The sequence below is a fragment of the Nonomuraea sp. NPDC004354 genome, assembly GCF_053602555.1.
Genome location: NZ_JBSGDV010000003.1, coordinates 110,647 through 192,575, shown reverse-complemented (window position 1 = coordinate 192,575; position 81,929 = coordinate 110,647). Strand labels below are relative to the sequence as shown.

Annotated in this window: 66 protein-coding genes and 1 pseudogene (1 of these 67 running past the window's edge); 39 read left to right on the top strand and 28 right to left on the bottom strand. The window is 72.3% G+C overall.

Annotated elements, in window-relative coordinates; translation table 11 throughout:
* Positions 1–142 precede the first annotated feature (142 nt).
* From ACWENQ_RS11580 to ACWENQ_RS11570, 3 genes are all read left to right on the top strand, one after another.
* Positions 143–646, top strand: coding sequence for a DUF5682 family protein (locus tag ACWENQ_RS11580; RefSeq protein ID WP_452414518.1), 504 nt, complete (start codon positions 143–145; stop codon positions 644–646).
* A complete protein-coding gene (locus ACWENQ_RS11575; protein ID WP_449927221.1) occupies positions 639–1,772 on the top strand; it encodes a VWA domain-containing protein in 1,134 nt (377 codons plus the stop codon). Before ACWENQ_RS11580 ends, ACWENQ_RS11575 begins: the two co-directional genes overlap by 8 nt.
* Positions 1,773–2,101: 329 nt before the next feature.
* The gene (locus ACWENQ_RS11570; RefSeq protein WP_449927223.1) at positions 2,102–3,115 is read left to right on the top strand and encodes an aldo/keto reductase; all 1,014 of its coding nucleotides are present in this window, start codon (positions 2,102–2,104) and stop codon (positions 3,113–3,115) included.
* Between the two features lie 712 nt (positions 3,116–3,827).
* On the opposite strand, the gene ACWENQ_RS11565 is transcribed toward ACWENQ_RS11570, so the two are convergent.
* Positions 3,828–5,264, bottom strand: coding sequence for an MFS transporter (locus ACWENQ_RS11565; protein WP_354907389.1), 1,437 nt, complete (start codon positions 5,262–5,264; stop codon positions 3,828–3,830).
* 122 nt (positions 5,265–5,386) lie between these two features.
* Between ACWENQ_RS11565 and ACWENQ_RS11560 the strand changes: the two genes are divergently transcribed.
* Entirely contained in the window at positions 5,387–6,106 is a 720-nt protein-coding gene (locus tag ACWENQ_RS11560) for a TetR/AcrR family transcriptional regulator (RefSeq protein WP_449927228.1), read from the top strand.
* Between the two features lie 523 nt (positions 6,107–6,629).
* Here the strand turns inward: ACWENQ_RS11560 and ACWENQ_RS11555 are convergent.
* Positions 6,630–7,838, bottom strand: a complete 1,209-nt coding sequence (locus ACWENQ_RS11555) for an ROK family protein (RefSeq protein ID WP_452413981.1) — start codon at positions 7,836–7,838, stop codon at positions 6,630–6,632.
* Between the two features lie 130 nt (positions 7,839–7,968).
* Here ACWENQ_RS11555 and ACWENQ_RS11550 point away from each other — a divergent pair, with 130 nt between their 5' ends.
* From ACWENQ_RS11550 to ACWENQ_RS11520, 7 genes are all read left to right on the top strand, one after another.
* The gene (locus ACWENQ_RS11550) at positions 7,969–9,051 is read left to right on the top strand and encodes a sugar ABC transporter substrate-binding protein (RefSeq protein WP_452413979.1); all 1,083 of its coding nucleotides are present in this window, start codon (positions 7,969–7,971) and stop codon (positions 9,049–9,051) included.
* Positions 9,052–9,106: 55 nt separating this feature from the next.
* Complete coding sequence (locus tag ACWENQ_RS11545) at positions 9,107–10,081, top strand: ABC transporter permease (protein WP_452413978.1); 975 nt, start codon at positions 9,107–9,109, stop codon at positions 10,079–10,081.
* Complete coding sequence (locus tag ACWENQ_RS11540) at positions 10,078–10,854, top strand: ATP-binding cassette domain-containing protein (RefSeq protein ID WP_449927240.1); 777 nt, start codon at positions 10,078–10,080, stop codon at positions 10,852–10,854. The genes ACWENQ_RS11545 and ACWENQ_RS11540 overlap by 4 nt, the downstream gene beginning before the upstream one ends.
* Before the next feature lie 64 nt (positions 10,855–10,918).
* Entirely contained in the window at positions 10,919–11,794 is an 876-nt protein-coding gene (locus tag ACWENQ_RS11535) for a sugar phosphate isomerase/epimerase family protein (RefSeq protein ID WP_452413976.1), read from the top strand.
* Entirely contained in the window at positions 11,791–12,480 is a 690-nt protein-coding gene (locus tag ACWENQ_RS11530) for a nucleoside/nucleotide kinase family protein (RefSeq protein ID WP_452413974.1), read from the top strand. Before ACWENQ_RS11535 ends, ACWENQ_RS11530 begins: the two co-directional genes overlap by 4 nt.
* Positions 12,481–12,664: 184 nt before the next feature.
* On the top strand, positions 12,665–14,041 hold the full coding sequence (locus tag ACWENQ_RS11525; RefSeq protein WP_452413973.1) for an MFS transporter: 1,377 nt from the start codon (positions 12,665–12,667) through the stop codon (positions 14,039–14,041).
* A gap of 8 nt (positions 14,042–14,049) precedes the next feature.
* Positions 14,050–15,054 carry an enolase C-terminal domain-like protein gene (locus tag ACWENQ_RS11520; RefSeq protein WP_452413971.1) on the top strand — a complete coding sequence of 335 codons (1,005 nt, stop codon included), beginning with the start codon at positions 14,050–14,052 and terminating at the stop codon, positions 15,052–15,054.
* Positions 15,055–15,057: 3 nt separating this feature from the next.
* Here the strand turns inward: ACWENQ_RS11520 and ACWENQ_RS11515 are convergent, their stop codons facing one another.
* Positions 15,058–16,053, bottom strand: coding sequence for an NADP-dependent oxidoreductase (locus ACWENQ_RS11515; RefSeq protein ID WP_452413970.1), 996 nt, complete (start codon positions 16,051–16,053; stop codon positions 15,058–15,060).
* 47 nt (positions 16,054–16,100) lie between these two features.
* Here ACWENQ_RS11515 and ACWENQ_RS11510 point away from each other — a divergent pair, with 47 nt between their 5' ends.
* On the top strand, positions 16,101–16,514 hold the full coding sequence (locus ACWENQ_RS11510; RefSeq protein WP_449927257.1) for a MarR family winged helix-turn-helix transcriptional regulator: 414 nt from the start codon (positions 16,101–16,103) through the stop codon (positions 16,512–16,514).
* Between the two features lie 22 nt (positions 16,515–16,536).
* Here ACWENQ_RS11510 and ACWENQ_RS11505 read toward each other — a convergent pair whose 3' ends face one another.
* A complete protein-coding gene (locus ACWENQ_RS11505; protein ID WP_452413968.1) occupies positions 16,537–17,982 on the bottom strand; it encodes an LCP family protein in 1,446 nt (481 codons plus the stop codon).
* A 119-nt stretch (positions 17,983–18,101) separates the two neighbouring features.
* On the opposite strand from ACWENQ_RS11505, the gene ACWENQ_RS11500 reads away from it, so the two are divergent.
* Together ACWENQ_RS11500 and ACWENQ_RS11495 are read left to right on the top strand one after the other, a co-directional pair.
* Complete coding sequence (locus ACWENQ_RS11500; protein WP_449927262.1) at positions 18,102–18,296, top strand: hypothetical protein; 195 nt, start codon at positions 18,102–18,104, stop codon at positions 18,294–18,296.
* 54 nt (positions 18,297–18,350) lie between these two features.
* Positions 18,351–19,250, top strand: a complete 900-nt coding sequence (locus ACWENQ_RS11495) for an alpha/beta hydrolase (protein WP_354907376.1) — start codon at positions 18,351–18,353, stop codon at positions 19,248–19,250.
* Between the two features lie 91 nt (positions 19,251–19,341).
* Here ACWENQ_RS11495 and ACWENQ_RS11490 read toward each other — a convergent pair whose 3' ends face one another.
* The gene (locus ACWENQ_RS11490) at positions 19,342–20,835 is read right to left on the bottom strand and encodes an alpha/beta hydrolase family protein (protein ID WP_449927265.1); all 1,494 of its coding nucleotides are present in this window, start codon (positions 20,833–20,835) and stop codon (positions 19,342–19,344) included.
* A gap of 121 nt (positions 20,836–20,956) precedes the next feature.
* Between ACWENQ_RS11490 and ACWENQ_RS11485 the strand changes: the two genes are divergently transcribed.
* The 4 genes from ACWENQ_RS11485 to ACWENQ_RS11470 all read left to right on the top strand — a co-directional run bounded on the left by ACWENQ_RS11485 (position 20,957) and on the right by ACWENQ_RS11470 (position 29,146).
* Positions 20,957–22,069, top strand: coding sequence for an exonuclease SbcCD subunit D (locus ACWENQ_RS11485; RefSeq protein ID WP_449927268.1), 1,113 nt, complete (start codon positions 20,957–20,959; stop codon positions 22,067–22,069).
* Positions 22,070–27,145: an AAA family ATPase gene (locus ACWENQ_RS11480; RefSeq protein WP_452413966.1), complete on the top strand. Its 5,076-nt coding sequence runs from the start codon at positions 22,070–22,072 to the stop codon at positions 27,143–27,145.
* Positions 27,146–27,359: 214 nt separating this feature from the next.
* The gene (locus tag ACWENQ_RS11475) at positions 27,360–27,731 is read left to right on the top strand and encodes a VOC family protein (protein ID WP_354907372.1); all 372 of its coding nucleotides are present in this window, start codon (positions 27,360–27,362) and stop codon (positions 27,729–27,731) included.
* On the top strand, positions 27,728–29,146 hold the full coding sequence (locus ACWENQ_RS11470) for an MFS transporter (RefSeq protein ID WP_452413964.1): 1,419 nt from the start codon (positions 27,728–27,730) through the stop codon (positions 29,144–29,146). Before ACWENQ_RS11475 ends, ACWENQ_RS11470 begins: the two co-directional genes overlap by 4 nt.
* Before the next feature lie 487 nt (positions 29,147–29,633).
* On the opposite strand, the gene ACWENQ_RS11465 is transcribed toward ACWENQ_RS11470, so the two are convergent.
* From ACWENQ_RS11465 to ACWENQ_RS11435, 7 genes are all read right to left on the bottom strand, one after another.
* Positions 29,634–30,929, bottom strand: coding sequence for a threonine/serine ThrE exporter family protein (locus ACWENQ_RS11465; RefSeq protein WP_449927283.1), 1,296 nt, complete (start codon positions 30,927–30,929; stop codon positions 29,634–29,636).
* A 156-nt stretch (positions 30,930–31,085) separates the two neighbouring features.
* A complete protein-coding gene (locus ACWENQ_RS11460) occupies positions 31,086–34,361 on the bottom strand; it encodes a chromosome partitioning protein ParA (RefSeq protein WP_452413962.1) in 3,276 nt (1,091 codons plus the stop codon).
* On the bottom strand, positions 34,362–36,008 hold the full coding sequence (locus ACWENQ_RS11455) for a hypothetical protein (protein WP_452413961.1): 1,647 nt from the start codon (positions 36,006–36,008) through the stop codon (positions 34,362–34,364).
* Positions 36,005–37,204 carry a hypothetical protein gene (locus tag ACWENQ_RS11450; protein WP_449927291.1) on the bottom strand — a complete coding sequence of 400 codons (1,200 nt, stop codon included), beginning with the start codon at positions 37,202–37,204 and terminating at the stop codon, positions 36,005–36,007. Before ACWENQ_RS11450 ends, ACWENQ_RS11455 begins: the two co-directional genes overlap by 4 nt.
* Before the next feature lie 377 nt (positions 37,205–37,581).
* The gene (locus tag ACWENQ_RS11445) at positions 37,582–39,162 is read right to left on the bottom strand and encodes an alpha/beta hydrolase (protein WP_452413959.1); all 1,581 of its coding nucleotides are present in this window, start codon (positions 39,160–39,162) and stop codon (positions 37,582–37,584) included.
* Positions 39,159–39,932: an ABC transporter permease gene (locus ACWENQ_RS11440; protein WP_452413957.1), complete on the bottom strand. Its 774-nt coding sequence runs from the start codon at positions 39,930–39,932 to the stop codon at positions 39,159–39,161. The genes ACWENQ_RS11445 and ACWENQ_RS11440 overlap by 4 nt, the downstream gene beginning before the upstream one ends.
* A 13-nt stretch (positions 39,933–39,945) precedes the next feature.
* On the bottom strand, positions 39,946–40,866 hold the full coding sequence (locus tag ACWENQ_RS11435) for an ABC transporter ATP-binding protein (protein WP_452413956.1): 921 nt from the start codon (positions 40,864–40,866) through the stop codon (positions 39,946–39,948).
* A gap of 278 nt (positions 40,867–41,144) precedes the next feature.
* On the opposite strand from ACWENQ_RS11435, the gene ACWENQ_RS11430 reads away from it, so the two are divergent.
* On the top strand, positions 41,145–42,221 hold the full coding sequence (locus tag ACWENQ_RS11430) for a winged helix DNA-binding domain-containing protein (protein ID WP_452413954.1): 1,077 nt from the start codon (positions 41,145–41,147) through the stop codon (positions 42,219–42,221).
* 54 nt (positions 42,222–42,275) lie between these two features.
* On the opposite strand, the gene ACWENQ_RS11425 is transcribed toward ACWENQ_RS11430, so the two are convergent.
* A complete protein-coding gene (locus ACWENQ_RS11425) occupies positions 42,276–42,992 on the bottom strand; it encodes a M50 family metallopeptidase (RefSeq protein WP_449927306.1) in 717 nt (238 codons plus the stop codon).
* 91 nt (positions 42,993–43,083) lie between these two features.
* On the opposite strand from ACWENQ_RS11425, the gene ACWENQ_RS11420 reads away from it, so the two are divergent.
* From ACWENQ_RS11420 to ACWENQ_RS11410, 3 genes are read left to right on the top strand one after another with little or no spacing between them, the layout of a single operon-like run.
* Entirely contained in the window at positions 43,084–43,986 is a 903-nt protein-coding gene (locus ACWENQ_RS11420; protein ID WP_452413952.1) for an amidohydrolase family protein, read from the top strand.
* 14 nt (positions 43,987–44,000) lie between these two features.
* Positions 44,001–44,474, top strand: coding sequence for a nuclear transport factor 2 family protein (locus ACWENQ_RS11415; RefSeq protein ID WP_449927312.1), 474 nt, complete (start codon positions 44,001–44,003; stop codon positions 44,472–44,474).
* 10 nt (positions 44,475–44,484) lie between these two features.
* Positions 44,485–45,579: a magnesium and cobalt transport protein CorA gene (locus tag ACWENQ_RS11410; protein ID WP_449927316.1), complete on the top strand. Its 1,095-nt coding sequence runs from the start codon at positions 44,485–44,487 to the stop codon at positions 45,577–45,579.
* 81 nt (positions 45,580–45,660) lie between these two features.
* On the opposite strand, the gene ACWENQ_RS11405 is transcribed toward ACWENQ_RS11410, so the two are convergent.
* Positions 45,661–47,880: a thiamine pyrophosphate-dependent enzyme gene (locus ACWENQ_RS11405; RefSeq protein ID WP_449927319.1), complete on the bottom strand. Its 2,220-nt coding sequence runs from the start codon at positions 47,878–47,880 to the stop codon at positions 45,661–45,663.
* Between the two features lie 188 nt (positions 47,881–48,068).
* Here ACWENQ_RS11405 and ACWENQ_RS11400 point away from each other — a divergent pair, with 188 nt between their 5' ends.
* The gene (locus ACWENQ_RS11400; protein ID WP_449927322.1) at positions 48,069–49,430 is read left to right on the top strand and encodes a hypothetical protein; all 1,362 of its coding nucleotides are present in this window, start codon (positions 48,069–48,071) and stop codon (positions 49,428–49,430) included.
* Positions 49,431–49,507: 77 nt separating this feature from the next.
* On the opposite strand, the gene ACWENQ_RS11395 is transcribed toward ACWENQ_RS11400, so the two are convergent.
* The 4 genes from ACWENQ_RS11395 to ACWENQ_RS11380 all read right to left on the bottom strand — a co-directional run bounded on the left by ACWENQ_RS11395 (position 49,508) and on the right by ACWENQ_RS11380 (position 52,466).
* Positions 49,508–50,383, bottom strand: coding sequence for an ABC transporter permease (locus ACWENQ_RS11395; protein ID WP_354907354.1), 876 nt, complete (start codon positions 50,381–50,383; stop codon positions 49,508–49,510).
* On the bottom strand, positions 50,380–51,345 hold the full coding sequence (locus ACWENQ_RS11390; protein WP_354907352.1) for an ATP-binding cassette domain-containing protein: 966 nt from the start codon (positions 51,343–51,345) through the stop codon (positions 50,380–50,382). The genes ACWENQ_RS11395 and ACWENQ_RS11390 overlap by 4 nt, the downstream gene beginning before the upstream one ends.
* Positions 51,342–51,803: a PadR family transcriptional regulator gene (locus tag ACWENQ_RS11385; RefSeq protein ID WP_449927326.1), complete on the bottom strand. Its 462-nt coding sequence runs from the start codon at positions 51,801–51,803 to the stop codon at positions 51,342–51,344. The genes ACWENQ_RS11390 and ACWENQ_RS11385 overlap by 4 nt, the downstream gene beginning before the upstream one ends.
* Before the next feature lie 93 nt (positions 51,804–51,896).
* Positions 51,897–52,466 (bottom strand): SACE_7040 family transcriptional regulator, encoded by a 570-nt coding sequence (locus tag ACWENQ_RS11380; RefSeq protein ID WP_449927329.1) that lies wholly within the window; start codon positions 52,464–52,466, stop codon positions 51,897–51,899.
* Between the two features lie 47 nt (positions 52,467–52,513).
* On the opposite strand from ACWENQ_RS11380, the gene ACWENQ_RS11375 reads away from it, so the two are divergent.
* The 9 genes and pseudogenes from ACWENQ_RS11375 to ACWENQ_RS11335 form a co-directional block, all read left to right on the top strand.
* Positions 52,514–54,034, top strand: coding sequence for a carboxyl transferase domain-containing protein (locus tag ACWENQ_RS11375; RefSeq protein WP_354907350.1), 1,521 nt, complete (start codon positions 52,514–52,516; stop codon positions 54,032–54,034).
* A 2-nt stretch (positions 54,035–54,036) separates the two neighbouring features.
* A complete protein-coding gene (locus ACWENQ_RS11370; RefSeq protein WP_452414517.1) occupies positions 54,037–56,016 on the top strand; it encodes an acetyl/propionyl/methylcrotonyl-CoA carboxylase subunit alpha in 1,980 nt (659 codons plus the stop codon).
* A 5-nt stretch (positions 56,017–56,021) separates the two neighbouring features.
* Entirely contained in the window at positions 56,022–56,927 is a 906-nt protein-coding gene (locus tag ACWENQ_RS11365) for a hydroxymethylglutaryl-CoA lyase (RefSeq protein ID WP_449927332.1), read from the top strand.
* Between the two features lie 6 nt (positions 56,928–56,933).
* On the top strand, positions 56,934–58,070 hold the full coding sequence (locus ACWENQ_RS11360; protein ID WP_449927335.1) for an acyl-CoA dehydrogenase family protein: 1,137 nt from the start codon (positions 56,934–56,936) through the stop codon (positions 58,068–58,070).
* 79 nt (positions 58,071–58,149) lie between these two features.
* Positions 58,150–58,584 carry a GNAT family N-acetyltransferase gene (locus ACWENQ_RS11355; RefSeq protein ID WP_354907346.1) on the top strand — a complete coding sequence of 145 codons (435 nt, stop codon included), beginning with the start codon at positions 58,150–58,152 and terminating at the stop codon, positions 58,582–58,584.
* A 33-nt stretch (positions 58,585–58,617) separates the two neighbouring features.
* Positions 58,618–62,238, top strand: coding sequence for a helix-turn-helix transcriptional regulator (locus ACWENQ_RS11350; protein WP_452413950.1), 3,621 nt, complete (start codon positions 58,618–58,620; stop codon positions 62,236–62,238).
* A gap of 658 nt (positions 62,239–62,896) precedes the next feature.
* Complete coding sequence (locus ACWENQ_RS11345) at positions 62,897–64,129, top strand: RNA ligase RtcB family protein (RefSeq protein WP_452413949.1); 1,233 nt, start codon at positions 62,897–62,899, stop codon at positions 64,127–64,129.
* Entirely contained in the window at positions 64,126–64,848 is a 723-nt protein-coding gene (gene prfH / locus ACWENQ_RS11340) for a peptide chain release factor H (RefSeq protein WP_449927344.1), read from the top strand. Before ACWENQ_RS11345 ends, prfH begins: the two co-directional genes overlap by 4 nt.
* A gap of 182 nt (positions 64,849–65,030) precedes the next feature.
* Positions 65,031–65,546: pseudogene (locus tag ACWENQ_RS11335) on the top strand (IS5 family transposase); the annotation flags it as partial.
* Positions 65,547–65,750: 204 nt separating this feature from the next.
* Here ACWENQ_RS11335 and ACWENQ_RS11330 read toward each other — a convergent pair.
* From ACWENQ_RS11330 to ACWENQ_RS11315, 4 genes are all read right to left on the bottom strand, one after another.
* Entirely contained in the window at positions 65,751–68,342 is a 2,592-nt protein-coding gene (locus ACWENQ_RS11330; protein ID WP_452413947.1) for a hypothetical protein, read from the bottom strand.
* Between the two features lie 69 nt (positions 68,343–68,411).
* Entirely contained in the window at positions 68,412–69,338 is a 927-nt protein-coding gene (locus ACWENQ_RS11325; protein WP_449927350.1) for a carbohydrate kinase family protein, read from the bottom strand.
* Positions 69,335–70,261: a pseudouridine-5'-phosphate glycosidase gene (locus ACWENQ_RS11320; protein WP_452413946.1), complete on the bottom strand. Its 927-nt coding sequence runs from the start codon at positions 70,259–70,261 to the stop codon at positions 69,335–69,337. The genes ACWENQ_RS11325 and ACWENQ_RS11320 overlap by 4 nt, the downstream gene beginning before the upstream one ends.
* A gap of 95 nt (positions 70,262–70,356) precedes the next feature.
* A complete protein-coding gene (locus ACWENQ_RS11315) occupies positions 70,357–71,418 on the bottom strand; it encodes a YeiH family protein (RefSeq protein WP_452413944.1) in 1,062 nt (353 codons plus the stop codon).
* A 70-nt stretch (positions 71,419–71,488) separates the two neighbouring features.
* On the opposite strand from ACWENQ_RS11315, the gene ACWENQ_RS11310 reads away from it, so the two are divergent.
* The 7 genes from ACWENQ_RS11310 (at position 71,489) to ACWENQ_RS11280 (ending at position 77,544) form a co-directional block, all read left to right on the top strand.
* Positions 71,489–72,379 carry a LysR family transcriptional regulator gene (locus ACWENQ_RS11310; protein ID WP_354907324.1) on the top strand — a complete coding sequence of 297 codons (891 nt, stop codon included), beginning with the start codon at positions 71,489–71,491 and terminating at the stop codon, positions 72,377–72,379.
* 42 nt (positions 72,380–72,421) lie between these two features.
* Complete coding sequence (locus tag ACWENQ_RS11305; protein WP_452413943.1) at positions 72,422–73,927, top strand: phytoene desaturase family protein; 1,506 nt, start codon at positions 72,422–72,424, stop codon at positions 73,925–73,927.
* 33 nt (positions 73,928–73,960) lie between these two features.
* Complete coding sequence (locus ACWENQ_RS11300; protein WP_449927363.1) at positions 73,961–74,659, top strand: response regulator transcription factor; 699 nt, start codon at positions 73,961–73,963, stop codon at positions 74,657–74,659.
* Entirely contained in the window at positions 74,656–76,023 is a 1,368-nt protein-coding gene (locus ACWENQ_RS11295) for a sensor histidine kinase (protein ID WP_452413942.1), read from the top strand. The genes ACWENQ_RS11300 and ACWENQ_RS11295 overlap by 4 nt, the downstream gene beginning before the upstream one ends.
* A 45-nt stretch (positions 76,024–76,068) precedes the next feature.
* Positions 76,069–76,326: a glycosyltransferase gene (locus ACWENQ_RS11290; RefSeq protein WP_452413941.1), complete on the top strand. Its 258-nt coding sequence runs from the start codon at positions 76,069–76,071 to the stop codon at positions 76,324–76,326.
* 248 nt (positions 76,327–76,574) lie between these two features.
* Positions 76,575–76,829 (top strand): hypothetical protein, encoded by a 255-nt coding sequence (locus ACWENQ_RS11285; RefSeq protein WP_452413939.1) that lies wholly within the window; start codon positions 76,575–76,577, stop codon positions 76,827–76,829.
* A gap of 73 nt (positions 76,830–76,902) precedes the next feature.
* A complete protein-coding gene (locus ACWENQ_RS11280; protein ID WP_354907316.1) occupies positions 76,903–77,544 on the top strand; it encodes a TetR/AcrR family transcriptional regulator in 642 nt (213 codons plus the stop codon).
* 60 nt (positions 77,545–77,604) lie between these two features.
* Here ACWENQ_RS11280 and ACWENQ_RS11275 read toward each other — a convergent pair whose 3' ends face one another.
* The 6 genes from ACWENQ_RS11275 to ACWENQ_RS11250 form a co-directional block, all read right to left on the bottom strand.
* Positions 77,605–77,937 carry a hypothetical protein gene (locus ACWENQ_RS11275; protein WP_449927375.1) on the bottom strand — a complete coding sequence of 111 codons (333 nt, stop codon included), beginning with the start codon at positions 77,935–77,937 and terminating at the stop codon, positions 77,605–77,607.
* Positions 77,938–78,138: 201 nt separating this feature from the next.
* Positions 78,139–79,149 carry an AraC-like ligand-binding domain-containing protein gene (locus tag ACWENQ_RS11270; RefSeq protein WP_452413938.1) on the bottom strand — a complete coding sequence of 337 codons (1,011 nt, stop codon included), beginning with the start codon at positions 79,147–79,149 and terminating at the stop codon, positions 78,139–78,141.
* A gap of 245 nt (positions 79,150–79,394) precedes the next feature.
* Complete coding sequence (locus ACWENQ_RS11265; protein WP_452413936.1) at positions 79,395–79,988, bottom strand: TIGR03086 family metal-binding protein; 594 nt, start codon at positions 79,986–79,988, stop codon at positions 79,395–79,397.
* 177 nt (positions 79,989–80,165) lie between these two features.
* The gene (locus ACWENQ_RS11260) at positions 80,166–80,612 is read right to left on the bottom strand and encodes an SRPBCC family protein (RefSeq protein WP_449927384.1); all 447 of its coding nucleotides are present in this window, start codon (positions 80,610–80,612) and stop codon (positions 80,166–80,168) included.
* Positions 80,609–80,950, bottom strand: coding sequence for an ArsR/SmtB family transcription factor (locus ACWENQ_RS11255; RefSeq protein WP_449927387.1), 342 nt, complete (start codon positions 80,948–80,950; stop codon positions 80,609–80,611). The genes ACWENQ_RS11260 and ACWENQ_RS11255 overlap by 4 nt, the downstream gene beginning before the upstream one ends.
* A 121-nt stretch (positions 80,951–81,071) precedes the next feature.
* Positions 81,072–81,929: the 3' portion of an MFS transporter gene (locus ACWENQ_RS11250; protein ID WP_452413934.1), read on the bottom strand. 666 nt of this gene lie beyond the right edge of the window; the window shows 858 of its 1,524 coding nt (coding positions 667–1,524); its start codon lies off the right edge, out of view; its stop codon occupies positions 81,072–81,074.

The window sequence follows — 81,929 nt, the reverse complement described above, 5'->3', positions numbered from 1 at the left end:
ACCCGATCGATCCGCAGGCGAGCATCTCGAGTCTGACCGGCCCTCACCTGGCCGATCCTCACCAGACCGATCCTCACCCGATCGGCCCTCGACCGGGGGATTCGCGAATGAACCGGCCACCTCCGACCGATCTTCGTCCGACCTGCCGGGTGGCGGCGCATCCCCCAAGGCGTCGCCGAAGACCCGATGGCTGGCGACGTTGCACGCCGTGTGCGACCGCTCCGAGCCGCACGGCCTCATCGAGGGCCGTCTCACCCGCCTCCTCCTCGACGCCGGACAGCTCGCCCTCGACGACGCGAGCGACCGCATGTCCAGGGCGATGTCCCACGGCAACCCTCCCGCCAGGTCCGCCGCGTGGGTCGAGGGCTTCCTGGCCGGCGGCGCGCTCATGCTCGTCCACGACCCTCGCCTGCTGGCCCTCGTCGACGGCTGGCTGACGGGCCTGACCGGCGACCAGTTCACCGAGGTGCTGCCGCTGCTGCGCCGCACCTTCGCCGCCTTCGAGGCTCCGGAGCGGCGCGCGATCGGGGAGCGGGTGCAGGCCGCGGGCGCCGGTACAGCCGGCCGTCCGGTCGAGGTGGACGAGGGCCGGGCGGCGCCTGCCGTACGCACCGTGCAGATGATCCTGGGGGTGGCACGTGGATGAGCGGCTGCGCAGGTGGCGGCTGGTGCTGGGCGGCGGTGACGCCGACGGCACGGGGGTCGTGCCGCGCGGCGCCGACGCCCGGATGGACGAGGCGCTCGCCGCCGTCTACGAGAGCGAGCCGGACCGGGCCGGCGGGCTCGGCGCGTCGGCGCCGCGGGTGGCGCGCTGGCTGGGCGACATCAGGTCCTGCTTCCCTTCCACGGTCGTGCAGGTCATGCAGCGGGACGCCATCACACGGCTGAACCTCACCCGGCTGCTGCTCGAACCGGAGATGCTCGACGCCGTCGAACCGGACGTCCATCTCGTCGGCACCCTTCTCGCACTCAACAGGGTCATGCCAGATGAGTCGCGGGAGTCGGCACGCGCGGTCGTCCGGCGGGTGGTGGGCGAGCTGCAACGCAGGCTGACCGAACGCACCAGGTCGGCGATCGCGGGCGCCCTCGACCGGACGGCCAGGACCCACCGGCCACGCAACGCCGCCGACATCGACTGGGACCGCACGATCAGGGCGAACCTGCGGCACTACCTTCCCGACCGGCGTACCGTCGTGCCGTCCAAGCTGGTCGGCTACGCCCGGCAGCAGAGCGCCGTGCGGCGTGAGGTGGTGCTGTGCGTCGACCAGAGCGGGTCGATGGCGTCCTCGGTGGTGTATTCGGGGGTGTTCGGGGCGGTTCTGGCGTCGATGCGGTCGCTGAAGACGTCGCTGGTGGTGTTCGACACGGCGGTGGTCGACCTCACCGACCAGCTGCACGATCCGGTGGAGGTGCTGTTCGGCACGCAGCTCGGCGGCGGCACGGACATCAACAGGGCCCTCGCCTACGGTCAGGAGTTGGTCACCAGGCCGGCTGACTCCATCTTCATCCTGGTCAGCGACCTGTTCGAGGGCGGCGTGCGCCAGGAGATGCTGCGCAGGGTCGCGGCGATGACGCGAGCCGGGGTGCAGGTGATCGTCCTGCTGGCGCTGTCGGACGAGGGCGCGCCGTTCTACGACCACGACAACGCGGCGGCGCTGGCGGCGCTGGGGGTTCCGGCGTTCGCCTGCACCCCCGACGCCTTCCCCGACCTCATGGCGGCCGCGATCCAGCGGCAGGACCTCACCCAGTGGAAGGAACGCCACCTTCCCTGACGGCCCGGCCCTGACGGCCCGGCCCTGACGGCCCGGCCCTGACGGCCGGGGCCTCCGGGGCTTGACGGGCGGGCCGTTCGGATCCGGTCGTCCGGTGGTGCTCGCGATCGTTTACAGTCCTCGCCGTAAAGATCACAATGATGTGGAAGGCAATGCGGTGCCCGTCCTGGCGCCGCGGCGGGCGTCCAGAGCCCGTGGGCCTCCCTCCGGCTCGCCAGGCACTGCGAAGGACGTGGCATCGCCGCGGCGAGGATCAGGGACGGAGTCGGGGCGAACGCTGATGATCGACAGGGAGCGCGTCGACGCCCCTGCCATGGAAAGGACTGATCATGCGTTACCGGCTGTTCGGATCGACCGGCCTGCGGGTCTCGGAACTGTTCTTGGGCGCGATGACGTTCGGGGAGCAGGGCGGGGTGGGCGCACCGGTCGAGGAATGCCGCAAGATGCTGGACATCTACGCCGAGGCGGGCGGCAACGTGCTCGACACGGCGATCAACTACCGCGGCGGGGCCAGCGAGGAGATCCTCGGCGAACTGCTCGACGGCCGCAGGGACTCGTTCGTGCTGGCCAGCAAGTACACCGTCTCCCGCGACGGCGCCGACCCCAACGCGGCGGGCAACCACCGCAAGAACCTCACCGCCTCCCTGGAGACCAGCCTGCGCCGGCTGCGCACCGACTACCTCGACATCTACTGGGTGCACCTGTGGGACAGGCACACACCGGTCGAGGAGACCATGCGCGCCCTCGACGACGCGGTCCGCGCCGGGAAGGTGCTGTACGTCGGCATCTCCGACGCGCCCGCGTGGATCGTCTCCCGGGCGAACACGCTGGCCGAATGGCGCGGCTGGACCCCTTTCGCGGGGCTGCAGGTCCCCTACAGCCTGCTCAACCGCGACATCGAGCGGGAACTGCTGCCCATGGCCGAGGCGTACGGGATGACGGTGGCCGCCTGGAGCCCGCTGGCGGGCGGGGTGCTGTCGGGCAAGTTCGCCCAGGGTACGGCGGGGCCGGGCACCCGCATCAAGGCCGAGTCGATCAGCGCGCAGGACCTGGCCGTCGCCAACGTGGTGCAGGAGGTGGCCGAGGAACTGGATGTCACCAGCGCGCAGGTGGCCATCGCCTGGACGCGGGCCCGTTCGCGTGCCGTCCACCCCATCGTCGGGGCACGCACCGCGGCCCAGCTGGCCGACAATCTCGCCGCGCTCGACTGCGAGCTGCCGGACGCCGCGATGCGGCGGCTGGAGGAGGCCACCGGTTTCGTCGCCGGGTTCCCCCACGACTTCATCGCGCAGACCTCCGCCTGGGTGTTCGGGGAGTCCTCCCAGCGGGTCGACGGTCGCTGACCAGACGCCCGGAAGCTCCCAGGCGGATGCCGGGGGCTCCGGCGGATTTCGGCGGATGCCGGTGGATGCGCGACCGAGGTGTCTCGCGCCGCGCGGGGCTGTCTCGTCCACGCCGTCGTTCGCTGCCGAAGAGGGCCTCGGAGAGGCGGCAGGGGGCGGCGCTTCCTGCCGGTCATGCCGTCCTGGCGCTTCACCCCGAGGGGCGTTCCTCGGGGTGGCCGCCGCCGGTCGACGAGGTCCGGCCCGGAACTCGGGCCACGAGCCCTCCGGACGAGGCCCTCGTATGCGGGCGGTGTCGCCGTTCTATCGGGCTTCTTTGGGGTGAGGCGGGCGGTGTCGCCGTTCCGTCGGATGTGTCTTGGGTGAGCCGGTGGTTCGGTGTCGCCGTTCTGCCGGGCTTCTTCGGGACGAGGCCGGCGGTGTCGCCCGCCGTTCCGTGGGGTGTCTTCCGGGCGATGCGGTGGTTCCCCTGTTCCCGGTGGGTCTTCTTTGCCTGCGGCCGGTGCCGCTGTTCCGTTGGGTTTCTTCGGGGTGAGGCGGGCGGTGCCGCTCTTCCGTCAGCTTTGGGCGAGGCGGTCTGGGGGCTCGCTGTTCCGGCGGGCTTGCTTTGGGGCGAGGCCGCCGTACGCGGTCCGCTTCGCCGTACCGGAAGAAGGGGTGGAACGGCGAAGCCCCGGTCATGAGGTGACCGGGGCGCCTGCCGTGGCGGAGATCAGTGCATGGACTCCTCGCGAGCGTGGCGGGGCAGGAGGAAGGAGAGCGCGCAGGTCACGAGCAGCAACCCGATCTCCACCCACACCGTCACCTGCATCGCGTCGCCGAAGCTCCACTGGCTCTTGAGCAGGTTGAAGAACAGCGTGCCGAGCACGGCGGCGCCGAGCGCGCTACCGAGCTGCTGGATGGCGGTCAGCGTGCCGGAGGCCGAGCCGGACTCGTGCGGCTCGACGCCCGCCAGCACGATGTCGAAGAACGGGGCCATGGTCAGGCCCATGCCGATGCCGACCAGCGCGAGGCCGGGAGCCAGCTGCCAGGCGCTGACGTCGAGTCCCGCGAGGTGGATGGTGAGGCCGAGCACGCCCGCGCCGGTCGCCATGACGGCGGTGCCGATCTGCAGGAGCGTACGGCCGAGCTTGGCGACCAGGGCCATGGCGATGCCGAAGCCCGCGATGCCGCCGATCGCCTGCGGAAGGCTGGCCAGGCCGGCCTGGAACGGGGTGAAGTGCAGGCCCTCCTGGACGTACAGCATGAAGACCAGGGACAGGCCGATCATGCCGGTGAAGAACGACAGGCCCGCGACGAGGCCGCCGGTGAAGGCGCGCTTGCGGAACAGGCTGGGGGTGACCAGCGGGTCCTTGCCCGTACGCTGGCGGCGCGACTCGTAGGCGCCGAAGATCGCGAACATCACGATCGAGCCGGCCATCGAGACGAACGTCCAGGCGGGCCAGTCCTGCTCCTGTCCCTGGATCAGCGGGAAGATCAACAGGAAGGCGGCGGCGGAGACGATCAGCATGCCGACCAGGTCGAGCCTGGTGGCGTTGGACATGCGGAACTCCGGCAGGAACTTCAGCGCGGCGAGCACGGCGGCGACGCCGATCGGCAGGTTGATCAGGAAGATCATGCGCCAGCCCGTGCCGAACAGGTCGGCGTCGACCAGCCAGCCGGCCAGCACGGGGCCGCCGACGGAGGAGATGGTCATGACGGGGCCGAACATGCCGAACGCCTTGCCGATCTCCTCGGGCGGGAACATCTCCTTGATCAGGCCGAGGCCCTGGGGGATCATCACCGAGCCGAACAGTCCTTGCAGCACGCGGGCGGCGATCAGCATCTCGGGGCTGACGGACACGCCGCACAGCAGGGAGGCGGCGGTGAAGCCGAGGGCGCCGATCACGAACATGCGCTTGCGGCCGTAGAGGTCGCCGAGCCGGCCACCGGTGATCAGCCCGACCGCCATGGCGAGGGTGTAGCCGGAGATCAGCCATTGGATGAGGCTGGCCGAGCCGCCGAGCTCCTTCTGGATGGTCGGGGCGGCGATCTGGGTGATGAGCGCGTCGATCAGGTCCATGATCTCGGCGGCGAGGATCACGAAAAGGGCGGGCCAGCGCCACCGGTAGGCCACGGTGTCCGCCGTGGCGGAGGTGGTCGTCGTCATGGGGGGCTCCTTGGGGGGAAACGATTTTCTGTATTCGAACCCCGTTCCTAAGGACGAACGGCGTTCGTTGGCGGACACTGTTCTATGTACGAACGCCGTTCGTGTCAAGTACATTGTTCGTCATGGAGCCACTGCCCGCGCCTCCGTGGCGGAAGACACGTACCCCCAAGCCGGTGAAGCCGCAGCTCACCCAGGACCTCATCGTGGAGACGGGGCAGCGCATCGTGGGCCGTGAAGGCCTCGACGCGCTGAGCATGCGCAAGGTCGCCCAGGAACTCGACACCGGACCGGCCTCCCTCTACGCGCACGTCGCCAACAAGGAGGAACTACTGGAACTGATCTACGAGCGGGTACTGGCCGAGATCGAGGTGCCGGCCCCCGAACCGGAACGCTGGGCCGAGCAACTACGCGAGACCGTGCTCACCATGCACCACGTGCTCAACTCCCATGGCGACATCGGGAGAGTGTCGCTGGCCAACGTGCCGATGGGGGCGAACTCCATGCGCCTGGGCGAGGGCATGCTGGCCATCATGATCGAGGGTGGGGTGCCGCCCCGGCTGGCCGCCATCGCGGTCGACCGGCTCGGGATGCTCGTCGCCGCCGACGCCTACGAGGGATCGCTGTACACCTCCCAGCAGCGGTCCAGCGGGATGGACGTCGAGACCTTCGTGGCCGACATGTTCACGCAGATGGAGGACTACCTCCGCAACCTGCCCCCGGAGCGGTTCCCGTATCTGACCCGGTACGCGGCGGAGATGGTGCGGCCGAGCGGGGAGGAGCGGTTCGAGCTCGGGCTGGACCTGCTGATCGCGGGGCTCGCGGCGCACGTCCGTTCCGACTGACATACCTACCCGGCGTCTCCCACGAGGCGGGGCGCCCGCGCCCAGGTGGGGCCGGGCGCTCTCCTCCGGGGGATTCGGCCGGCCTCGGCGGCGGTGCCGCGCATGCGGGACGTGCGTGTCCCGGCGGTGCGGCGCGTACCGGTGTGGGTGTCGCGTCGGATCGGCGGCGGTGCGGCGCATGCGGGACGTGCGTGTCCCGGCGGTGCGGTGTCCCGGCGGTGCGTGCCGGCGTGGATGTCGCGGCGATGCGGCGCCTACCGGCACGGGTGTCCCAGCCGTGTGGTGCACGCCGATGTGGGTTTCTCGGCGGGCCGGACGTCCCGGCGGTGCGGCGCGTGCCGGCGTGGGTGTCTCGGCGGGGTGCGCGTATCGGCGGCGGTGCGGCGCGGGGCGGGCGTGCGTGTCCAGCGGTTCCGCGTGTGCCGGTGTGGGTGTCTGGGCGGTGCGGTGCGGGGCCGGTGTGGGTGTCCCGGCGGTGTGTGTCGGTGTGGGTGTCTGGGCGGTGCCGTGCGTGTCGGTGCGGCTACGGCGCCGCCCCGTCGACCAGTTCCTGCACGCGCTGCGGCGCGTAGATGCCGTCCACCAGCAGTTGCGCCAGCCCGAGGATCCCCGCGTGCGGGTCCAGCTCGCTGCGGACGATCTGCAGGTTGCGGGTGGCCAGCGGCAGCGAGCGCCGGTAGACGATCTCGCGGATCCCGGCGAAGAGCAGTTCGTCGGTGTGGGCGAGCTGGCCGCCGATCGCGATGACGCGCGGGTTGAACAGGTTGACGGTGTCGGCGATGGCGCCGCCGAGGATGCGGGCCGCGCGCCGGGCGAGCCGTACCGCGACGAGGTCGCCGCCGCGGATGAGGCGGACGGCGTCGTCGACGGTGTCCACCTCGCGCCCGGCCGCCTGGAGGTCGCGTACCAGGGCCCATCCTCCGGCGTAGGCCTCCACGCAGCCGGCGTTCCCGCACCGGCAGAGCGGGGGCTCGGTGGTGTCGTCGACGGTGACCTGGGTGTGGCCGACGTCGCCGGCCGCGCCGTCGGCGCCGCGGTGCACCTGGCCGCCCGCGACGAGGCCGGTGCCGACTCCGGTGCCCACCTTGACCATGAGCAGGTGGGGGACGTCCGGGTGGCGCAGGCGCTGCTCGCCGAAGGCCATGGCGTTGACGTCCTTGTCGACCAGGACGGGGCAGGCGTAGCGGGTGGCGAACCATCCGGGGATGTCGAAGCGGTCCCACCCGGTCATGATCGGCGGGCTGACCACGCGCCCGGTGGCGAAGTCGACGGGGCCGGGCACGTCGATGCCGATGCCGAGCACCGAGCTCGGCCGGTGCCGTCCTTCCTCGAGGATCTCGGTGAACAGCTCGTCGACGATGCCGAGGATGGTCTGCGGGCCCGCCGTCACGTCGGCGCGGGCCTCGCGCTCGGCTCGCACCCGCCCGCCCAGGTCGCACAGCGCGGTGCGCAGCCCGGTGGCGCCGATGTCGGCCACGAGCAGCACCCCGCGGTCGTGGTTGACGACGAACTGGCCCGCGGGCCGGCCGCGGGTGCGCGCGTCCTCGGGCGCGGGGACCAGCAGCCCGGCGGCGAGCAGCCCGTCGAGGCGCTGGTTGACGGTGGTGCGCGAGAGGCCGGTCCTGCGCATCACGTCCGTCTTGGTGAGGCCGTCGGACGCGCCGCGGAACAGGCTGAGGATCTCGCCCGCGCTGACTCCCCAACGCGGGACGGCGACGGTGGTTATGTCCACTGGACCACTGTAGCCATGGCTGGAACTAGACGTAAGTCAAGAAACTTTCGATTTCTAAAGTCAAAAGATGGGTTGTCCGATTTCAGAAGGCGGCTTACGGTCGTGCCATCGACGCTGAAAGGGGCATCCGATGCACGTCAACAGCAGAAACCGGCGAGCCGTGGCGATAGGCGCGGTCGTGGCCCTGGAGGCGCTCATGCTGGGAGCGTGCGCTTCCGGCCAGCCGTCCGGCTCGGGGACGAAGGTGGAGGCGGCGGGCGCGGGCGGCGGATCGATCGCCCAGGACAAGGCCGCCCAGGAGAAGTACGCCGCGGTGATCAAGGGTCTCGACAACCCGTTCTTCCAGGCCATGAAACAGGGCATCGACGACCAGGCCGGCGCGGGCGGCGTGACGGTCACCGTCCAGGCGGCCAACTCCATCACCGACACCACCGGCCAGGCCGACAAGCTGAACGGCCTCGCCGGGCAGGACTTCTCCTGCTACGTGGTCAACCCGATCACCGGCACCAACCTCATCCAGGGCCTCGCCCAGATCTCGGCGATGAACAAGCCCATCGTCAACATCGACAGCCCCGTCGACCCGACCGCGGCCAAGAGCGCCAACGTCAAGCTCGCCACCTACATCGGCACCGACAACGTCGAGGCCGGCAAGATGGCGGGGCAGCAGATGACCAAGCTGCTTCCCTCGGGCGGGAACGTCGCCGTCATCGGCGGCATCGCGGGCGACGTCACCAGCGGCGCTCGGGTGGAGGGCTTCCAGCAGGGGCTCGGCCCCAACCTCAAGGTCGTCCAGACCGTGGCGGCCAACTGGGAGCGCCAGGCGGCGCTCACCGCGGCGACCGACATCATGCGGGCGCACCCGGATCTGGCCGGCTTCTTCGCCGCCAACGACGACATGGGCCTCGGTGTCGCGCGCGCCGTCGCCAACGAGGGCAAGACGGGCAAGGTCAAGGTCATCAGCGTCGACGGCAACAAGGAGGCCGTCGAGGCGGTCAAGGCCGGAACACTGAACGGCACCGTCTCGCAGTACCCGTACGCGATCGGCGTGATGGGCGTCGAGGCGTGCCAGGCCGCCACGGCGGGCAAGACGCTGCCGCCCACCGTGAAGGCGCCGATCGAGATGATCGTCAAGGACAACGCCGACCAGGCGCTGGCCACCGCGCCCAAGCCGTTCCAGGCCTACGACGACCCGTTCAAGGCCCTCACCCAGTAGCCGCACCACCGTCGCGGCGAACCGTCAGGAGCGCGGCGACACGGAGAGAACAGACATGGCAAACGCAACCCTCGCGGCGCCCGACCGCGAAGCCTGGTCCGCCCGGCTCAAGGACCTGGGATTCTGGGCCGAGTGGGCCGCCCTCGTCGGGCTGGCCGTCCTGGTGGTCGTCTTCCAGGTGCTCAACCCGACGTTCCTGAGCCCGGGAAACATCGCCTCCATGCTGGTGGCCGCGGCGATCCTGATCGTCCTGGCGGTGGGCCAGACCTTCGTCGTCGCCACGGCGGGCATCGACCTGTCGATCGCCTCCACCATGACGCTGGGCGCGGTCGCCTTCGGCCAGGCCTACGCCGCCGGGTGGGGACTCGTGCCGGCGTGCGTGCTGGGGATCGTCGCCGCCGCCCTGGTCGGCGTCATCAACGGGGTGATCATCGCCAAGGGCAGGATCACGGACTTCATCGTGACGCTGGGAACGCTGTCGGCGGCCTCGGGGCTCGCGCTCATCCTGTCCGACGGCAAGCCCGTGACCATCATCGATCCGGCACTGCTGCGCCTGTCGACCGGCGGCATCGGCATCTTCGGCTGGCCGTTCCTCATCGCGGTCGCGGTCGCCCTCGCGGCGCACGTGACGCTCTTCCACACCAGGTTCGGCACCCACCTGCTGGCCACGGGCGGCGCGCCGGAGTCGGCCACGGCCATGGGGATCAGCACCGCCCGCATCAAGATCGCCGTCTACACGGTCAGCGGCGTCCTCGCCGGGCTCGGCGCGATCCTGCTGGTGGCCCGGATCGGTGCCGCGGAGCCGGCCGCCAACACCTCCTTCCTGCTGAACTCCGTGGCCGCGGTCGTGCTCGGCGGCGTGAGCCTCTTCGGCGGGCGGGGCACCATCATCGGCCCGTTCATCGGCGCCCTGCTGCTGGTGGCGCTGGTCAACGGCCTCACCCTGCTCGGCGTCTCGCAGTTCTACCAGCCACTGGCCGTCGGCATCGTCGTGGTGCTGGCCGCACTCCTGACGAGGTTCCAGCGATGACCGTCCAGCCCGAGCCCGGCCCCATGACCGGCGACACCCTGCTCCGCTGCGAGAACGTCTCGCTGTCCTTCGGCAACGTCCGCGCCCTGGTGGAGGTCTCGCTGACGCTGAGCGCGGGTGAGATCACCGCCCTCGTCGGCGACAACGGCGCGGGCAAGTCCACGCTGGTGCGCTGCATCTCGGGGATCCACCGGCCGCACAGCGGGCGCATCGTCTTCGACGGCGCCGAGATCGACTTCCACTCGCCCGAGGACGCCCGTGAAGCCGGCATCGAGACCGTCCACCAGAACCTGGCGCTCGTCGAGGACCTCACGGTCTGGCAGAACCTCTTCCTCAACCGTGAGATCGTCCACCGGGTGGGCCCCGTGGCCCTCCTGGACCGGCGGGCCATGCAGTCCCGTGCCAGGGAGATGGTCTCCACGCTCGCGGTCAACGTGCCCGCGGTCCGCTCACGCGTCAGGCGGCTGTCCGGCGGGCAGCGCCAGGCCGTGGCCATCTGCCGCGCGGCGGGCTTCAGCTCCAAGCTCGTCATCATGGACGAGCCCACCGCGGCGCTCGGCGTCCAGGAGACCGCCCGTGTGGAGGAGCTCATCGTCAGGCTGCGCGACGAGGGGCACGCCGTCCTGCTCATCAGCCACAACTTCGCCCAGGTGATGCGCCTCAGCCAGCAGGTGTGGGTCATGCGCGCCGGCCGCTGCGTCGGCGGGCGCCGTACGGCCGAGACCACCGGCGAGGAGATCGTCGCCCTGATCACCGGCGCCGCGGCCAGGTGACCCCGCGGCCCCCGAGGGCAGCCGGGCAACGACCCACGACCCCCGACAACCGACACGAGGAACCATGACCACCAAGACCAACCCGATCGGCGTCCACGCCCTGGTGTGGGCAGGCGACACAACCCCGGCGTCCATGGCGGCCGCGGTCGAGAAGACCAAGGCCGCCGGGTTCGACCTGCTGGAGATCTCCCTGCACGACTCGGCCAACCTCGACGTCGGCGCCACGCGGGAGGCCCTGCGCGCCGCCGGGCTGGGCGTGGCCTGCTCGCGCGGCCTGGCCTTCGACGCCGACGTCTCCAGCGAGGACCCGGCCGTGGTGGAGCGGGGCGAGAAGCTGCTGCACGACTCGCTCGCCGCGACCGCCGCCCTCGGCGGCACCCACTTCACCGGCGCCCTCTACAGCGCCCTCGGCAAGTACGGTCACCCGCTCACCGCCGCGGGACGCCGCAACGTGGTGGGGGTGCTGCGCGGCCTGGCCAGGGAGGCCGGCCGCCGGCACATGACGCTCGGCCTGGAGATCTGCAACCGCTACGAGACCAACGTCATCAACACCGCGCACGACGCGCTCGTGCTCGCCGACGACATCGGCGAGGACAACGTGCTCATCCACCTCGACACCTACCACATGAACATCGAGGAGGACGACTTCGTCCGGCCCGTGCACGAGGTGGGCGACCGGCTCGGCTACGTCCACGTCGGCGAGAACCACCGGGGCTACCTCGGCTCGGGGCACCTGGACTTCACCTCGTTCTTCCACGCGCTTGCCGACATCGGCTACGGTGGGCCGATCACCTTCGAATCCTTCTCCTCGGCGGTCGTGATGCGCGGACTGTCCAACGACCTGGCCATCTGGCGCGATCTCTGGTCGGATGGCGAGGACCTGGCGCGTCACGCCCACGCCTTCATCACCGACCAGCTCCACACGAGCCGCTCGCGATGACGGCTCTCGACGATCTGGCGGAGCGGGCCCGCTCCCTCGTCAGGGACGGGCACCGCGCGCTGCTCGGCATCGCGGGAAGCCCGGGGTCGGGCAAGACCACGCTCGCCGAGAACCTGGTCGCGCTGCTGCGGCAGGCCCCTCCGGCCGGTCTGCCGCCGCAGGAGTGGGTGGCCTACGTGCCGATGGACGGATTCCACCTGGCCGACGTCGAGCTCGACCGGCTCGGACGGCGCGACCGCAAGGGAGCGCCCGACACCTTCGATGCCGCCGGCTACGCGGCGCTGCTCGCCCGGCTGAGGGACGACGAGGACGACGTGGTCTACGCGCCCGCGTTCGAACGCGACCTGGAGCAGCCGATCGCCGGCAGCATCCCGGTCGCGCGCTCGGCCAGGCTGATCGTCACCGAGGGCAACTACCTGCTGGTCGACCAGGGTGACTGGGCGCGCGTGCGGCCCCGGCTGCACGAGGTCTGGTTCTGCGACCTCGACGCGGACGAGCGGGTGCGCCGCCTGGTGGCCCGCCACGAGCGGTTCGGCAAGGCCCACGACGCCGCCGTGGCCTGGGTGCTGGGCACCGACCAGCGCAACGCCGACCTCGTCGCCACCACCCGGGGTCGCGCCGACCTGGTCGTCCCCGCCACCGTCCTGCGCGCGATCGGAGACCCCGAGCAGGCACTGATCGACTGACGGCAAAGGCACTGACCTGCCACGATCGGCCGCGACCCCCGACCCGCCACGACCGGCCACGATCGGCCCCGGGTGGCCCGAGGCGGGACGCGGATCGGCCGGGCCGGTGCCGCCGGTCGTCAGACCAAATGCCTAGGACCCCTGCCCGATGTGCCGGACCCCGCCCCACCCATACGTTTCCGGCATGAAAGCGACCCTTGACCCCGCTCCTCCCGTCAGTGTGGTGTCCAGCGCGTACCGGTCCCTCAGCTTCGGCCTGGTCGCGCTCGTCATGCTTGTGGCGTTCGAGGCGATGGCGGTGGCCACCGCCATGCCCGTCGTCGCCCGCGAGCTCGACGGCATGCACCTGTACAACCTCGCCTTCAGCGCCACCCTGGCCGCCAGCGTGATCGCGACCGTCCTCGGCGGCCGGTGGAGCGACGTGAAAGGGCCGTTGCCGCCCATCGCCGTCGGCGTGGTCACCTTTGTCGGCGGGCTGCTGATCGCCGGGTTCGCACCCACCATGGAGGTGTTCGTCGGGGGCCGCTTCATCCAGGGCCTCGGCGCCGGCCTGATCCAGGTTTCCCTCTACGTCCTGGTCGCCAGGGCATACCCGCAGGCGATGCATCCCAAGGTGTTCGCGTTGTTCTCGGCCGCGTGGGTCATCCCCTCGATGGTCGGCCCCGCGATCGCGGGCCTGGTCGTGGAGAACGTCGACTGGCGCTGGGTCTTCCTCGGCGTGGCCCTGATCGTGGTCCCCTCCGCCCTGGTGCTCTGGCGCGGTACGGCGGGCCTCCGGCTCGACACCGGCACCGCCGAGCCCGCCCCCGGCCTGGGCGGCAAGCTCGTCTGGGCGACCCTGACGGCCGTGGCCGCCGCCCTGATCCAGTACGGCAGCGCGCTGGCCCTCGGCGGCGTCCCGCTGCTGGTCGCCGGTGTGGTCCTGCTGGCCGTGGCGCTGCCCAGGCTGCTGCTGCCCGGCTCCCTCAGGTCCGCCCCCGGCCTGCCGACCGCGCCCGTGCTGCGCGGCCTGGCCTTCGGCTCGCTGACCGCCGCCCAGGTGCTGATCCCGCTCATGCTCATCAACGAGCGCGGCATGTCGCCGATCGGCGCCGGCGTCGTCCTGACCGTCGGCGCGCTCGGCTGGTCCACCGGATCGTGGGTCAAGGGCCGCGGCACCGTCGGCAACCTGACCGCCCTGCGCGGCGGCGCCCTGATGATCGCCCTCGGCATCGCGCTGATCGCGCTCGTCCTGGTCGATGCCGTGCCCATCGCGCTCGCCTACGTCGCCATGGCGATCTCCGGCCTGGGCATCGGCGCCCTGCACCCGACGGTCTCGGTGCTGGTGCTGGAGAGGTCCAAGCCGGGCGAGGAGGGCCAGAACACCGCGGCCGTCGGCGTCGGCGAGTCCGTCTTCACCGTCGTGGCCGTCGCGGTCACCGGCGCCCTGTTCACCGCCAGCGGCGAGCACTACGTCGTCGGGTTCGCCTTCGCCTTCGCGCTCGCCGTCCTGGCCGCCGTGATCGCGCCCCGTTTGGCGCAGCCGGTTCCTCCGGGCACCATGGAAGGAGTCCGTTCTTAGGGGGAAACATGCCGCGAGTGCGCGAGCTGGAGGTCTTCCGGTTGGTCCTGCCGTACGGCAGGCGACCGGAGACCCTGCTCGTCCGGCTCACCGACCACGGGGGGATGAGCGGATGGGGCGAGATCGTCTCGCCCGAGCCGAAGCTGTGGGGCGCCCTGGAGGAGGGGCTGGCCGCACAGCTCATCGGCGTCGACTGGGAGCACCCCGACCAGGTGCCGGGCGGGGGCAGCGCGGTCGACATGGCGCTGTGGGACCTGTGGACCAAGATGCGCGGCGTGCCCCTGTCCCACGCGCTCGGCGGGGGCGGCACCTCACTCATGGCGACGGTCAGGCTGGGGCTCGACCCGTCCACCGAGAGCCTCGTCGCCCGGGTCAACCAGCAGATCTGCGGCGGCTACGCGCACGTGACGCTGGACGTGCGACCCGGGTGGGACATCGAGCCCGTGCGTGCCGTACGGCAGACCTATCCCGCCCTGAGCCTCGCCGTCGACTGCGGCGGCGCGTACACCTCCTCCGAGCAGCTTGCCGCGCTCGACGAGTACGGCCTGGAGGTGATCGAGCGGCCGTTCCCCGTCGACGACCCCTACGCCCACGCCGACCTGCAGGACAGGGTGCGCGCCTCGGTCGCGGTCGAGCCGCGCTCGACCGCCGAGCTCGACGACTACCTGACGCTGCGCGCGGCGAAGGTGCTGCTGCTGAGGCCGGCGGCGCTGCCGTCGCTGAGCGACGCCCGCAGGGCGCACGACCGCGCCGCGGCCGCCGGGTGGGACATCCAGTGCGCCGGAGGCCAGGGTGCGGGGCTGGCGCGGGCCGCGGCGGTCGCGGTGGCCAGCCTGCCGGGATGCACGCTGCCGTGCGACGTGACCCAGCCGCCGCGCAACGCGCAGATCGTGACACCGGCGGTCGGGGCGTCGGGCGGGGTGGTGGCGGTGCCGCTGACCCAGCCGGGCCTCGGGCACTCGATCGACGAGGAACGCGTGCGGCGGCTGGCGAAGGACTCCTTCCGCGCCTGACGGCTACACGCGGACGATCATCTTGCCGGTGTTCTCGCCGCGCAGCATCCCCAGGAACGCCTCGGGCGCGTTCTCGAGGCCGTCGACGACCGTCTCCTGGTAGGAGATCCTGCCCTCGCGCAGCCACCCGCCGATCTCCGTCACCATGTCGGACATCCGGTTCATGTGGTCGCTCACGATGAATCCGCGCAGCGTCAGCCGCTTGCCGATCGCCAGGGCCAGGTTGCGCGGGGCGGCGGGCGGCTCGGTGGTGTTGTAGGCCGCGATCGCCCCGCACATGGCCACCCTGCCGAAGGTCCGCAGCGATCCGATGGCGGCCTCCAGGTGGTCCGCGCCCACGTTGTCGAAGTACACGTCGATCCCGTCCGGCGCGGCCGCCCTGAGCTGCTCGGCCACCGGTGCCTGCCGGTAGTCGAACGCCGCGTCGAACCCGATGTCGCGCAGGTAGGCGACCTTCTCGGCCGATCCGGCGCTGCCGATCACCCGGGAGGCACCCTTGAGCTTGGCGATCTGCCCGGCGATGCCGCCGACCGCCCCCGCCGCGCCCGAGACGAACACCGCCTCGCCCTCCTTGAAGGAGGCCACGTCGAGCAGCCCCACGTAGGCGGTCAGCGCCGTCATGCCGAGCACGGACAGGAACGCCGAGTTCGGCAGCCCCTCGACGGGTGCCACCTTCCTGGCGCGGGCGCCGTCGAGCACGGCCTCGTCGCGCCAGCCGAGCCCGTGCAGGACCAGGTCGCCGGGGGCGAAGCCGGGCGCGCGCGACTCGACGACCTCGCCGACCGCGCCGCCGTCGAGCGGCCGGCCGAGCTCGAACGGCGGGACGTACGACTCGACGTCGTTCATCCGCCCCCGCATGTAGGGGTCCACGGACATGAACTGGTTGCGGACCCTGATCTGGCCCTCCTCCAGCGCCTGGGCGGGAGCCTCTTCGAGCGCGAAGTTGCCGGTGGTCGGCCAGCCGGACGGCCGCGAGGCCAGGACGAACTGACGAGGCATGGTTGATCCCCCTAAATAGTTGAGATGCATCAACTATACTCAACGGCATGAGCGTGACACGGGAGGTCGTGGCCCTGATGGCCGAGGTGGCGGCCAGGTACAACGAGGCCTACGAGCAGGCGGCCGCCGACCGGCAGCTGACCGCGCTCCAGGCCAAGGCGCTGGTCCTGCTGTCACGCGAGCCGCTGCCCATGCGCCGCATGGCGGAGCTGTTCCGGTGCGACCCGTCCAACGTGACGGGCATCGTCGACCGGCTGGAGCGGCGCGGGCTGGCCGGACGGGTGGCGAGCCCGGCCGATCGCCGGGTGAAGAACGTCGCGCTGACCGAGGAGGGCAGGCGCGTGGTCGACGAGCTCAGCGGCACCCTCGGGTTCGCCGCCGAGCCGCTGGCCACGCTGACCGAGGCCGAGCGCGTCCAGCTGCGGGACCTGCTGCTGCGGACGCTCGGCCGCCACTCATGAGAAACGTCCACGTCTCTCATCACTAGGGCGCCGCGCAGCCGTCCGTGATGCCCTTGGGGGCGGCGACGTCGCGGGGCTTCGGCGTGGGCGTGCCGGACGGCCTGGCCGCGGGTGTGCCCGACGGCGTCCCCGATGGCGTGGCTGTGGGGGTGGCGGACTGGTCGGCCGTGGCGGCGCTGGGCCGGGGCCTGACCGAGTCGCGCAGCGCCTTGGCGGTCACCGCGCGGATCTTCACCCAGTCGGGGTAGCCGGTGTTGATCAGCGGCGGGACGAACTGCACGCTGGTCACCCTGGCGCTCTTCACCTTCAGCGCGAGCGGCACCAGGTGCTCCAGCACCGGACGGGGGATGTCGGTCCGCACCAGCTGCTTCGTCGCCGCGGCGATGCCGTTGAACCTCAGCAGCACCGTGGCCGGGTCGGCCTGGGTGAGCAGGGCGCCCATCACGCAGCGCTGCCTGCGCATCCGGGTGAAGTCGTCGCTGAAGGTGCGCGAGCGGGCGTACCACATGGCGTCGGCGCCCTTGAGCCGGCGCGTTCCCGCCTTGACCAGGCCCTCGTTGTACTTGCCGAAGACGACGTCCTGCTCGACGGTGAGCTCGATGCCGCCGATCGCGTCGATCAGCCGGGCGAAGCCCCACATGTTGACCAGCGCGTACCAGTCGATCTTGAGGCCGAGGGTGTAGCCGATGGTCTCCTTCAGCACGTGCGGGCCCTGCCGCTTCTTGCCGCCGAAGATCTCCGGGTGCGCGTCGGCGTACTCCCAGACGCTGTTGAGCAGGTCACTGCGCCCGCCGTTCGCGTCGGGCGGCAGGCTGAACCCCTGGGGGAAGCGTTCGGCCATCGGGGTGCCGGGAGGGAAGCGGACGTCCTCCAGGTTGCGCGGCAGGCTGAACAGCACGGTGTTGCCCGACTTCACGTCGATGCTGGCCACGTGCATGCTGTCGGTCCGCACGCCGATCCTGTTGTCGTCGGCGTCGCCGCCGAGCAGCAGGACGTTGACCCGTGTCCGGTCCGCCCACGGGTCCTTCGGCGCCTGCTCGGCCGCCTGCGGCTCGGTGGGGGTGTCGAAGACGCTGTTGAGCGTCTGCTGGTAGACCCACACGTACTGCGCCGCGAGCCCGAACGGCAGGACCATCCCGACGGCCAGCAGTCCCGCGAGCGTGCCGCTGAGGATCTGCCCCGTCTGGGGCAGCCTGCCGGGAGCCAGCACCAGGTAGGAGTGGAGGATCAGGGCGAACCAGCCCAGGCCCAGCGCCACGACGGCGATGATGACCACGGTCAGCAGCGAGTCGGAGGTCAGCGCGCCCGCCAGCGCGCCCACCAGGTCGCCGTCGGCCGTCAGCACCAGCCACAGCAGGCCGAGCAGCAGCACGGCGTAGCCGATCAGCAGGGCCAGCCCGGTCCTGCGCCGGCCCGCCCGCAGGTGGGCGGCCCCCGGGGCGATCGCGGAGAGCAGCGTCCAGCCCACGACAGCGCCCGAACCGGCAGGTTTCGTCCTGTGCCCCACGCGTTACCCGCTTCCCCGTGCGCTCCGTCCTAGGCCGACGGGAGCCTACGGACTTGTACGAAATATCTACCTATGCGGGGGTGAACATCCAGCAAACCCTGCAGACCGAATATCATTCGGTCCATGCCCTGGCAGGCGGATTCGCCACCCTGATATTGAATCGCCCCGAACGCCGGAACGAGTTCACGAGGACCATGCGTAGGGAAATGATCGAAGCTTTTGACCGTTGCGATGCCGACGACCCGATGCGCGCCGCCCGGCCCGCTTCACCGTGAAGGCGAGCGAGGCGGATGTGCCGTTCTGGCCGGAAAATCCCTAGGGTGACTAGCGTGTACGAGACAACGGTCCTGAAGCTCCCCACCGACTTCGAGGGCGAGGTCGTGGCGACCCTCCTGGCCAGGACGGCCGGCTCGCGCCGCGCGGTCCTCTACCTCCACGGCTTCACCGACTACTTCTTCCAGGACCACCTGGCCGACTTCTACCTCGACCAGGGCTTCGACTTCTACGCCCTCGACCTGCGCAAGTACGGCAGGTCGCTGCTCCCGCACCAGACCAGGGGGCTGATCAGGAGCGTCACCGACTACTTCCCCGAGATCGACCAGGCGGTGCGGATCATCCGCGAGGGCCACGACCAGCTCGTCGTCAACGCCCACTCCACCGGCGGCCTGGTCGCCGCGCTGTGGGCCGACAGGGTGCGCGGCCGGGGCCTGTTCGACGCGCTGGTGCTCAACAGCCCGTTCTTCGACCTCAACGTGCCCTATCCGCTGCGGCTGGCCGCCGACCTGCTGAAGACGCCGCTGTCCTACACCACGCGGCCGCTGCCGCTCGGCCTCAGCACCGCCTACGGCAAGAGCATCCACCGCGACCACGGCGGCGAATGGGACTTCGACCTGCAGCTCAAACCCCTCGGCGGGTTCGACGTGCACGCCACGTGGCTCGCCGCGATCCGCAGGGCGCAGCGCCGCCTGCACGGGGGGCTCGCCGTCGACGTCCCCGTGCTGGTGATGGCCGCCTCGACCGGCCTGCGCGTGCGCGACTTCGTGCCCGAGGCGCGCTCGGCCGACGTGGTGCTCGACCCGCGGCAGATCGCCCGCTGGTCCACCTCGCTCGGCCCGCACGTCACCTGCGTACGCGTCCAGGACGGCATCCACGACCTCGTGCTGTCGGCCGAGCCCGTGCGCAAGCAGGTCTTCGACCAGATCGAGCGATGGCAGCGCGCCTACCTCTGAACCACCGGAACAGGCCCGGCGCGACGGGAGGCCCCGGCCACCGGGGACAGCGCGCTCACCAGGCGAGCGCCGGCCACCGGAGAGGCCTCACTCACCAGGGGAAGGCGAACAGGCCGTAGTAGGCGGCGGCCACCAGCAGCAGGCCCGTGCCGCCGAGCACGCCCGCGATGGCCACGTGCTGCCACCTGCTCGGCCGCATGCCCTCGCGCAGGCCCGACACCACCGCCGCCACGGCCGTCACCTCCTGCAGCAGCATGAGGACGGCCAGCACCCGCACGACCAGCCAACCGGCGAGCACGGCGGGCCACGCGCCCGCCTGATTGATCGAGAACATCACCAGCAGCGTGATGAAGGCCAGCACCGCGGCCAGCAGACCGACGCCCGTCCAGGCCATCCGGCGCAGCCGGCGCCGGATCGGCGGCCACAGCCTGGCGTTGGTCTCCTCCAGCGTGGTGTGGCGGCCGCGCAGCCGTACGAACATCACCGCGACGGGACCGGCGACGTAGCCGACGGCCGCCAGGCAGATCGTCAGCCCGAGCATCGCCCCGCCGGCGTACCAGGGCGCGGCGGGCACGTCGCTGGCCGCGAAACGCTGCACCGGGGTGGCGCCCGCCAGGTGCAGCGGGGGCTCGGCGGTGCGGGGCAGGCCGAGGATCCAGTTGCCGAGCGTGTCGAGGTAGCCGGGGGTGAACGGGCCGCCGCTGATGCGCATCGCGTGGTCCGCCCTGGCCAGGTAGCGGATCGTGTACCTGGCGTTGCCGGCCTTCGTCAAGCCCTTGATCAGCGCCTCGGTGCTCTCCACGAACGGGATGGACGGGTCGGCCGTGCCGTACAGGGCCAGGACCGGTTGGCTGATCCGCTCCAGCGCCGGCGTCGCGTCGTAGCGCAGGAAGTCGAAGCCCACCCCGCCCATCGCCCTGGTCAGCAGGTCGCGCGCGCCGATCGGGGCGTGCAGGCGCAGCAACTGCTCGTTCAGCGCCCACGCGACCTGGCGCAGCGGCGAGACGTTCGGCGAGGAGACCAGCACGACGAAGCCCACGTCGGTGCTCTTGGCCGCGGCGATCGGCACCACCCAGCCGCCCTCGCTGACGCCCCACACGCCGGTGCGCAGCGGATCGACGTCGGGCCTGGCGCGCAGGTGCGCCACCATGCGCAGCACGTCGTCGGCGAGCAGGCCGAAGTCCCTGCTGCGGAAGTTGTAGCCGACCTCGCGCTTGTCGTAGGCGAGCGTCACCACGCCCGCCCTGGCGAGGAACTCGGCCTGGGGCGTGAACTCCTCCCTCGACCCGTTGCCCGAACCCGACACGAACACCATGGCCGGATGCCTGCCCGGCGCCAGCGGCGCCCTGATCGTGCCGTGCAGCCACTGGCCCTCGGCGGGGATGGAGAAGCGCTCGGTGCGGAACGTGCCGGTGGCCGCCACGGGCCGCCGCTCGGCCGCCGGCTGCGGCGGCAGCGACTGGAAGACCGGGTCGGCGGCCAGGGGCGGGGGGTCGAAGGCAGGGGGTAGCGCGTAGCCGACCGTGGCGAGGGCCATCAGCACCAAGCCGACCGCCACGCTCAATGTGCCTCGGCCGTTGCGCATCGGCCTCTCCATGTGAGTTGGTCTGCCCGCTGATCTTTCAGCCTACTCCCGGGGGGTGGAGTGATGCTCTGGATGTCGTTGAGACTGCTTTTGTCGGTGGGAACTGTTAGCTTCCTGCGACATGCGCCTCCTGCACACCTCCGACTGGCACCTCGGCAGGTCCTTCCACCGCGAGAGCCTCATCGAGGCGCAGGCGGCGTTCGTCGACCACCTGGTCGAGACCGTGCGCGCGGAGAAGGTCGACGTCGTCGCGGTCTCCGGCGACGTCTACGACCGGGCGCTGCCGCCCGTCGACGCCGTGGCGCTCTGCAACGAGGCGCTGCGCCGGCTCGTCGCGGCGGGCGCCCGAGTCGTCATGATCAGCGGCAACCACGACTCGGCCCGCCGTCTCGGCTTCGGCGCCGATCTCATCGACGCGGCGGGCGTCCACCTGCGTACCGACCCCGCGCGCGCGTGGCAGCCCGTGGTCGTCGGCGACGTCGCCCTCTACGGCATCCCCTACCTGGAGCCCGAGCTGGTGCGCGGCCCGTGGCAGCTGGCCGAGCGCAGCCACACCGCGGCCCTGTCCCACGCGATGGGGCTGATCAGGGCCGACGCCGTACGGCACCGCCACTCCGTGGTGCTCGCCCACGCCTTCGTGGCCGGCGGCACGGCCAGCGACAGCGAGCGCGACATCAGCGTCGGCGGCGTCGCCCACGTGCCGCTCGCCGCCTTCGACGGGGTCGACTACGTCGCGCTCGGCCACCTGCACGGCCGCCAGCGGATGGCCGACCACGTCCGCTACTCCGGCTCGCCGCTGGCCTACTCCTTCTCCGAGACCGACCACGTGAAGGGCTCCTGGCTGGTGACGGTCGGCTCACCCGGCGCCGACTTCGTGCCCGCGCCCGTGCCCCGCCCCGTCGGCAGGCTGCGCGGCACGCTCGACGACCTGCTGGCCGACCCCGCGCTCGCCGCGCGCGAGGGCCACTGGCTCCACGTCACCCTGACCGACGCGGTGCGCCCCAAGTCGGCGATGGACCGGCTGCGCGCCCGCTTCCCGCACACGCTCGCCCTCGCCTTCGACCCGCAGGGCGCCGCCCCCGCCCGCCGCCCCGTACGGCTGGCCGGGCGCCCGGAGGTCGAGGTGGCACTCGACTTCGTGCGCGAGGTCAGAGGCGAGCCCGCCGACCCCCTGGAGGAGCGGCTGCTGCGCGAGGCCGTCGAGGCGTCGAGGATCAAGGAGGTCATGGTCTAGATGCGGCCGCACCGGCTGACCCTCACCGCTTTCGGGTCCTTCCCCGGCACCGAGACGGTCGACTTCGACACCCTGTCGGAGGCGGGGCTGTTCCTCGTCCACGGGCCCACGGGCGCGGGCAAGACCACGCTGCTCGACGCGCTCTGCTTCGCCCTCTACGGCGTGGTGCCGGGGCAGCGCAACAGCGCGCGCAGCCTGCGCTGTGACCACGCGCCGCCGTCGGTGGGGCCTTCGGTGACGCTCGAGGTGACGCTGCGGGGGCGGCTGCTGCGCATCCAGCGCTCGCCCGCCTGGACGCGACCCAAGCTGCGCGGCACCGGCGTCACCGAGGAGAAGGCGAAGGTCATCGTCTCCGAGCACGTCCGCGAGGAGGGCTGGCAGGGGCTGACCACCCGCGCCGACGAGGCGGGCGACCTGGTGGGCGGGCTGCTCGGGATGAACGCCGACCAGTTCTGCCAGGTCGCGATGCTGCCGCAGGGCGACTTCGCGCGCTTCCTGCGGGCCGACGGGGAGGAACGGCGGCGGCTGCTGGAGCGGCTGTTCACGGTGAAGGTGTTCACCGCGGCGGAGACGTGGCTGGCCGAACGGCGCAAGCAGACCTGGCGGGAGTCGCAGGAGGGGCGGCAGGAGGTCGAATACGCGGTCAAGCGACTGGAGGAGGCGGCGGGCGACGTCCTCGAGGCCGCCTCGTCCCGACCCGACGGCCTTACCTGCGCTGCGGACGGCGACGGCCTGGTTCCCGCTCCTGGCACGGGCACGGGCGGCGACGGTTCGGTCTCCGCTCCTGGGGTCGTCGGCGCCGGTGGTGACGGTTCCGGCTCCGCGCCTGGCGCCATGGGGCGGGTCGTTGACGGCAGGGGTTCCGTTCCTGGCGGCGTGGGTCCCGGTGGCGAAGGGCTCGACCCTGGCTCGCATGTTCCCGCTCCCCGAGCCGCCCGCGGTGCCGCGGTGCGCGCCGTGTCGCCGGGCGCCGTGCCCGCTCCCCGTAGCGGCGCCGACGACCCGCCGACGGCGGAGAGCGACCCGCTGGCGTGGTCCGGCCTGTTGCGCGCGGCGGCCGCGGCGGTGGTGAACCGTGCCACCCAGGCGTGCGAGGCAGGGGAGGCGGCCCTGCGGGAGCACCGCGAGAGGTTCGAGCGGGCGAGCGCGCTGGCCGACCGGCAGCGCCGCCACGCCGAGGCGCTGGCCCAGCGCCGGATGCTCGACGAACGCGCGGAGGAGCGCTCCGACCTGCTCACGGTCCTCGACGAGGCGGCACGCGCCGACCGCGTGCTGCCGCTGATCAACGCCGCCCGCCAGCGCGCCGCCGCCGCGAGCAAGGCTCGGCACCTCGCCACCGACGCGATAGCCCGCGCCACCCCCTTCCTCGACACCCGGGCGCACCTCGCCCCCACGACCCCACCCCCGGGCAGCCGCCCAGCCGTTGATCCGCTCACCTCTTCCGGCGCGCTTCATGGGACAGGCCGGGAAGCGTTCGACGATGGTGGGCGACCCGGCGGCCCACACCTGGACGAACCTGGAGCCGACGCGCACAGGCCCGGCCGTTCCCCAGGCCGACCGGACGCCTACGCGCTCGGGGACGTGGGATTCCCTGGTCGGCCTGGAGCCGGCTCGCCCGGATTCGCGGTTGCTCCGGGCGTGCTGGCGGAGCTCGAGCGGGAACGGCTGGGCGAGATCACCAGGGTCTCGGAACTGCTCGCCGACGAGAGCAGGCTCGTCCAGCTCCGGCACGAGCTGCGCGCCGGCGAGCAGGAGATCGTGGCGCTGTCCACCAAGGAGCGCGCAGCCGCCGCCCGTCTGGAAGAACTCCCGAGCCTGGTGAAGGCGGCCGATGACGCCGCGGCCAAGGCCAGGCTCGACGCGGCGATGATCCCCGGCGCAGAGGCCGCCAGGTCCGGCGCCGCCACACGTCTCGAGGCGATCGAACGCCGCGACTACCTTCTGGCCGACGTCGCCGCCGCCCGGACGGCCCTGGCCGCCCGCCTCCGCGACCCGGCCCTCGCGTATGCGCTCACCGACCTGCTGACCCACTTGACGGGCCCAGCCGAAGCCGGCCCGGGCGATCCGCCTCTGGCTGACCTGGAGGCGGGCCGGATCGGCCCCGGTAGGACCGGTGGGGCCGGTGGCGAGGCGGCGACCCGGCCGGTCATCGACGAGTTGGTGGCCTGGCTGACGGATCCGGCCGGAGCCGAGCGCGACATCCGCCGGCGGGATCTCGCGCTCGGCGATGTGCTCGCGAACCTGGCGGACCACCTGGCCGACTCCGGCGACACCAGCGTGGCCGCGGCAGCGACGGGTCTTTCCCGGCAGCAAGCGCCGTGGCGGAGCGTCACGGCGTGGGCGCGGCCGGCCGAACGCGCGATGCGCGACCAGCTCGCCGCTCTCGAAGGGTTGCGCGCCGACGAGGCCAGGCTCGCCGAGCTCGACGAACGGCTCGCCGTACTGACCGGAGAGCTCGGCACGCTCGCCGAACGTGAAGCCGCGGGCCGGGCCGCCGTGGACGAGCTTCCCGCCGCGCTTCACGACATGGCGGCGCGGCTGGCCGAGGCGCGTGCCGCCGCCGGCCGACTGCCGTCGGCGGCGGCCGTCCGGGATACGGCGGCGTCCCGGCTCGCGGCGGCCGGGCGGCGGCAGGAGCTGGAAGGCGACCTGGATGCCGCACGCGCCGCCCACGGCATGGCGGTCGAGCTCGCACAGGACCTCCGCGACCGGTTGCAGGAGGTACGGCAGGCCCGCATCGACGGGATGGCGGCCGAACTGGCGGCCGAGCTGGCCGACGGGCACCCGTGCGCGGTGTGTGGTTCGGCCGAGCACCCCGCGCCCGCCGCCCCCGCCGGGATCGCCTATGCCGCAGATGACGAGATCGAGGCGCAGGCCGCCTATGACGCCGCGCTCGCCGAGCGGCAGGCGTCCGACGGGCTGCTGTCCTCGCTCATCTCGCGGCTGGACGAACTGGCCGAGGCCCCCGCCCCCGAGGAGGCGGAGGCGGAACTGGCCGCCGCCGAGGGCGAGATGGCGGTGCTGGCGGCGCTGGCCGGGGAGGAGTCCGCGTGCGAGCGCGCCGTGCTGGCGCTGGAGTCGGAGCTGGACCAGGCTCGTGACCAGCTCCACGAGACGGAGCGGCGGCTGACGGAGGCGCGGGCGGAGGTGTCGGCGCTGACGGGGGAGCGGGAGCGCATCCACGCTCGCCTGGAAGCAGCGCGGGGCGCCGACGCCGGTCTGGGAGCGCGCAGGCGGCGCCTCGGCGACGAGATCCGCCTGCTGGCCGAGCTGACCAGGACCGCCGAACGGGTGGAGGAGATCACCGCCCGGCTCGACGACGCGCTCGACACCCTCGCCCGGCTCCTTGCCCCGGTCTCGGTCCCCGCCGCGGCTTCGGTCGATTCCAGGGCGGATGACAGCGGATGCAACGGCTCCGGCACCGGACACCACGGCGCAGGGCACTCCGGCACCGAGCACTCCGGCGCAGAGCACTCCGGCGCAGAGCACTACAGCGCTGGGCACTCCGGCGTCGAGCACTCCGACGCTGGGCATGCTGGCTCTGGGCATTACGGCGCCGAGCATTCCTGCACGGGGCATTACGGCGCCGGGCACTCCGGCGCCGAGCATTCCTGTACGGGGCATTTGGGGCACTCCGGTGGCATCACGGGCGGTGGCGTCATGGGGGATCCTCCCTCTTCTCTCGCCGCCGGAGCAGCCCTGTCCTCGCCTGACTGGTCGAGGCCCGATGGTGGTGACGGGGCGGTTGAGCGGCAGCCCGAGGTCCCGGCCCGCCAGGCGGATCCGCGGACCTGGGCGGCCCGGGTCACCGGAGCGTGGGCCGCCGCCGAGCTCGACGCGGCCGACCGGGAGATGGCCAGGCTGAGGTCGGCCGCCGCCGCGCATCCCAGGCTGGCCTCCAGGGCGGCCGAGCTGGCCGCCGAACACGCAGGCACCGCCGACACCTTCCGCGAGCTCGGCCTGCGGCTGGCCGCCTGCCGTACCAGGTGCGAGGAGCTCGAAGCCGAGACCGTACGGCTGGCGTCCCGCATCGACGCCGCCAGGGGCGCCGACCCGACGCTCACCGCCAGGCTCGAACGGCTGCGGGAGGAGGCGCAGCTCCTGCGCGAGGCCCACGAGGCCACGCAGGCCGCCGAAGCCGCCGCGGTCGAGCACCGCAAGGCCGTCGAGGCGGCGAAGCAGGCGGCCGTGGCCGCGGGGTTCGCGGACGTGGAGGACGTGCTGCCTGCCGTACGCACCTCTGAAGAGAGGGAGCGGAAGGCCGAACGGCTCCGCGAGCTCGACGCCGCGCACGCGGCGGTGACGCGCGCGCTGGCCGACCCCGAGCTGGTGGCCGCCGCGGCGGAGCCGGTGCCTGACCTGGCGGCGATGGCGGCCGCGAGGGAGGAGGCCGAACGGGCGCACACCGCGCTGGCCTCGGCGCGTGACCGGGCGGAGCGGCGCGTGCGCAGGCTGGCCGAGCTGCACGAGGAGCTGGTCGCCTGCCTCGACCGCTGGCAGCCAGCGGCCGACCGGCATCGGCTGGCCGAACGGCTGGCGGCGCTGGCCAACGGCACCTCGGGCGACAACCAGTGGAGTATGAGCCTGTCGTCGTACGTGCTGGGCGAGCGGCTCAGGCAGGTCGTCGACGCCGCCAACGAGCGCCTCGACCACATGTCGGACGGCCGCTACCAGCTCCAGCACGACCTGCGCAAGACGGCGGGCGCGCGTGGACGGGCGGGCGGCGGGCTCGGGTTGCGGGTGCTCGACGCGTGGACGGGCGTCGACCGCGACCCGGCGACGCTGTCGGGAGGGGAGAGCTTCATCACCTCGCTGGCGCTGGCGCTGGGCCTGGCCGACGTGGTGAGCGCGGAGGCGGGCGGCGCGGAGATCGGGATGCTGTTCGTGGACGAGGGGTTCGGCACGCTCGACGAGGACACGCTCGACGGGGTGCTCGACATCCTCGACGGGTTGCGCGACGGCGGGAGGGCGGTCGGCATCGTCAGCCACGTGGGGGAGCTGCGCACCAGGATTCCGGCGCAGCTCAAGGTCACCAAGGCGAGGGCGGGATCGACACTGTCGGTCACGGCTCCCTAGTCAAGGCACGGGCCCGGATCGACACTGTCGGTCACGGTCCCCTGGCCGAGGCGGGGCCCGGATCGACGCTGTCGGTCACGGTGGCTTGGCGCCGGTGCGGCCCGGCCGTGCGGTCGTGTCCCAGAGGCCGCCGTACCCGGACACGACCGCGGCGATCCCGGCGTTGACGGTGGAGGCGCGGCTGCCCGGTGCCCTCGCCTGACAGGATGGGCGCATGGTGAGCATCGGGCAGGTGGTTCTCGGCGTCACGGAGATGCCACGGGCGGTACGGTTCTGGACACAGGCGTTGCACTACATCCCGAGGGCCGGAGCGGTCACGGACCGATGGACGATCCTCGATCCGGTGAACGGCCTGGGCGTCCCCGTCGCGCTGGGGCTCAGCTCGTCGCCGGTGGAGCCGGTCCCGCGCATCCACCTGGACCTGTTCGCGGAGACGACGCAGGAGCAGCAGCAGGAGATCGAGCGGCTCGTCGCGCTGGGCGCCGAGCGGGTGCAATGGGACCACTACCCGGACGACGCGGACTTCGTCGTGCTCGCCGACCCGGAGGGCAACAGGTTCTGCGTCATCGACCTGAGCCACGGATGAGCACGCCGCCACCGGGCCGACCCGAGCCGCGGGCGGGCATGCCGTCGAACGGATCCGAGCCGCAGGCGGGCATACCGTCGAACGGATCCGAGCCGCGGGCGGGGATGCTGTCGAACGGGACCGAGCCGCGGGTGGGCACGCCGCCGCCGACCAGGACCCGCGTCGCCGCCGCCAGCCTCGTCGGCACCGCGATCGAGTTCTACGACTTCTACATCTACGGCACGGCCGCCGCCCTGGTGCTCAACACCGCCTTCTTCCCCGAACTGGACGAACTTGCCGGCACCTTGGCGGCCTTCTCCACCTTCGCCGTGGCGTTCGTGGCACGCCCGCTCGGCTCGGCGATCTTCGGGCATTGGGGCGACCGCATCGGCCGCACGTCCATGCTGGTCGTGTCGCTGCTGCTCATGGGACTGTCGACGGTCGCGATCGGCCTGCTGCCCGGGTACGCGGCCATCGGGGTGGCCGCGCCGGTGCTGCTGGTGCTGCTGCGCTTCACCCAGGGCATCGGCCTGGGCGGCGAGTGGGGCGGCGCCGCGCTGCTGGCCACCGAACACGCGCCGCCGGGCAAGCGCGGCCACTACGCGATGTTCCCGCAGCTCGGACCGCCGGTCGGCTTCATCGCCGCCAACGGGCTCTTCCTCGTCCTCGGCGGTGTGCTGACCGACGAGCAGTTCCTCGGATGGGGCTGGCGGCTGCCGTTCGTGGCGAGTCTGGTGCTGGTGGCGGTCGGCCTCTACGTCCGGGTGAAGATCTCCGAGACGCCGGTCTTCCAAGCGGCGATGGACCAGCGGAGGCTCGCCAGGGTGCCGCTCGCTGGCCTGCTGCGCCACCAGTGGCGCAGGGTACTGCTCGGCGCGGGCACGATGGTGATCACATACACCCTCTTCTACACGGCCACCACGTACGGCCTGGCGTACGGCACCGCGACACTGAAGATCCCGCGGACCACGATGCTGGCCCTCACGATGGTCGGCGTGGTGTTCATGGGGATCGGCACGGCCGTCTCCGCGTCGGCCTCCGACCGCATCGGCCGCCGCCGTACGCTCGGCTACGGCACCGCCGCCGCGATCGGGTGGGGGCTGGTGATGTTCCCGCTGATGCAGACGGCCTCCGTGCCGTTGGTCGGGCTGGCGCTCGCGGGCGCGCTGACGCTGATGGGGTTGATCTTCGGGCCGATGGGCGCCTACCTGCCCGAGCTGTTCCGCACCGAGTACCGGTACAGCGGCGCGTCGGTGGCCTACAGCCTGGGCGGTGTCCTCGGCGGCGCGATCCCGCCGTTGGTCGCCACCCAGATGCAGGTCAGCGGGCTGCCGGTGTTCTACGTCGGCGTCTACGTCTCCGCGATGGCCGTTCTGAGCCTGCTGTGCCTGCTCGCCCTGCCGGAGACCGGCACACGGCGGCTCGCCGGAGAATAGCGGTCCGGGCTGGAGAAACACCCCTCAAAGGGACGGCGGCGCGATGCTGGGGACGACCGGGGAACGGGGGAGACGCGACAACGGCCCTGGCACGGCGCGACAAGGCCGTCCGGGGAGCGCGACAAAGCCGGCCAGGCCATGGCACGACAAGGCCGCATGGTGGGGGCGAATCAAGCCATGGCTCAACAAGGTCGCATGGTGGACGTGCGTCACAGCCGGCCAGGGAACAGGAGCGGCAGCTCGCGCGGATGAGCGGCGATCAGCCGGATCTCGTCGTCGGTCAGCGGCCTGCCGGTCATCGCGTTGCACGCTGGACCAGTTCGAACGTCAGCTCCTCCTCCTTCACCTCCACCGCCAGACCGTCCATGACGTGCCGGGAGCCGGCCTTGCCGCCGTACTCACCGGTCAGCACGACCCACGCCCACCGCGCGTGCCAGTCCTCGGGGAACCCTCGGCCGGCGGCACCGCCGTACCGTCACCCGCCCGGTCAGTAGCCGCGGGTGCGGCGGGCGGCGGGACGCGTCCTGCGGGCGATGCCGCGCCCGCGGAACGCGCGCAGGATCTCCGCGCCCAGAATCACTCCCGCGCCGATGCCGACCGCGAGCGACAGTGCCTCGACCAGGTGAAGCAGGCCCGACAGCACGTTGTCGAGGCTCAGTTCCAGCATCCCCCGGTACAGCGCGCTGCCCGGCAGCAGCGGGCCGATCGACGGGATCACCACCACCGCCGACGGCACCCGCACCAGCCGCCCGTACACGCCGCCGAGCAGTCCGACCACCGCTGCCGCGACCGTCGTCGCACCCAGGGCGGGCACGCCGTTGGCGGCCAGCGACACGAACGTCAGCCAGATCAGCCCGCCGCCCAGCGCACCCGGCAGCAGATGGCGGGGCGGCACCAGCAGCGCCACCGCGAACGTCAGGCTCAGCGCCAGCGCGCCGCCCACCTGGGCAGGCGCCAGCGACAGCGGCGCGGACGGCACGCTTTCCACCGTGATCGGCACGCCCAGCCTGACCGCCGCCGTCAGCGTCGTGCTGATGCCGGCGATGACCGCCGCCACGATGAACACCACCTCGCTCAGCCGCGCGGTCGCCGTGACGTACTCGCCCGCGATGCCGTCCTGCACGCAGGCCACCAGCGGCCTGCCGGGCAGCAGCGCGACCACGGCGCCGACCACTGCGGCTCCCGCCTCGACCGGGACGCGCTGCCAGATCAGCAGGACCGGCACCATCGAGCCGAACATCGCGGCCACCGCCGTCTGGAAGAACTCCGCCACGCCCCTGCGCGCCAGCGCCGCGGCCGCCCTGTCGCCGAGCACCGTCGCCACGAACGCCGCCGCCGCCACCGTCGGGCCGCCGCCGATCAGCACCGCCGCAGACGCCGCGATCAACGCCGACGACGTCACCACCGCCCACTCGGGGTAGACGCGCACCCGCCTGGTGATCTCCCTCAGCCGTTCCTCGGTCTCGGCCAGCGACAATTCCCTCGAAGCCACCTCGCCGACGAGGTGATGCACGGCGATCAGCCGGTCGTAGTCGGGCTGACGCCTGCGCACCCGCCGCTCGGCCGTCGCGGGCGGCCTGCCGTCCGACGGGACGTGCGACAGGGTGATCGCGGACAGGTTCACGTCCGCCTCGACCTGGCGCATGCCGTACCTCTCGAGGATCCTGCGCATGGCGCCCGCGACGTTCTCGGTCGCCTCGCCGCTGCCCAGCAACAGCTCGCCGACCCGCAACGCCAGCGCCATGGCACGATGCCCCTCGGCATCGGAAGCGGAATGTGTCATCGCCTGGCGTCATACCCGCAGCCCAGGCCTTGGATCAACCGGCACCCGCCGCTTTCCGCCCGAGGCCCGGCCCCGGCCTCGGCATGAAGGCGACGTGGGCGGGCCTCGGCGCGCAGGTTACGTGGGTGGGGCTCGGCGCGCGGTGAGTGGCCTCCGTCAGGTCGTGGGCTCCAGGGCGCGGGGGCGGCTCACGTAGGCGGCCAGCGCACGTACCCGTTCCGCGTGCTCGTCGTGACCCACGATCACCGGCGGCTCGTTGTACGGCATCGCGTCGGAGCTCCGCCGCAGCTTGATGTACTGCCCGCACGCGTCGATCGCGTACGGCTCCATGTCGTCCTGGAGCGCGCCGATCACCGTGATCCCGTACGTCTCGCCGATCCGGCGGAACAGCGCCACCGCCTCCCTGCGGTGCTCCTTGCCCAGGTTGCGGCCCAGTTCGTCGAGCACCAGGCACAGGTGACCGCCGCCCGAGGACGCGATGGCCGCCGCGCACACCAGCTTGACGGCCTTCTCGTCCATCAGCGCCGTGTTCGCCCTGCGGTTGTACGGCACGAAGCCCTGCCCCTCGCCGCGCCGCCACTTGGGGGTGACCCGCCACTGCCAGCGCTGTTCGGGGTCGGCGGGCGCGGGCGGCACCGGGAACTCCAGGGTCGCGCCGTAACCGCCGTAGGAGGTGTCGAGCTTCTCGAACTCCTCGGCCACCCGGCCCAGCCGCGCCTTGATCGCCGCCGTCAGCGCCGCCCTGTGCACCGCCGTCGACTGCGCGGCCTCCTCGGCGCCCTTGTCCGCCGCCGCGAGGTCTCGCTGCCGGGTCACCACCTGCGACTCGATCTGGCGGCGCTGGTGCTTCTCGTACTCCTCCTGCCCGCGCAGGTAGGAGGCCAGCGACCCGCACACCGCCGCGAACGTGGCCTGCTCCCTGCTGGCCCTGCCCGTGCGCTCGCTCATGAGGAAGCGCAGCTCCTCGGGCACCTCCTCCTCGTCGTCGCCCGGGAAGGTGTCGCGGAAGGCCTGGTCGAGATGGCGTTCGGCGATCCGCCACCACTCCTCCGCGGTGCGCGGACGCTCCTCCTCCTGCAGCGCCGCGATCCAGGCGCGGGCCTCGTCGAGCGCGCCGCCCCACTCCCGGCCCAGCTCGTCGAGCCGTAGCCCCTCGCGCTCGGCGGTGAGCTTGGCCGCCGCGTCGCGAGCCTGGGCGCGCTCCGCCTCGTGCCGGCCCCTGCGGCCCTCCAGCCGCTCGATCTCCATGTCGCGGGTACGCGCCCGGAAGTCGAGCGCGGACGCCTGCTGCTCGGCCACCGCCACCGCGGGCGTCAGCTCCTGGAGCGTCTCGGTCAGCTCGGCCAGCTGGGTCCTGCGCTCGGACAGCCGCTGTTCGATCTCGCCGAGCCGCACACCCGCCTGGGCGCCGTCGAGCCGCTGCTGCGCCTCGGCCACCCGTTCCTCGCCCGCCTTGACGGCCTGCGCCGCCTCTTCCTGGGTGTCCTTGGCACGGTTGAGCCGCTGCTCGGCCGCCTTGATGCGGGCCTCCCTGCCCGTGGCGACCCCGTCGAACGCGCCGACCACGCTGACGCCCGCCGAGCTGACCAGCACCGAGCCCGGCAGTTCGCGCAGCGCCTCGGCGGCCACGCCGAGCTGGGCGGCGTCGACGATCACCGCGTGTTCGGTGGGCCAGCCCCGCAGGCCCGTGTGGTCGCGGGCCTGCTCGGCCACGTCGAGGGCGTCGAGCAGGCCGGTCGCGCCGACCCCCGCCGCCGCGAGCGCGGTGAGCTGCGCGGCGGCCGGCCCGCCCTCCGCGTCGTCGAGCGCCGCCTGCGCCGAGGCGACCTCACGGTCGGCCACGCCCAGCGCCTTGAGCGCCTCGTTCAGCCGTCCGCGCGCCTCGGCCAGCTCCCGCTCGGCCGCCGGCACGTCACGCCCGTCGGCCAGGCGCCGCCGCTCCTCCAGCGAGGGGATCATGCCGCGCAGCTCGTCGGCGGAGTTCTCGGCCACCGCCCGGTCGGCTTCCAGCTTGGCGGCCCTGGCCTGCAGCACCGCCAGCTCCTTGCGCGCCTCGGCCACCCTGCGGTCGAGCGTGTCGTCCTTCAGCGTGGCGATCTCGGCCTTGACCGTCGCGATCGCCTCGGTCGCCGTCTCCCCGGCGACCTCCAGGGTCTCGAGCTGGGCGGCGAACGCCTCGTCCCGGTCGGCGGCGTCGGCCAGCCTGCGCGCCTGCCGTCCCCGCCAGCACCGCAACGCCTCGGCGAGCCGCACCCTGGCCTGGTCGCGCCGGTCGAACGCGGCCAGCAGCGCGCTCGACTCCGTCTCGAACTCCGCCAGCCGTTCGACGGCCTGCGCCGCCTTGACCCGCTTGGCGTGCTCGTCGCGGCGGGCCTCCCGCTCCTGCTCCAGCTCGGCGTCGAGGCCGGTCAGCGCGGCGATCGCCTCGAACACCCGCTCGGGGGAGATCTCGTTGAGCGGCTGGGACAGCAGGTTGGTGGCCACCTTGCTGCGCACCGAGGTGGACAGGAACGACACGCAGCGCACGCGGTCGCCGTACAGGACCTTGGTGAGGTCCCGGGCGACCACGTCGCGGCGGCCCGCCGACCTCGGCAGCGCCGACCACACCTCGTCCGCCCTGGCCACCCGCTCGGCCTCCGAACTCGCGGCGGCCAGGTGGATGCCGTCGCGCCAGCGGATCTCCAGGTGCGGCGCCTCCTGGTTGACCCGCAGCCAGACGGTGATCGGGCCGTTGGCGGTGTCGGGCGCGAGGAAGAGCCCCTCCCCGTCGTCGTCCGGGCCGCCCAGCTCGGCCTGGAGGCCGTCCGGCAGCGCGCCGCCGCCCTTGCCGGAGTCCGTACCCGGCACGCCGCCGCCCTTGCCGGAACCCGCGCCAAGCGCGCCGCCGCTCCGCCCGGCGCCCGCGCCCGCTGTGCCGGGCGCGCCGTCACTCCGCGCGGAGGGCGCGCCGTCACTTCGCGCGGAGGGCGCGCCGTCACTTCGCGCGGAGGGCGCGCCCACGGCGGGTGCGCCGCCGCCCTGTCCGATGCCCGCGCTCACCGCCCCCGGCATGCCCTGGGGGGCGGTCTCGGAGGCGCCTTCGCCCGGCAGCGCCATCCGGGCGGACGGCCCGAAGACGCCGACGATGTAGCCGTGGTCGGCGCTGGCCCACTGCCGTCCTCCGGCCCCGCTGGCCAGCTCGGCGTTGAACAGCAGCTCCGACACCGCCTTCGCCCCGGACGCGAACCGCCACTGCTCGTCACCGAGCAGCGCCGTGATCGACGCGATGAACGACGACTTTCCCGCGCCGTTGGAGTCCTTCGGCCCGGCGCCCGCCACGACGATCAGCGTGCCGGGCACGGTCGGCACCGGATGGGTGGACAGCCGCGAGATGTTGACCGCCTGGACGGCGATCAGCACCCTGTCCCCGACGACGTTCTCCACCAGTGCCACTTACTCGTCCCCCGTCTTCCGCTGTGCTCGAACGGCCGCCGCGAGCGGCGTGTGCGGCCCCGCGGCGAGAATCAGCTCCTCCTGCAGGCGCCGCCGCGCCGCCTGCGTGAGCCGGTGGAACTGCGGGCCCGGCACGTAACCGCCCGCCTCCTCACCGGCCTTGACCTGCGACAGCAGCCCGGCATGCCGCAGGGTCCGCAGCGCCGCCTCCAGCTCGCCGATGGGCAGCTGGGTGTGGCGGCGCAGTTCCTCGACGGGCGTGGCGTGCGGTGACAGCCAGGTGTCCTCGGGCAGCAGACCCTCCGCCCGCGGGATCGCCACCGAGTGCACCAGCACCAGCGTCAGAACGGCCCGCTCGCTCTCGCCGAGCGTGCTGCCCGCCCGCGCGGCCACGCCGGCGTCGTAGCCGGAGATCCACCGCTCCCGCAGCTGGATCAGCGTGCGCCCGCGCCTGGCCAGCATCTCGCCGAGGGTACGGCGGAGCGCAGGGTCTCGCAGCGCGGCGAAGCGTGCCTCCTGGACGGGCTCGGCGGCGAACTCGACCGCCATGAACGCGGCCACCAGTTCGGCCCTGCGCCGCTCGTCGAAGGCGTCGAGCAGGTCGTCGAACTCGGCCCGCGCCGCCTCCACCCGGCCACCCAGCAACTCCTGCGCAGGGTCGTCGACGATGTCCGCACGGTCGTCCACATGGTCGGTGCCCGGTCGCGCGGCGGCGCTGTCGTCGCGGGTGGAGCGGCGCGATGTGTCGGCGCCCCCGTGAGGGGAGCCGGGCGGCGCTTCGCCGCTCTCGCGGGCGCGGCCCGCCGGTGCGGTGGCGTCGCCCCCGACGGCGGAGGCGAGCGGCATGCCCTCAACCTGCGCGGGGGCGGCCTGCGGGCCGGTCACGCCGTCCCCGGGGGTGGGCCCGTGCGACGTGGCGACGTCGGAAGGCCCGTGCGACGTGGTGGCGTCGGACGGTCCGAGCTGTGTGGTGGCGTCGGACGCTCCAAGCGACGTGGTGACGTCGGACGGTTCGGGTGGTGTGGCGACGTTGGACGGGCGGTCGCTCGCCGGCGGCGCGGTCGGGTCGTCCATGCCGGGCTCCGCCGGGTCTTTCCGGCCGGTCATGACCGAGGCCGCCGCGGCCACCAGGTCGGCGTCGCGTACCACGGTCAGCGCCGTCCGGTCAGCCTCGGGCAGCCGCCTGACCAGCTCCTTCAACTGCCCGTAGGACTCCACGGGCCAGGTCGCGCACCGCGGCCCGAGCCGGACGAACCCGTCGGCCATCACCACCCACGACGAGTCGTGCAGCCGCCGCAATGCGCCCACCGCCCAGTTGCGCATCAGGTCGTCGGTCCGCCCGATCAGCGCCCGGTACGTGTCGAGCACCAGCTCGACCGGCGCGGTCGCCCCCGGCCACGGGTCGCCGGATAGGTCCACCCAGCAGCATTTCAGGCACGCCGCCAGCACCCGCCTGGTCTCGCCCGACCGCTCGACGGGAATCGGGGCGACCTGGTGCTCCTCCAGCAGCGAAGGCGTCACGCCGTCGGGCCAGACGGGGACGGCCAGGTCGGCCAGCCGTACCATGCCCGCCGGTGTCGCCTCTCCGGAGCCCAGCCGCAGCGGACCCTCCGCCCTGGCACGGGCGTGGGAGAGGGAATCCGTCATGAGGTGCGCTCCAGGAAGCCGTGCGACAGCCACGCGGGCTCGTGGGCGGGGTCGGCCGTCAACTCGTCGGACCAGGTGAGCCGGTAGGGCAGCTCCGGGCGCAGGTCGATGCTGGTCAGGTCGGCCAGCAGGCGCCGTGCGGCGGCCCAGTCGGAGCCCAGCAGCCCGGTCAGCGCCACCCGGTCGGCGCCGCCGAGCACCGACTCGGCCACCGCCGCCAGGCGCTCGACCGCCGCCCCCGGCGACTGGTCGAGGGAGTCGGCGGGCCCAGGGTCGGGCAGGTCGGAGCGCGGGGGAGTGGGCTGGGCGGGCGCGGGCCGCGGGCTCTCGTCGACCGCGCGCGCGATCGCCGCCGGATCGTGCCACGGCGCGGGGGCGTCGAAGACGAACCCGTCGAGGACGGCCGCGAGCCGCTCCTTCGAGGCCGTCTGCGCGAAGGTGCGCCAGGTCTCCGACGGCAGCAGCGTCAGGTTGCGGGTGGTGCCCGCCGAGTCGGCCAGTCGGCCGGCGGCGCGGCGCGAGGCGTCGCTGTAGGCGTAGATGGCCGCCCGCAGGTCGGTGCACACCTTGTCGAGCTCGGGCCAGCGGGTGAGGATCGTGCCGTGCAGGTTCTGCGCGCGGCGGGCGATCTCCTCGGTGCCCCACAGCTTGGGCGCCTGCTCGCGCAGCTCCTCGATCGTGCCGGTGGTGAGCGTGATCAGCTCGAGCGCCCACAGGCGGAAGGCCCGCGCCAGGTTGGCGGCGCTCTGCCTGGCCTGCTCCATCGTGGTGCGCGGGTCGGCGACGTTGAGGTCTTCGAGGGCCAGCAGGCGGTGCATCTCCGACTGGCCGCCGTCGTCCATCATCCGCCTGATGAACATCAGCCCGACCACGCTGGTGAAGGAGGCGCGGTAGCGCAGCTGGTTGGGCTTGGGGAACACCTCGCGGATCGCGCCGAGCCCCTTGAGCACCCGCAGCCGGTTGTCGAACTGGTCGGCCGGGTAGGCGCGGCAGGCGAACCGCATCTGCTCGTGGGTCAGCCACTCCTCACCCGCCTCGGCGAACGCGGCGAAGAGCGTCTCGGCGATGTCGACCATCGCGGGATCGTCGACCACCGCACCGCTGTCGCGGGCCAGGGCCGCGAACATCCTGCGGTAGGTGGACAGCACCGCCTCCTCCGAGAGGGCGGCGTCGAGGGTCAGGGGCGGTTCGGGCACGCGCTCTAAGGTAGAGGTTCCCGCCGACACTTCGCGCGCGGACGCGTCGTGGCGGCAGGCGGTCCGGCGGCCGGGCACGCCGCGGAGAGGGAAGGGTCCTCAGGCCCGCGCAGGCCCGAGGAGCCCGAAGACCCTCCCGCGACAGATCCCGCCGCGACAGGTCCGGCCGCGGCAGGTCCCGCGACAGACCGTCCCGTGACAGGTCCCGCCACGGCAGGTCCCGCAGTCATGGACTCTGCCGTGGCGGACCCTGACGTCACGGACCCTGACGGCACGGGCCGCGCCGCGACCTCCGCGAACCGGTGTCACGTGCAGCGCTTGCCGTCCGCCACGTTTCCTGACGGCACGGGCCCTGCCGCGACCTCCGCGAACCCGTGTCACGTGCAGCGCTTGCCGTCCGCGGGCGGGCGGCCGTCGACGAGGTAGGCGTCGACAGCGTCGTTGACGCACGCGCTGCCGTCCTTGCCGTAGGCGCCGTGGCCGTCGCCGTCGTAGGTGAGCAGCACTCCCGAGGAAAGCTGACCGGCCAGCCCCCGCGCCCACCGGTACGGCGTGGCCGGATCCCTGATCACGCCCACCACCAGGATCGGCGCCGCCCCCCGCGCGGCGATCGCATGCGGTTTCCCGACCGCCTTGACCGGCCAGTACGCGCACTGCAGACCGGACCACGCCTTCTGCTCCCCGAAGATGGGCGCCACCTTCCTGATCGCCGGCAGCACCGCCTCCACCTGCGCGGTCGTCGCCAGGCCGGGCGGGCCGTCCAGGCAGAAGTTCGCCGTGGAGGCCTCCACGAGGTTGTTCTCGCCGGCCTCCCCGGACCCGCCCAGGTCGAGCAGAGCCGTGCCGTCGCCGCCGAGGGCGTCCGCGAAGGCGGCCCGCATCGCGGGCCAGGACTTCTTGCTGTACAGGGCCATGCCGATGATGGCGACGGCCGTCCGCCTGTCGAGCCGGTCCGCGCCGGCTCCCGGCAGCGGGGTGCGTTCGAGGCGGTCGAGCAGCGCGACCAGGTTCCGCTTGGCCGCCTTCGGCTCGGTGCCGAACGGGCAGTCGGCGCGTCCGGCGCAGTCGGTGACGAAGGAGTCCAGGGCCAGCTCGTGGCCCATCGCCTGGGTGAGGGGCGCGCCCGAGGGCCACGCACGAGGGTCGACGGCACTGTCCAGGACCAGCCGGCCGGTCCTGGACGGGAACAGGTCGGCGTAGACGGCACCGAGCAGGGTGCCGTAGGAGTAGCCCAGATAGTGCAGCCTGGTGTCGCCGAGCACGCCGCGCAGGATGTCCATGTCCCTGGCGACCTCGACGGTGGAGACGTGGCCCAGGAGCCTGCCGGAACCCGCCCGGCACCTGGCCGCGAACTCCTTGAAGGCCGTCACGTAGTCGCTCGCCGTGGGCTCGGCGGCGATCCGCGGGTTGCGCACGACCGGCGTGGCCATCGTGCCCGCCGTCTGCGCGGGGCAGCTGATCGCCGCGCTTGCGCCGACGCCGCGCGGGTCGAAGCCGACGACGTCGAACCGGGCGCGCAGCCGATCGGTGAGGACCGAGCCGGACTCCTGCGCGAAGGCCAGCCCGGAGGCGCCGGGACCGCCCGGGTTGAGCAGCAGCGAGCCGATCCGCCGGTGCTGGTCGGCGGCCCGCCTGCGGTTGACGGCCACGGTGATGGTGTCCCCGCCGGGATCGGCGTAGTCGAGCGGCACCCTGATGCGGCCGCACTCGAAGCCGTCCTCGCACGCCTTCCAGGAGATCCGCTGCTCGTAGAACGGGCGCAACGCCCCGGCGTCGGCGGGGACGGACGGCGGTCTGGCGTCGGTCTGCCCGCCGGCGGCGCAACCGGCGGCGAGCAGACCCAGCAGCACGCCCCCTGCACCGAGCAGGCGCAGGACGCGCGGGCCCAGCGGCACGCCCCCGGCGCCGGGCAGGCGCAGGACGCGCGGGCGCAAGGTCGCCGAGGGCGCCCTCGTCATGCGTCCCGCCGGTGCGTCAGGTGGACCGCGAGGACGAACACCGCGGCGGCCCACGCGCAGCACAACCCGAACCGCAGCCACGGAAGCTCGGCGGTCATGTTGACGATCGCCGATCCGGCGGGGAAGGGCAGGAACTGGACCGCCGTCTCGCCGACGATCGGGGCCAGGCTGACGAACGCCGGCAGCAGGTAGGCCAGGCCGATGCCGGCGAGCACGCCGACCGCGGCATGGCGCACGATCGCGCCGACGGCCATCCCGAACAGGGCCAGCACGGCCAGGTAGGGGGCGAACCCGAACAGCGCCCGCAGCATCTCGGGTTCCAGGCCGCCGAGCGTCTCGCCCGTGGCGTACTGGATCGCGAACGAGGCCCACACCACGACCTGGGAAGCCACCGCGACCACGGCGGTGAGCACCAGCGCCTTGGCCAGCAGAAGCCGTCCCCACCGGGGGACGCTCATCAGCGAGACGCGGATGGTCCCCGTGCGGTACTCGCTGGTGGCCATGAGGACGCCCAGCACCAGGATCACCAGTTCGGCGAACCCCATCCCCAGCTGGACCATGCTCACCGTCTCGCCCATGGTGACCGTCTCGGGGCCGTGCGGCGAGAGGGCGCCCGCCACGGCGACGATGACGCTGGTGCCGACGGCGAGCAGCGCGAAGACCGCGAGACACCAGCGGAAGGACCGGACGGAGCGGAACTTGGTCCACTCGGCCCGGACGATGGTGCGGAACCGGGGCTTCACCGGCGCCGGGAGTGTCAGTGTCGTCATGTCGTCCTGCTCCTCACGCCCGGGCCGGGGCCGGGCTCGCCTGGTAGTCGAGGCTCTGCCGGGTCAGCTTCATGAACACCGACTCCAGCGACTCCGTCCGGGTCCAGAGCTCGTGCAGCGCCGCCCCTGCCGCCAGGGCGAGGTCGCCGACGCGGGTCGAGGAGAGGCCGGTCACGGTGAGCGAGCCGTCCGGCTCCACGCTCACCCGCGCCCCCGCCTCCACCAGCACAGGGCCGAGCATCGACGCGTGCGGGGAGCGCAGGCGCACCGCCTCCAGCGAGTTGCCGGCGACGAAGTCCTTCATGGACGCGTCGGCGATGAGCCGTCCCCTGCCGATGACGACGACGTGATCGACCGTGTCCTGCATCTCGTTCATGAGGTGGCTGGAGACGAAGACGACCCGGCCCTGCGCGGCGAAGGACCGGATGAGCGTGCGGACCCACAGGATCCCCTCGGGGTCCAGGCCGTTCATCGGCTCGTCGAGCACCAGGACGCCGGGGTTGCCGAGCAGCGCGCCGGCGATGCCCAGGCGCTGCTTCATCCCGAGGGAGAAGCCGCCGACCCGCTTGCCGGCCACGCCTGACAGCCCCACCAGGCCGAGGACCTCGTCGACCCGGGAGCGGGGGAGGCCGTTGGTCTGCGCCATCCACAGCAGGTGGTTTGCCGCCGAACGGCCGGGATGGACGGCCTCGGCGTCCAGGAGTGCGCCGATCTCGCGCAGCGGGTGGCGCAGCTTGCGGTACGGCCGGCCGTTCACCGTGGCCCATCCGCTGGTCGGGCGGGCCAGGCCCATGATCATGCGCATGGTCGTCGACTTGCCCGAGCCGTTGGGCCCGAGAAAGCCGGTGACCTTTCCCGGCTCGACGGCGATGGACAGGTCGTCCACCGCCACGGTCGCGCGGAACCGTTTGGTGAGCCGCTGTGTCTGTATCATCTGATCTCTCCGAGGTGTGGCGCCGGTTGCCCGCGTGAGGCTCAGGACGCCGGGGTCTTCCGTGAAGGCGGCCGTGGTGATGCACCGCCGACCCCCAAGGGGGGCGTATATCGGACATAAAGTGACAAATCACACTTTCGGATTGGTTGCGTTTCACTTGACGTGACCGCCCACCCGCCGGCGGCTACCGGATGGCGCCAGGCCCGGTACCAGGGGGACATAGGCGTATGTCGCGGCGACGCGCGGCTTTGTCGGTGCCCGCCTCTAAGCTCTCGCCCGTGCCCGACGACCTGCGCAGCGCCCGCCTGTCCGCCCAGTTGCTGCACCGCCCGCCCGGCCTCGGCGCCGGTGAGATGGTCGGCCACCTGCTCGCCGTCCAGGCGCAGGACGTCCCCTCGGCGTTGCTGGCCTTCCGCGTCCGATCCGCCACGGTCACCGTCGAGGAGGTCGTGGCCGCCTGGCAGGCGCGCGAGATCGTCAGGGTGTGGGGGCCGCGCGGCACTCTCCACTTCGTCCACCGCGACGACCTGCCGTGGCTGCTGGCCCTGACCCGCAACGACACCGGCACCCTGCGCAGGCTGGCCCAGGAGGGGGTGGCGGGCGACGACCTGCTCGCCCTGATCGACCGCGCCCTCGCGGGGCAGGGCCCGCTCACCAAGGCCGAGCTCGAGGACAGGCTCGCCGGCCGGGCCACCGGGCAGGGCGTCGTCCACCTGGTGGCGCTGGCCGCCTTCCACGGCCTGGCCGTCCTCGGGCCGCTCCGCCGTGGCAAACCCACCTACGTGCACACGGCCGACTGGTTCGGCGCGCCCCTCGCCTTCGAGCCCGACCGCGACACGGCGCTGGCCGAGCTGGCCCGGCGCTACCTGCGCGCGCACGCCCCCGCCACGCCCGACGACCTCGCCGCCTGGTCGGGCCTGCCACTCGGGACGGCCCGCGCCGCCTTCGGCCTGGTCGCCGCCTCCCTCGAGGACGCCCCGCGCGGTGGCGCCCGCCTGCGGACGGTCCCCGCCGCCGCCCGTCCAGGCTCAGCGCCCTGCCCCGCCTGCCCGCGCCCAGGGCCGGGCGGGCAGGAGGGCGCCCCTGCGGTACGGCTGGCGCCCGCCTTCGACGAGTACCTCCTCGGCTGGGCCGACCGCACGCTGATCCTGGACGAGCGGCACCGGCGCGCGGTGTTCCCCGGGGGTGGCATCCTGCGCCCGGTCATGCTGGCCGACGGCGTCATCGAGGGCACCTGGTCGCGCAAGGGCGAGCAAGTCACGCTCGCCCCCTTCGAGCAGCCGGAGGCGGCGGCCCGGTGGGCGGCGGAGGCGGCCGACGTCCGGGCCTTCCTCAGCGGCTCACCGCGCCCCTGACGGGCGGCGGCTTCGACCAGGCGAGCAGCGGTCAGCCGCTGTGGGGCCTCTCGGTCACCACCAGGCGAGCTCGGTGACGGGGATCATGAGCCACGCCCCGCCCGCCACGGAGGCGGCGCCCACCAGCAGGAAGAACAGCACGTAGAAGCCGCCGGGCAGGAACGTCAGCCGGGCCAGCTGGTCGGCGTCGGAGTCGGGCGCCTGCCCTCTGCGCCGCTTGTGCTGCAGCTCGAGGATCGGCCGGACCCCGCCGAACAGCAGGAACCACACCGCGACGTGCGCCACGACCATCTGGATGTCGTCCGGCGCGTACATCGACAGGGCGAACACCGCGCCGCCGGTGACCAGCAGGATCAGCGCGCCGTACAGGTTGCGGATCAGCAGCAGCATGCAGACGAGGAAGCCGAGCACGCTCCACACCAGCAGCGTGACCCGGCCCTCGGCGGTCAGCCACGCGCCGGCCAGGCCCAGCAGGGAGGGGGCGAGGTAGCCCGCGAGCGCGGTGAAGATCATGCCGGGGCCCGTCGGCCTGCCCCGGGTGAGGGTGACGCCCGAGGTGTCGGAGTGCAGGCGGATGCCCTGGAGCCGGCGGCGGCTCAGCAACGCCACCAGCGCGTGGCCGCCCTCGTGGGCGATCGTGACGAGGCCGCGTGAAAGGTGCCACGAGGGGCGGTAGGCGACGATCGCGAAGGCGGCCAGGGCCGAGAGCGCCACGACCCACAGCTCGGGTGGCGGCTGTGCCTCGACCAGGTGGGCCCATAGCTTGTCCATCAAGCCAGACCCTATCCGGTCGGCCCTCTTCCTGTTGATCGGATGCTCGCTCGACCTGACAGGGCCGTCCGTCCGGCGAAGGGGGGCGGAGATGACCAGGGGTAAGGTCGCCGATGTGGCGATAGAAGAAGATTCTGCCGTTCCGGCCTGGTGGCAGGCGCTCGGCCTGCCCGGTCTCATCGACCTGCACGTCCACTTCCTGCCCGAGCGGATGGAGCGCCGCGTCTGGCATCACTTCGACCACGGCGGCCCCCTCATGGGCGACGGCTGGCAGATCCGCTACCGGCAGCCGGTCGGCGAGCGCGTGGACCTGCTGACCGCGATGGGGGTGCGGGCCTTCCCCGCCCTCGCCTACGCGCACCGGCCCGCCATGGCCGCCGACCTCAACGCCTGGACACTGGACTTCGCCCGCAAGGTCCCCGAGTGCCTGCCGTCGGCCACCTTCTTCCCCGAGCCCGGCGTCCTGGGCTACGTCCGGCAGGCGCTCGACGACGGCGCCGCGATCTTCAAGATCCATCTCCAGGTGGGCGCCTTCGACCCTCGCATGCCCGAACTGGACCCCGTCTGGGGACTGCTGGCCGAGGCCGGCGTCCCCGTCGTCGTGCACGCCAGCTCCGTGCCCGTCGCCGGCGGCTGCGTCGGCGTCGAGCCCGTCGCCGGCGTGCTGCGCCGCCACCCGCGCCTGCGCATGGTCATCGCCCATCTCGGCATGCCCGAGTACGAGGACTTCTTCGCGCTGGCCGAACGCCACGAGCGCGTCGCGCTCGACACCACCATGGCGTTCACGGACTTCGCCGCCCGGCTGGCGCCGTTCCCCGACGCGCTCCGGCCGCGCCTGCGTGAACTGGGTCTTGCGGGGAAGGTGCTGCTCGGCAGCGATTTCCCCACCATTCCGTACGCCTACGCCCACCAGCTCGACGGCCTGGACAGACTCGGTCTGGGCGATGACTGGCTGCGCGCGGTCTGCTGGGAGAATGCGAAACGCATGATCTAAACAGAGGGGACATCATGGACGATCGGCACGTGGCCTTGCTCACCACGTTCTTCGCGGCGCTCAGCAAGGGCGACACCGGCACCATGGAGCGCTGCTACCACCCCGACGTCAGTTTCGGCGACCCCCTCTTCCAGGAGCTGCAGGGCCGCGACCGGGTGATGGCCAGGTGGCGGCTGCTGCTTGCCACGGGAAGCGGCATGGTGGTCACCTACCGCGACCTCGCCGCCTCCTCCTCCGCGGGTAGCGCCCACTGGATCGCCCGCTATACCTTGACCACCACGGGCCGCGAGGTCGTCAACGAGGTGAAGGCCTTCTTCCGCTTCGAGGACGGCCTGATCGTCCGCCACCATGACGACTTCGACTTCCGCCACTGGTCCAAGATGGCGCTCGGCAGGCCGGCGGGGCCGCTGCTCGGCTGGACGCCCGTGTTCCGCAAGACCATCCGCGATCACGCCCACCAGGCTCTCAACGAGTTCCAGCTGTCCTAGGAGGTCCGGTATGGCACGGATGAGGAGCTTCCTGCGCAGCGGTGTCCGCGAGCCCGCCCCCGAGCACTCGATGGACCCGCGCTCCGGCGAGGCTTCGCCGTACCGGCCGACTGTGATCGACAACGCCCTTTACCTCGACGGGCACCGCATCGGCACCCCCGCCTCGCTCGCCGACGCCTTCGACAGCCTGAAGAAGACCCCCGGCAGCATGGCGTGGATCGGCCTCTACCGGCCGAAGGACTGGGAGCTGGCCAAGCTCGCCGAGGAGTTCGGCCTGCACGAGCTGGCCCTCGAGGACGCCATCGTCGGCCATCAGCGTCCGAAGGCCGACCGCTACGGCGAGATGCTGTTCGTGGTGCTGCGCGCCGCCACCTACCTCGACGACGTCGAGGAGGTCGCCTTCGGCGAGGTGCACGTCTTCGTCGGCAGCAACTTCGTGATCACCGTACGGCACGCCGAGTCGCCCGACCTGGCCGCCGTGCGCCGCCGCATGGAGTCCGACCCCGAGCTGCTGCGCCAGGGCCCCCAGGCGGTGCTCTACGCGATCCTCGACGCCGTGGTCGACGGCTGCGCCCCCGTCGTGGCCGGGCTGCAGAAGGACATCGAGGAGATCGAGGTGCAGGTCTTCGGCGGCGACCCCTCGGTCTCCCGCCGGGTCTACGAGCTGTCCGGCGAGGTCATCGAGTTCCAGCGGGCGACCAGGCCGCTGCTGCCCATGATCGACGGGTTCATCGCGGGGGCGCCGAAGTACGGGGTCAACGAGGAACTGCAGAGCTACCTGCGCGACGTGGCCGACCACGCGATCACCGTCTCGGAGCGGGTGGCCGGATTCCGCCAGCTCCTGCAGAACATCCTGGTGATCAACTCGACGCTGGTGGCGCAGGAGCAGACCAGGGCGAGCTACGCGCAGAGCGAGGAGGTCAAGAAGATCTCCGCGTGGGCGGCCATCCTGTTCGCGCCGACCCTGGTCGGCACGATCTACGGCATGAACTTCGACCACATGCCGGAGACGCACTGGGCGGTCGGCTATCCGTTCGCGCTGGTGCTGATGGCGGCGGTGTGCCTGGTCCTCTACCTGGTCTTCAAACGCCGCGACTGGCTGTGACCGGCGAGCCTCACCCTGTCGGCATGCCGCGGAGCCCGGGGGTACGGCCCGCGCGGGCCGCCTGCCGTACCCCCGGCACGCTCAGCTGAGCAGCTTCCTGGCCGCCTGCTCGATCTCCACCTCCGACAGCAGCACGTGGTTGGCGGCCTCGCCCAGCGGGATGAAGCTGTCGGCCGAGGTCACCCGGGCGATCTGGCCGGTGAATCCCGCGTCGAGCATCTCGGTGACGATGCCCTCGGAGACGCCGCCGGTGCGCCTGCACTCGTCGGCGATCAGCACCTTGCCGGTCAGCTCCGCCGCCCGCATCAGGTCCTCGACGGGCAGCGGCGCCAGCCAGCGCAGGTCGAGCACCCGGCAGCTCACGCCGTCCTGGGTGAGCCTGACCGCGGCCCGCAGGCTCATCCGCACGCCGTTGCCGTACGTCACGATCGTCAGGTCGCGGCCGTCGCCGTAGCCGCGCGCCCGCCCGATCGGCACGTGCGTCTCGGCCCACCGGGACGGCGGCGCGTACGGCGCGAGCCACCCGTTGTCGCCCTCGTCGAACAGGTCGCGCGTGTTGTACAGCGCGATCGGCTCCAGGAACACGCACACCGAGCCCTCGGTGCGCGCGGCGGCCAGGCAGGTGCGCAGCATCGCCGAGGCGTCGTCCGGCCTGGACGGCGAGGCGATGACCACCCCGGGGATGTCGCGCAGCGCCGCGATGGAGTTGTCGTTGTGGAAGTGGCCGCCGAACCCCTTCTGGTAGGCGTATCCGGCCACCCGCACCACCATCGGGTTGCGGTAGGCGCCGCGGGAGAAGAACGACAGCGTCGCCGCCTCGCCGCGGATCTGGTCGAGGGCGTTGTGCAGGTAGGCGAGGTACTGGATCTCGGGCACCGGCAGCAGCTTCGACACGCCCGAGCCGAGCGCGAGGCCGAGGATGGCCTGCTCGTCCAGCAGCGTGTCGAAGACCCTGGCGGCGCCGAAGCGCTTCTGCAGGCCGCGCGTCACGCCGTAGACGCCGCCCTTCTTGGCGACGTCCTCGCCGAAGACCATCATCTCGGGATAGACGGCCAGCGCGTCGGCCAGCGTGCGGTTGATCGCCTGGGACAGCGTGAGCGGCTTGTCCTTCTCCGGAAGCTGGCCGGCGAAGGCCTTCTCCCTGACCGAGGGCTCGGCGGCGACCGGGCTGATCTTGGCGATCAGCTCGGACCGGCGGGGTGCCAGCGGTTCGACGATCTGGCGGGCGGAGGTGAGCTTGGCGGTGCGGGTGGTCTCCAGCGCCGTCCGCAGCACGTGCTCGCGCTCGGACTCGTAGCGCTTGATCAGCTCCTCGGGCGTGGCCAGCCCCGCCTCGACCAGCAGCGCCGCGGTGCGCAGCAGCGGGTCGCGCTCGTGGTCGGCGCGGATCTCGCGCTGGGTCCGGTAGGAGGACTCCACGTCGGAACCGGCGTGGCCCATCAGCCGCACGGTGCTCAGGTGCAGGAAGGCGGGCGAGCGGGTCGAGCGGACGTGGTCGGCCGCGCGGACGGCCGCGTCGTAGGTCTCGGCCAGGTCGCAGCCGTCGGCCTGGAAGTACTCGATGCCGGGACGGCGGGCGGCCGTCTCCACCCATCCCCTGGGTGTGCGGACCGAGATGCCCAGGCCGTTGTCCTCGCAGACGAACAGGATCGGCAGCGGCTGGCCCTGGTAGGTGGCGTAGGCGGCGGTGTTGAACCCCGACAGCGCGCTGGCGTGGTTGGTGGAGGCGTCGCCGAAGCTGCAGATCGTGATCGCGTCGGCGGGCCAGGCCGTCTCGAGGCCGATCGCCTTGGCCCGCTCGATGGCCAGCGCGACGCCGACCGAGCGCGGCAGATGGCTGGCGATGGTGGAGGTCTGCGGGATGACCGCGAGGTCGGGGTGGCCGAAGACCTTGTGCCGGCCGCCGGCGATGGGCTCCTCGGCCGAGGCGGTCAGCCCCAGCAGCACGTCGCGCAGCCCCTGCTCGGGCAGGCGTCCCGCCATGACCGACCGGGTCAGGTAGAAGGCGCCGGAGCGGTAGTGGAGCAGGGCGGGGTCGGTGGTCCTGACGGCCGCGGCCACGGCGGCGTTGCCCTCGTGCCCGGCCGATCCGATGGTGTAGAAGCCCTCGTTCTGCGCCCGCAACCATCTGGCCGCCACGTCGAGGAGCCTGCTGCCCAGCTGCCGGTCGAACAGCTCACGGCAGCGTTGGCCGGTCAGGGTGGTGCCGTCTCTGACGGGTTGGGCCGGATCTCGGCGAGCGCCCGCCTTGAGCGTCGCAACCGCTTCGGTGAAATGAGTCTCAACAGTGTCGCGCGCCACAAGCCCGATTATGTCCCGCGCATGGGGTCTTCGTCTGCCCGAACGCGAGGACCAGGTTCTTGTCTGACTGATCTGAATGACAGTTTGTCAACATCTCAAACGCTTTGCCTGTCCAAAACGTCTACTTTACGTACGACGTGGCACCCTCATGCCGCGTTCAACCACGGGTAAAGGAATGGAGTGCCCGAATGTTGCAACGCTTCCGAGCGGCCGCCGTGGCGCTGGCGGTGGGAGCAGGGGCCCTGGCCCTGACGTCCCCCGCGACCGCGGCGGCGGCACCGAGCATCTCGAAGGTGGACGTCTCGCCTTCACCCGTCGTCGTGACCGGGGACCAGCAGGTCACCGCGACGTTCTCGTTCACCACCAAGGGCGCGGGCAAGGCCGAGCTGCAGCTCAAGCCCCCTGGCGACGTGAGCGTCGGCTCACCGGTCGACCTGACCGCCTCGCCGCACGGCGAGTGGACCAGGTGGACGGGCAAGAAGACCTTCGACGCCAAGAGCGAGGGCCGGTGGAGCTTCCTGGCGATCGCCCACGACGGGCAGGGCGGGGAGAAGTCCACTGACGGCACGTTCGGCGTCGAGGTCAGAAAGACGGCCTCGGACACCAGGCTCGTCGACTTCGGCGCGCACCCCGACCTGGTCGCCAAGGGCGAGCGCATCTCCGTCTCCGGCCGGCTGCAGGTCGAGCGCGGCGGCTGGCAGGGTTACGGCGGGCAGCGCGTCACCATCACCTTCCGCGAGAAGGGCACCGACGCCTACCGGCACGTCACCACGGTCGACACCGGTCGCGGCGGCTGGTTCGCCACCAAGGTGACGGCCGAGGCCACCGGCTGGTGGCGGGCCGAGTTCGGCGGCCACGCGAGCGCCAAGAGCTCGGTCAGCGACACCGACAGGGTCGACGTCAGGGCCGGCTCCCGCGACAGCAGGATCGTCGGCTTCGACGCCCGCCCCGAGCCGGTCGACAAGGGCGACAGGCTCGTCTTCACCGGAGCCCTGCAGGCCGAGGGGTCGCGCGGCTGGTACGGGCTGCCCGGCCAGCACGTGGTCATCCTGTTCAAGGCCGACGGCTCCAGGCGCTGGGAGCGGGTGACCGCTGACCGGACCGGCCGCGACGGCCGCTTCTGGGCCGACGCCACCGCGCAGGCCTCCGGCTGGTGGCGCGCGGTGTACGAGGGCACGCGGGGCGTGGACGGCTCCAGCAGCGCCGGCGACTGGGTGAGGGTGGCCGAGCCGCCCCCGCCGGCGAAGGACAGGAGCAAGCTGGTCGCGTTCAACGCCTACCCCGAGCCGGTCACGTACGGCAAGTACCTGCGGTTCAGGGGCGCGCTCCTGGTCGACGGCGGTGGCTACGAGGCCAAGGTCGCGCTGTACTTCCTGCCCAAGGGCTCGAGCAAGTGGCAGTACGTCAAGACCACCCGCTCGACCGGCAGCGGGAAGCTGTACACCAAGGTGAAGGCCTACAGGTCGGGCTACTGGAAGTTCGTCTTCAGCGGCGACTCCGACACCTACGGCTCGCAGAGCGGTAGGGACTACGTCCGCGTCAAGAGGTAGGCGACGGCGGAACGGGGCCCGGTCTCCTGACCGGGCCCCGTTCCATGCCGTGGTCCCGCCGGCCGGCGGGAGGCCGGCTACTCGGCCTTCCTGAACTGGGCGACCGCCAGCCCGAGCAGAGTGAGGCCGATCAGCGCGATCAGGCCCAGCTCCACGGGCACCGGCACCTGCCAGTCGAACCACCGCACGCCGGGGTTGAGCACCGCCTGCGCCTGCGCGGGCACGGACAGGTGGGAGAAGACCGCCTGCCGCATCGGGTCGACCGCGTAGGTGAGCGGGTTGACGGTGGTCAGCACGTGCAGCCACGACGGCAGGTTCGCCAGCGGGAACATCGCGCCCGACAGGAACATCATCGGCATGATCGCCATCTGCATCAGCCCGAAGAACGTCTGCATGTTGCGCATGCGGGCCGCCAGCGTCACCCCGAAGGCGGTGATGGTGAACGCGGCGAGGAACATCTCCGCCAGCAGCGTCACCATGAGCCCCGGCGAGTACGGCACGCCCACCAGGCCGGCCATCGCCAGGATGACGACGCCCTGACCGACGGCCACCACCGCGCCGCCCAGGCACTTGCCCACGACGATCGAGCCGCGCGAGACCGGGGCCACCAGCATCTCCCTGAGGAAGCCGAACTCCCTGTCCCACACGATCGACCCGGCGGAGAACATCGCGGTCATGATGACCGTCATCGAGATCATGCCGGGGTACATGAACGTGCGGTAGTCGACGCCGGGGATCGAGCCGCGCACCAGCGTGCCGAGGCCGGTGCCCATCACGAACAGCCACAGCACCGGCTGGATGAGCATCGACAGCATGCGGGTGCGGTCGTTGACGAAGCGCAGCATCTCGCGGTGCAGCACCACCTTGATCGCGCGCAGGTCGTGCGCCAGGCCGCGCGCGGGCATCCGCACGCTCACCACGTCGTCGCGGGTGGAGGGGTCGGTCGTCGTCATCGTCTCACCATCGCCTTCATCCACTCGTTGCCGGTGCCGGACTCGGCGTCCCTGATCGTCGAGCCGGTGTAGGACATGAACACGTCGTCGAGCGAGGGCCGCGACACGCTCACCGCCCTGATCGGCAGGCCGAGCTCGGCGAACAGCCGCGGCACGAACTCCTCGCCGGAGGCCACCGCGAACGTCACCGCGCCCTCGTGGACGGCCGCCTCGATGCCGAACCTCTCGCTGAGCGCGGTGATCGCCGTGTCGTCGTCGCCGGTGTGGATCTGCACCCTGTCCTTGCCGACACTGGCCTTCAGCGCCTCGGGGGAGTCGATGACGACGATCTCACCGTGGTCGATGATGGCGATCCGGTCGCAGTACTCGGCCTCGTCCATGTAGTGCGTCGTCATGAAGATCGTGATGTCCTCCCTGTGACGCAGCTTGTTGATGTAGCCCCAGATGGCGGCCCGGGTCTGCGGGTCGAGGCCGACGGTCGGCTCGTCGAGGAAGAGCACGCGCGGCGAGTGCAGCAGGCCGCGGGCGATCTCCAGCCGGCGCTTCATGCCGCCGGAGAAGGTCATCACCTTGGCGTCCTTGCGGTCCCACAGCGCCACCATCTCCATGACCTGCTGGATGCGCCCGGCCACCAGCGGCTTGGGCACGCCGTACAGCTCGGCGTGGAAGCGGAGGTTCTGCTCGGCGGTCAGGTAGCCGTCCAGGGTGGGGTCCTGGAAGACCAGGCCGATGTTCTGGCGGACCTGGTCGCGCTCGCGCACCACGTCGTGGCCCGCCACCGTGGCGCTGCCGCCTGTCGGATTGACCAGCGTGCACAGCATGCTGATCGTGGTGGTCTTGCCGGCGCCGTTGGGGCCGAGGAAGCCGAACACCTCCCCGGACCGCACCTCGAAGTCGATGCCCTTGACGGCCTCGACCTTGCCGTAGGTCTTGGTCAGGTCTTTCACCGTGACCGCGCTCATTCGCCCTCCGCCAGAATCTTGAAGATCGACTTGCGGGTCTGCCGGAGCAACTGCGAGGCCGCGGCGACCTGGCGGTCGTCGGCGGTCTGCGCCAGGTGCCCGAACGCCTCGCTGACCTGCGCCCACAGCAGCCGCAGCTGTTGCCGGTCCTCGGGCACGGAGCCCGCCACCTGCTCCCACGGCGCGAGCGTCGCCTCCCGCTCGCGCAGATGCCTGCGCCCCTGCTCGGTGAGCCGGTAGGTACGGCTGCCGCCCGCGTCCTCGCCGGCCAGCAGCCCCTCGTCCTCCAGTTGCTGGAGCGCGGGGTAGACCGAGCCGGGGCTCGGCCGCCACACGCCCCTGCTGCGCTGCTCGATGTCCTGGATCATCTGGTAGCCGTTCTTGGGCTCCTCGCCCAGCAGGCTGAGCAGGGCGGCGCGCACGTCGCCCTTGCGCACCCTCGGTGCGAAATCCGGCATGGTCGCACTCCAACTATCGAGATACCTAAACGATATATCTAGATATTTGGCGCAACAAGCGGTTTTCTAGAAAGGGAAGAGTGTTAATGTCCGCTAACCAAGGGTGTCGAAGGCGGCCAGCGCCATCCCGCGCAGCAGCGCGCGCATCGCCTCGGCGGGTAGCTCGCCGGCGCTGTGCGGCGTCGAGTTGAGCAAGCCGAACACGGCGTGGGTCGCCGCCCGCAGCCGCGGGGGCGGGCAGGCGGGGTGCAGCTCGGCCAGCACGGTCACCCACTCCTCGACGTAGAGCCGCTGCAGCCGCCTGATCTGGCGCCGGTGCGGTTCGGGCACGTTGCCCAGCTCCCTGTCGTGCACCGTGATGAGCGCGGGCTGTTCGAGCGCGAACGTGATCTGCACGTCCAGCAGCGCCTCGAGGGCGGTTCGCGGGTCGTGGGCGGTGGTGACCACGGCGGTCGCCGCCTCGCGCAGGCGCGTGCTGACGCCGGTGAGCATCTCCACCAGCAGCGCCTCCTTCCCGCTGAAGTGGCGGTAGAGCGCGGGACCCGACACGCCGACCGCGCCGCCGAGCTCCTCGATGGACACGCCGTGGTAGCCGCGGGCGGCGAACAGGGTCGCGGCGGCCTCCAGGATCTCGCCGCGGCGATTGCGGGTAGGAGTGCTCACATCTCACATTCTAGACACAGACGTTAATGATGATTAACCTACGTGGCATGTTCAAGCGCAACGCCGAGGTCAACGAGCGGCTGGCGGCCGAGCTGCGCGAGCGCCTGGCCGAGGCCGCGAAAGGCGGGCCCGAGCGGTCGAGGCAGCGCCACGTCGAGCGCGGCAAGCTGCTGCCACGCGACCGGGTCGACGGGCTGCTCGACCCCGGATCCCGCTTCCTGGAGCTGTCGCCGCTGGCCGCCAACGGCCTCTACGACGACCAGGCGCCCGCCGCGGGGATCATCACCGGCGTGGGCAGGGTGTCGGGACGCGAGTGCGTGATCGTGGCCAACGACGCCACCGTCAAGGGCGGCACGTACTACCCGATGACCGTCAAGAAGCACCTGCGCGCCCAGGAGGTGGCGCTGCAGAACCACCTGCCCTGCCTCTACCTGGTCGACTCCGGCGGCGCGTTCCTGCCCAGGCAGGACGAGGTCTTCCCCGACCGCGAGCACTTCGGGCGCATCTTCTACAACCAGGCCACCATGTCCGCGCGCGGCATCCCGCAGATCGCCGCCGTCCTCGGCTCCTGCACGGCGGGCGGCGCCTACGTGCCCGCCATGAGCGACGAGGCGGTCATCGTGCGCAACCAGGGCACGATCTTCCTCGGCGGGCCCCCGCTGGTGAAGGCCGCCACCGGCGAGGAGGTCACCGCGGAGGAACTGGGCGGCGGCGACCTGCACGCGCGCGTCAGCGGCGTCACCGACCACCTGGCCGAGGACGACGCCCACGCGCTGGCGATCGTCCGCGACATCGTCGCCACGCTCGCGCCCAAGGCCGCCCCGCCGTGGGAGCGCCGGGCGGCCGAGGAGCCGCACCTCGACCCGCAGGAGCTGTACGGCATCGTGCCCCCCGACACCCGCACGCCGTACGACGTGCGCGAGGTGGTGCGCAGGATCGTCGACGGCTCGCGCTTCCTGGAGTTCAAGGCCGAGTACGGCACGACACTGGTCACCGGCTTCGCCCACATCCACGGCCACCCCGTCGGGATCATCGCCAACAACGGCATCCTGTTCGCCGAGTCGGCGCTGAAGGGCGCCCACTTCATCGAGCTGTGCGACCGGCGGCGCGTCCCGCTGGTCTTCCTGCAGAACATCAGCGGCTTCATGGTCGGCAAGGCCTACGAGGCCGGCGGCATCGCCAAGCACGGCGCCAAGATGGTCACCGCGGTGGCCTGCGCCCGCGTGCCCAAGTTCACGGTGGTGATCGGCGGCTCGTTCGGCGCGGGCAACTACGCGATGGCGGGCAGGGCCTACTCGCCGCGCTTCCTGTGGATGTGGCCCAACGCCCGCATCTCGGTCATGGGCGGCGAGCAGGCCGCCAACGTGCTGACCACCGTCGGCACCGCGGACGCCGACGCCATCAGGGCCCAGTACGAGCACCAGGGCAACCCCTACTACTCCACGGCCAGGCTGTGGGACGACGGCGTGATCGACCCGATCGACACCCGTACCGTCCTGGGGCTGGGCCTGTCCGCGGCGGCCAACGCGCCGCTCGAACCCGTCGGCTACGGCGTCTTCCGGATGTGATGATGTTCAGCACCGTACTGATCGCCAACCGGGGCGAGATCGCCGTCCGGGTCATCAGGACGCTCCGCGCCATGGGGGTCACCTCCGTGGCGGTCTACACCGAGTCCGACGCGTCGGCGCTCCACGTGCGCATGGCCGACCAAGCCCTCCAGATCCCGAAATATCTGGACATAGAGGCGTTGGTGGCGGCGGCCAGGGCCACCGGCGCGCAGGCCGTCCACCCCGGCTACGGCTTCCTCGCCGAGAACGCCGCCTTCGCCCGCAGGTGCGCGGCCGAGGGTCTGGTCTTCATCGGGCCGCCCGCCGAGGCGATCGAGGCCATGGGCGACAAGATCCGCGCCAAGCGGACGGTGGCGGCGGCCGGGGTGCCGGTCGTGCCCGGCGGCACCGGCGCCGACCTCGAGACGTGGAGCGCCTTCCCCGCGCTGATCAAGCCGTCCGCGGGCGGCGGCGGCAAGGGCATGGTGCTGGTGCGCTCGGCGGCCGAGCTGCCCGACGCGCTCGCCTCGGCCCGCCGTACGGCCGAGGCCGCCTTCGGCGACGGCACCCTGCTGATCGAGCGCTACATCGAAAACCCCCGGCACATCGAGATCCAGGTGCTCGCCGACGCCCACGGCGGCACCGTCCACCTGGGCGAGCGCGAGTGCAGCCTGCAGCGCAGGCACCAGAAGATCATCGAGGAGGCGCCCTCGCCCTTCGTCACCGAGGCGATGCGCGAGGGCATGGGGGCGGCGGCCGTCGAGGCGGCCCGCGCGGTCGGCTACACCGGCGCGGGCACCGTCGAGTTCATCGTCGACGGCGTCTCCGGCGACTACCACTTCATGGAGATGAACACCCGCCTGCAGGTCGAGCACCCCGTCACCGAGCTGGTCACCGGCCTGGACCTGGTGGAGCTGCAGGTGCGGGTGGCCGCGGGCGAGCCGCTGCCGTTCGGCCAGGAGTCGGTACGGCTGCGCGGCCACGCCGTGGAGGCGCGCGTCTACGCCGAGGACCCCGCCCGCGGCTTCCTGCCGACCGGCGGCAGGGTCCTGGCGCTGCGCGAGCCCTCGACCGCGAGGGTCGACTCCAGCCTGGCCGAAGGCGTGGTCGTCGGCAGCGACTTCGACCCCATGCTGTCGAAGGTGGTCGCCTGGGGCGAGGACCGCAGGGCCGCCCTGCGGTCGCTGGACAGGACGCTGGCCGAGACGTGCGTGCTGGGCGTGACGACCAACATCCCCTTCCTGCGGGCGCTGGCCGCCCACCCCGACGTCGTGGCGGGAAGGCTGGACACCGGCCTGGTCGAAAGGGTGCTGCCCGAGCTGGCGCTGAGCGCGGCCGTGCCCGCCGACGCGCTGGCGGCCGCCGCGCTCGCCTTCCATACCACGCCGCCCGCCACCGACCCGTGGGAGATCGCCGACGGCTGGCGGATCGGCGATCCTGCCTGGACGACCTGGCGGCTGGAGTCGCGCGACGGGGTTCACCAGGTGGAGGTCCGCGGCCTGCCCGCCTCCGGCGCCGAGGTGCGCCTGCCGGACACCGGCGCCGGAGCGCGCCTCTCGGGCACCGGCGCCGAGGCGCTCCTTCCGGGTGACGGCGTCGTTGCCGCCAGGGCGGTGACCGAGGGCGGGGAGCTGGCCGTCACGCTCGGCGGCCGCGTCCTCCGGTTCGTCATGGTCCGCGACGGCGACACCCTCTGGCTCGGGCGCGACGGCGCGGCCTGGACACTCACCAGGCACCGCATCGGCGACCCCGGCGACCGGCCGGGCGGCGCGGGCGGCGGCGACGGGGTCGTCCGCAGCCCGATGCCGGGCACCGTCCTGCTGGTCAAGGTGGCGCCGGGCGAGCAGGTGAGCGAGGGACAGCCGCTGGTCGTCGTCGAGGCCATGAAGATGGAGCACACCGTCACCGCCCCTGTCCAGGGCACCGTCACCGAGCTGCCGGTCAGGGCGGGCCAGCCCGTCGACATGGACGCGGTGCTGGCCGTCGTCTCTTCCGAGGAGTGAGCCGCATGCCGTATCGGCTGGACGGCCTGCCCGAGCGGGTCACCGTCTACGAGGTCGGGCCGCGCGACGGCCTGCAGAACGAGAAGGCCGTCATCCCCGTCGAGGTGAAGGCCGCCTTCATCGACAGGCTGGCCGACGCCGGCCACACCGTGATCGAGGCGACCAGCTTCGTCCACCCCAGGTGGGTGCCGCAGCTGGCCGACTCCGGCGAGCTGCTGGCCACGCTGCGGCGGCGGCCGGGCATCCGCTACCCGGTGCTGGTCCCCAACGAGCGCGGCCTCGACCGGGCGCTGGAGTGCGGCGTCGACGAGGTGGCCGTCTTCGCCAGCGCCACCGAGACCTTCGCCAACAAGAACCTCAACCGCGGCCTGGACAGCCAGTTCGAGATGTTCGAGCCGGTTGTCGCCCGCGCCCTGGAGGCGGGGGTCAAGGTGCGCGCCTACGTCTCCATGGTCTTCGGCGACCCGTGGGAGGGGCCGACGCCGATCGAGCAGGTCGTGCGCGTCGGCACCAGGCTGCTCGACCTCGGCTGCCACGAGCTGTCCCTCGGCGACACCATCGGCGTGGGCACCCCCGGCCACGCCACCGCGCTCATCGAGGCCTTCCCCTCGCCAGAACGGCTCGCCGTCCACTTCCACGACACCTACGGCCAGGCACTGGCCAACACGCTCGCCGCGCTCAGGGCCGGCGTCACCGTCGTCGACGCCTCCACCGGAGGTATCGGCGGCTGCCCCTACGCCGAGTCCGCCACCGGCAACCTCGCCACCGAGGACCTGGTGTGGATGCTCAACGGGCTCGGCGTCGACACGGGACTCGACCTCGGCAAGCTCGTCGCCACCAGCGTCTGGCTCGCCGAACGGCTCGGCCGTCCCAGTCCGTCCCGGGTCGTCCAGGCCCTCTCGAAAGGCTGAAGAACCATGCTCACCGACGAGTACGAAGAGCTGCGCAAGACCGTCGAGGCCTTCGCGCGCGACGTGGTCGCCCCCGTGATCGGCGACTTCTACGAGCGCGAGGAGTTCCCCTACGACATCGTCCGCCAGATGGGCGCCATGGGCCTGTTCGGCCTGCCCATCCCTGAGGAGCACGGCGGCATGGGCGGCGACTACTTCGCGCTGTGCCTGGCCCTGGAGGAGCTCGCCCGGGTCGACTCCAGCGTCGCCATCACACTGGAGGCCGCCGTCTCCCTCGGCGCCATGCCCATCTACCGCTTCGGCACGGCCGAGCAGAAGGCCCGGTGGCTGCCCGAGCTGACCTCGGGACGCGTGCTGGGCGCCTTCGGCCTGACCGAGCCGGGCGGCGGCAGCGACGTACCCGGCGGCATGCGGACCACGGCCGTGCTCGACGGCGACGAATGGGTGATCAACGGCACCAAGGCGTTCATCACCAACTCCGGCACCGACATCACCGGCGTCGTGGCCGTCGCCGCGCTGACCGGCGAGCGGGAGATCTCCACGATCCTGGTGCCGTCCGGCACCCCCGGGTTCACCGTCTCGAAGAAGTACTCCAAGGTCGGATGGAACGCCTCCGACACCCGCGAGCTGTCCTTCGCCGACTGCCGCGTGCCCGCCGCCAACCTGCTCGGCCAGCGGGGCAGGGGCTACGCGCAGTTCCTGCAGACCCTCGACGAGGGGCGCGTCGCCATCGCCGCGCTCAGCGTCGGCCTCGCGCAGGGCTGCGTGGACGAGTCGCTGCGCTACGTCCGCGACCGGCGCGCCTTCGGCCACCCGATCGGCCACTACCAGGCCATCCAGTTCAAGGTCGCCGACATGGAGGCACGCGCCCACACCGCCAGGCTGGCCTACTACCACGCCGCGTCGCTCATGGAGGCGGGCAGGCCGTTCAAGAAGGAGGCGGCCATCGCCAAGCTGGTCTCCTCCAACGCGGCCATGGACAACGCCCGCGACGCGACCCAGATCTTCGGCGGCTACGGCTTCATGAACGAGTTCCCCGTGGGCCGCTTCTACCGCGACGCGAAGATCCTGGAGATCGGCGAGGGCACCAGCGAGGTGCAGCGCATGCTGATCGCCAGGCAGCTCGGCATGGCGGATCTCTGAGGTCCGATAAAGGACATATGCTCGTGTTCCCGGAGTTCCGGATTGGACGACCCAGCGGGAACGATCTATGGTCCACCTCATGACCTCAGACGATCTGCACATACGGAGGGCGGAGCCGAGCGACGCTGACGAGATCTTCGCGCTGGCCCGCGAGTTCGGGCTGACCTTCAGGCCCGAACGCGCGGCCTTCGACAAGGCCTTCCCGCAACTGCTCGCCAACCAGGACGCGCTGGTGCTCACCGCCGTCGTCGAGGGCCGCGTCCACGGCTACCTGCTCGGCTTCGTGCACCTCACCCTGTTCGCCAACGGGCCGGTCGCCTGGGTCGAGGAGGCGATGGTGCAGACCGGATTCCGACGGCAGGGCATCGGGCGCGGCCTGCTGGAGGAGTTCGAGGTCTGGGCGCGCGAGCGCGAGGCGGGCTACGTCGCGCTCGCCACCCGCCGCGCCCCCGAGTTCTACCGGGCGCTGGGGTACGAGCAGTCGGCCAGCTTCTACCGCAAGGTGCTGCGCTGAGTTCCGTCTGCGGCTGATGGCATCCTGTTGGGCGTGAGCATCAACACGGTGAGCCCCCTGTTCGTCGGCCGCGCCGACGAGCTGGCCGCGCTGCAGGCGGCGCTGGGCCGGGCCCGCGCCGGCATGTCGTCGACCGTCCTGATCGGTGGCGAGGCCGGCGTCGGCAAGACCAGGCTGATCAGGGAGTTCACCGAGCGCGTCACCGAGGCGCGGGTGCTGGTCGGCGGCTGCCTCGAGCTCGGCACCGACGGCCTGCCGTTCGCCCCCTTCACCGCCGTGCTGCGCAAGCTGGTGCGCGACCTCGGCCGCGACGCGATCGCCGCCATGGTGCCCGGCGGCTCCACCCGGGGCCTCGGCAGGCTGCTGCCCGAATTCGGCGAGCCGGAGGGCGACGGGCCCGAGGCGCGCGCCAGGCTCTTCGAGCAGGTCCTCGGGCTGCTCGAAGGGCTGGCCGAGCGGGAGCCCACCGTGCTCATCGTGGAGGACACCCACTGGGCCGACCGCTCCACCCGCGACCTGCTGTCCTTCCTCGTCCGCTACCAGCGCTCCGACCTGCCCCTGCTGATCGTCGTCACCTACCGGGCCGACGACCTGCACCGCACCCACCCGCTGCGACCGCTGCTGGCCGAGCTGGGCAGGGTCGAGTGGGTCGGCCGCCTCGAACTGCGCAGGCTGAGCCGCCGCGAGGTGATCGAGCAGGCCGTCGGCATCCTCGGCGGGCTGCCCGGCCGGCTCGACATCGACGACGTCTACTCCCGCAGCGAGGGCAACCCGCTGTTCGTCGAGGCGCTGCTGGCGGGCGACGGCCACGACAGCGTCCCCGACTCGCTGCGCGACCTGCTGCTGGCCAGCGTCGAACGGCTGCCCGACGACACCCAGGAGCTGCTGCGGGTGGCCAGCGCGGGCGGCGCGCGGATCGACCACGCGCTGCTGACCGCGGTCGCGGGGCTCGACGACGGGGCGCTGTCCAGGGCGCTGCGCCCGGCCGTCGCCGGAAACGTGCTGGTCGTCGACGGTGAGGGCTACGCCTTCAGGCACGCGCTGATCCGCGAAGCCGTCCACGACGACCTGCTGCCGGGCGAGCGCACCCGCCTGCACACCCGCTACGCCAGGACCCTGGAGGACCACCCGGCGCTGCTGCCCGCCACCAGGGCGGCGATCGAGCTGGCGCACCACTGGCACGCCGCCCACGAGGTCAGGCCCGCGCTGCTCAGCGCATGGCGGGCGGCGGCCGCGGCGCGGAAGGCCACCGCCTACGACGAACAGCTCAGGATGCTCAGCAGGGTCATCGACCTGTGGGAGCAGGTGCCCGACGCCGCCGAGCTCATCCAGACCTCCTACATCGACGTGCTACGCGCCAAGATCATGGTCTCCCACCTGGCCGGCGAGTTCGAACGGGCCATCTCGCTGTCACGGGCGGCCCTGCGCCTCGTCGACGCCGAGACCGACCCGATCACCACCGCCAGACTGCTGCGCCACCGCGGCCTGGCCCGCTACGACCTCGGCCGCCGCGGATACGTCGACGACCTGCGCGAGGCGGCACGCCTGGTGCCCGCCTCGCCGCCGACGGCGTTGCGCGCCAAGACCCTCGAAGCGCTGGCCCGCATGCTCAACACGCCCGACCTGTGGGCCGAGAAGGTCGCCCACGCGGAGGAGGCGCTGCGCATCGCCCGCCAGATCGGCGACGCCACCACCGAGGCCCACGCGCTCATCACGCTGACCTGGGCCGACAGCCACAACGCCGAGGCCGACCAGCAGCTCGACGGCTACACCGAGGCCAGGCGGGTGGCCGGCACGGCCGGCGCCTACAACGCGCTGATGAGGGCCGCCATCTCGGAGTCCGACACGCTGGAGGGCTGGGGCCGGCACGAGGCGGCCACCGTGGTGGCCAGGCGGGGCATCGCCGGCGCCGAGGACTACGGCCTGGCCCGCACCTCGGGCGCGTTCCTGGCGATCAACCTGGCCGAGCCGCTGGTCTCCCTAGGCCGCTGGGACGAAGCGCTGGAGGTCATCGAGCACGCACTCGACCTGGCGCCGCCGCCGCCGTACCGGGCCAGCCTGCTGGGATTCACCCTCGACATCACGCTCGCCCGCGGCGACACCGCACGGGCGCGGGCCCTGTTCGAGGAGGCCGCCGGGCTGCTGTCGGTGGGCTTCTATCGCGACCAGACCGTGCTGCCCAACCTCGGCAGGGAACTGGCGATCCAGCTGGCCGAGGGGCGCCAGGAGGCCGCGCTCGAGGTGATCGCACGGGCGCTGCGCACCCAGGACCTGCCGGGCAACCCCCGCTACGCGTGGCCGTTCATGCTCACCGCCATCCAGGCCCTCACCACCCCACCACCCCACGGCCTGTCCGGCCACACCGGCTCGACCGGTGCCCCGGGGTCCGGCGTCCGGTACGGCGGCGCGGGGTCGGGCGGTGCTCCTGAGTCGGTGGCGCGGTTTGGCGGTTTCGGGTCGGGCGGTGCTGTGGAGGGTGGCTCGCGGTACGGCGGCGCCGGGTCGGGTGGTGCTTCGGGGTCAGGGGTCCGGTACGGCGGCGCGGGGTCGGGCGGTGCTGCGGAGGGTGGCTCGCGGTACGGCGGCGCCGGGTCGGATGGCGCTCCTGAGTCGGCGGCGCGCTATGGTGCCGGGGCCAGTGGCGCGCCTGAGTCCGGTGCGCGCATCAGCGGTGGCAGGGCCGGCGAGGTACCGCACGCGGGGGCGCGGTATGGCGGCGCCGGGCGTGCTCCTGAGATCGGGGCAGGGGTCGGTGGGGCCGGGGCGACCGGCTCTGGGGGGCGGTATGGCGGTGAGGTTGCCGAGGGTCCTGTGCCGTCCGCCGACGAGTTGCTGGCGTCGTTGCTGGAGATCGCGGCCGAGGTCGACGCGAAGGGCGACCTCCAGCGGGCCTGGCGGCTGACCTTCGAGGCGTGGCTGACGCGTGAGCTGGCCGTGTGGGACGCGGCGGCGCAGGTGTGGGGGGCGCTGGGCCAGCCGTACCGGCAGGCCATGGCGCTGCTCGGCGCGGCGCGCGCCGCCGTCGCCGACCCCGCCACCAACCCGGCGGGTGCCACGGGCACCCGTGCGGGCGGATTCGTGGGTGGCCACTCAAGCGGTCTGTCAGGCGGCCACGCGGGTGGTCTTTCAGGCAGCCACGTCGGCGGTCCGGCGGGGGGCCAGGCGGGAGATCTCTCGGACGGCCACGCCGCCGGTCCGGCGAGCAGTCTCGCAGGTGATCGCCCGGGCGATCTTTCGGGTGGCCACGCCGGCGGTCCGGCGGGTGGCCACGTGGGTGGTCATGCGGGAGGCCTCGCGGGCGCGAGGGAGGCGGCGGCCGAGCGGCTGTCGGCGGCCCGGCCGCTGGCCGAACGCCTGCTCGCCGCACCGCTGGTGGCCGAGATCGACTCGCTGGCCAGACGCGCCCGCGTCTCGCTGACGGGAGAGGAACCGGTCGAGGACAACCGGCTGGGGCTGACCGCCAGAGAGTTCGAGGTGCTGAAGCTGGTCACGGACGGGCAGAGCAACAAGGAGATCGCCGGCGAGCTGTTCATCTCGGTGAAGACGGTCAGCGTCCACGTCTCCAACATCCTGGCGAAGCTGGGCGCCTCGTCCCGCGGGGAGGCGGCGGCCACCGCGCACCGCCTCCACCTGTTCGACACCCTCGCCTCCTGACCGCGCTCTGCCAGGCATCGTCGTTTCCCGGTCCGTGTCCTCCCGGACGGTTCCATCAGTCTCAGGACCGTGTCGAAGGGCGTCCTCGTTCGGTGTTCGCGGAGGTGGGTGACGCCATGGGTTTCTGGCTCGGCTCTTCGGGCGCGAAGGTTCTCTCGCTCCTCGGGTGCCGTGCCAGGGGAGGCGCCCGTACCTGGCCCATATCCGCGGCGGCGCCTTCGTGCCTGCGTCGCGCCTCCGGCATGGGGAGAGTCACGTCCGTCGCAGGCGGAATGGCCCCACCGCCCTACTGTGTCAGGCACATCGACCTCCTCTTCAGCCATCCCTTCGGATCTTCGCGGCTGACCGCCGAAGCCACCTCATCATGACCGCCGGCTGGGTCGCCGAACCCGAAACCTGGTCCAAGCAACCCGTTGACTGGGCGCCGCACCATGGAGGAAGCCATGACATCCAATGTCGGTACTCCGCAAGGAGGCCCCAGGGCCGCGTACTCATGCAGGCGTGCCGATAGCCGCGCGGCTATCTATGCAGGCCCGTACGGCCGAAAATCGCTTGCCTGGCATGGCAGGGCTCAGAGAATGTGGTGTCCATGAGGCTCTGACGGACAGCACCCCGCTACCTCGAGATGCCACGGCGCCGACTCGTGCCGTGATGCCGCATGCCCATACCCTGTTCAGCGAAGAGAGCGTCTTTGTCTCAACAACACTCCCGGCAGGAGTTCCTGTCGCCGTCCACTCCGGCCACGGGGTCGGCCACCGTCACGGTGTTCGCCTCCTCCACAAGCTGGATCGAGTCCGATGCCGTCGCGCAATGCCATCAGGTGGCTGCCCTCGACGGCATGATGCACGTCGCCGCCATGCCGGATCTGCACCCCGGCAAGGGTGCCCCCATCGGCGCCGCCATGGCGTCGGCCATCTTGTACCCGTTCCTGGTGGGCTCCGACATCGGTTGCGGCATCGCCGTGTTCCCCGTCAAGCTCAAGCGCGCCGTACCCGAGAAGCTCGCCGCCCGGTTCCCCGATCTCGATCGCGCGCTGCACCCTGAAGGAGATGCCGACGATCCCGCCTGGGCCGTCGTGAAGGGTGGCATACCCGCTGGTTACGTCGAGGGGCTTGGAACGGTCGGCCGGGGCAACCACTTCGTCGAGCTGGCGCGGATCGGGGCCGTCTTCGAGCCGGGCCACGCGAGCCGTCTCGGCCTCGCCGCCGGTGACCTGGTTCTCATCGTCCACAGCGGTTCCCGGGGGCTCGGCGAACGGATCCTGCGGGAGCACACTGCGGTCCACGGCGCGGGTCCCGCCCCTGATCCCGGCGCCTACCTGGCGATGCATGACGAGGCCGTACGATGGGGGTCGCTCAACCGGCGGCTACTGGCCGCCCGGGTCGCCCATGCGCTGGGGACAGAGCCAACCGAGCCGATCCTCGACCAGTGCCACAACCTAGTCGAGCTCCGCGACGGGATCTACCTGCACCGCAAGGGAGCGGCGCCGGGTGACGGCCGCGACGTGCTCATCGCCGGTACGCGCGGCACCCCGTCCTACCTCGTGGCCGCCCACGCCGGGCCGGACGCCGGCCACTCCGTGGCGCACGGCGCGGGCCGCAAGATGTCGCGCGCGGACGCCCTGCGCCGCGGGCGGGCCAAGCACACGATCGAAGAGCTGCGCCGCACATCGATGGGGTCGCTGGTGGTATGCGGCGACCGCCAGCTTCTCTTCGAGGAGGCGCCAACGGCCTACAAGCGCATCGAGCAAGTGATCGCCGACCTTGTCGACCACGAGCTGGCCACGCCTGTGGCCACCACGATTCCTCTGGTCACCTACAAGACACCCGACCTCGGGTCGGCGCCCCAGAGGGACCACAGGGACCATCGCCGCAAGCGAGGCCGGCCGTGAGCGTCCACCTGCTCCTGTCGGCCGGGCGTGGCCCGCAGGAGTGCGCCTGGGCGCTGGCTCAACTGCTGCACCGCCTGGAAGGCGACGCCACCCGGCAGGACCTGGAAACGCATCGGGCCCACACTGTTCCCGGTGATCGGCCCGGCACCTACCGATCGGTCCTCATCCGAATCGCAGGAGACGACGCCGAGGCGTTCGCCGCCTCGTGGACCGGAACCCTGTGCTGGCAGGCCCCCAGCCCCTACCGGGCCAACACCGGCCGGAAGAACTGGTACGTCATCGCCCAACCATGCCAGGTCGACACCCCACGCACGACGTTCGCGGAAGCAGACGTCGACGTCGTTGCCTGCCGCACCGGCGGCCCCGGCGGACAACATCGAAACAAGGCCAGCACGGCGGTACGGGCGACCCACCGGCCCACGGGGATCGTCGTCGTGGTCGACACCGAGCGGCAGTTCAGCCTCAACCGCCGCATCGCCATGCGGCTGCTGCGACAGCGCATCGAGCACGGCGACGAGGCGACAGAGCGCGCTGTCACCACCGCCCGCTGGCGCATCCACGACGAACTTGTACGCGGCAACCCCACCCGCATCGAACGTCCGGAAACGTCGAATCAGGACCTGGCCCCGCAGAGGCAGACGCGTCGACGGCAACGGCAGTTCACTGGCCCCCGCTCACCACGGGAGGAGAGCCTCATCCGACAACATGAAGATCGCTAGGGCAAGAGCGGGCGGTGCCGCCGTCCAGCTACGCCACTTGCCCACTGTAAGCCTCCGACGCTGGTCAGCCGTTCGGACCGCCGAAGACCGCAGTGAGTGTCGGGGTCTCCAGTGACACTTAGCGATCTTGGGCGTTGAAGTGGCATGAGAAGGCCACCACGTGATCATTCGGAGTTTTGTGGCGCAGGATCCGGCTGAAGAGGGCCGAGCTGGGCCGCTCCCGGGGTGGGCTGACCAGCAAGGTTCACCTGTCGGCCGACCGGCGATGCCGTCCGCTGTCGTTCGTGCTGACCCCGGGCCAATCCGGAGACAGCCCGCAGTTTCGCGCCGTGCTGTCTCGTATCAAGGTCCGCCTGCCCGTTGGCTGCCCGCGCATCCGCCCGGGCGCGGTGGCCGCCGACAAGGCCTACTCCTCCCGCGGCAACCGCGCCTATCTGCGTCGACGCGGTATCAAGGCCGTCATCCCGGAGAAGGCCGACCAGGCGGCCAACCGCAAGAAGCTCGGCTTTCGGGGCGGCCGGCCGGTCGGCCATGATCCAGATCTGTACAAGCAGCGCAACACGGCGGAACGCTGCATCAATCGGATCAAGGACTGGCGTGGGCTGGCCTTCCGCTTCGACAAGACTCCCGATAGCTATCTGGCAGGCATGCATCTACGCGGAGCGATCTTGTGGATCCGAAGCCTCCAACCCGCCTGAAGATCCGAAGTCCGTACAGGCCCTTAGACGTGTGGGCGGATACCCGAAGTGATCCCACGGACACGTAAGCGCTTATCACCGCCGAAGACAGGATCGAGCGTGAGGGCATTCCGTACAAGCATCCCGAGGCGTACTCGATCCGGGAGCAGGGGAGCGGGGCATTGCGGGGGCGTGGCAGGACCTGGCCCCCACGGAAGGCGGGGATCAGCTCGTCAGTTGGGCCTCGAGGCGGTAGCCGTCGACGGTGACGTAGACCTGGTCGCCCGGCCTGGCGTTCAGGCGCATCAGGACCGGCTGCAGCGAGTCGAACACCGGCTGCTGGTCGCGCCAGACGAGCACGATCGCGTTGTCGCCGGGGCCCGTGACCGACAGCAGGGTGCCGGGCCGCATGCCGAGCTGGGCCGCGTACCCCTCCGGCACGGCCACGGGGCCGCCGCGCAGGTGCTCGGGGGTGACGTCGATGCGTTGCCAGCGCCGCGGGTCGGAGGCGGGGCTCGGCAGCGGAGGCGGGGGAGAGGAGGGCGTGCCCGCCAGCAGCGGGGGTGGTGTGCCGGCGCCGGCCAGCAGCGGCGAGCGTCCGCCCGAGAGCGCCGACAGGGTCGCCAGCGCGGCGCTGGGATCGATCGGGCCCTGCGGCGCGGGCGGGACGGGCTGTCCGCCCCTGTGGTGGTGGCCGTTGGCCCCCGGCGTACGGCGTGGCAGCGGCTGCTGTACGGCGGGCGCGGCCGCGGCCGTCTCGACGAGGGCTTCGGCGGGCAGCGCGTCGAGCCATGCCTTGGCCGAGTGCCGCCTGATGCCGAGTTCGCCGAGCAGTTCCTCCACGTCCGCGTCGGCGGGATGGGCGGCCAGCAGTCGCCTGGTGCGCGCCTGCAACCCGGCCAGGTCGCCGACGACGAGCCAGCCGTCCTGCAGGCGACGGTCCGGCATGAGCGTGACCAGTACCCGCCACAGCGGGCTGCGCAGGGTCGGCACGATGACGGGGTGCGCGGGGTCGGCGCCGATCAGCTGGTCCTCGGTGGCGGCGGTGCCGAGCCACTCGGTGAGGCGGAACATGTGGCCCGTGACGGGCGCGGACTCCGAGGAGCGCAGCCAGTGCAGCACGCGTTCCTCGGCGGTGCGCTGGGCCTGGGACAGGACTTCCCTGTCGACCAGCAGCTTGTGGGCGAGGGAGCGCAGGGTGTCGGGCTCGGCGGCGAACAGGCGGTTGACGGCGACCGCCAGCTCCAGACGGTCGAAGGAGCGGAACAGGCCGTCGACGACGCGGACCATCGGGTAGTCGTCGTCGGGGCTCCCCGCGGCCGGCGCGGCCAGCGGCGGTTTGGGGTAGGCCGAGCCCTGGGGCTGGGCGGCGAACGGCGAGGTCTGGTTCGGTGCGGCAGGCTGCGCGCCACCGGGCTGGCCGGCGGAGGGAGTGCCGGCGCCCTGCCCCGGAGCACCGGGCTGGCCCGAAACTCCGCCGGGCCGGTCCGCGACTCCGCCCGGCTGGCCGGCGAAACCCGGCGCGCCGTTCGCCGGAGCCGCCGCGGCGCCGGGCTGACCCGGGGCAGCACCCGGTTGACCGGCGGGGCCCTGCGCGGCCGGGGCGCCACTCGGGGACGAGGCTCCTGGCTGGCCCTGAACAGCACCCGGCTGGCCCGCGAAACCCGGTGCGCCGCCTGCCGGGGCCGCCGCGCCAGGCTGACCCGGGACAGCACCGGGTTGACCCGGGGCAGCACCAGGCTGACCGGGAGCGTTCGGGGCCGCCGCACCGGGCTGACCCGGCGCCCCTGGCGCGCCCGCCGTGCCGGGGGCACCGGCGACCGGCTGCGCGGGGAAGGAGCCGGTGGAAGGGTGTCCCGCGACGGGCTGGGCGGGGAAGGAGCCGGTGGAAGGGTGTCCCGCGACGGGCTGGGCGGGGAAGGAGCCGGTGGAAGGGTGCCCCGTGCCGGATTGGGCGGGGAAGGAACCGCTCGACGGAGGACCCGCGACCGGCTGGGCGGGGAAGGAGCCGGTGGAAGGGTGCCCCGTGCCGGGTTGGGCGGCGAACGAGCCGGTGGAGGTCTGGCCGGGCACGGCAGGGAAGGAGCCGGTCGACACGCCGCCGGCCGTCGGCCCGGAACCACCCGGACGCTGCGCCGCGGCGGCGGGATCCTGCGCGCCGGCCCCGTGCTGAAGCCCCTGCCCCTGCCCCTGAGCCTGAGCCGGTCCATGCCCCTGGCTCTGGCCGCCAGGCCGCTGGGGCAGCGGTGCGCTCGCGCCCCTGTCCTGCGGGGCGGCCTGGTGCGGTGCGAAGAAGCCGCCTTCAGGCGGCTGCGAGAGGCCCTGGGCGGGTTCGGCGCCGGGGCGTTGCGGGAGCGCTCCCGCGGGCCGTACGGCGGTGGCGTCGGAAGTCGCGGGGATCCTGCCGAGCACTTCCCTGAACACCGACTCCACCACGACCTCGGTCGAGGCGGACGAGGGCGGCGAGCCCAGGTCTCCCGTGCTCAGCCGGCGCAGCACGCGCCATCCGCCCAGGTCGGTGATGACCGTGCGGGCGGGCTCCGGCCAGCCGGGCAGGGAGGGGTCCACGTGATGCACGTGCAGCGCGGGAAGCACGTCGGCCAGTGGCAGATGGTCCCACCGGGAGGCGGCCAGGCGCGCCAGCCGTTCGCACATCCACTCGACGCCGGTGGTGCCGAGGGCCCGTGACAGCGAGAGCGAACCCCACCAGCCCGCGGGGAGGCGAGGGTCGGCCAGGGCTTCGGCGACCTGCTGAGGACGGCTCCAGCGCAGCGCTGGGACCAGGTCGCTCAGGCAGATCGATGACTCGACGTCCATCGGCGGACCGCATCCTCCCCAGAGAGTTGTGACGCGTGTGGCTAATGGTGCAGCCTACGCCGCAAGCTATCAATCGGTGTGAATAGGGTAAAGCTGGTTGGAACCCAAACCGTACCGGGGCCGACCCCCCACGATGGCCACGGCGTCGGCCCCGGCATCGCATCCCGCCTCGAGAGATGCCAGGTCACCGGCGCCGGCGAGCTTCGCCGTGAGGAATCCCGCGGCGAAGGCGTCTCCCGCTCCGGTGGAGTCGACCACGGCGCGTTCCCTGCCCTCGGTCGTGGCGGTCACACGTCCGTTCCTGGCGAGGATCGCGCCGCTCGCGCCGAGCTTGACCACCGCCGTGCCGTAGCGGTCGCTGAGCTGTTCGGCGGCGGGCTCGGGGGAGCCGGCGCCGGTCAGCAGGAGCGCCTCGTCCCTGTTGGGGATGACCAACCCGGCCCGCGCGGTCTCGGCGAGGAAGCGCTCGACGCCGAACTCGCGCAGGAACCCGGTCGAGGCGGGGTCGACGCTGATGGACAGGCCCAGCGCCGCGGCTGACGTCATGGCGAGCCTGGCCAGTTCGAGTCCCGGCTCGGCGAACAGCGTGTAGCCGGAGATGTGCAGGTGGCGCACGCCGTCCAGCAGGTCGGGGGACCAGTCGTCGACGGAGATGTGGCCGCCGGCGCCGCGGTTGGTGAGCATGGAGCGCTCGCCTGTGACGTCGACCATCGCGATCACCACGGCGGTCGGGTGGTCGGGGTCGACGCGCACGTGCGGGCGCACGCCCACCTTGGTCAGCTCGGCCGTGTGCCATTCGCCGGTATCGAAGCCCACCCTGGTCAGCAGGCGCGAGTCGGCGCCCAGGTGGGCGGCCCACGAGGCGGTGTTGGCGCCCGAGCCGCCGGGGCGCAGCACGATGTCGGCGGCGGTGTCGGTGCCCGTGCTGACCGGGGCGTTGTGGATGGCGACGACGTCGGTGACGACGTCGCCGATCACCAGGAGTCCCGCGCTCATCCCCGCGCCCAGGCGACCGCGATGTCGCCGGCGACGCGGACGTTGCCGCGGACGGCGGCGAGGTTGGCCTCCAGGGACGCGCCGCCGGTGCCGCGCACCAGGTACGACAGCAGGAACGGGGTGATGGCCTGGCCGGTCACGCCCTCACGCTCGGCGGCGGCCAGCGCCTCGGCCAGCACGCGGTCGTGCAGCTCCGGGTCGAGCTGCTCGACCACCGGCACCGGGTTGGCGATGATCAGCGCGGTCTCGGGGCCGCCAAGAGCGTCCTGGCCGCGCATGATGGCGGCGGCCTGCTCGGCCGACTCGATCCGCCAGTCGACCGGCTCGCCCGAGCTGTGCAGGTAGAAGCCGGGGAAGGTGTCGGTGCGCAGGCCCGCGATGGTGACGCCGCGCGTCTCCAGGCGCTGCAGCGTGGCCGGCACGTCGAGGATCGACTTCACGCCCGCGCAGACGATGGTGATGCGGGTGCGGGCGAGCGTGTCGAGGTCGGCCGACTCGTCCTGGTCCTGCGTCCAGCCGCGGTGCACGCCGCCGAGGCCGCCGGTGGCGAAGATCCGTACGCCCGCCCTGGCGGCCAGGAACGAGGTCGCCGACACGGTGGTCGCGCCGCTGGCCCCGAGGGCGGCGGCGACGGGCAGGTCGCGCTGACCGAGCTTGCGCAGGCCGGGCTCGGTGGCGATGCGGATCAGCTCGTCCTCGTCCAGGCCGACCTTGGCCACCCCGTCCAGCACCGCGATCGTGGCGGGCACGGCGCCCGCCTTGCGGACGATCTCCTCCAGCTCCCTGGCGACCTCGAGGTTGCGCGGCTGGGGCAGGCCGTGGGAGATGATCGTGGACTCCAGGGCCACCACGGGCGCTCCGGCGGCCAGCGCCTCGGCGACCTCGGCGGACGGGCGGAGGATGGGGTCAGTCGTGCTGGGCATGGGGTGGTTCGTGCTCCTTGGACGTGCTGGTGCTGGTGTCTTCTGGAACGGGCCAATGGCCGGGGATTGTTCCAAAAAGAGCAGGTTACCCCTGGTCAGATGAGCAGCGCCACGCCGCCCAGCGAGAGCGTGACGATCACGGTGGTGGCGATGCCGCCGAGCAGCAGTGCCCTGCCGCCCCTGACCAGCCTGCGCACGTCGATGCCGGTGCCCAGGCCGAACAGCGCGGCGGCCAGCAGCAGGGCGCTGAGCCGGGGCGCCGCGCCGGTGACCGCCTCGGGTACAAGACCCGTGGCGCGCACCGCGACCATGGCCAGGAAGCCGAGCACGAACGCCGGGACCAGCGGCGTGGCCCTGCGCGGCGCATCCGGGTCCGATCCCGTGCCCGCCCGCGTGCCGGGTGCGCCGGTCTCCTCGCGGCGCAGGCGCAGGGAGGTCAGCGCCACCAGCGGCGCGAGCAGCACGACCCTGGCCAGCTTCACCGTCACCGCCACGGTGAGAACGGCGGCGCCGCCGGCCGCGCCGATGGCGGCGACCTGGGCGACCTCGTGCACCGACGCGCCCGCCCACACGCCGAGCTGGTGGGAGTTCAGGCCGAGCCACGAGGCCAGCAGCGGCAGCAGCGCGATGAGCGCCGTGCCGTACAGGACGACCACGCTGAGCGCGCCGGCCACGTCGTCGTCATCGCTGACGCCGCGCTCGCCGCCCGTGGCCTCGTGCATGCCCGCCACCGCGGCGGCGCCGCAGATGGACACGCCGGTGGCGACCAGCAGTGACGTGCCCCGTGACAGCCCGAGCCACCGGCCGGCCAGCGGGGTGACGGCGAAGGTGACGCCGGTCGCCAGCGCGACGACGGCGAGCGGCTGCCAGCCGAGTGCCAGCACGTCCGGCACCGCGATCTGCAGGCCGAGCACCACGATCGCGGCGCGCAGGACGGTACGCGAGACGAACCTGACGCCCGGCGCGAACACGGCGCCGACGCCCGTGGTGTTGGCCAGCGCCGCGCCGAGCACGACGGCCACGATGGCCGCGCTCACCGCGGGCACCAGGCTGTTCACCACCAGGGCGACGGCGACCGCGCCGGCGGTGAGGCCGAGTCCTGGCAGCAGCCCGCGCACGGCGGCGGAGGTGGCGGGAGCGTTGGCGGTGAGGGTCATGCCTCCAGTCTTCGGGCAGGTCGGGGCCGCCAGTAGACCGATCTTGACTGGGAGCCCATAGCCTGTGGCTATGAGTGAATTGCCCGATCTGGAGTCGTTGCGGCTTTTGGTCGACGCGGGCGAGCTCGGCAGCCTCGGCCAGGCGGCCAGGGCCGCGGGCATCGCGCAGCCCTCGGCCAGCAAGCGGATCGCCAGGCTCGAACGCCGGCTCGGCGTGCCGTTGCTCGAACGCACGCCCCGCGGGTCGGCGCTGACCGCCGAGGGCCGGATGGTCGCCGGCTGGGCGGCGCAGGTGCTGGCCGCCGCGCACGAGCTGATGCGCGCGGTCGAGGCCGTACGGCAGGGCGAGGCCGCGCAGCTGCACGTCGCGGCCAGCATGACGGTGGCGGAGTACCTGGTGCCGCGCTGGCTGGGCGAGCTGCAGAGCCGGGAGCCCGACATCCAGGTGGGGCTCGACGTGATGAACTCGGCCGACGTGGCGGCCAGGGTGCTCGCCGAGAAGGTGGAGCTGGGGTTCGTGGAGGGCCCGACGGTGCCCGACGGCCTGGCCAGCAGAGTCGTGGCCACCGACCGCCTGGTCGTGGTGGTCTCACCAGGGCACCCGTGGGCGCGCCGCCGTACGGTGCTGCGGGTGGCGGAGCTGGCGGCCACCCCGCTGGTGGTGCGCGAGCCAGGCTCGGGCACCAGGGAGACGCTGGACCTGGCCTTCGCCGGGCAGCACGTGGCCAGCCCGCGCCTGGAGCTGGGCTCCAACGCGGCGGTGAAGGGCGCGGCCCAGGCGGGTGCGGCGCCGGCGGTGCTGAGCGGGCACGCGGTCGAGGCGGAGGTGGCCACGGGACGGCTGGTGGAGGTGCCGCTGGCGGGGCTCAACCTGGTGCGCAACCTGCGGGCGGTGTGGCGCAGGGGCAGGTCGCTGACCGGGCCGGCCGCCACCCTGCTGGCCATCGCCTCCCGGCCGTGACACCTTGACGGTTCGCTACATATTCATGGACAAATAGGTCGTATGCCATATGACGTCGTGATCGCCGGCGCCGGCCACAACGGTCTGGTCGCCGCGGCCTACCTGGCCGCCGCGGGCCGCAGCGTGCTCGTCCTCGAACGCCAGGACCACGTGGGCGGCCTGGCCATCTCCACCAGGGCCTTCCCCGGCGTGGACGCCCGCCTGTCGCGCTACTCCTACCTGGTCAGCCTTCTCCCCACGAAGATCGTCAACGACCTGGGGCTCCGCCTCGACCTGCGCCGGCGTCGCTTCGCCTCCTACACGCCCGTCGGAGACGGCGGCCTTCTCGTCGACAACGCCGACGACGAACGCACGGCCGCGTCGTTCCGGCGCGTCACCGGCGGGGAGTCCGACTACCGGGCATGGCGGGAGTTCTACGCCATGACGGCCCGGGTCGCCGAGCGGCTGGCCCCCACCCTGCTCGAACCGCTGCGCCCCGCCGACCGGCTGCGCGAGGTGGTCGGCGACGAGGTGGCCTGGCGCGACCTGTTCGAGCGGCCGATCGGGCAGGTCGTCGACGAGCGCTTCGCCGACGACACCGTGCGCGGGGTGGTGCTGACCGACGCGCTCATCGGCACGTTCGCCGACCCCGCCGAGAACCTGCTGGCCAACAGGTGCTTCCTCTACCACGTCATCGGCGACGGCACGGGCGAGTGGAACGTGCCCGTCGGCGGGATGGGCGCGGTCACCGGCGCGCTGGAGGAGGCGGCGAGGAAGGCCGGCGCCACCATCACGACGGGCGCGGAGATCGTGGGGATCGACCCCTCGGGCGAGGTCACCTTCCGCGACGCCGGGGGCGAGCACACCGTCACCGGCGAACGGGTGCTGGCCAACCTGCCGCCCGCCGTCCTCGACCGGCTGATGGGAGGCTCCCCGGCGGCGCCCGAGGGCGCCCAGCTCAAGATCAACATGGTGTTGAGCAGGCTGCCCCGGCTGAAGGACCCGGACGTGGACCCGCGCGAGGCCTTCAGCGGCACCTTCCACATCAACGAGAGCCGCGACCAGCTCGCGCGCGCCTACGCGCAGGCGGCCCGCGGCGAGGTGCCCGACCTGCCGCCCGCCGAGGTCTACTGCCACTCCCTCACCGATCCCTCCATCCTCGGCCCGGGGCTGCGCGCGCAGACGATGACGCAGACGATGACCTTGTTCGGCCTGCACATGCCCGCCAGGCTCTTCCCCCGCCACAAGAACGAGGCGGTCGCCGCGACCCTGCGCTCGATCGACTCGGTCCTCGCCGAGCCGCTGGAGGACTGCCTGCTCACCGGTCCGGACGGCGAGCCGTGCATCGAGGCCAAGACCCCGCACGACCTGGAGGTCGAGGCCGGGCTGCCCGGCGGCCACATCTTCCACCGCGACCTCGCCTGGCCGTACGGCGAGGCCGGCACCTGGGGCGTCGAGACCGAGCACCCGCGCATCCTGCTGTGCGGCGCGGGCGCCCGGCGCGGCGGCGGCGTCAGCGGCATCCCCGGGCACAACGCCGCGATGGCGCTGCTGCGGGGACCTTCATGACGTTCTCATGAAGCGGGTCTACCGTGGGTCACCATGAGTGATGGCGCGCGGTTGCTGGTGGTGGACGACGAGCCCGCCCTGCGGGAGGCGCTGCAGTCGAGCCTGGAGTTCGAGGGGTACCTGGTCGCCGCCGTCGCCGACGGCCAGGCCGCCCTCGACGAGCTGGGCCGGCAGAGCTACGACGCGGTGCTGCTCGACGTGATGATGCCGCGCGTCGACGGGCTGACCGCCTGCCGCAGGCTGCGCGCGGTCGGCAACCACGTGCCCGTGCTCATGCTCACCGCCAGGGACGCCGTCGGCGACCGCGTCTCGGGACTCGACGCGGGCGCCGACGACTACCTGGTCAAGCCCTTCGAACTGGACGAACTCCTGGCCAGGGTGCGGGCGCTGCTGCGGCGCGGATCGCTCGGCGGGCGCGGCGCGGGCGGCGCCGCGCTGGCCTTCGGCGATCTGCGCATGGACCCGGCCACGCGCGAGGTCACCAGGGGCGGCCGCCGTCTCGACCTGACCAGGACCGAGTACCTGCTGCTCGAGCTGCTGCTCGCGCACCCGCGCCAGGTGCTGACCAGGGAGCAGATCCTCACCGAGGTGTGGGGCTTCGACTTCGAGCCGACCTCGAACTCGCTGGACGTCTACGTGATGTACCTGCGCCGCAAGCTGGAGGCCGAGGGCGAGCCCCGGCTGATCCACACCGTCCGCGGGGTGGGCTACGTGCTGCGGGCCGCCGCGTGAGACGGCGCAGCCTGCGCTCGCGACTGACACTGCTGGTGACGCTGGCGGTGGCGGTCGCGGTCGCGGTCTCTGCGGTCGGCTGCTACCTCATCGTCAAGCACGAGCTGTACGTGCAGATGGACCGCACCTTCGACGAGCAGCGCATGAAGCCACCCGAGGCCAAGCGGTACGACGTCGAGTGGCTGCTCAAGCACTGCCAGCCGACGGCCCAGAGCACCGGGCACTACGGCCGGCCGCCCCAGTCGACCATGGTCGTCTACGCCGACGGGCGGCCCAACTGCTACGTCGGCCCCGGCCTGACCATCACCCCCACGGTGCGGCGGATCGCGGCCCAGGGCGGCTCGGACATCTTCAACGGCACCACCGAGCAGGGCAGGCCGGTCCGCGTCTTCGTCGAGAGCCCCGTGCCAGGAATGGCGATCATGGACAGCCGGCCGCTCGGCGAGCTCCTGGGCACACTGCGCACGCTGACGTTCCTGCTGGCCAGCGTCGCCGCCATCGGCGTGCTCGGGGCGGCCTGCGCCGGCCTGCTCGTCTCCCGTACGGCCCTGCGCCCCGTCGGCCGCCTCACCGAGGCCGTCGAGCACATCGCCAGGACCGAGGACCTCAACACCACCATCCCGGTCGACGGCACCGACGAGATCGCCAGGCTCAGCCGGTCCTTCAACGCCATGACCGGCGCCCTGGCCGGCTCCCGCGAGCGCCAGCAGCAACTGGTCGCCGACGCCGGCCACGAGCTGCGCACCCCCCTCACCAGCCTGCGCACCAACATCGACCTGCTGCTGCGCAGCGAGCACACCGGCAGGGCCATCGACCCCAAGGCCAAGCAGCGCCTGCTGGTCAACCTCAAGGCGCAGTTCGAGGAGCTGACCACGCTGGTCGGCGACCTGCTGCAGCTGGCCAGGGGCCAGTCCGACCACGAGCCGCACGTCGAGCACGCCTTCCACGACGTCGTCGGGGCCGCCGCCGCCCGTGCCAGGCTGCGCGGCGCGGACGTCACCACCGACCTCGACCCCTGGTACGTCGTGGGCCACCCCTCCTCGCTCGAACGCGCCGTCATGAACCTGCTCGACAACGCCGCCAAGTTCAGCCCGGGCGGCAAGGTCGAGGTGGAACTGCACGGCGGCGAGCTGACGGTCCGCGACCACGGTCCCGGCATCCCCGCCGAGGAACTGCCGCACGTCTTCGAACGCTTCTGGCGCTCCCCGTCGGCGCGCGGCCTGCCCGGCTCGGGGCTCGGGCTGGCCATCGTGGCGCAGGCCGTCCAGGAGGCGGGAGGACAGGTACGGCTCGACAACGCCCCCGGCGGCGGCGTGATCGCGCGTGTCGACCTGCCAGGATCGCCGGTTCTCACTCACCCTTAAGAGCGGCCTCAGTCACGTTCAAGACGCTGTCGCGACCGTGGACCCATGAACACTGCACTCAGGACGCGCCTGGTCGAGGTGGTCGTCCCGGTCCACAACGAGCAGCGGGCGTTGCCGGATTGCGTCGCCAGGCTGCACGAGCACCTCACCACGTCCTTCCCCTACGGCTTCCGCATCACGATCGCCGACAACGCCAGCTCCGACGGCACCTGGCGCATCGCCCAGGAGCTGGCCGCGCGCTACCCGGGGGTGCGGGCCGTACGGGTGGAGGAGAAGGGGCGCGGCAGGGGGGGTACGCGGTGACACCGCTGGGCGCGCCGGTCAACGGGACCAACCCGACGGCGGGGCCGTCCGGTGACGCCGGCCGTCTGGGCGGCGCCGACGGGCCGCAGGGCGGAGTCGGGTCCCCCGGTGGGGACGGGCCTTCGGGCGCGGCCGGTTTTCCGGGCGGGGAAGGCGCGCCCGGACAGGAGGGGACGCCGGGTCAAGGGACGCCGGGACGAGGGGCGCCGGGTCAAGGGACGCCGGGACAAGGGGCGCCGGGTCACGGGTTGCCGGGACGAGAGGCGCCGGGACAAGCGGGGGAGGGGGCGACGCAGGGGCAGGACGGGCCGGCGGGACGGGCGGGCGGCGGCCGGATGCCCGCAGGCGGCGGTGGTCCGGGCTGGGAGGCCGGCGACGAGCTGACCGCCTACCTGGAGGCGCACCAGGACGGCGCCACCTGGCTGGTCGCGGTCGACAGCGCGGGGCAGGCGTCGTCGCTCATCCTGAGGACCGGCAAGCCGGCGACCTCGGGCGCCGCGTGACCTCCGGGTGGGCCCGGGATGCCCCGGCGACCTCGGGCGCCGCCCGCGCCGCGGCATCGGCTAGTCTTGGCCGGTGCGACGTGCGGACGGTGCCCGAGGCAGCAGGGCGGACCAGGCTGACCAGCGCAGGGCCGAGCTGCTGGAGGCCACGCGCAAGGTCGTTCTCGAACGCGGCCTGGCCAACACGAGGGTCGCCGACATCGCCAAGGCGGTCAACGTCAGCGGCGGGCTCATCCACTACCACTTCGCCACCAAGGACGAGCTGATCACCGCCATGCTGCGGGCCACGCTCGACATCGAGAGCGCCCGGCTCGACCAGCTGGTCACCGGTGAGGGCAGCGCCGTCGAACGCCTCGACAGGGTGCTGCGCTTCTACATCCCGCAGTCGCGCTCCGACCAGAGCTGGCTGCTGTGGATCGACGCCTGGAACACCGCGCTCAGGGAGCCGGCCGTCCGCAAGATCGTGCTGGAGCTGGAGACGACGTGGCTGCGCGCCCTGGAGCAGGTGATCTCCGAAGGGGCCGACACGGGCGAGTTCAGCTGCGAGGACCCGGCGGGCGCGGCCGAACGCATCGACGCGATGCTCGACGGGCTGATCATCCGCTACACGCTCCACCCGAACGTCCTGTCGCGGCCCCGGCTGCTGGAGCACGCGCACATGGCCGCCGCCCGCGAGGTCGGCATCTCGCCCGACGCGTTCGCCCGCTCCTCGTGAGCGGCGGGCTCCCGGGCGACGGGGCCTTCGCGAGCGGTGGCGCCGCTCGTTCAGGTTCGATCACCAGGGGGCGTTGCTGCACCAGCGGGAGCTGAAGTAGGTGTCCGGCGTGTCACCGTCCGACCCGCCGTCGTTGTCCGCCCACCAGTCCCATATGTACATCCCGGAGTTGGTGTCCCGCCAGTAGCCGCGGACGTAGTGGTTGCCCGTGTTGTGGGAGTGACCACGGGCATCGGTCATGGGATCTCCGCCGGGGCTGTCGTTGATCCGGATCCACCTCCACTCGCACCGGGTGTCCGCCTGCGCCGACGTGGTCCCACCCGCGACCATGACGCCGGCCAGCAACACGGCCGCGGAGCCGAGGGCGCTCCATCGTTTGAGTGTCCGCTTCATTTCTCTCCCCTTGGGTGAGGCGTTCAGGAGACGTGCGGTGCCGGGTCCGCCCATGGCGATCGACCCGCTCAGTATCCTGACAAGCGGTTGCGGAAGTCTTTACCGCAGCGTGCAAGATTCCTTGGCGATGAGCGCACGTGCGGGCACGAAGGGCGACACCGTCGGCGCGGCTTGATCTCACCCCGCGAGAGGCCGTCCCTGCTACTCCGGACCGCCGGTACGCGTTGTCGCACCCAGGTCGCCGGCGTGTGCCGCATGACGGTATTCCGAAGGGGACACGCCGTACGCGGAACGGAACGCGCGGCTGAAGTCGGCAGGAGTGGCGAAACCTCCGCGCCGGGCGATGGCGCTGATGGGCAGGGCGCGCAGCGAGGCGTCGCCGAGGTCCGCGCGACACCGTTCGAGGCGTCGCCGGCGGATCCGGCCCATGACGGTCTCGCCCCGCTGCTGGAAGAGAAGTTGCAGGTAGCGGACCGATATGTGGTGCTGGGCCGCGATGGCGGCGGGCGTCAGGGCCCGATCGGCGAGGTTGTGCTCGATGAAGGCGTGAATGCGCAACAGCAGAGACCGCTGGCGCGTCTCCGGCGGGAGGGCGTCGTCGGCGTCCAGGGCTTGGGCGAACAACGCGGACACCAGGTCGACCGCGACCGTCCCCAGCCGAGGCCCGTCGGACGGCCGGTACGCGTCGGTTCCTCTCGCCAGCTGTCCGAGGAAATGGGTCAGCAGCGCGCCGAACCCCTCCCTCATCGACAGCTTGCGCACGACCAGGGTGTCGAGCGACTTCCCTGGGAGGTGCAGTAACGCCTTGGGGATCTCCACCCCTATTCCCGCGTGCCGGCCGGGGACGTCACCGGCCTGGAACTCGGCGGGCCGCGAGGTGTCGAAAATGCATAAATCGTAGGGGCCGTATTCGATCTCGTGATGGCCGCGAGTGGTCCTGAGAGGGCCTTTCGTGGGCAGCGACAAGTGCACACCCTCGGGGTCGGACTGCCGGATCAGCCGCGGGGTCCGGCGAAAGCGCATCGGCTTGAAGGCCGTCAGCCAGACGGAGACGGCGCCGAGATCCAGCAGACGCTGAGCGGCCCAGAAGTCCTTCCGGTGATCGCTCTGCATGTCCAGGGGTGCGTGCGTCCGGTTGACGAGGTCGTGCCAGTGATCGAACCGATCCGCCGCGGGCACATCGTCACTCCGGAACACCGTCTCAGACAACATCTCCGTCTCCTCCACGTCTGGTCAGGACCCGTACCGCCGAACCCCACGCTGCCCGCAGGCTCGGCGCGTCCGGAGCGCCCCACTGATGAGCTCCACCATCACATTTCCGGCAGAGCCGGTCGAGGGTCCCGCCGGCCGGTCCCGTGCCATGCCGGCCGTCCGTAGCAGGACCGGCGGCGAAGGCGCGGGAATCCGGGAGCGCGACAGCCGGGGAGAATCCGGAGCGGGACAGCAGGGGAGCGCGGTCAGGGGCGGCGGCCGGTGAAGCAGAGGAAGGTCGTCTGCGGGTCGGCGCCGGCCGGTGGCTCGATCTCCTCGCGGAAGGCGTCGGTCGCCTGGAGCGCGGCATAGTGCGGGCGCAGCGCCTCATGTGTCCTGACGACGGCCTCGAGGTCCAGCCGCTCGTCCCCGCCGACGGCACGGGCCAGGTCCCAGGTGTGCACCAGCAGTTCGAGCGCGCCCACCACGTCGGCCGCCCGCTCCACGGGGACGGGGCCGATCGGGCTGAACGGCAGCGGCGTGGCGGCCAGCTCAGGGTCGGTAAGTACGGCCCGCAGACCGGCCCTGGCCTCGGCGTACGCGGCGGCGAGATCGGCGTGCGGCTCGACCGGCGGCGCCTCACCCATGCCTGAGACCCGCACCCCGTGAGAGGGCCGGGGCGGAACGCCGCGCACGGCCGCGACGATGCCGCGATGCCCGTTGACGACGTGGGCCACGACGTCGCGGGCGGTCCATCCCGCGCAGGGACTCGCCAGGTCCCATCGGTCGGCCGGGGTCGCCTCGATGCGGGCCAGGAAACCCGCCGCGAGGCGGTCGACGCGGTCGGCGACATCGGACATGACTGCTCCGTTCATCGGTGTTCGTGAAAGATCCGGCAGAGGGCTTCACCGGTGTTCGTGGGAGATCCGGCAGAGGGCTTCATCGGTGTTCGTGGGAGATCCGGCGGAGGGCGCGGTCGCGCCGTACGGCGTCCGGGTGCGGGCCGTGCGGCGTCCGGGAGAGGAGCGCGCCCCGGCTCAGAGTGAGTCGAGGAGGTCTTCCAGGCCGCGGATGACCGCCGAACGCCAGCCGCCGCCCATGATCCTGCGGGCCCGCTGCTGGAGCGGGTTGTCCGGGTCGAAGCCGTCGTGGCGCAGGAAGAGCCGGGTGCCCGTGCCCTCCGGCTCCAGCGTCCAGGTGATCGTCCAGTCGGTGTCGTCGGCCGGATCGGCGTCCCGCCAGCGCAGGCGGAGCATCCGCTCGGGCTCGAAGGCCAGCACCTCGGCCAGGACCGTGCCCGAGAACCCGGTGGAAGGCATGGGTACGGCCCGCATGACGTAACGGTGGCCGACCTCGAGCCGGAAGTCGCCGGGCATCAGCCACCGGGCCAGCAGGTCCGGCTCGGTCAGCGCCCGCCACACCTTGGCAGGGGGATGCGGCAGGAACTGGTCGAGGTGGAGGGCGGTGAGATCGTCGTCGCTCATGGCTCTTCGTCCTCGAGCCGGTCGAGCAGATCGCGCAGCCCGGTCAGCTTCTCGCGCCAGAACCTCTCGAAGGGCGTGAGCCACTCCTGCACGTCGAGCAGCGGAACCGGCTCCAGCTGGTACAGCCGTTGCCGCCCTGCTTTCCGCTCGGTGACCAGTCCCGCCTCGCGCAGCACTCGCAGGTGTTCGGAGAAGCTCGGCCGGGACATCTCGAAGCGCCCGGCCAGCGCCTGCACCGGTCGCGGGCCCTCCTCCCTGAGCAGCCGCAGCACCTCGCGGCGCACGGGACTGGACAGGGCCGCGAAGACCTGGTCCTCGGTCGTCCGTTCGGCGATCACGGCAGGTCGGCGGCCGGAGGGAGCGGCGCGGGGATCGGCGACGCGGTCGCGAGGGTGAACCCGGTCCGGGCCCTCTTCGTGATGTGCATGCGCCCACTATAGGTAGGAAATTTCCTACGTGTCACGTCTTCTGTGACCGGCGATGCGGAGAAGGAGGTTCGGCGAGGTCGCTGCTGCCCGTACGCCCGGATGACGGGCATGTCCTCCAACGGCCGGGCGAGCGCCGGGAACGCGCCCGGAGCGCGAGGACCACGGCCAGGCCAAGGGCCACGAGGAGGGCCGCGACGGCGAAGGTCCAGTGAGTCCCGCGGGCCACCTTCGCCGACGCCGCCGTCGTGACCTCGCTCGTCCCTGAGGCGAAGGCGAAGATCGCGCCCATGACCGACGCGCCGGTGATGAGGCCCAGGTTCCGGGACAGGTTCACCATGCCCGACACCAGGCCCCGCTGGTGCGGGGAGACGTCCTTCATGACCGCGGTGTTGTTGGCCGCCTGGAACAGCGCGTAGCCGGCGGTGACGGTGACCAGCGGCAGGACGTATCCGAGGACACCGGCGGCCACTGGCATCAAGGAGAGCGCCGCCGTGCCGCCGATGACGCCGCCGAGCCCGACGATCACCATGGCCTCGGGCCCGAAGCGATCGGTGGCGCGGCCCGCCGGGACGCCGGCGAGGGCGGCGACCGCCGGACCGGCCGACATCGCCAGTCCCACGGAGGCCGGGTCCAGCCCGAGCGCCCGGGACAGGTGGAAGGGGCCGACCACGAGGGTGGTCATCATGACGGTCGAGACCAGCGCGCTGGTCGTCAGGCCGGCGGCCAGGACGGGATCGCGGAACATCGAGAGGGTCAGCAGCGGGGAGGCGACCCTGCGCTCGATGATGACGAACAGGCCGAGGGCCGCCCCGGAGACGACGAGCAAGCCGATGGCCGGCGGGCCGAACGCCGTGGGTTCGATCGTCATGGCCAGCGCGTAGGCGCCCAG

Bases quoted from the DNA above. Each gene is read 5' to 3' on its own strand.
- ACWENQ_RS11570 (WP_449927223.1), top strand. From the start codon at position 2,102: ATGCGTTACCGGCTGTTCGGATCGACCGGCCTGCGGGTCTCGGAACTG.
- ACWENQ_RS11565 (WP_354907389.1), bottom strand. From the start codon at position 5,264: ATGACGACGACCACCTCCGCCACGGCGGACACCGTGGCCTACCGGTGG.
- ACWENQ_RS11560 (WP_449927228.1), top strand. From the start codon at position 5,387: ATGGAGCCACTGCCCGCGCCTCCGTGGCGGAAGACACGTACCCCCAAG.
- ACWENQ_RS11550 (WP_452413979.1), top strand. From the start codon at position 7,969: ATGCACGTCAACAGCAGAAACCGGCGAGCCGTGGCGATAGGCGCGGTC.
- ACWENQ_RS11545 (WP_452413978.1), top strand. From the start codon at position 9,107: ATGGCAAACGCAACCCTCGCGGCGCCCGACCGCGAAGCCTGGTCCGCC.
- ACWENQ_RS11540 (WP_449927240.1), top strand. From the start codon at position 10,078: ATGACCGTCCAGCCCGAGCCCGGCCCCATGACCGGCGACACCCTGCTC.
- ACWENQ_RS11535 (WP_452413976.1), top strand. From the start codon at position 10,919: ATGACCACCAAGACCAACCCGATCGGCGTCCACGCCCTGGTGTGGGCA.
- ACWENQ_RS11530 (WP_452413974.1), top strand. From the start codon at position 11,791: ATGACGGCTCTCGACGATCTGGCGGAGCGGGCCCGCTCCCTCGTCAGG.
- ACWENQ_RS11525 (WP_452413973.1), top strand. From the start codon at position 12,665: ATGAAAGCGACCCTTGACCCCGCTCCTCCCGTCAGTGTGGTGTCCAGC.
- ACWENQ_RS11520 (WP_452413971.1), top strand. From the start codon at position 14,050: ATGCCGCGAGTGCGCGAGCTGGAGGTCTTCCGGTTGGTCCTGCCGTAC.
- ACWENQ_RS11515 (WP_452413970.1), bottom strand. From the start codon at position 16,053: ATGCCTCGTCAGTTCGTCCTGGCCTCGCGGCCGTCCGGCTGGCCGACC.
- ACWENQ_RS11510 (WP_449927257.1), top strand. From the start codon at position 16,101: ATGAGCGTGACACGGGAGGTCGTGGCCCTGATGGCCGAGGTGGCGGCC.
- ACWENQ_RS11490 (WP_449927265.1), bottom strand. From the start codon at position 20,835: ATGCGCAACGGCCGAGGCACATTGAGCGTGGCGGTCGGCTTGGTGCTG.
- ACWENQ_RS11485 (WP_449927268.1), top strand. From the start codon at position 20,957: ATGCGCCTCCTGCACACCTCCGACTGGCACCTCGGCAGGTCCTTCCAC.
- ACWENQ_RS11480 (WP_452413966.1), top strand. From the start codon at position 22,070: ATGCGGCCGCACCGGCTGACCCTCACCGCTTTCGGGTCCTTCCCCGGC.
- ACWENQ_RS11475 (WP_354907372.1), top strand. From the start codon at position 27,360: ATGGTGAGCATCGGGCAGGTGGTTCTCGGCGTCACGGAGATGCCACGG.
- ACWENQ_RS11470 (WP_452413964.1), top strand. From the start codon at position 27,728: ATGAGCACGCCGCCACCGGGCCGACCCGAGCCGCGGGCGGGCATGCCG.
- ACWENQ_RS11465 (WP_449927283.1), bottom strand. From the start codon at position 30,929: ATGACACATTCCGCTTCCGATGCCGAGGGGCATCGTGCCATGGCGCTG.
- ACWENQ_RS11455 (WP_452413961.1), bottom strand. From the start codon at position 36,008: ATGACGGATTCCCTCTCCCACGCCCGTGCCAGGGCGGAGGGTCCGCTG.
- ACWENQ_RS11445 (WP_452413959.1), bottom strand. From the start codon at position 39,162: ATGACGAGGGCGCCCTCGGCGACCTTGCGCCCGCGCGTCCTGCGCCTG.
- ACWENQ_RS11440 (WP_452413957.1), bottom strand. From the start codon at position 39,932: ATGACGACACTGACACTCCCGGCGCCGGTGAAGCCCCGGTTCCGCACC.
- ACWENQ_RS11435 (WP_452413956.1), bottom strand. From the start codon at position 40,866: ATGATACAGACACAGCGGCTCACCAAACGGTTCCGCGCGACCGTGGCG.
- ACWENQ_RS11425 (WP_449927306.1), bottom strand. From the start codon at position 42,992: ATGGACAAGCTATGGGCCCACCTGGTCGAGGCACAGCCGCCACCCGAG.
- ACWENQ_RS11420 (WP_452413952.1), top strand. From the start codon at position 43,084: ATGACCAGGGGTAAGGTCGCCGATGTGGCGATAGAAGAAGATTCTGCC.
- ACWENQ_RS11415 (WP_449927312.1), top strand. From the start codon at position 44,001: ATGGACGATCGGCACGTGGCCTTGCTCACCACGTTCTTCGCGGCGCTC.
- ACWENQ_RS11410 (WP_449927316.1), top strand. From the start codon at position 44,485: ATGGCACGGATGAGGAGCTTCCTGCGCAGCGGTGTCCGCGAGCCCGCC.
- ACWENQ_RS11400 (WP_449927322.1), top strand. From the start codon at position 48,069: ATGTTGCAACGCTTCCGAGCGGCCGCCGTGGCGCTGGCGGTGGGAGCA.
- ACWENQ_RS11395 (WP_354907354.1), bottom strand. From the start codon at position 50,383: ATGACGACGACCGACCCCTCCACCCGCGACGACGTGGTGAGCGTGCGG.
- ACWENQ_RS11390 (WP_354907352.1), bottom strand. From the start codon at position 51,345: ATGAGCGCGGTCACGGTGAAAGACCTGACCAAGACCTACGGCAAGGTC.
- ACWENQ_RS11385 (WP_449927326.1), bottom strand. From the start codon at position 51,803: ATGCCGGATTTCGCACCGAGGGTGCGCAAGGGCGACGTGCGCGCCGCC.
- ACWENQ_RS11375 (WP_354907350.1), top strand. From the start codon at position 52,514: ATGTTCAAGCGCAACGCCGAGGTCAACGAGCGGCTGGCGGCCGAGCTG.
- ACWENQ_RS11370 (WP_452414517.1), top strand. From the start codon at position 54,037: ATGTTCAGCACCGTACTGATCGCCAACCGGGGCGAGATCGCCGTCCGG.
- ACWENQ_RS11365 (WP_449927332.1), top strand. From the start codon at position 56,022: ATGCCGTATCGGCTGGACGGCCTGCCCGAGCGGGTCACCGTCTACGAG.
- ACWENQ_RS11360 (WP_449927335.1), top strand. From the start codon at position 56,934: ATGCTCACCGACGAGTACGAAGAGCTGCGCAAGACCGTCGAGGCCTTC.
- ACWENQ_RS11355 (WP_354907346.1), top strand. From the start codon at position 58,150: ATGACCTCAGACGATCTGCACATACGGAGGGCGGAGCCGAGCGACGCT.
- ACWENQ_RS11345 (WP_452413949.1), top strand. From the start codon at position 62,897: ATGCCCATACCCTGTTCAGCGAAGAGAGCGTCTTTGTCTCAACAACAC.
- ACWENQ_RS11330 (WP_452413947.1), bottom strand. From the start codon at position 68,342: ATGGACGTCGAGTCATCGATCTGCCTGAGCGACCTGGTCCCAGCGCTG.
- ACWENQ_RS11325 (WP_449927350.1), bottom strand. From the start codon at position 69,338: ATGAGCGCGGGACTCCTGGTGATCGGCGACGTCGTCACCGACGTCGTC.
- ACWENQ_RS11320 (WP_452413946.1), bottom strand. From the start codon at position 70,261: ATGCCCAGCACGACTGACCCCATCCTCCGCCCGTCCGCCGAGGTCGCC.
- ACWENQ_RS11315 (WP_452413944.1), bottom strand. From the start codon at position 71,418: ATGACCCTCACCGCCAACGCTCCCGCCACCTCCGCCGCCGTGCGCGGG.
- ACWENQ_RS11310 (WP_354907324.1), top strand. From the start codon at position 71,489: ATGAGTGAATTGCCCGATCTGGAGTCGTTGCGGCTTTTGGTCGACGCG.
- ACWENQ_RS11305 (WP_452413943.1), top strand. From the start codon at position 72,422: ATGCCATATGACGTCGTGATCGCCGGCGCCGGCCACAACGGTCTGGTC.
- ACWENQ_RS11300 (WP_449927363.1), top strand. From the start codon at position 73,961: ATGAGTGATGGCGCGCGGTTGCTGGTGGTGGACGACGAGCCCGCCCTG.
- ACWENQ_RS11290 (WP_452413941.1), top strand. From the start codon at position 76,069: ATGAACACTGCACTCAGGACGCGCCTGGTCGAGGTGGTCGTCCCGGTC.
- ACWENQ_RS11275 (WP_449927375.1), bottom strand. From the start codon at position 77,937: ATGAAGCGGACACTCAAACGATGGAGCGCCCTCGGCTCCGCGGCCGTG.
- ACWENQ_RS11270 (WP_452413938.1), bottom strand. From the start codon at position 79,149: ATGTTGTCTGAGACGGTGTTCCGGAGTGACGATGTGCCCGCGGCGGAT.
- ACWENQ_RS11265 (WP_452413936.1), bottom strand. From the start codon at position 79,988: ATGTCCGATGTCGCCGACCGCGTCGACCGCCTCGCGGCGGGTTTCCTG.
- ACWENQ_RS11260 (WP_449927384.1), bottom strand. From the start codon at position 80,612: ATGAGCGACGACGATCTCACCGCCCTCCACCTCGACCAGTTCCTGCCG.